Source organism: Tenacibaculum sp. XPcli2-G (assembly GCF_024124505.1).
In the GTDB taxonomy this organism is placed as follows: domain Bacteria; phylum Bacteroidota; class Bacteroidia; order Flavobacteriales; family Flavobacteriaceae; genus Polaribacter; species Polaribacter mesophilus.
The window spans coordinates 1-115343 of the sequence record NZ_JAMXSH010000002.1; the positions used below are offsets into that span (position 1 = coordinate 1).

Here is a 115343-nt window from a genome sequence, read left to right on the forward strand (position 1 = left end):
CTATTCTTCCATTTCCGTCTAACTGACCAGAAGAAACATTTTCACTTGCTTCTACTGCATCAAAGCACCCATCATTATCACTATCTAAATCTAAATGATTCGGAATTCCATCATTGTCGGAATCTAACAGACAGCTTAATCTAGAGAATGGTAAGTTTCTTCTTGATATGGATGGCCCTTCATATTCTACAGATAAATTTTCTGCTCCTGTTCTTTCATAAAATAATACTTCGAGTTCATGGACTCCTGATTTAAGAGTTATTTGACCACTTTGTGTTTGACTTCCATGTGGTCCGTCGTTGTCAACGACTTCTATACCATTTATAAACAGTTTAGACCCATCATCAGATGTTGTATAGAACGTATAAGCCCCATCTGTATCTATTCTTAACAACCCTTTGTATCTAACACTAAATGTTTCATGATCCCCTGGGGTATGTAGCGCCCACAGTTGATCTACATTAAAATTAGTACTTGTTCCTGTTGCTAAAGCCCCTGTAGTTGGTATATCGTCTACTGTATTTGATAATGGATAGGAGTTATAAAACTCATAACTGATAGTTCCTGTACAATTATTTTCCTCCGTATCTAAAATACCATCATTATCATCATCCAAATCATCTCTATCTGCAACATTATCTCCATCACTATCTGCTAAAACTGTTACTGTTACTATAGCTGTATCACAATTTGTTGAAGGTTGACATAAACTATATACTAATTCATATACACCAGCTGGCACACCAGGTGCTACAGAAACTTCTCCTGTATTTGTGTTTAATGTTATTCCTGGGTTTTCAGAACTAACTTCTGATAGTTCTACTCCTGATGCTGATGGATTAGTTATACCTGCTACAGTATCATTTGTTAACACATTTGCTACAGCTACTCCCCCATTTGTACTTACTATTTCTCCAAAATCATCTTCTGCAACTATAATAGGTACACCTCCAACTCTTGTAATAAATACCCCTGAGTCAAAACTTGAATCGGTCACATCCGCAATAGCTATTTTCATATGGTATGTTATACCTGGTGTCAAATTTATATTTGCTGTTAGTTTTCTAGTAATACCATTAAACTCTACACCAATAGGAGTGGCTCCAGGGTTGTTGTTTAAAGGACCAGCATTATTTGGGTCAGCATCATTATCTAAAACATGTCCATTATTAATATATAATGCACCTTGCGACAAATCAGGAGTAATACCTGGATAGTTTGCTCCACCTCCTGAATTCCCTCTAAAACCTGCATTTATGTTATTAATTGCTACTGGGTTTGTAGTACCGGGTACCTGTGCTAAGTTTGCACCTGGTGCCATATTTGGTATTGTTGGATCTAATCCAAATGGGTCTGTCACGAAAAAACCAAAAACATCATTAAAAGGAGACCCTACATAATCTGGGTATTCTTCTGAACCAAATTGATACTCTAAAAGAACTCCTGTATAATTTGGCAATGCTCTAAAATCAAATTCAAAAACAACTACATCTCTGGTTGCTTGAGAATCTATAGCTGTTAAATCAGCATCTATATGATCTGTTCCAGAAGCATTTACAGACAACCCTGTTTCATTATTTGTAACAAAAACCTGATTAACATTAGATGTTGTAAAAGCTATACCTCTATCAAGTTCTAAGTTAGCTCCTCCATCTCCATTTGTAAAAAGAGCTATTTGATTTGTTGCACCTCTAGTGATAACAGGGTTTGTTATTACTACTCCTGCAGACTGTAACTCTGTTGCTATTTCTAAAGCTGTAGGATTAGGCGTAACTGCTACTTGAGCCCTTAAGTGCACTATTACACTTAGAAAAATTAAGGTTAAAAAGAATTTAATATCTTTTCTTGTTATAAAGTTATTTGAAATGTAACTCTCCCCCATATTAATATATTTTATTTTATATATACAATTTTATTCCTTGAAATTCTTCAAGACTTTTATTCTTAATAAACAATACAGTGGGATACAAAAAAGCCCCACACAAAACATTAAGTTGCTCTTATACAACTTATTTCTCGTGGGGGGCCTCTAAAATTTTGAATGTGCAAAAGTAAACTTTTTTTACTTTCACTAAAACATTAGACGTAAAATTAACAATTTAAGTCACATTATAATAAAAAAATATATCTAAAGCGCTTAAAATAACTAAAGCTTATAACAAATAAACCTCTTAAACACACCTCTCAAAGAGTTTTATTCCTTATTAAATGCTAAGCACAAATAAATAAAAAAAAAGCTTTAAAACAAATAAAAACAACTTTTTTATTTGTTTAATATCATTTTTAACTGATTTAAACTATAATCAATCTCTTCAATTGTATTTAATTTACTAAATGAAAATCTTACAGAAGCATTCCTTTCTTCTTTTTCACTTAAGAGTTCTCGTAACACATGAGATCCTTTACTACTTCCACTTTGACATGCACTACCTCCAGAAACAGCTATCCCAGATAAATCTAAATTAAATAACAGCATTTTATCCTCTAAAGGAAATTGTATATTTACAATTGTATAACTAGTCTTTTCTATTGACTCTCCATTAACTCTAATATTTGGAATAACTTCTTTTATTTTTTTTGTAAAATATTCCTTTAATCCAAAAATATATTTTTTGTCTTTTTGTAAATTTTCAAAAGCAATAGTCAACGCTTTTTCCATTCCAACTATTGAATGTACGTTTTCTGTACTAGATCTTGCTCCTTTTTCTTGTTCACCACCATGTAACATTGGTAATATTCCAATCCCTTTTTTAAAATAAGCAAAACCAACCCCTTTAGGTCCATGGAACTTATGTGCACTTGCAGTGATAAAATCTATTTGTGTTTTTTGTAAGTCTATATCATAATGCCCAATAGCTTGTACGGTATCTGAATGAAAATACGCCTCATGCTCTTTACATAATGCTACAACCTCTTCTATTGATAGTAAATTACCTATTTCATTATTCACATACATTAAACTCACCAAAGTTTTTTTCTTTGATTTATTTAGTAAATTCCCCAAACTCTCCATTGAAACAGCTCCTTCTTCATTTACCTTAACATAATCTACTACTAGATTATGTTTTTCTTCTAAAAACTGTACAGTGTTTAAAACTGCATGGTGTTCTATCTTGGAAGTAATAATTCTCTCTACCCCTAAGTTTAAGACTGCATTAAACAAAATTAAGTTATCAGCTTCGGTCCCTCCTGCTGTAAAAATGATTTCACTTGAAGACACATTAAAATGTTTCGCTATACTCTTTCTAGCTGTTTCAACAGCTGCTTTAGCTTTTCTACCATGCTGATGTATGGATGACGGATTTCCAAAATTGGTTTGCATTGATTGTTGAATAACCTCAATAACTTCGGGCAACATAGGTGTTGTTGCGGCATTGTCTAAATAAACAGATTTCATAGAGCAAAAATAAGTTTTTCTTAACGATAGTTATGTTTTCAAAAAATTATTGATTCTGAAAAATATATACCTCTGTTGCTCCTTGCCCATATCTTTGATAAGAAGCGTCGTAATATTTAACTGGATAATTATTTAATAAATACTGTAACTCAGTTTTTAAAACTCCATCTCCTACTCCATGTATTAAAACTAGTTTTGATATTCTTTTAGATATACAATACTCTAACTTATGTTTTGCTGTATTAATTTGTATTGATAAAATATCAAAATTATCCATTCCTCTTGTAGATTTTAACAGCTTTTCAGCATGTAAATCTACTTCCATTACCACTTCTCTCTTATCTTTTATAAAAGATGTTTTTTTCTTCTTTTCTTTATTTTGAGTCTTGGCTTTAAGCATTGGATTGTTAATATCCGAATATTTACTTAACTCACTTTGATCTACCTCAACTTTTACTAGCTCTTTCCTAAGAAAACAATACTCCATTCCTCCCTCATCTTTAACAAAAATTTCTTCATTTTTAATTTTTGTTACAACTCCTTTAATATCAGCATCAATTACTGCTACTTTATTTCCTATTTCTAAACACATCCTTAACCTTTATTTAATTAGCCAAAAGGGTATTAGCTTGTATTTTTGCAAATGATTTAATTATGCAAAATAACTGCAAATAAATGATAAACACTAAGAATATCAATACAAAAATTTTCTTTGAGGAAGCTAAAAAAGAGTTAACCCTTACCGAAGACCGAAAAGATTTATTGCTTGAAATAATAGACACTATTTACGAAGAATATCTTGACAGAGAAAAAATAAATTTAAATTTTATTTGTACTCATAATTCTCGTAGAAGTCAGTTTGCACAAGTGTGGAGCTTTTTTGCTATTGAATATTTTAACTTAAAGAACATGTTCACCTATTCTGGCGGAACAGAAACCACTTCTTTTCATAGAAACACAGTGAAATGTTTACAAAAAACTGGCTTTATCTTTAACGTTGTTGATTTTTCTCACCAGAATCCAAGGTACTTAGTTTCTTTTAAAGGAACTAAAAAATCAATTTTAGGTTTTTCTAAGTTATATGATCACCCCCAAAACAGTTATCCTTTTGTAGCTATAACTACTTGTGATAATGCCGACCAAAACTGTCCATATATACCTGATGCTATTGAACGTTTTCATTTGCCTTATAACGACCCTCAAACATCTGACAATACAGACTTAACCGAAGAAACATACTTAAAAGTTAGTAAACAAATTGCTGGTGAGTTATTTTTTATTTTCGAAGAAATTTATCAAAAATTATCTTAGCTACACTTCTATACTCTTGTCATAAGGTATACTTTTTAAAATGTGATTAATCACACTTATTCTTGCTATAGTTTTCCTATTTGCTCGAATAACTTTCCATGGAGATATTTCTGTATTTGTTTTTGAGAACATTGCCTTTTTATACTCTGTATAATTATCCCAAAGTTCTTGCGCTTTTTCATCTACAGGCGTCATTTTCCATTGTTTTAATGGGTTGTTTTTTATATCGTTGAATCGTTTAGCTTGTTCTTTTTTATTAATAGACATGTAGATTTTTACCAAACGAATACCTGACTCTAAAATCATACGTTCAAAATCATTTACTTGATTCATAAAAACCTCATACTCTTCTTGTGTACAAAAACCATTAACTGGTTCTACTACTGCTCTATTATACCAACTGCGATCAAAAAAAACTATTTCACCTGCTTTTGGAAACTGTTCTACATACCTTTGAAAATACCATTGTGTTTTTTCATCTTCATTTGGTTTAGGAAGCGCTACTATTCGCATATGACGAGGATTGATACGTTCTGTAATTCTACGTATTGCCCCTCCTTTTCCAGCAGCATCTCTTCCTTCAAAAATTACAATTATTCGTTCATTTTTTTTTATTGTCCAAGCTTGTAAACGAATTAACTCTACTTGTAATTTTTTTAACTTTCGTTCGTAATCTACATATCGAATTGCTCTTTCTATATTAAAAGATTTAGACAGTAAAGCCTTTAATCCTCTTGTTGTATTTAATTTATTTACATCTCTTTGAGTTAACTTTCCCATAATTAATCTAAATGTTTTACTGAACGATAATAACGCATTACTATATTTGGATCTGGTGTTAAAATAGTTTGCGCCTCTTCTTTTCCTTTATAATCAAATTGAGACAATACATGACGCATACACTCAACTCTAGCTTCTTTTTTGTTATTTGTCTTTACTACTATCCAAGGACTATAAGCTGTGTGCGTTTTACTAAACATTTCATTTTTATAATGACTATACTTATCCCATAACTCTTGTCCTCGTTTATCTACAGGGCTGAACTTCCAACGCTTTAAAGGATTATTATTCCTAGAATTAAATCGACGTAACTGTTCTTCTTTTGAAATTGATAACCAAAATTTTATCACAACAACTCCATCTTCATATAACATATGTTCAAATTCAGGCACTTGAACCAAAAAATTCTTATACTGCTCGTCCGTACAAAACCCCATTACAGGCTCAACTACAGCTCTATTGTACCAACTACGATCAAAAAAAACTATTTCTCCAGGATTTGGTAATTCTTTAATATAACGCTGAAAATACCATTGTCCCTTTTCTACATCTGTAGGTTTATTCAAAGCTACTAAACGAGTAGAACGCGGATTCATATGCTCCATAAAACGTCTTATACTCCCACCTTTCCCTGCTGCATCTCTTCCTTCAAAGATAACTGCTACTCGCTTCTTATTTTGCGCAATCCATTGCTGAAGTTTCACTAACTCTATCTGTAGTTTTTTCAGTTCCTCTTCGTAATTTAACTTTACCTGAACCTTGGTTATTGAAATTTCCTTTTTTTTTATAATTGCTAGCAACTCTTCATTTGTAGAAACACTTTCAAAATCTTCAATTGTTAATACTTGCTTTTCTTTCATATGTTTATTAATTATTCTTGTTAATAATTTAACCAAGGTTGTGCTAAAATAATACGATATTTACACCTATGAAAAAAAACATGTCACTTTTATTTATCTTATTTACTCTCTATCTATTCTCACAACGTAAATATGACAAAGAATTAAGTTTTTTAAATGATAATGACTTATATGTTTCCACCTATCAAGATCGATATTATACAAACGGAGCCTTTTTAACATACCGCTTCTTAAGTAAAAAGCAAGCTGAAAATATTGATAAAAAAATATATGAAATCCAATTAGGTCACCATATGTACACTCCTTATAAGGCTGTTGTTGAAACTATTGAAGAACATGATCGTCCTTTTGCTAGCTACTTATTCGGTAGTTTTGGGGTTAACCGATTTTACGCTAATAAATCTATTCTCAAAACAGCTTTACAAATAGGAACTATTGGATCTTATTCTTTTGGTGAAGAACTTCAAGGAATTATACATAAAATGTATGGTTTTAAAGAAGCTACTGGATGGGATTATCAAATAAAAGATGCTTTTGCTCTTAATCTAAAGGTCGATTATATTAAAAAAATAACTAAAGGCAATGTTTTTGACCTTAACTGGACAAACTCTGCTAGGTTAGGTACTGTTTATACTGATTTATCAACTGGTTTATTTACTCGTATTGGCTTTAAGCCTCTAGAAAGTATTATTAATTCTATTGCTTTTCATGGAAACTTAAACAATAAAAACACTAATTTCGAAAATAAGACGGAAGTTTTTTTATACCTAAAACCAATGCTTCATTATGTTGCTTATGACGCAACTATTGAAGGTAGCTTTTTAAACAAAAAAAGCCCTGTAACGTTTGATGTAGAACCTTTTAAATTTACAACGGAGTTTGGAATTCGTTTTACAAGTAATCGTTTTAATTTTGGTTATGCCATAAACTACCATACAAAAAAACTTAAAAGTTCGCGTGTTCCTAAAGGAAATTTTTATGGTACAATACAATTAAATTATCAATTTAATTAAGAGTATTGCACTCTTTGAAAAAATAATTTTTAAAATCATCAAATTAAGATATATTTGTAAGTCTAATAAATAGAAAAATTACTAAATGAAATTTATCGTATCTAGCTCACAATTATTAAAACAACTACAAGTTTTAGGTGGGGTTATAAATAGCAATAACACGTTACCAATTTTAGATAACTTTTTATTTGAACTATCTGAAAACGAATTAAAAATATCAGCTTCCGACCTTGAGACAACCATGTCATCAGTTATTGAAGTTGAAAGTACTGATACTGGAGCGATTGCTATAAATGCTCGTTTATTATTAGATACTTTAAAAACATTTCCTGAACAACCTCTTACATTTAAGATTGAAGGAGATAACACTATTGAGATTATTTCGGAACAAGGAAAATATGACATGGCATACTTTAGTGGAGATGAGTTCCCTAAAGCTGTAGAATTACCTTCTCCTAGCAGCACTGAAATCCCTTCTCATATTTTAGCTACAGCTATTTCTAAAACTATTTTTGCGGCTGGTAATGATGATTTACGTCCTGTTATGAGTGGTGTATTTTTTCAGTTCAATTCAAAAGAATTAACTTTTGTAGCCACTGATGCTCATAAATTAGTTAAATATACACGTACCGATATTACTGCTGATAAATCAGCCGAATTTATCATGCCTAAAAAACCTTTAAACTTATTAAAGGGAATTTTAGGGGGGTCAGAAAACAATGTGACTATTGAATATAATGATACTAATGCCAAATTTACTTTTGATAATGTTGTATTAATCTGTCGATTAATTGATGGAAAATACCCTAACTACGAAGCTGTTATACCAAAAGAAAATCCAAACAAATTAACTGTTGACAGAGCTTCTTTCTTAAATTCTGTACGTCGTGTATCTATTTTCTCTAGTAAGACAACACATCAAATTCGTTTGAAAATGGCGGGTACTGAATTAAATATTTCTGCAGAAGATTTAGATTACTCTAATAAAGCTGACGAACGATTAAACTGTGATTATCAAGGTGACGATATGCAGATTGGGTTTAACTCTCGTTTTCTTAGCGAAATGTTAAACAACTTAAACTCTAACGACGTTTTAATTGAAATGAGCTTACCAAATAGAGCTGGAATTTTAACTCCAATTGACGGTACTGAAGAAGGCGAGTTAGTAACTATGCTTGTTATGCCAGTAATGTTAAACGGGTAATAAATTTTCTACATATAAAAATTACAAAAGCCACAGAATCAAAACTCTGTGGCTTTTGTTATTTTATTTAATATCTTTCTCTTTCAAAAATGAGAAATAATTGTAAATTTACCTCTTTCAAACTTTATAAATTATAATGGGTAGAATTATTGCAATTGCAAATCAAAAAGGTGGCGTAGGTAAAACTACTACATCTGTAAACTTAGCTGCGGCTTTAGGTGTTTTAGAAAAAAAAGTGTTGTTAATTGATGCTGACCCCCAAGCAAATGCTACTTCTGGTTTAGGTTTAGACGTTGAAAGTATAGAAATTGGAACGTATCAGGTTTTAGAACACACGATCTCTGCGAAAGACACTGTTTTAAAAACTGACTCTCCAAACGTTGACTTAATTCCTGCTCATATTGATTTAGTTGCTATTGAAATTGAATTGGTAGACAAGCAACAACGCGAGTACATGTTAAAAAAAGCGTTAGAAGATATTAAAGATGATTACGATTTTATTTTAATTGATTGCGCCCCATCTTTAGGGTTAATAACTTTAAACTCTCTAGTAGCTGCCGACTCTGTTGTTATCCCTATTCAATGTGAATATTTTGCTTTAGAAGGTTTAGGAAAATTATTAAACACAATTAAGAGTGTTCAAAAAATACACAATCAAGAGCTAGAAATAGAAGGCTTGTTATTAACTATGTTCGATTCTCGTTTACGCTTGTCAAACCAAGTGGTAGATGAAGTACGCAAACACTTCAGTTCTATGGTTTTTGAAACAATAGTACACAGAAATATCCGTTTAAGTGAAGCACCAAGTTATGGAGAAAGTATAATTTCATACGATGCAACGAGTAAAGGTGCCGTAAATTACTTAAATTTGGCGAACGAAATTTTAACTAAAAACGCATAATTACTGTACATGGCAAAAGCAACAAAAAAACAAGCTTTAGGTAGAGGTTTATCAGCATTATTAAAGGAAACTGCAGAAGTAAACTCAGCAGAAGACAAAAATGCAGATAAGTTGGTTGGAAATATTATTGAGATTGATATAAACTCAATAGATGTAAACCCTTACCAACCTAGAACTTATTTTGATGAAGAAGCGTTGCGCGAATTAGCTAGTTCTATTAAAGAATTAGGAGTAATTCAGCCTATTACTGTACGTAAACTATCAAACGATAAGTTTCAATTAGTTTCTGGAGAGCGTCGTTTTAGAGCTTCTAAACTTATTGGAAACAAAACCGTTCCTGCTTACATTCGTTTAGCAAACGATCAGGAAATGTTAGAAATGGCGTTGGTAGAAAATATTCAACGTAAAAACTTAGACCCAATTGAAGTTGCTCTTTCTTATCAACGTTTAATTGATGAAATTCAACTTACTCAAGAAGAACTAAGTACCCGTGTTGGTAAAAAGCGTTCTACAGTTACTAACTACTTACGTTTACTTAAGCTAGATCCTATTATTCAAACAGGAATGCGTGATGGTTTTATTTCAATGGGGCACGGTCGTGCATTGATCAATGTTGATAGTAACTCTGATCAATTAAATATTTATGAGAAAATTGTTCGTGATAAACTATCAGTACGTCAAACTGAAGAACTTGTAAAGAACCTAAAAGCTGGTAAGGTTGCTAAAACAGCCAAAAAGAAAGCTTTACCTAATTATATTTCTGAAAGTGTTAAGGATATTAGCGACTATTTTGGACATAAAATTGACGTTACAGTGAACAATCGTGGAAAAGGTAAAATCTCTATTCCTTTTCATTCTGAAGAAGATTTTAACCGTATTAAAAACTTACTAAAGTAATTGAACGTACGTATAATCATATTCGCTTTTTTTAGTCTTTTTTTGTTTCAAAATACTTTTGCTCAAAAAGATTCTATTGCCGTTAGGGCAAAACAACTTCAGTTAACAAGTGACAAATACAATCCTTTGTCACCTTCAAAAGCTGCCTTTTACTCAGCTATTTTCCCCGGAGGCGGGCAAATTTATAATGGAAAATATTGGAAAGCACCAGTAGTATGGGCTGCAATAGGTGCTAGTGCATATTTTTATATTGATAATAGTGATCAGTATGATCGATACCGAACAGCTTTTAAGCTAAGAAACCAAGGGTTATCTGATGAATTCAATGGTAAGGACGGAAACCCATTTATTTCAACACCTGGATTAGAATCTGCTCAAAAAACTTTACGAAAAAATAGAGATTTATCATTATTAACTGGTGTACTTTTATATGTTTTGCAAATTGTTGAAGCTAGTGTTAATGCACACTTATTACAATTTGACACAGACGATAGCTTATCTGTAAAACCAGTAATAACTCCTGATCCTTTATTTATTGAAGCCCCAAAAGTTGGTTTAACACTAAAATATTCTTTTTAAAATGAAAATAGCCTTACTTGGTTATGGTAGAATGGGTAAAGAAATTGAAAAAATTGCTTTACAAAGAGGACATCAAATCGTTATAAAAACTTCTGGAAAAGAAGTGTATGATATTACAAAAGCTGATGTAGCAATAGACTTTAGCATTCCTTCTTCAGCACACGACAATATCAGCAATTGTATTAACAATAATACACCTGTTATTTCTGGAACTACTGGCTGGTTAGATAAGTACAACGATATTGTTGATTTATGTAATGAAAAAAACGGTGCTTTTATTTATGCCTCTAACTTTAGTTTAGGGGTTAATGTTTTCTTTGAACTAAACAAACAACTTGCTAAAATGATGAATACTTTAGAACAATATAATGTTTCTATTGAAGAGATTCATCATACTAAAAAGTTAGATGCTCCAAGCGGTACTGCAATTACATTGGCAGAAGGTGTTATTGAAAATACTAACCAAAAAGCTTGGGAATTAGACGAAAAAACATCAGAAGAAAATATTCCTATTAAAGCTATCAGAACTCCGAATGTTCCAGGTACTCACACCGTGACTTACAATTCTGAAATAGATACTATTGATATTAAACACACAGCTCATAATCGTCAAGGTTTTGCTTTAGGTGCTGTAATTGCTGCTGAGTGGTTAAATAATAAAACAGGTGTTTTTACTATGCGAGATGTGTTAAACTTAGGTTAATAACGTAACAAACAGCTCAAGAAACACACAAATAAAATTGAATTTTATTCCTTAATGGAACTACAAAATATATAGATTATGACATTTACTGAATGGTTTTTATTCTTTTTATTCATACAAGTTGTTCATTTTTTAGGTACTTGGAAGCTATATACTAAAGCAGGTAAAAAAGCTTGGGAAGCTGCTATACCTGTTTATAATGCTATTGTATTGATGCAAATAATAAATCGTCCAAAATGGTGGGTGATTTTATTGTTTATTCCTATAGTTAACCTATTAATGTTCCCTATTATTTGGGTTGAAACTTGTAGAAGTTTTGGTTTTAACAAAAGACCTGATACTATTTTAGCTATTCTAACTTTAGGATTATATATCTATTATATCAATTATTTTACAGATGCAAAATATATTGAAAACAGAAGTTTAAAACCAAGATCTCCTTTAGGTGAATGGGTTAGCTCTATTGCTTTTGCTATTATTGCTGCTACTTTAGTACATACTTATATTATGCAACCATACACTATTCCTACCTCATCTTTAGAGAAAACCTTATTAGTTGGTGATTATTTATTTGTAAGTAAGTTTCATTACGGTGCACGTGTACCAATGACTACCGTTGCTGCACCAATGGCACACGATACTATTCCTGGATTGGGTATAAAATCATTTTTATCTGATGATAAAAACAAGGAAGGTTTATTAAACAAGCTTTCTTTACCTTATATGCGTGTTCCTGGCTTTCAAAAAATTAAGCGTAATGATATCGTTGTTTTTAGCTGGCCTTCAGACTCTTTAGCCACAATGTGGGGAGATAACTCTGGTAACTTTACCTATAAACCAATTGATAAGCGTACGAACTACGTAAAACGTGCTGTAGGTACTCCTGGTGATACTTTAGAAGTTCGTGATGGTTATGTATTTATTAATGGAAAGAAAACCGTATTACCTGATAGAGCAAAACCACAATGGCTGCATATTGTAGACACTAACGGTGAAAAGTTTAGTGAAGGTGCTGTAAAAAGATACAATATCAGAGAATGGGGAATGCAAGGTGATAAATATGTATTAAATTTAACTGATGAAGAGGCTGCTTTAATAGCTAAAAACCCTATTGTAAAAAGTATTAAAAAACACTTAACTCCAAAAGGAGCTTATGACAAATCAGTTTTTCCTCATGACCCAAGATATGCTTGGTCTTCGGATAATTTTGGACCAATATATATTCCTAAAAAAGGAGCTACTGTTAAATTAAATTCTAAAACAATTCCTTTTTATGAGCAGATTATTCGTAGATATGAGAATAACAATTTAACAATTTTTGGAGACGACATTTATATCAATGGTGAGAAAGCAAAAGAATATACTTTTAAGCAAGATTACTACTGGATGATGGGAGACAATCGTCAACGTTCGTTAGACGCTAGAAATTGGGGATATGTGCCTTTTGACCACGTAGTTGGTAAACCTGTTATGATTTGGTTAAGTTGGGATGCTAATGCACCTAGTTTTATTGCTAAGTTAAATTCTATTCGTTGGGACAGAATGTTTACAACTGTTGGAGGAAGTGGTAAACCTGTTTCTTACCTTTGGTTAGTTTTATTGTTGATTGGAGGTTATATCGTGTACAGTTTTAGAAAAAGTAAAAAGAAAAAAGCATAATGTCACTTTTTATTCCAACTTATTTTGCTCCTATTTCACAGTATGCAGCAATCTATCAATCGGATGCTATTACTTTTGAAATAGAAGATAATTATCAAAAGCAAACCTATCGTAATCGCTGTTATATTTATGGAGCCAATGGTAAATTAGCTCTTAATATTCCTGTTAAACATAAAACAAAAGAAGGTAGAAAAAAGACCAAAGACACCTTAGTAGAAAATGACTTCCCTTGGCAACAACAACATTTTAAGTCATTACAATCAGCTTATCGTTCTTCTCCATTTTTTGAATTTTTTGAAGATGATTTACAAGCTATTTTCAATAAAAAGTACACGTTTTTACAAGACTTGAATATTGATACTCATTTATTTGTAACTGATGCTTTACAAATTAAACAGCAATTTAACAAAACTTCCAGTTACGAACTAACCCCTGAGAGCATTGATTATAGAGCTTTAGCTATTGCTAAAAAAGGAGTTGAAATAAAAATGGATTCTTATATTCAAATGTTTGATGATAAATACGGATTTATACCTAATTTATCTATTTTAGATCTTTTGTTTATGGAAGGTGCTAATACTATTAGTTTTTTAGAAAAAATTAATATAAGCCTAAAATAACTTTCTTCATACTATTTTAGTATTTCTTTATTTTTTAACATAAACTAAGAGGTTATTTAGTTATTTTATATATATTTGCCACCGAAGCATTTCCCCCTTTTTAATGTTTCATTTCCCCCTTATTATTAAGAAAAGACTTGTTCCCTTTGTGTGCAGGTCTTTTTACTTTATATACCTTTTGGCTAGATTGTTAATCTGCTCAGAAATAGATAATTTTACTACGACAAAGACATAAATTACTATAATTAATATACTCTTTAAAACAATGTTTACTATTGGGTGAATTGGAAAGTCAAAAAGATAAAACTTAGGTATTGAAAAATTCCAAAAATTAAACCCTAAAAACATAATTAAGACAACAAGAATCATTAAAAATGTTTTATTAGTAAAAGGGGTCATATTAAACTTTTCTTTTACAAACCATAGTTTAAAGGTATTAAACACCAAAACTGTAATAAGTGTTGCTAGTGCCAACCCTTTTGTTCCCATTTCTAAATCATTAAAAAAGTAACTATTCAAAAAATATACAGAAAAGGCCATTCCTAAACCTACAGGTAACGTAATACGATAAAATTTAGAATTACTTATAATAGCACCATTACTACCTAATGACATTAAAAATAACTTTGCAGACGAAATCAATAATACTACTAATACTCCTTCTTTTCCATAATTTTTATTTGGCATCAACCTGAATAACTCCTCCACATTACAATTTACTAAGACAAAAAACAGCCCGCCAATCAACAATAAATTAATAGAACTCTTCTTATATAAACTTTCTGTTTCTTTTGGGTTATCTTCATTAAGAGCCTTAGAGGTTAATGGCTGTAAAATTTGCCCCATTGCCCTACTTGGTGCTTCTATAAATGATCCTATAAACACAGCTACCGTATAATATGCAGCTGTAGCAAAACCTTCTTTTCCTGGTATCATTACTTTGTCTATATCTAAGATAATAGCTCCTGCACTACCTGCTAAAATGATATAAAAAGTGTATCGTAAAACTTCTTTAAAGTTGTTTGGTAAACTGAAGGTAAATTTTGGTGTATATAGACGAAAAGCATACCCCATCATTAGGAGTACTCTTAATATGTAAGCTATTGACATATATACTAAAAACTCTTCTTTTGTTATAAAGTTAAAATACACAGCAAAAAGTAAAACCATCACAGCTACTCTATTGTATAATTCCTTTAAAATATTCCCAAAAACCGATTGCATTTGTACTCTTGCCCAAGAATAAAACACTTCAAAATAAGCACAAGCTACAGCGATTATATAAATATAAATAGTATAATCTTCAATTATGAGGTTGCCTCCACTTCCATTTTCTACCACATAACTCATAATCCAATTATGAAATAAACTCCAAAAATATCCTATTGGAATCGCTATAAATAATGGTAAAAAAATTATAGAGCTTAAAAATTTATCTTTTTCTACTTTTGAAGTATATCCAGAAAAAAACTTGATAATTGTAAAGTGAACTCCAAAGGCTGTAACAGGCATAATTAAGTTTGAAGCCGAAAAAACATAGGTTGCTAATCCATAATATTCATCTCCTAAAAATCGTGTATATAACACCAAGGTATTAATACCTCCAATCAAAAATCCTAAATATATTATTAGAGTATTCCTGAACGATTGTTTAAATACAATTCCCAATTTATTCTTTTATTAATTTTAATATTGATTGATATATTTTTTCTCCAACATTATCTCCATATAATGGCTCTTTAAAATCTTTTGATGTAGCTAAAAACTGTTGAAAATAATTAATTATTTTTCCTGAATTAGCTCCTGTTATAGCTCCATAACCATTACTTACTAACTCTTTCCATTCTGTTTCTTCTCTTGCTATAACACAAAACTTCTTATTAAAGAAAGCCTCTTTTTGTAAACCTCCACTATCAGTTATAACAAGAGCACAATTTTTTAATAACTCTAACATAGAAAAATACCCTACAGGTTCAATAAAGGATATATTAGACTTTAATTTGTACTTTTCTAACATTTTTTTTGTCCTTGGATGCAATGGCAATACTACTTTTTTAGAAACATTAATTTTTTCAAGAGCTTCAAAAATATTAGCTAATCTCTCTTTTTCATCAGTATTTTCTTGACGATGAATTGTTGCTAACACAAACTCTTTTTTCTCTAAACCTAAGTCTTTAATAATAGTTGACTTCTCTTCGGAAACTTGATTATAAAACTCTACAGCATCTTTCATGATATCACCATGCTTTTCTATCAAAATATCAAAACTATCAAAACCTTCATTTCTCAGGTTTGATACAGCAGTATCTGTTGGACAACTTAGTAGGTTTCCTATTCTATCTGTTAAAATACGATTTATTTCTTCAGGCATTTGCATATTGAATGAACGCAAGCCCGCTTCAATATGTACTACTTTTATATGTAGTTTTTTAGCTGCTAAAGCTCCTGCTAACGTCGAATTTGTATCTCCATATACAACAACTGCATCTGGCTTTTCTAATACTAAAATTTCTTCTATTTTTTCTAACATTTGCCCCGTCATAGCACCATGACTTAAACCATTGATATTTAAATTATATTTGGGGTTAGGTATTTGCATTTCTTCAAAAAAAACAGCGCTCATGTTAGCATCAAAATGTTGCCCTGTATGCACTATTATTTCTTCTACTTCATTATGCTTTTGAATCACTCTACTTAATACAGCTCCTTTTACAAACTGTGGACGTGCTCCTAATATGGTTATTATTTTTTTCAAGAATTAACGACTTTTTTTAATACTATAGATAATTTCTCTGTTAACTTTTTCCGATGATATTGCTCTATGTTTTTAGAATTAACCTCTAAAATCCCTTTCTTATATTGATTATAAAGAAGTTTAATTTCTTTTTTCATTTTTACTACATCATCAAAACCAACAATAGTTCCTGAGTTAGTTTTAGCAAGTATTTCTGCTAAATCACCATCTTCTGGACCCACTGCTAAGATAGGGCGTTTTGCTTGTAAATATTCAAATATTTTACCTGTAATAATTCCTTTAGCACTTGGTACTTTATTTACTGCTAACAATAAAACTTGTGATGTTTGTTGTTGTTGTTGTGCTTTTTTATGAGGTAGATAAGTAATTTTTGTAATATTTTTAAATTGATGTGTTTCTAAAGATTTTTTAACTCCTTTCGCTATTTTCCCTATTAGTTTAATTTCTAAATCTTCTGTAAACTCTTTATCTTCTTTACATAACTCTGATAATGCTTTCCATAAAACTTCAGGATTCCTATCATCATTCATCAAACCTATATGCGTAATTGAAAACTTTTTATCTAGTATTACATTTGTTTCTCTACTTTCTTCTGCATCAAAACCATTAGTAATAACATGAATATTATTAGAAAATTTTTCATAATTCTTTTTCATAGTTTTACCTACAACTAATACCGCATTGGCATATCTTAACACTTCCTGCTCCAATTGATGATGTGTTGCTTTTGATTTTTGCGTGAGTGGTAATTGATGAAAATAATCAATATCTGTCCAAGGGTCACGGAAGTCTGCTACCCACTTCAATCCTAATTCTTTTTTAAGCTTTAATCCGATTAAATGCAAGCTATGTGGTGGTCCAGTAGTTATAATAACATCAATAGTATTTTCTTTTAAATATTTTTTTAGCTTATTAACTGAAGGCTTTACCCAAAACCTTCTTGCATCAGGAATGAAATAATTAGCTCGAACATATTGCATTACCTGACCTATTAAACTTGGATTAGGATCTAAAAAACCAGCACTTGTTTTCGTTTCTTTTTTCTTGAAAACAGATAACAAGTCATTAGGTTCCCAAATTGAGTTTCTTAAAACCGTTAAATTTTCAGGAAGATCTTTTTTTAATGTTGTATCAACTATCGGATATTTAGCATCTTCAACTGTGTAAACTATTGGTTCAATATTAAAATTTCGCAAATATTTTACAAACTTCAACCATCTTTGTATACCTGAACCTCCTGCCGGCACCCAATAGTATGTAATTATTAATACTTTCAAATTAAACTATTGTATAGGTTTATTAATTCTTTTGAGGTTTTATCCCATGTAAATTCATTTCGAATAAAAGCTTCTCCGTTTTTTCCTAATTCTTTTCTCAGCAGCTCATCTTTATATAACCTCAGTACTTTATCAGTAAAATCTTCTACATTTTTTGCTTCATGTATCAATCCGGCATTTACTTTTTCTACTATGTTTTTTTGAGCTGTTGCATCGCTTACCAACAAAGGTTTCCTTAAACTCATGTACTGGAATAATTTATTAGCATGTGTAGTATCGTGATGTAAATTTCTGTGTAAAGGAGACAAACAAACATTACTCTGTTTTATATACTTAGGAAATGTAGTTTCTTCTTGCCACCCTTCAAAACATACTTGTTCTTCAACTTTTAATTCTTCAGATAACTTTTTTAATTTAGTGTTTAGACTTCCTACAATTACTAATCGAATATTCTCTATTTCCTTTTTTAATGCTGGTAAACTTTTAATTGCTGTAGCTACTCCCCTTCTCTCTCCTGTATCTCCTATATATAGTAAGTTAAAAGTATCTCTTTTTGAGCTTTCTTCAAAATTATCTTGCTTTTCAAAAAATGATTTTCTTACTGTATTAGGAACAACAATAACTTTATCAGATTTTATTTTTGTTCTCTTATATATTTCCTCTTTTGCTTCTTGAGTAACAACTATTACTTTACTAGCTTTCTTAATAAGCTCTTCTTCTTTTTGCTTCCATTTGTTTGTTGATATTAAAATATTTTGCGGAAACTTTTTTAAATGAGGATAAAACCTCATTATCTCAGGCCTATTTTCATGTAAATCTAATACAACCGGGAGCTGCTTCTTTTTATTGGCTAACATTACAGCTTCAGCTACAACCATATCATGTATATGAATAGCCTCTATATCATATTTATTAAGAAAATGTATTATCTTTTTCTTTAGTGAAAGAGAATATAATGGGAGAGTATAAGCCAAAGCAGATAACTTATACTCTAACTTATTTGACTCATATCTTTTTACTTTTATTTTACCTACAAGTTCTGATGTTGGCTCATTACCATAAGTTAAACAAAATAAAAAAACCTCATGTCCAGATTTTATTAATTCTATTGCTTCATTATGTACTCTAGGGTCAGGAGGAAACGTCTTATCTAAAACCATTCCTATCTTCATCCCTTTCTCTCTTTCTCAGCATATACAGCATAATATCTAGGTGTATATTTTCTTAAAACAGGTCTTATACCCAACTTGTTTATTGGACTTGTCCATTTTTCAGTATCAACAATATTCCAACCTGATTTTTCTAATAACCAATCATACTGCCAGTCTTCAAACTCATGATAATGTCTGTCCCACATATCTGTTTTGCTTCTGTACGCACTTGCAAACCATAACTTTAAAGGAACAGTGGTTATTATTTTTTGTGCTTTAATTTCTCTTAACACGTTAAATGGTGCTAATAAATGTTCAAAAATCTCAAAAGCCGTTACTGCATCTACATTATAATCTTTTACAATTTGGGGTAATAAATCTAAATCTTCCCCATTTGTATTATAAACTGTATATCCATTTTCTTCCATAATTTCAGAAAACGGGTTACGCACTCCTAAATCTAGTATTGTAGCAGGAGCTGTAAGATGTTTTTGTAAAAACTGAAGTGTATGGTTATATCTTTTCTTTGGTAGTTTAAAATACATGAAATTTATTTTAACACAAATGTATTACTATTTTATCATTTCGTGTAATAAACCTTTTAATTGAGTTTAATTAAATATTATACAAAAAACATAAAAGCGAAAGATTAATCTTTCGCTTTTATAAAATATTAATTTTCCATAGCAACTTGTACTTATCTAGTACGTTTTGTTTAATGCAAACATATTATTGTTTTATTTAAAAATAAAATATTATATCCCGTATTTTATAAAAAGCACAGTTAAATTAATGTATATTTGAGAGCTTTTTATGAGGTTATTTGAGAAAAAGAATTCTTAATTACTTAAACTATTCTAATGATTAGGTTTATACTTATAACATTAATTACTTTATTTTTTTCATTAAATACAGTATCACAAACAATATATTTAGATTCTATAAACCGAAGTAAGATTGACTTTTATAAAAACATTAATACTGATAGCTTGTTCTTTTATTGTGATAAGTTAGAAAATTCTAACAATATTTGTACAAAAATAGAAGCTGCTACTGATAAAATTTATGGACTTTATAGATTAAAAAGATACGATGAAGCTGCAACTTCTTCTAATAAGGTAATAACACAAATTGATTCTTTACTCCAAAATAATAACTTGACTTGCCTTATTGATAGAAAAATTGCTTCTTTAAATAGGCTTTTTTGGATAAAAAAAAATCAAGAAAAGTACGAAGAAGCTTACTCTATACTTATTAAGTATGAAAAAGAAATAATTAATCATCCTATAAAAGATCAAAAATGGATTAGAAATAAATTGGGACTTGTTCTTAGTAAAGCTGTAATAAAAAATAAACTTAACATGCAAGAAAAAGCTAAAAGTATACTACTAAAAGCTATTTCGGAATCAAAAAAAACTGTTCTTAAAGATTTTCAAAAAAACAATTTTTTTCTTCAATGGAAAGCTAACTCTTTTAATTGCCTTGGAAACACATATATTTTAATTAACAATAAAAACCCAAATACCATTCTCCTGGATTCTGCTGACTATTACTTTGACAAAGCTTATAAATTAACACAACAATTTACTCCTCAACATAAAGACTCTAAAATATATTATTACTTAAGAAAAACTAAAGTTTTAATGGCTAAAAAAGAATTTTCTAAAGCTATTGATTTAATTAATAATTATAAAAATATAAGTAATGGTTATTCTTATTTTAACAAAGAATATTACCTAAAAGCCATTTGTTTTCACAACTTAAAAAATTCTGATTCCGCTATTTACCATTCTAATAAATTATTAATGAATTATAAAAAATGTGAAAGGAGTAAACTTATTACTATTTACGACATTCTCTCAAAAGAATATAATAATTTAAATAAACTGGATAGCGCTTACAAGTATTCTAAACTTACTTTAGAACAACATCATTTAACAAAAGATACTAAAGACAAAACTTTCAATCTTTTTTACAACAATAATTTTGCTCAAGCTCAAAAGCTTAAAAAAACTATAGAACAAAGAGAAGCAGAAAAACAGCGTAACCTCATTATTTCTTTTATTATTTTATTATTAACTTTTTTCGTTATTACTTTTTATTTATTTAAAAAAGAAAAAGATAAGAAGAAGAAACTTATATCTGTAATAAGCAACAATAAAACGACAGAAATAGAAAAAAAAGAATACAATATTGATGAAATCTTAGAAGCTAAAATTCTTAATGAATTTAGGAATATTGCTAATAGTTTAGATTTTTTAAAACCTGATTTTTCAGTTAACTACATTGCTGAAAAATTAAATACCAATACTACTTATATTTCTTTTGTTTTTAATAAGTATTACGAAGAGTCTTTTAAACAATACTGTACTAAGCTTAAAATTAACTATGTAGTACATAAATTAAAGACAGACAAAAACTTTAGAAAATATTCCATTCAAGCCATTGCTGAAGAAATAGGTTATACCAACGCATCTGCTTTTACAAGAGCGTTTAAAAAACATATTGGTGTAACCCCTTCTGTATTTTTAAAAGACCTTGAAAATTAGTTCTTCTTCTTTTTTATAACAAACCAACCAATAGGTATTATAAGGAGTAAAGCATAACAAATTAAAGACAATGAACTTCCTGTTTTAATTACTGAAGGCTCATATTTAAAAGTTATTTTATGTTTTCCTGCAGGAACTTCTATTCCTCTTAAAACATAGTTTACTCTATAATATGGCACACTTTCTCCATCAATATAAGCGTTCCATCCATCTTTGTAATAGATTTCAGAAAATACAGCAAATTGTTCTGAAGTTGTACTTGCTTCGTATATCAATTCAGTAAGATCTTTCTTCACAAGATTAATCGTAGCAATTGAATCTTTTTGAAACACATCGGCTTTTAGATTAAACTCGTTTGAGTTTATAACCGCTTCTGATTTAGTATTCAAACTATCTAATGCTATAATTTCTTCATTAGCTGAAGATACTTTTTTTAATGAGTTTACAAACCATGCATTCCCATTAGCTTCTGGATTCTCTTGAAATTGTTCATCGCTAATAATAAAGTACTTAGTATTTAACATATTTAGCACTTCCATATTATTTTTAGCTATTTGATAATCAAACAACTCTTGATAACGTTTCATCTTGGCAGCATGGTACCCTCCTATCGAATTGTGAAAATAAGAAGTTCTACCGTCTTGCATAGGACTTACGCTAAAATTAACAACTCTATAATATCCTTTATCCTTTAAAATTTCTGCATCAGCTTTTGTTGCTGTAAATGGTTTTTGTACTCTTCTAGCTGAAGTGAAATCTTCCTTGTTAACATAATTAGCATCTATTGAGACCAAATCAAAAATTATTAATCCTCCCAATACAATTAACACAGGTACTTGCTTAAATTTTCCTTTCAAATAAAACCACAACATTCCTGCAACAGCTAAAACCAATAAAAGAGAACGTAAACTATCGTTAAATAACATTGATTTTCTATCTGCAATTAAAGCATCAATTAACTCTGGAAGTTGCTGATATTGTGCATCACGTAATCCTTCAAAAGCGAACAAACTAGATCCAAACAATAAGAACAATAAAGAAATACCTCCGACAATGTAAAAAGCTTTCTTTACTGCATTTTCTTTTTCTTCGGAAGAATTCTCAGAAGAGAAAAATTCTTTTAATGCCAGAATTCCTAACAAAGGAACACATAATTCTGCTATTACTTGAATAGACGATACTGCTCTAAATTTATTATATAAAGGTATATAGTCAATAAAGAAATCAGTTATTATAGAAAAGTTTTTACCCCAACTTAATACGATCGAAAAAATGGTAGCTGCAACCAGCCAATATTTTAATCGTCCTTTTACTAGAAAAATTCCTAAAAAGAATAAGAAAAAAACTATCGCACCAATATAAGCTGGTGCTTCAACAATAGGTTGTTTCCCCCAATAAGTCAACACTTGACTAGAATACTCTTTTGCTACACTTTTACCAGCATTTTGCTCTAAAACTTGATAAAAGTTTGAGTCTTCTTCCAACTCTTCAACTGTTCCTCCTCCCATAAAACGAGGAATCATCAAGTTAAATGTTTCGGCTATTCCATAGCTATATTCAGTTATATACTCCTTATCTAACCCAGTAGACTTTTCTTTTGATGTTCCATCAGGGTTAATTGTTAGTTCTGATTTTCCTCTCGTACTATAATCAGCATACTCTTTCATTGCTAACAACCTAGTAGAATTAGCTCCAATACCAATTAACATTGCTGCAACCAAAATAGCTGATTGTTTAAAAAACACAGGTAATGTTCTCGATTTAAAAGCTTCAACACCTTCAACAATTACCAAAATCAACAAACAAAATCCTAAATAATAAGTCATCTGTGGATGATTTGAATAAACTTCTAAAGCCATTGCTAAAGCCGTTAAAATAAACCCAAATAAATATCGTTTTCTAAAAATATAAATTACTCCTGCAATCACCATTGGCATATAACCTATAGCATGTGCTTTCGCATTGTGTCCTGCTCCAAAAATAATTATCAGATAGGTAGAAAACCCAAAGGACAAACTTCCTAAAACAGCTAGTTTCCAATCAACTTTTAAGGCAGTTAATAATAAGAAAAAACTTAAAAAATATAAGAAAAGATAATCCGCAGGTCTAGGTAAAAAGCGAATAACTTTATCAACATAACGTACAAAGTCATTCGGATAATAAGCACTTACCTGATATGCTGGCATTCCACTAAAAGCATTATCTAACCAATAAGGCTCTTCTCCTTTTTCAGCTCTATATTCTTTTACATCTTTTGACATTCCTATAAACTGAGTAATGTCACTTTGTTTAATTTGTTTTCCGCTTAAAACCGGGTTAAAATACAATACAGATGCTATTGCAAAAACAATAATTGCTATTGCAAACGGTAAAAATTTCTTTAAGTTCATGGTTAGTCTATTTCTTCATAGTCAACGTACTCGCCAACAGAATTATTACTTTCTTTAGAATTACTTGGCTTTTTATCAATAACAGTTTTTCCTACTTCAACATCAGATGCTTGTTGTTGGTTTCTATACTGTTGTTCAGCTTTCTTTTGTACTTTGTCTACTGCTTTTTTTATTAAGTATGGTCCAAAAAGTTTCGCTAAAAACTTAATAACGTAATAAACTAACAGAATAATTAATATGGTTTTTAAAAAATTCACAGGTCCAGCTTCATTTAAATATGTCATCTTTTTCTTAAAATAAAAAAATCAATCAAAAATAACAATTTGAAGCAAAAGGAAGCGTTAAGAGTTTACAAAACTTATATTATATAGGTAATTGTATTTTTACGTATGTTTGTACAACCTGAAAATTTGGATTTATTATATGATTAAGAAACTTCTTATCCTTTTTGTTTTTTGCTCTATTCTAACTACTAACGCGCAATATACACCTGTTATAAATTCAAATAAGCCAGGTTTTTCTGAAAGCCCTTATAGTGTTGGCTCGGGTGTTTATCAGTTCGAAACAAGTATTTTTTATAGAAAAATGAATGCTACACCAACTTTTAGCAATCCTGAAGCCTTAGGATTAAACTTGTTTTTTAGAACCAGCTTTATTTCTGAAAAATTAGAAGTAAACTTTAATACTTCTTTACAAAGAGATAAAATAGCATTTAAAAACATTTTTGAGTCATCATATAATAAAACAGGGTTAAGTCAATTTAGTCTAGGTGCAAAATATCTGATTTATGCTCCTAAATATGATGATAAGAGCAAAGAAATAAGAAGTTGGAAAAAAAGACATTCTTTCGACTGGAAAAGGTGGATACCACACATTGGTGTTTCTGCTGGTATAAATATTGGAAGTTTTTTAACTGATTATCATGAAAGAGGTGGGTTTAGTCCTAAAGTTGGTATTTTATTACAAAATGAATTTTCTGACAAATTAAATGTAATTACTAACCTACATTATGATTATATTGGAACTGATTTTTCTCAACTTTCTTACATAGTAACGGGTACCTATAACTTTAATGATTATTGGTCTGGTTTTGCTGAAATACAAGGTATTTTTGAAGAATATGAGAAAAAAACTAATATAGGAGCAGGTGCCGCCTATCTTTTTAGTGAAAACTTACAGTTCAATGCTTCTTTAAGGGCAAACTTACAACAAGATGAAATTGGTATATATAGTTCTTTAGGAGTATCATACAGACTTAATAGACATAAAGACGATTTTGTTGAAATAGATGAATTTGGAAACAAGATTGAAGAAGAAAAACCTGTTAAGTATGACGAGAATAGGAATTTCTTTGGTCGAATGTTTAGTAAAGTAGGAAAACTATTTTCTAAAAAAGAGAAGAGAAAAGTTGATTTAGATAATGACTCAGGTAATGGAGAGCTTTTAAACGAAAAACCTAAGAGAGAACGCCAAGGGTCTTTGGTTGATATGATTGTTAAAGAAGATAAAAAACAAAAGAAAAAAACAGCTAAAGAAGAAAGAAAAGCTGCTAAAAAAGCTAAGAAGAAAGCCGAAAAAGAAGAGAGGCGTAAAGAAAAAGAACGCTTAAAACTTGAGAAACAAATTAAAAAAGAAGAAGAAAAAGAGGCTAAGCGTAAAGAAAAAGAACGTTTAAAGCTTGAAAAAGAAATAAAAAAGCTAGAAGAAGAAATTAAAAAAGAAGAACAACAAGAGAAAGAAAAGGAAAAAGAAAAGGAGGATAATTAAAAGCCTTAAATTTGTAAAATGATTCAAATTAAAGAAATAACTACCAAAAAGGGAATGAAACAATTTGTTAAGTTTCCTTTTTCTCTTTATAAAAACAATAAGTACTGGGTTCCTCCTATTATTAAGGATGAAATTGAAAGCTTTGACAAAAATAAAAATCCTGTTTTTGAACATGCCAAAGCTCGTTTTTTCTTAGCATTAAAAAACAATGAAATAGTTGGTAGAGTTGTAGCTATTATCAATTCTTATGAAGTAGAAAAGCAGCATATAAAAAAAATACGTTTTGGCTGGTTTGATGTTATTGATAATATTGAAGTATCTAAAGCTTTACTAAATAAAGTTGCTGAAATAGGTCGCGAAAATAACTTAGAATACATAGAAGGTCCTGTTGGTTTTAATAATTTAGATAAAACAGGAGTTCTTATTGAAGGGTTTGACCACATTGGAACTATGATTACATGGTACAATCATCCTTATTATGCGAAACACCTAGAGTATTTAGGGTTTACAAAAGAAAAAGAATACATCGAAAGTATATTCTCTTTCAGTAACGTTGATATTAAGAAATATAGAAAGGCTAGTAATATAATTCAAAGGAGATACAACTTAACTCCTTTAAACTTTACTTCTACAGATAAAATTATGCCTTATGTTGATGAAATGTTTAACTTGTTTAGTAAAACATATTCCAAACTATCAACTTATGTGCCTATTTCAGATGCTCAAATAGCTTATTTTAAAAAGAAATATATAAGCTTTATAAACCCTGAGTATATAAAATTTGTTGTTGACGAAAATCATAAACTAGTCGCATTTGCTATTGTTATGCCTTCTTTTTCTAAAGCTTTACAAAAAGCAAAAGGAAAACTTTTTCCTTTCGGAATTTTCCACTTGTTGAATGCAAGAAAAAACTCTAAAGATGTTACTTTTTATTTAATTGGAGTTGATCCCGAATATCAAAACAAAGGAGTTACAGCCATTATTTTTGAGCAATTTCATCCTATATTTTTGGCTAAAGGAATTCAAAACTGTATTAGAACACCTGAACTTGAAGAAAATCATGCAATTCATCAAATTTGGAAAGATTTTAGTCCTAAAATTCACAAAAGAAGAAGAACATACAAACTCGATTTATAATGCAACTTTTTTATAATCCGGATTTATTAATCACTTCAAAAGAAATTACTTTCAACAAAGATGAAAGTCGTCATATAATTCGTGTTTTGCGGAAAAAAGAAGGAGATATATTGCATATCACTAATGGAAATGGTATTCTTTTTTTTGCTGAAATAATTATTGGAAATGATAAAAAGTGTATTGCCAAAATTATTAAATACGAAGAAAAACCTAGTACAAGAGATTATTATTTACACGTAGCTATAGCACCTACGAAAAACAACGATCGCTTAGAATGGTTTTTGGAAAAAGCTACAGAAATTGGTATTGATGAAATAACCCCTATTATTTGTAAAAACTCAGAAAGAAAAGTTGTAAAAGTTGACCGTTTAGAAAGAATTATACAATCTGCAATGAAACAATCACTACAATTTACATTGCCTAAACTTAACCCTCCAATAAATTTTTCTAACTTCATAAAAAATGATTTTTCAGAAGAAATTTTTATTGCTCATTGTGAAAATGATACTGAAAAAAAGTTTTTAAAAAACGTTGCTTCTCTAACATCAAAATATACCGTGCTTATTGGACCCGAAGGTGATTTTTCTCCTGAAGAAATACAAGAGTCATTAAACAAGAAATTCATCCCTATTTCTTTAGGAAAGAATAGACTTAGAACAGAAACCGCAGGCTTAAATGTAGTTCAAAGCATATCCTATTTACATCAATAATTCATTTTTCGTATATTTAGCTCTTTTAAAGTGTTTTATTTTGACTACAGCAGATTTTTTTAATCTCTTTTTGTTAATTAGTGCCATTCATGGTTTTGCTTTTAGTATAATACTTTTTTGTTCTAAAAATGGACGAGAAAAAAGTATGATATACTTAAACCTTTTAATTTTGGCAATTTCTCTAAACAATATTCAATCTTGGGTTTTAGAAAAAGAATTATTTCAGCATAAGTTTGCTTTAGATTATGTACAAATACCTTGGCATTTTTTAGCAATGCCTTTTTTGTATATGTTTTTAATTCACTACCTAAACCTTGCTGAAAAGTCGTACAAAATATTAAAATTAATTATTCCTATTTTTTTTATTCTTATAATTAGCCAAATTAGCTTTGTTCTATATTACAGTGATTCTGCTTCAAGAGAGTATTTAAATTATACTTATGAACGGTATACCTCCATCGAGGAAATATTTAGCTTAACTACTTCGTTAAGTATTTTTTTTTATTCATTTTATATTTTATATAAGAAAGAAAAGCTCTTTCCTAAAATTTTATCGTTTGATAATCTTAGATGGATTTATACTTTTTTTATTTTAACTTCAATTGGATATGCTCTTTGGATTTTAGCCTTAATTATTAAAGTAAAAATGAACTTTACCGGTTTCTTATTCTCTTATTACCCTTTAAGAGTTTACACTACTGTTTTAATTTACTGGTTAGGTTATCAAGGTTTAAGACAAATTCGTGTATTAAAAGAGCGTAAAAAAATTAGAGAATCTCTTTTAATTGATTTAAATGATGACTTTGGTATAGATTTAATTAATTTAAACACAAATAAATGTTTTTCTCAAAACCAAATAGACAAACAACAAGAACAGTTTAATGAAATAGACCAATTTATTAGATCAAAAAAGAAATATTTATTAAATAAATATACTTTACAAGACTTATCAAAAGATACTAAACTAAGTTCTAGTACTCTTTCTCTTATTATAAATAGTGTTGCTAAAAAGTCTTTTACTGATTACTTAAATGAAATGAGAGTAAATTTTGCTAAGACTCTTTTAGTTGATTCTGATTATGCTGACTATACAATAACTTCAATAGGCTTGGAATCTGGATTCAACTCTAAATCTACGTTTTATACCGTTTTTAAAAAGCATACAGGTTATACACCTGTTCAATTTAAAAACTTATCTGTAATTGTTTTAAATTAATTTTATAATCTTTTTATAAAAAGACAGTTCGAAAACATCCAAAATGGACGTTTTCGAACCCTTATATTTTACTCTTAAGCTATATTTGTGATGAGAAATTAAAAAATTAGTAATTGAAAATAGTTGAAGGGGTTTTCAATTTATAATGTGAAATTTCTAAAAAATTTATTGAGGTGTAATTTATTTCTCAATTACGAAGAAGAGGAAGCTATAGCTTAAAAACATCAATATTTATTATTGGTGTTTTTTTTTATTTAAGAACTACATAATACTTTATTAATTAGCTTTCATATTCAAAAGAATTATTTTTTTAAAGAAAAGAAGGCGATAACAAATTTATTAGTGTTTTTTTATTGTTGTTTTACTATATTGCTTTTAAATTCAAGTTAATTCATGAAAAACCTCACCCTGCTTTTTATTTTTCTATTAAGTCAAAATATTTTTTCTCAAGAAATAGCTGTTATACAATATAAAGGAGGTGGTGATTGGTATGCAAATCCTACAGCTTTACCTAACCTTGTAAAATTCACTAATCAAAACACGAAAACCCAGATTGACAAAAACATACAAAACATTACGCTAGACGACGAAACTATCTTTGACTACCCAATAGTTTTCATAACCGGACATGGTAATATTTTATTTACAAATAATGAAATTTCAATACTAAGAAGTTATCTTATTTCAGGAGGCTTTTTACATGTATCAGATAATTATGGTCTTGATAAATACATACGAAGAGAATTAAAAAAAGTTTTTCCTGAATTACAACTTCAAGAAATTCCCAGCAATCACCCTATTTATGATCAAACTTTTTCCTTTCCTAAAGGCTTGCCAAAAATTCACGAACATGATAAAAAACCTCCTCAAGGTTTTGGTTTGTTCTATGAAGGTAGACTTATAGTTTTTTATGATTACGAAAGTGATTTAAGTGATGGATGGGAAGATACTGCCGTACATAACAATCCAAAAGAAATTAGAACAAAAGCTCTACAAATGGGGGCTAACATAATAGAATATGCCTTTAAACATTAACACTTTACAAATTGATAGTATTAAGATTAATTTTGATACTGAAGCTTTATGGATGCTTAATGTTGCTCTAGCTATCATTATGTTTGGTATTGCTTTAGATATGAAGGTAGAGGATTTTAAAAGACTTATTAATGAACCTAAAATATTATTTGTTGGATTATTATCTCAGTTTATTTTACTTCCTTTTTTAACCTTTATTCTTATCAATATTATTAACCCATACCCTAGTTTTGCTTTAGGCATGATTATGATTGCTGCTTGCCCTGGAGGAAATGTTTCTAACTTTTTTAGTAAAATGGCAAAAGGTAACGCTGCATTATCTGTTAGTTTAACAGCATTTTCAACGATAATTTGTTTAGTAATGACCCCGTTAAACTTACAATTATGGGGTAGTTTATACGGGCCTACTAACGAAATTTTAAAAAGTGTTTCCTTAAACCCTTTTGAACTTTTTAAACTTGTCCTTCTTATTTTAGGAATTCCGATAGTTTTAGGAATGTTAGTTAATCACTATCATCATGAAATGGCTAAAAAAATCAATAAACTTTTACGTCCATTTTCTATTTTCTTTTTCCTTTTATTAATTGTAATAGCCCTTTATGATAACGCTGATGTTTTTAAAGACTATATACATCTAGTTTTATTTCTTGTAATATTTCATAATATTTATGCGTTTATTATAGGTTATGTAACTGCTAAATCTTTTAAATTAAATAAAAAGGACTCTAAAACTATTTCTATGGAAACAGGAATACAAAATGGTGGTTTAGGGTTACTACTTATTTTTAGTTTTTTTGATGGCCTAGGAGGAATGGCCCTTCTTGCTGCGTTTTGGGGTGTTTGGGATATTTTTTCAGGAATAATGTTAGCTACTTACTGGGGAAGATATAAATAATACATGAAAACACTGTTGTACTACTTTTTTAAAGCTTTTGTAAAAACTGGCTTATTCTTTTACTCTAAAAAGACAACGATTATTGGAAGTGAGCATATTCCCAAAAAAGAAGCCGTAATCTTTACAGCTAATCACCCAAATGGCTTAATTGACCCTATACTTATAGCTACACATATAAAAAGGAGAACAAACTTTTTAGTGCGTGCAGCTGTATTTAACAACCCTATTATTGCTAAGTTTTTCAACTCGCTTGGAATGATGCCTATTTATCGTATTAGAGACGGTGTACAACAACTTAGTAAGAATGAAGAAATTTTTAATAAATGTCAGCTTCTTTTAAAAAATAATAAAACTTTACTAATCTTTCCTGAAGGAACACACAAAAAAGACAGAGCTATTAGACCACTTAGTAAAGGCTTTACAAGAATTATTTTTAAAACTTTAGATAATTTCCCTGACACTCGAATAAATATTATTCCAGTAGGAATTACATATCAAAACGTATCTAGCTACCCTTCAAAAACTGCTATCCATTTTGGTTCTCCAATTTTGGCTAACGATTATTACGACAAACAAAACATAAATAAATCTGTAAAACACATAAAAGAGCTTGTTTCAAATCAATTAGAAAACTTATCTGTTCATATAGAACAAAATGAAAGTTATGAAACTACCTTAGCTAATTTAAATAATGCTCAAGTAGATTTTACTAAAGTTGATGAAGTAAACAGTCTTATAAGAAATAAAAAGGTATTTGTACAAAAAAAGCGTAGTATTAACTACGCTCTCCCTTTATTCTTTTTAATTGTTTTAAATAGTTTAGTTCCATATTCAATTTGGAAATTTTTAAGTAGAAAAATCGATGAAATAGAGTTTATAGATACCTTTAGATTTGGTGTAAACGCTATTTTATTTCCTTCCTTTTATTGTATACAAAGTTGGATAATATCTATATTTTGGGGTTGGAAAATAGCTTTAATCTACTTTTTCACTTCCTTTTTACTTATTCTTTTATATACCAAATTATCACCTACTCCACCATCAAAATAGCATCTTGAATATCTTGTTGAATTTTGGTACGTATATTACTTTTTACTAAACCATAATTTCTCATTGTTGGATAAATTCTGTTTGATAAAAACACATACACGACACCTGTTGCTGGGTCTGCCCAAGTATACGTTCCAGTAAAACCACTATGTCCAAAACTCACATCCGAAACACAGCCACAAGTTGCTTTTACTTTGGGGTTTAATTGTGGTTTATCAAAACCTAACCCTCTACGTACTCTTTTGTTTTCATAATAGCGTTTATTAAACTTATGCACTGTTTCTGGCTCTAAGTACTTCTTTCCTCCATAAGATCCATCCTGTAAAAACATTTGCATAATTTTAGCTACATCGTTTGCATTTGCAAATAACCCTGCATGTCCTCCTACTCCACCTAACATAGCTGCTCCCATGTCGTGAACATAACCATGAACTAATTGATGTCTAAAATAATTGTCTCTTTCTGTGGGTACAATTTCATCTTTAGTAAACTTATTTAAAGGTAAGTATGTCATTCTATCTGCCCCAATAGGTTGATAAAACTGTTCTTCAACCAGTTTATTTAAAGGTCTTTTATATTTTCTTTCTATAATTTCTTTAAAAATATAGTAGCCTAAATCACTATACTTATATCCTACTCTTTTTCGTTGTTCAGAATCAACTATTTGTTTATAAATTGAATCTTTATATTCTTTAGCTAAGTATAAATTTCTTGCTACTTTTATACTAAACCTTGAAGTTCTGTTTTTTCTATAAAACTGTGTAGAGTTCTTTCCTGTTACACTGTCTTTAGTATGCAAATAAAATGGAATCCAAGCACGTAAACGTCCATAATGGGATAATACTTCTTTTAATAACAAAGTGTCTTTATTCGATTTACTATACCTTGGTAATACATCTCCCAAGTTTGAAAATAAACTAATTTTTCTTTCTTCTTCTGCTTTCATTATCATGGGTAACGAAGCTAAAATTTTAGTTAAAGAAGCTAAATCGTAAATATCTGAATTCCTAACTGGTTTATTTTTTGCTAAGGTATGATAACCAAAACTTTTATTATAAATTACTTTTCCATCTTTGGCTACTAAAATTTGTCCACCTGGAGCCATCTTTTCTTGTAAAATTGTATCAATTCTTTTATCAATAATTGAAAGTTTTTCTGAAGAAACTCCAGCTTCTTCAGGAATTGTGTATTGTAACACATCCAACCCATCTACCAATAATCCATCCCCTGCTTTAAACTCATTTTTTATAGATACTGGCAACTTTCCTTTTAAATTAAAAGCTCCAAAAAGGGCTTGCGCTGATAGCTCTTGAGCTAACTTACTATTTTGATATGACATTACAACTCCTTCTATGTTAGTAAAAGAAGGAACTTGAAGTAGACTATACGGACTAGCAAAAACATCTAAAATAACTTTATGGTTCCTTGCTATTTCTTGTAACCATACAAGGTCTTTATTAGAAAACTTGTAACCTTTCCAAGGGTTTTTATTTGATTTATGAAAACCTATAACTATAAGATTGTACTTTTCTAACTTCTTGTTCAATACACTTAAATGCTTATCAGAAACCTTATCTACTTTCGTATAGTTTTTAAGCATTTCATAGAAATCTGATCCAGTATCACTTCCTAAAGAAATGTAAGCTACTTTTTTATCCTTAAGGTTGTTAATTGGTAAAATTCCTCCTTCATTTTTTAGAACTGTAATAGCGTTTTTTATCAATTTACGATGTAAAACCTCATCATAAGGGGTATTTATATCTTTTACAACATTTCCTGTAGTAATAGGCTTATACTTGTTTAACCCTACTAAGTATTTTGCCTTTAAAATCTTTTTAACTGAATGATTTAATCGCTCTTCTGTTAATTTTCCTTCCAATAGGGCTTTCTTAATAAACCTAATTGATTCAGGGACATCTTGAGGAATCAACAACATATCGTTTCCTGCCAAAATTGCTGCTAAGTCTATTTCTGCTGGTGTTGAATAATTTGCAGCTCCTTTCATATTCAATCCATCCGTGATAATCAACCCTTTAAAGCCTAACTGATTTTGTAACAGATTGGTTACAATACTTTTTGATAATGATGATGGTAATTTTGGATTCGTTTCTAAAGCTGGAATACTCAAGTGCGCTGTCATTACACTTCCTACACCTGCTTTAAATATTTTTTTGAATGGATATAACTCTATTGAATCTAGTCGTTCTTTACTAAAATTAATTGTTGGTAACGTGTGGTGAGAATCTGCTTCCGTATCTCCGTGTCCTGGAAAGTGTTTTGCATTCGCTAACACTCCTACCTCTTGCATTCCTTTTGTAAATGCTATTGATTTTTCTGCTACATTTTCTTTATCTTCTCCAAAAGAACGGTTTCCTATAATTGGGTTATCAGGATTAGTGTTTATATCTACAACTGGAGCAAAATTTATATGAATTCCAACTCGTTTACAGTGTTCTCCAATTCTTTTACCTACTTCCTGAAGTAAAACCGTGTCCTGAATAGCCCCTAATGTCATGTTCCAAGGAAAACGATACGTGTTTTTCAAACGCATATCCAAGCCCCATTCGCCATCAAAACCAACCATTAAAGGTATTTTTGCTAATTCTTGATATTTATTGTTTAAAACTACTTGTTTATCAGGTGTTCCTTGCATAAAAATAATATTTCCTACATGGTATTTTGTAACCATATTAGAAATAAAATCTTCGTGTTTTTTATCTTTATTTGAATATGCTTGTATCATAAACAACTGTCCTATTTTTTCATCAACAGACATAGTTTTCATGATACTATCTACCCATACATTTTGTGTTATAGAATCTTTTGCCAATAAAGGGTTTACTCCTTGGACTTGGGCTTGAATTATTTGTATAAAAACAAACGTTAGTAATGTTAATACTTTTCTTTTCATATATTATCCCTTAACAAGCCTTACAAAAAACATGTAAGGCTTTAACATCTTTTTTTATAAAATCAATAGTTATACCAAAAATCGTGCATGCCAACTCTGGTTTGCTGGCACTTCCCATTTTGTTTCAAAATCTTCTTTAGTATTTACCATATTATTAAAAACAACCGTTTTAGCGGTTATTTTTTGTTCTTTGGCAAAATTTTGGAACTCTGGTAGTTTTACGATATTAATATTATCTCCATCTTTAAAAGAAATATTCATTTTATCCATTAAATCTAATTCTAACTCTTTTTCTAACTCTTGAATAAAACGTACAGAAGCATCTATTGAGCATCCTGAAACATTATTAAAGTTCTCATCTACACCCAACACCAAAAATTGATTGTACTTAATAGTGAATGATCCTTTTAAATCGTCTCCATGACGCGTCCAATTATCAATAAAAAGCAATGCTTTTGCACTGATTAATTCTATTTCTTCTTGTGTAAACTCTCTATCTGATTGATACACCCAAACTCTTGAGTTTTGAGGTAGTTTTTTATATTCTGTAAACATTGTTGTTCTTTATATTTAAGTTTTTGAATATGTAATTTCTTAGTTACTCAAAGTTACGGAAATTGCTGGTTTTAGCGCATTTCCTTTATAAAATTCTTGGGGAAAATAGTGTTTTACCCATTTTCCACTTGATTTTACCCAAGTTGAATCTTTCGTGTATATTGCCCCAAAATCTGGGGCAACTATAGTATCTTTATACTTTTTTCTACTCCCTTGCTTAGTGTATTTTATTTTATGAAAATTATATGGTATATGTATTCTTTCTAATCCTACAAAAAAACCTTCTTTTGGAAATTCTATATTAAACTTAGATACATCAACTTCAGTCTTCCCATTTGTCTTTTTTACATCAACAATTAAACTTTCTTTTAGTATATCTTCTGATGGTTTACCTGTTTTTTCATCAACTTTAAAGAAACGAACCCTAAATTTTGCTTTCTTTCTAGAAAGAAAACTTGTAAAATAAATCGTTACACTCTTTAAAAAAGGGAAATTTTTATATTCACTTTTATAAGGAAAATACTTGGTTACTATCCAAGGTGATCCTTTTCTTCCTCCAAAACTAGCTTTTATATCTCTTCTTTTGTACTCATCAACAACTAACTCTCTATCCGCTTTTTTTGAAATTATTACTTCCTCTAGCTCATATAATTTTGGTTGAAGTTTAAGAGATTCACTCTGTAAAACCGATGCTAATACAACAGTGTCTTTATAATTCAAACAAGAAACATGTACTTTACTTTTCAATATTTTTTTATTGATCTGTAATGAAAAGTGACCATTTTCATCGGAAGACACCCCTACATTTTCATTTAAAAAACTAATATTCGCATAAGCAACAGGATCATTTGTATATGCATCTATTACTTTATTTTTTAAAACTACTGTTTGTGAAAATGCTGTAATACTTACAAAACATAGAAAAAGAAAAACTCTCATAACTTAATTTTTAACGAATGTAAAAATTGAAAATTATAAGAGCTCTTAAGTAGTTGTTAATTTTCAAACACTTAACGTAAATTAAACTTTTGTTGTAAAGCTTGTAGCTTTTCTTCATCAGTCATCGTATCTTTCGGTGCCGACATTCGTTCTTTTATTTCTTTTAAAACCTTTTTTGTGTACAAAGGAAAATCAGCATTCTGAATCCAAGCATTGTATCCTGGGTTTTCTTTAAATACTTCTTCAACAGTTCTTCCCTTATACTTTCCAAAAGAAAAAATTTCTTGATCTTTATCATTAAATAAAATAAACCCTGCAAAATCTGCTCTTTTTCCGTGGGTTGAAAATTCACTCAATGCTTCTACTGAGTTTTCTAAATCTTCATATTTTTCAACCTGTGCTAATAAAATTTCATAGGTTGCCTTTGTATCCGCTTCTGCTCCATGCGCTCCTACTAACTCTTTTCCACAATAAAATTGATATCCAGCACTTAGTGTTCGCTGTTCTTTTTTATGAAAAATAGTTTGTACATCAACTGCTTTTCTATTATTCATATTAAAATCAATTCCTGCTCGCAGCAGCTCTTCTGCTAATAAAGGAATATCAAATCGATTAGAGTTAAATCCTGCTAAATCTGCATCACCTATTAACTCATTAATTTGCGGTGCTAATTCTTTAAAAGTTGGCTCAGTAACTACTTTTTCGTTTGTAATTCCGTGAATTTCTGAAGCTTCTTTGGGTATTTCTATTTCTGGGTTTACCAACCATGTTTTACTTTCTTTATTTCCATTAGGAAACACTTTTAAAATAGATATCTCAACTACTCTATCTTTAGCAATGTTTATTCCTGTTGTTTCTAAATCAAAAAATACGATTGGTTTTGTTAAATTTAAATTCATTTTTTGTAGTGCTTAAAGACAATATTCTATTTACTTTACATATATCTATTATTGTCTTTTCTATATATTATTCGTTCGTTAATTCTTTTTTAAATTCATCTATTTGGTCTAACACTTTCTTTGGAAGTGTAGGCTCTTTAAAATTATATTTTTCTAATTCTTTTTCTAATGTTTTTGCTACAATGTAACGTGCTGTAGTTTTATCATCTGCAGGTATTACATACCAAGGAGCATAATTTGTTGATGTTCTCAACAACATATCTTCATAACACTCTTGATATTTATCCCATAACTTTCGTTCTTTTAAATCACCCGCAGAAAATTTCCAGTTTTTTTCTGGAATATTTAACCTACGTAATAACCTGTTTTTCTGTTCTTCTTTAGATATATTTAAAAAAAACTTTAAAATAATTGTTCCGTTTTCAGATATATGCCTTTCAAACTGATTAATACGCTCCATTCTATCATGATAAAAAGTATCATTTAAATCATCAACGTTATTTACTGTGGGAATATTTTCGGCAAAAACATACTCTGGATGCACTCTTGTTACCAAAACATTCTCATAATGTGTACGATTAAAAACTCCTATTTTTCCTTTAGCAGGCAAGGCTATATAATGACGCCATAAAAAATCATGTTTTAATTCTAATTCTGTTGGTACTTTAAAGCTATGCACTACTACTCCACGTGCATTAACATCTTTAAAAACTTCTCGAATTAAACTATCTTTACCGGCTGTATCCATTCCTTGTAAACACAATAAAACACTATACTTACCTTCTGCGTACATTGTGTCTTGTAAATCACTAATTTTTTTTCTTGATTTTTTCAGCTTCTTCTTAGCATTATCAACAACTTCTTTAGTAGAAAATTCATTTAACTTCCTTTTTTTAGAAAATATGTAGGTATTTGTGTTCATCCGCTTTTTTTGTAGCATAAAAGTACAAAAATATAGACTTCTTCTATTGATTTTTTCTTGGTTATTATCAAATATTACAATTAAATCCAAGATATTCTTTTATTTATTTTTTTGAGCTTTACTTCCAAATAAGCAACAGATGAATAAAACAGTTATTATACAAGCTAGTTCTAAAAGCACAGGAAACACTAATAAAGCTATTAACTACCTCAACAGCAACAACTCTTTTGATGTTATCGACTTAAAAACAAAAAACATTGGTGTTTTTGAATATGACTTTAGCAATGCTAATGACGATTTTATTCCTGTGATGGAAGAAGTTATTAATAACTATGATACGATTGTTTTTGCAACCCCTGTGTATTGGTATACCATGAGTGCTACTTTAAAAATATTTTTTGATCGTTTGTCTGACTTGTTAAAATACAAAAAAGATTTAGGTAGACAGTTGCGAGGCAAAAACATGGCTATGATTAGTAATTCTGGTGCTAATGACCGTAGAAATGGTTTTGAAATGCCTTTTATTGAAAGTGCTAAATATTTAGGTATGAACTATCTTGGTAGTACCCATGCTTGGTTTACTGAAGACGGAAACGACATACATCCTGATGCTAAAGTTAAAATTAATGAATTTAGAAATATTTTAGCTACTAAAAATTTTAAGGATGTTTTAACCCGTTAGAATTTTAAGATGTCGTTTTTTTACAATTTACAAGAAACCTTTGACAGTATTTTTGAGTTTTAATTTTAATTCATCACAATGCAAAAAGTAATTATAGCTCAAATAGCAATTCAACAAGGAAAAGAAAACGATTTTTTGAAATTGGCTGTAGAAATGGTAAAAACGAGTAACGCTGAAACAGGATGTATTACCTATCAATTACATAAAGACCTATTTAGTGAAGGTAATTATTTGTTTTATGAAGAGTATATTGATAAAACAGCTGTAGAGGCACATAATAACTCTGCACACTTTCATCAATTTATAAAAGATATTACTCCTTTAATTACCAGAGAGCCTATTATAAATATTTATTAATTTAAATGAGTATAAAACACTATAAGCCATCAAAATACCTATCTCCTTATATTGATAGGTATTTTGTTTGTTCTCAAACTAAAAGTCTTCCTTTAATTTTACCAGGCACTGGTTTAGAAGTACTTTTTCATATAGACACTCCCTTATCCATCAATAATGAAAAATTAGATATTGCTCATGTTATTTGTCCGAGAGAAAAATTAATTTTTGATTCAACTAACCATGTACATTATATTTCAGTACGTTTTCATAGTGGTGGTTTTAGACATTTTGCTTCTATTCCGCATACACAAATTGTTAATCAATATTTATCTGTAGAAGAAATATGGCAAAATGAAGGTAGAGAGTTTTTAGAAATTCTTTATTCATTACCTAGTGTAGACGAAAAAATTAAACTAATTGATTTCTTTCTATATAATCAATTAAAAAAACATCATTTTTCTACTATAGTTAATTGGGATTTGATAATTAAAACGCTATACAAAAACTTCAATTCAATACCTCTCCATGAATTGGCTTCTCAAAGTAATCTAAGTTACCGTCAATTTGAACGTCTGTTCAAACAAAAGTTTGGCGTTTCTCCTAAAAAATTTCAACGAATCACTAGGCTTCAAAAAACTGTAAAACAAGTATTGCTATCGAGTAACAAACATTATTTGTCTACTGCTTTAGATAATGGTTATTACGACCAAAGTCATTTTATTAAAGAATTTCAAAGTTTTACAAATCTTAAACCTTCCCAGTATTTTGTAACTAAAAACTTTGAAAACCACTTTTATTATAAACCTTTAAGCTAGTCAATCCAGTTTTTAAAATCTTTTACACGCTCTCTACTTACAATTATTTCTGAGTCTTCATAAGATTCTAATTTTAGTTGTAAGCGTGAGTTTGTATAAGACACAATATCTTTTATAGCATTTATATGTACTATAAATGTTCTATTTACCCTAAAAAATTGCTCGGGGTCTAACTCTTCTTGCCAATATTCTAAAGAGTTATCTATTAAATAATTTCTATTAGCATTTGTATGTATGTAAGTTGCTTTATTTTCTGAGTAAAAACATTCAATATCTTCTGTATTGATAATTTTTAAGTGCTGTCCCACTTTTATAGTAAATCGCTTTTTATATTTTCTATCAACTGGGTTAATCAACAGCTTACGAATGTCATCTATATTAACCTGTATATTACTTTGTATAGGTTGATGCTCTTTAAATTTATTTACTGCTATTGTTAACTCATCTTCATCTATGGGTTTTAACAAATAGTCTATAGAATTTAACTTGAATGCTTTTAATGCATACTCATCATAAGCCGTTGTAAAAATAATGGCTGATTTCACAGTTACTTCTTCAAAAATTTCGAATGATAATCCATCTGAAAGTTGAATATCTAAAAAAATTAAATCAGGATGAGAATTGTTTTGAAACCAGTTAATCGACTCTTCTACTGAGTGCAACATTTGTTGAACTTCTATATCTAATTCAGCTAACATTCTACTTAACCGTCTTGCAGCTGGCTTTTCGTCTTCAATAATTATAACATTCATAGTTTGGTTTGGTCTATTTTTAGCAATTACTTGTTCATGTATTCTTTAATCTTTCGCTCTTCCCATTTTTTAGAAAAAAGTTTTCCTTTTGAAAAAACATTAAATCCGTGTAAAAATACTATAACTCCCCACCAAAAGAACAAATTATAGTTGTTTACATCTAAAAAAGCTTCCATTACTGATTCGTCTCCATAAACAATATCTTTATATATTCTTCTTCCTATAAAAATTAAGTTTATTAGTATGTAAAACACTAAATGTTTGTAGAACTTTTTAATTTCATCTACTCTTTTTTGAGCTCTTATATATTGTTGTTCTCTATTTATAGTTTCCATTTTCTCTCTTTTTTAGTTCATCTAGATACTCTTGTATTTTGCGTTGTTCCCAATCTTTATTAAAAAAAATATTGGTTCCAAATACTCCTAACCAATGAAAAAAAACTCCAATCCCCCAAAAAACCCAAGTAGCATATACACCAAAATTGCTTATTGCTTTGATAAAAGTTAACCTGTCCTCATTCATCAACCCCATAATAATTACGACTGAAATAAATACATTCACAATTATATATGCTGCTAAATGCCAATAAAATCCTTTTATTTTTTCTACTCTTTTTTTGGCTAGTAAATATTTATGTTCTTCTTTATAATCATTTTCCATACTAATCCTTTTTATTTAAGTATTCCTTTATCTTCTTCTCCTCCCAATCTTTTCCAAGCCCTAAAATGTTAACACCAAAAACTAGCATCCAATGAATAAAAGTCACTAGTACTATTCCTATAACAGGAAACCAAAACCAATGATAATAAGGTGAGAATTTTAAATTCACTAAAACAATAATAATCACTGAAATGATATTTACTAAAGCATGAGCATAAAACCCTTTTACTTGTTTTACTTTCTTTTTAGCCTCTAAATACTTTTTTTCTTCTCTATAATTACCTTCCATTGTTATTGTTTTCTAAAAATTCTTTAATCTTACGTTCTTCCCAATCTTTTCCTAAGCCTATTTTTTCTATTCCAAAAATGCCCAACCAATGAAAAAAAACTCCAATTAACATTCCTATTATTGGATAATAAAACCAATGATAACTTGGCACAAACTTTAAGTTTATAAAAATTAAAACTGGAATGATTAATACAGTGACTATAAGATGAATGTAAAACCCTTTGATTTTCTCTACTCTCTTTTTTGCTTTTGCATATTTGTAAGCTGTTGTATATTCTTTTTCCATCTTACTTATAATTTTTATCATCATTCATTAACTCCTTAATCTTGCGTTCTTCCCAATTTTTACCTAAGAATAAATTATAATTATTTACTTCTAAATAATGAAAAATTAATCCTATCCCCCAACCTATCATAGGAAACCAAAACCATTGAAACTTTGAATATGTTTTGAGGTTTATAAAAATTAAAAAAGGAATAACTATACAATACGAAACTAAGTTTTGATAAAACTCTTTTAGTTTTTCTACCTTTTCTACTGCTTTTACATAATTACTGTTTTCTAAACTTTTTGTATCCATGATACTATCTTTTATATTAATTAACAGCGGTAAACACACTGTGAATATTTTATTATTATTAATTATTTGAATATTTCTATCGGTTATTAAACCGTAACGATCTGCTATATTTCTTAATCCTACTTTTGTACTTTTTCCTATAGCCTCTTTCGGATTAACGTTGTTTTGAATCTTTAAAAAACCTTCTTCTTCAAAAATGTTTATTTCTAAGGGTTTATTTGAAGAAACTACATTGTGTTTTACTGCATTTTCTAATAATAATTGAAGAGATAGAGGAACTATTTTTAAATCTGAATTACTTACTTCTTCTGGAATATAAAATTGAATAGCTTCTTCAAAACGCATTTGTAATAACTCCATATACGTCTTAGCAAATTGTAATTCTTCTTGTATAGGCACCAATTCTTTATTACGTTGTTCTAGTACATATCTATACACTTTAGATAACTTTGTTGTAAACTTCTCTGCTTGTTTTGGATTTTCGCTAATTAAAGAGGTTAGTACATTTAAACTATTAAACAAAAAATGGGGGTCTATTTGATTCTTTAATGTTTCAAATTTTGCTGTTTCTGTTTTAGCTACTATTTCATGCTGTGTTGTTTCTTCTTTTACAGACGCTTTCCAGTTTACCATAAAATCTTTGGCATGAAAAAAAACGGCTATCGCTAACGATAATATGATTGCAAATAAATGCATCCATAAAAATCGTCCATTAAAGAAGTTATCTATATTATTATTAAAAATTACAAAGTACTGTACGTAATGGATTAATAATACAGCTACAGTTGTATAGCTTATTGTTGCTATGATTCCTGCCCAAACTCTTTGATTGGTTTGCAAAACCCAATCCCACTTTTTACTTAAATAACCATTAATAATTCCATTACCTAACCCCAGAACAAAAGAATACATTCCTGAAAACAAAAACACTAATCCAGCTTCTTTTAATGTAAAAGCCTGATTTATTATAGTAAAAACAACACCAAAAATAATTGTAAGCTTTAAGCAAATCCAAATATCATTCTTCAAACTATTAAATGTTTTTTTTACTGGTGTTTTCATTCTTTATGCTTATTATATTTAAAGGTTTACCCTCTTCATTCTAAAATTTAATATCGAAAGATACATTTTTATCTTTAACCAAAAACTTTGCTTCGTCAAACACAGGCGGTCCAAAACGTGATAATTTATTGTTTGATACTCCATAGTCTTCTATTGGCATTCCATTAGGTCCAAAATCCATCTTATTATTATTGTTTGCGTCATGAAAACAAATAATAGCATATTCTCCTTCTGGTACTTTTTCAAAAATTACAGTACTTTTTCCCTTTATTATTACTGATTCTTTTGCCTGTAGTGGTTCTTTTCTAAAGTTCTCTTTAGTATATAAGGCAAATTTTATTTTTCTTTTATCTGAAGTGACATTTACAACTGTCGTTGCAATTGTTTTGTCTTGAGCTGAAATTGTTTCAATAGTAAACAAGACGACTGTAATAACAATATGGATTACAAGTTTCATTTTATTTGCTTTTTATAGTTAATTATGACACAAATATTCATAAGATGCTTTATCTATAAAATAAAAACACACTGAATTGTATTATTTTTAGGATGAGTTGTAACAATTTGTATTTTTGAGCTACTTATAACATAACAACTCTACTAAACTTAGTGAAAAAAGAATTAGAAAATAGATTTTTAACTGATTTCGAAGCCAATCAAAACATTGTGCATAAGGTATGTAGGATTTATACAACCAACCAAAATGCACATAACGATTTGTTTCAAGAAATCACCATTCAGTTATGGAAAAATTATGGTAAGTTTAGAGGAGAAGCAAAATTTAGTACTTGGATGTATCGAGTAGCATTAAATACTGCTATTTCTTTATATAGAAAATCAACAAGAAGTATAAAAACACAAGACTTTACAGACTATTCTTTTAAAATTAAAGCAGAAGAATATGACGACACCGAAGAAATACAATTAAAAGCCTTATATGGTGCTATTCGTAAACTAAATGATATTGATAAAGCTCTAATTTTTTTATACCTAGAAGACAAGCCCTATAAAGAAATTTCTGAAACCTTAGGTATTAGTCAAGTAAATGCTCGGGTTAAAATGAACAGAGCAAAAGATAAATTAAAAAAGATATTAAACCCATAATTTAAATGGATTTAGATAAATATAAAAAAGCTTGGGGAAACCAGTCTGAAGAAACAAATAAAGTTTCTAAAATCGACATTTATAGAATGGCGCATTCCAAGTCATCATCAATAGTAAAGTGGATTTTTATTATTGGAATTTTAGAGTTTATTTTCTTGAATTCTTTCTATTTTATTTTTGACATGGAAGAAGCTTATGAGGAATATAAAAAACTTGGGTTATATAACTTTATGATTTATTCTCAATTTATCATATACCCTGTACTACTCTATTTCTTGATTAAATTTTACCTTAATTATAAAAGCATTTCTGTTGTAGACTCTACTAAAACTTTAATGACAAAAATTATTAAAACAAGAAAAACTGTAAAGTACTACGTTATATTTAACTTGTTATATGTATTTACTTTTGGAATTATAGTTGCAATTGCATCACTAAAAGCTCACCCAGAATTTAACTCTAAGCAAGTTTTAATTTCAATTATTGTTACAGTAATAATGTTAATAATTATGCTTATAGTTTTATGGTGTTTTTATCAGCTCTTGTATGGAATTTTACTAAGAAAGTTAAATAAAAACTATAAAGAGCTTGCTAAACTTGAAGACTTAAATTAAAAAGAACTGTTTTTTCATAAACTTTTATTAACGTTATATAACTAGCATTCACTATATTAGCCACATTAATTCATTACTTATGAAAAAAGTATTTATTATAGCTGTTTTCCTTTTTTATTCTGTTTTTGCTTTTACTCAAGAACATAGTTTTTGGAAAAATCTTCGTTTTGGAGGGGATGCTAGCTTTGGCTTTGGTTCAAATAACACAACTCTTGCTATATCTCCAGCTGCTGTTTATGATTTTAATGAATCTTTTTCTATAGGCTTAGGAATTGGTTATGTGTACAATAAAAACGAAGGTTTAAGTTCTAATATAATCACTCCTAAAATAATTACTTTATATAGACCTATTAGAGAAATTGAATTTTCTGCCGATTTACAGCAAATGTATGTCAATACAAACATTAATGGTACTTCTAAAAAATATAATTACCCTGCTTTAAATATTGGAGCTTCTTACAGAATAGGTGTTGTTTCTTTAGGCGTACAATACGATGTTTTGTATGAAGAAAGCAAAAGTGTATACGCTTCTGCTTTCTCTCCTATCGTAAGAGTTTTCTTTTAAAAAAACTCTCTTAATTCTTGTAATAATTTTTCATGCATCTCATTTGTATAATCTAAATGAGTTACTATTCGTATTTTTCCTTCCCCCATAGAAATTAGTAATATACCTCTTTCTGCCATCTTTTTCATAAAATCATCTGGATTTATAGAATCTTCTACATAAAAAATAACAATATTCGTTTCAATAAGTTCTACCTTTTTCACATACGAACAACTTTCTAATACCTTACCTATTTCTTTTGCTTTTTGATGATCTTCTGCTAAACGCTCTACTTGATTATCCAGAGCATAAATCCCAGCAGCTGCTAAAAAACCAGCTTGTCTCATTCCACCACCAAACAACTTTCGTACACGTAACGCTTTTTCTATATGTTCTTTAGTTCCCAACAAAACAGATCCAACAGGAGCTCCCAATCCTTTTGATAAACAAATTGAAATCGTATCAAATAACTCTCCATATTGTTTTGGGGTTTCTTTTTTTGCCACCAAAGCATTAAATAAACGTGCTCCATCCAAATGATACGCCAAATCATTGGCTTTAGCTACTTTTTGAATCTTTTGTAATTCTTCAAAGTCCCAGCAGGCACCACCTCCTTTGTTTGTTGTATTTTCAACACAAACTAATCTACTATAAGGTGTATGAATATCATTTCTTCCTCCTACCACACTTGCTAACTGATTCGCTGTAAACATTCCTCTACCCCCATCAATTAAACAAGAAGTAACTCCTGCATTAAACGCAGCTCCTCCACCTTCATAGTTATATACATGTGCCCATTTGTCGCAAAACATTCTATCCCCTGGTTGTGTGTGAATCTTTATCGCTGTTTGATTTGCCATGGTTCCCGAAGGAAAAAATAACGCAGCTTCAATTCCAAACAAATCCGCTACTTTTTCTTGTAACAAATTCACTGTCGGATCTGCTTTAAAAACATCATCTCCTACCTTAGCACTCATCATTGCTTCCAACATTCCTTGAGTTGGCTTTGTTACTGTGTCACTTATTAAGTTTATTTCCATTTCTAACTACGATTTTTAAAATGTATTTTTGCATCTATGATTACACACGAACAGCTTAAAAATATCGCTGAACGAATTGGCAAGTTAAAAGGATATTTAGAAATTGACAAGAAGTTAATTGAAATTTCAAACGAAGAAGAAAAAACAGCAAATCCTGATTTTTGGAACAATCCAAAGGAAGCAGAAGCTGTAATGAAATCACTTCGGTTTAAAAAGAAGTGGGTAGAAGATTATAACACTGTTGTAGCTATGAATGACGATTTAACAGTTTTGTATGATTTTTATAAAGAAGGTGATATTGATGAAAACGAAGTAGAAGAACAATTTGATAAAGCTGCTACTTTTTTAGAAGATATTGAGTTTAAAAACATGCTTTCAGAAGAAGGTGATAGTTTAAGTGCAACGATACAAATTACAGCAGGTGCAGGTGGAACTGAAAGTTGTGACTGGGCAGAAATGCTAACTCGAATGTACACTATGTGGGCAGAAAAACAAGGTTTTAAAATAAAGACCTTAAACTACCAAGAAGGTGATGTTGCTGGTATTAAAACGGTTACTTTAGAATTTGAAGGCGATTATGCCTTTGGGTGGTTAAAAGGTGAAAATGGGGTCCATCGCTTGGTACGTATTTCTCCTTTTGATAGTAATGCGAAACGTCATACTTCCTTTGCTTCTGTATATGTGTATCCTGTAGCCGATGATTCTATCGAAATTGAAGTAAACCCAGCCGATATTGAAATTACTACAGCACGTTCAAGTGGTGCTGGTGGACAGAATGTAAACAAAGTTGAAACTAAAGTTCAGCTCTTGCATAAACCTACAGGAATTCAAATTCAGTGTTCTAACTCACGTTCGCAGCACGATAATAGAGCTACTGCAATGCAAATGCTGAAATCGCAATTGTACGAAATTGAATTACAAAAACGTTTAGCTGCTCGTGACGAAATTGAAGCAAACAAAATGAAAAATGAATGGGGAAGTCAAATTCGTAACTACGTAATGCACCCATATAAATTAGTAAAAGATGTCCGTACAGCCCATGAAACAGGAAATGTAGATGCTGTAATGGACGGAAATATCAATCCGTTTTTAAAAGCCTATTTAATGATGATGGGGCAAAAAGAAGATTAATACAATAAAACTCTTAATAATGATTAAAATATACCACAATCCACGTTGTTCTAAATCAAGACAAGGTTTAGAAATTTTAGAAAACTCTGGTAAAGAGTTTGAAACTGTAAAATATTTAGATACTATTCCTTCTACTGAAGAGTTAAAAGGAGTTATTAGTCTATTAAATATTTCTCCAATCGATTTAGTTCGTAAAAATGAAAAAATTTGGAAAGAAGAGTATAAAGGAAAAGAACTATCAGATGCTGAAATTATTAAAGCTATGGTTGACAATCCTAAATTAATAGAACGACCAATTGTTATCAATGGTAATAAAGCAGTGATTGGTCGTCCACCTGAAAACATCAAAGAAATCATTTAACTACTTAAAAGCTCTCAAGAAATTGGGAGCTTTTATTTTTTTAGAAATTTAGATTCTAAAAAGCCCAATCCATAACCGTAAAACTGAGTGATGGTTGTTACAATACTTAACAAAGCTACTTGTAGATTTTTATTTTGAAATAGAGAATCTAAAAAGGTACAGGTAAAATAAAATCCATAAAAAATTAATAATTCCCAGTAACCAAAAAAAGCTGCTATAATGGCAATATCAACCCCTATAATAAACAAACTCGGAAACCAATAGGTTAATTTAGCTGTTTTAGGATACTTTCTATTTAAAATAGGTCTAGCAGTACCAAAAGCAAAAGTCTGCTTAAAAAACTGTTTAATAGTGCTTCTACGCTTATGATACACAAAAGCCTTTTCTATTAACTGTGTTTCAAAATCATTTTCCCAAAGGCGGAAAGTTAAATCGATATCTTCTCCTGCTTTCATTTTAGAAAAACCATTTGTTTTTTCAAAAGCAACTTTTGACAAGCCTAGATTGAAGCTTCTGGGTTGAAATTTACCAACCGATTTCTTTTTTCCACGAATTCCTCCTGTAGTTAATACTGAAGTCATCGAATAATTTATTGCTTTTTGTAAAGCTGTAAAATTAGGATGGGCTGCATCTGGACCTCCAAAGGCATCAGTATAATTCTCTTCTAATGCTTTTTTTACTTCGGAAAGATATTGTGGTGGAACAATAACATCAGAATCCAAAATAATAAAATAACTTCCCGATGCTCTTTGCATTCCGTAATTACGACTTGCTCCTGCTCCACTATTCCTCTTGGAAAAATACTTTAGATTAAGTTGAGAAGTGTATTTATTTACAACTTCTTCTGATGAGTTTTCAGAACCATCTTCAATAATTAATACCTCAAAATCGTCTTTCAAGTCTTGTTTTGTTAAGCTTTCTAACAACTCATCAATTTCTTGAGGTCGATTATAAACAGGTACTATTATTGAAAACTGCAAATTCATTACACTAAAACTGCTTGATTAATTTGTTTAGCGATTCCGTCCCAAAGTTGGATTCTTTTATGTAGTGATTCTTTCGCATAGTACAACACATCATCCCACTTTTGCTGATCTTCACCACATAATTCTTCAATCATTTGTAATGATAATGGTCCGTGTTCATCACCGTCTAACTCAATGTGTCTATTCAAATAATACGTAAGTTTACTGTATGAACTTCCTTCTTTCTCTTCCGTATTTTTTACAATTTCTAAAAACATGTCTGGTATTACATCTTCTCTTCCAAAAGTAAAACTAGATGCAATAATATGTGGTTGACTTGTTTTGATAACTTCAAAAGAAAAATTTACAAAATCTTTCACTTCTTCAATAATTGAACAGTTTTCCAGAGCCTGGTCAACAGGTTTACCATCAAGAATATCTGAAATAAAACTTGAAATTTCATCAATCTTTGCACCTGCTTGACGCATCGCATCAATATACATTTCAAAGTGACTTTTAGGCTCTCCTAACTCATTAATATCAGTTTCTTCACCTAACACAATTTCATTAATAAAACGAGCTGTTTTAGTATTTACAGCAGGTAACCATGGTAAATTCACACAAGTAAGTTCTCGTTGTAATGCTTTTAATAACGACATAAAATCCCACACAGCGAACACATGTGATTCCATAAATAATTTTACATCATTTATATCATTTAACGAATTATATAACTCATGTTCTTTAAGCTGTTGTCTTAAGGATTTTAACTCCTTTTCTATGTGTAAAATATTGCTCATTTGTAACTATCAATAAAAAATGCAAATCTAACGATTTGCATTTAATTATATATTCTTTCGGAACCTTTCCGACTACGCTTAAGGCACAAGTTAATTTACTCTTCAGTAAACCTTTCCATTACTGCATCACTTACTCCCATGTTAGAGAAACCTCCATCGTGGAATAAGTTTTGCAAGGTTACTTTCTTAGTTAAATCTGAGAATAATGAGATGGTATAATCTGCACATTCTAATGCTGTTGCATTTCCTAATGGAGACATTTTCTCAGCATACGAAATAAATCCATCAAATCCTTTTACTCCTTGACCTGCAGTAGTTGGAGTTGGAGACTGAGAAATTGTGTTTACACGTACTTTATGATCTCTTCCGAAGAAATACCCAAAACTACGTGCAATACTCTCTAAATACGCTTTGTTATCAGCCATATCGTTATAATCTGGGAATACACGTTGCGCTGCCATATACGTTAATGCAACAATACTTCCCCACTCGTTCATGGCTTGTTTGTTATATAAAACGTTCATTACTTTATGAAAAGACACCGCTGAAACGTCCCATCCTTTCGTTGTAAAATCGTATTTAGAATCTGTATAATGACGTCCTTTACGTACATTAACTGACATACCGATAGAGTGTAAAACGAAATCGATTTTCCCTCCTAAAATTTCCATAGACTTTTCAACCAAGTTATTTAAATCATCCATAGAAGTGGCGTCAGCAGGAATAATTTCAGATCCGGTTTTTGCTGCTAAGTCTTTAATACCTCCCATACGCATTGCTATTGGTGCGTTGGTTAATACAAACTCTGCTCCTTCTTCATGAGCGCGTTCTGCTACTTTCCATGCAATAGAATTCTCATCTAATGCTCCAAAAATGATTCCTTTTTTTCCTTTTAATAAATTATACATATTTAAAATATTTTAGTCTATCGTTGTTTGTTTTGAAAGCAAATATACTCTTAATTTAATAATTCCTTTGCATGAGTCAATGCACTTTCAGAAACGTCTTTTCCACTTAACATCTCCGCTATTTCTCTGATACGTTCGTCTTCTGACAATAACTTTAAATTAGAGGTTGTTACTCCTTTTTCCTCTCCTTTAAACACTTTATAGTGCTGCACTCCTTTTGAAGCTATTTGAGGTAAATGTGTTATAGTTATTACCTGCATATGAGCACTCATATCTTGCATTATTTTTGCAATTTTATTAGATACTTCCCCTGAAACTCCGGTATCAATCTCATCAAAAATAATGGTTGGTAGTTGTATGTTTTCTGATAGTATTTTTTTAATCGATAACATGATGCGAGATAATTCTCCACCTGATGCTACCTTTTTCAATTCTCCAAAATTACCTCCTTTGTTTGCTGAGAATAAAAATTGTAAATTGTCTTTTCCGTTAGATAAATATTCTTCAGAAGCTAGTAATTCAATTGCAAAACGAGCATTTGGCATTCCTAATTCCGACAAAAGATATTCTAACTCTTTTTTCAACTTCGGAATTACTTTATTTCTAGATGTCGTAATCATTTTTGCTACGTCATCTAACTTCTTAGCTACCTCTTTAATTTCTGCCTCTTTTTGAGCCACTATTCCTCCTGCATCTTCAACCTGTGCTACTTTTTCAGATAATGATGCATGAATTTCTTGTAATTCACTTATAGTTGATACTGAATGTTTCTTTTGAAGGTTGTAAATAAGTTGTAACCTATCATTTAGTTCTTCAATTTCATTCGGATTAAATTCAACTTCTTCATTCGCACTTTCTAACTCAGTAACTACATCATCTAACTCAATTTTCACGCTTGTTACTCGATTCGCTAACTCTTCATATTGCTTAGAAAAAGAACTAATTTTTTGCAGTTTACTCTCTAAAGAGTTTAGCAATGTTTGAATTCCTATTTCTTCATTAATCGAAACACCTAAAGCTTCAGATAAGTTCAACTTTATTTCTTCAATATTGTTTAATTTATCTAACTTTTCTTCTAAAACTTCTTGTTCTCCTTCTTTTAAATTAGCTTCTTCAAACTCATTAAACAAATGTAAATTGTACTCGTACTGCTCTTTCGATTTCTCAGTTTCTTCTTGAAGTACTTTCAGCTCTTTTCGTAATTTGTTATACGTACGCAAGCCTCTTTTATACGATGCTATTTTAGCTTGATTTTTTGCTAAGGCATCAATAACAGAGAATTGAAAAGATACATCTGACAACTGCATGGTTTGATGTTGCGAATGAATATCAATGAGCTTTGTTTTTAAAGCATTTAATACCGATAAGGTAACTGGTGTATCATTAACAAAAGCTCTCGACTTGCCCGAAGGCAAAATTTCTCTTCGAATTATGGTTTCTTGTTCATAGTCGAGATCTAACTCTTTAAACAACTCTTGTAAAGCATATCCTTCAACAGAAAATTGAGCCTCAATAACACATTTTTTTTCTGTGTTTTTTAAAGCAGTTAAGTCGGCACGGTTCCCCATTACAAGCCCTAAAGCTCCTAATAAAATGGATTTCCCTGCTCCAGTTTCACCTGTTATGATAGATAAACCGTTCGTAAAATCAATCGTTAACTGATTGATTAACGCATAATTATGTATAGATAAATGTGTAAGCAAATTCTATTCTTTTGTAAAAAATAAAAGTAAGAATTTTGAATGAATTAAGTCAAACTAAAACAAAGGAAGTCTATTGATTTTTCAACAGCTTATAAACGTTACATTTAAGCCTATAACAAGTCTAATACTACTGTAATTTCTTCCACTTATCTTTATAAGTAGGTGCAATCTTATTTAAAACTGTTATCATTTGTGATTGATTTCTCGATGCACTACCATCAGAAAAAACATTTACTATTTCATCTCCTTTAGCATCTAAGAAAACGCGAATCATATAATTACCAATAGTAATATTGTGTAGTTTGTCTAAATCTAAAACACTTTTTTCAATTGCTTCTTTAGCTGAATTTTTATTATCAGCAAAATTATCGAAACCGTTACGGTGATAATTGTAGTAGATACTTCGTAAGGCACTAAATTTAGAAGACAATAAATTATCTATTAAAGCAAAACGATTTTGTTTTCCTACTTGATTTTGCCAACCAGACTCTCCATTAGATTGCGCCAGCAACATAATGTTTTCCGCTTGTTTTAAATAAGTCTCTCCTCCCTTCAAAGCAAAGGTATCTGTATCAACTCCTAATATTGTATACACATAAAAAGCAATTGTAGAGATTAAATTAGATTCGTAAATAGTTGGATTGTAAATTAACGGATCGAACTCATTATAACGAAAGTTAAAGTTTGTATCATTAATATTTAAAACAGGTGTAGCGTAGGTTGAGTTATATACAGGTCGTGTTGACTGCACTTGTAAACTTCCTGAAAAATTACTCCCGTTTTGCTCGTTTATGATAATATTGAATGCGCAGTTGATTCGTTCTTGTTGCTTAAAATTTTTATTTGTCCATTGTTTATCATTAATAAACTCTGTTAATGCTTTTTGTAACGTTTGATAAACTTGCTTGTTACTACTTTGTACTTTATCTGAATTGATAATTACAGTAGCATTCAACTCTTGTGAATAAGAAGAAAAAGCAACTGAAAAAAGAAAAACTATAAAGAAAAACTTACGCATTTAATTTTTGTATTATTTCGTTAACGATATCTTTTGACACTGCTTTTTTTGATTTTAAATCAAATGATTTTTCATTAAAATCAGCATCAATAATTGTAATTTTATTGGTGTCGGTTGCAAAACCAGCACCTTTATCACGTAACGAATTTAATACAATAAAATCTAAATTTTTGCGTGTAAGCTTACTTTTTGCGTTTTGTACCTCATCGTTCGTTTCTAATGCAAAACCAACTAACAACTGTTTTTTCTTAATTTCTCCTAGAGATTTTAAGATATCTTTAGTTGGTTCTAACTCAATACTTAACGCTGCTTCTTTCTTTTTTATTTTTTGAGTAGCTACATTTTTTGGTCGATAGTCTGAAACTGCTGCCGATAACACAGCTATATCAACCTCAGCAAAGTACTTATGACATGTTTCATACATATCTTGAGCTGATTTCACATCTATTCTATGAATAAAAGAATGATGTACTTGTTGATGAGAAGGACCTGCTACTAAAAACACCTCAGCTCCTAAATTAGCCGCTGTTTTTGCAATTTCAAACCCCATTTTACCTGAAGAATGATTTCCAATAAAACGAACAGGATCTATTGCTTCATAGGTTGGACCTGCAGTAATTAGCATTTTTTTCCCTCGAAGCGGTAGTTTAGATACAATATCTTTCTCTATAAAGTCAACAATGTCTTCTGGTTCAGCCATACGACCTTCTCCAACCAATCCGCTTGCTAATTCACCCGAAGTAGCAGGAATTAATATATTTCCAAAACTTTGTAAACTTTCTAAACTAGTTTTTGTTGATGGATGTTGGTACATATCTAAATCCATCGCAGGAGCAAAATACACTGGACATTTTGCTGATAAATAGGTTGCCAATAATAAATTATCGCAAGTACCATTTGTCATTTTAGATAAGGTATTTGCTGTAGCTGGGGCTATTAACATTAAATCTGCCCACAAACCTAAATCTACATGATTATTCCACAATTCATTTTCATCTTCTTTATCATAAAAGGTAGAATGAACTGGATTTTTTGATAAGGTGGAAAGTGTAAGAGGTGTTATAAAATCTTTAGACGCAGGAGTCATAATTACTTTGACTTCTGCGCCTGATTTTATAAACAAGCGAACTAAACTCGCTGTTTTATATGCCGCTATACCGGCGGTAACACCAAGTAAAACTTTTTTACCGCTTAGTACAGACATATTATTTTGTCTCTGGAGTTCTATAGTATACCTTCTCATTTAACCACTCTTCTACTGCAATAGCATGTGGCTTAGGTAAACGCTCATAGAATTTAGAAACTTCGATTTGTTCTTTATTTTCAAAAACTTCTTCTAAACTATCGTTATAGGTAGCAAACTCATCTAACTTGTCAACTAATTCCTTCTTTAAATCAGAATTAATTTGTGTAGCTCTCTTTGCTATAATAGAAATAGCTTCATAAATATTATGTGTTGGAGCCTCGATAGCTTCTTTATTATAAGTTACGGTACTTAACGGCGCTTTCGTTTCTTTATAATCCATTTTTTAACTTTTAGCTAATTGTTCTTGTTCTTTGTTTAATGTTGCTAACATTTCGTTTGATTCTTCCATGAATTTTGATTCAGGAAAATTTCTTTTTAACTTATCGTACGCTTTAACTGCTTCTTTAATTCTTTCTGCTTTTCTACGTTGCGTACTTTTGATTGCAAAATCATGTGCTGCTTTTAAACGATAATATAAAGCTTCTTCTTTATACTTAGTTCCTAAATAATCTTCTAATAAATTATCAAAAGCTACAATTGCCGCTTTGTAATTTCTAGAGTCATATTCAGCAGTTCTATAATATGTTTTTGCTATCTCAAAAGATTTCTTTTCTAGTTTTGCTCTCAATTCAGCATGATACTTGTTAGCCTCTTCTAATTTATCTGAATCTGGATAATTATCTATAAACTTTTGAAAGGCCTCTAAAGCTTTATTTGTATCTGTTGGGTCTAAACTAAAGCTAGGAGCTGCTTTGTAATAACTTAAAGCTGATAAAAAAGCGGCTTCTTCTCTTTTTGAACTTTTTGGGTAATTTCCAGTAAATCTATTAAAGTAATATCCTGCCAACCCGTAATTTTTCTCATTAAAGTTAGATTGAGAAACCATAAATTGAATACGCTCCATTTGAGGTTTACCTCTGTATGAAGGTGTTATTTTTTCAAACAAACGTAAAGCTTTACTGTACTTTTGAGCTTCGTACATTTTTACAGCCATTTTGTATTGTTCTTCTACAGTTCCTTTATTCAATACTTTTTGATACTCTCCACATGAAGAAAGTACTAAAAGCATTACAGCAATATACGCTAGATTTTTCATTTTTTGCATCTGGCAAAATTAGTGATTAATTATGGATTATTAAAACGATTTTTTATCTCATAAATGAGATTTACAAGAAACTACAAAATCTGTTATAATTTTTCCAAAGAACTCCTAAATGTTTGTTAATCTTATTCCTGTGCTCCTGATACAGATTGAGCTACTATTTGCTTTACATCATTATCAAATAAATACAATCCTCCTTTATCGTCTCCAATTAAATTAATTTTATCTAAAATGTTACGTGCCAATGCTTCTTCCTCAATTTGCTCAGATACATACCACTGTAAAAAGTTATGTGTTGCATAGTCTTTTTCTTGTAATGTGATATGTACTAAATCATTTATCGATTTAGACACCATTACCTCATGATCAAACAATGTTTGAAACATATCTTTAAAAGACCCAAATTTTGCTGGTGGTTCTTTTAAATCAGAAATATGAGCATGTCCACCTCGTTCGTTTACGAATTTTACTAACTTTAACATGTGCATACGCTCTTCATCTGAATGTGCGTACATAAATTGTGACACCCCTTCAAAACCTTGAACTTCTGCCCAACATGCCATAGCTAAATATATTTGAGAAGACTCTGCTTCTACTCTTATTTGATCATTTAATGCTTGTTCTATTACTTTTGATAACATATTTTCTACTTTAAAAATTACTCTTTATACAAAGATGCTAAAAAAAGACTTAAGTGAAAAGTAAATACCTTACCTTACGGTTATAAAAGTATGCTGTTTATTAAAAATATGTCTGTAATTATATTTTTTATCATTGACCTAAAAATAAAAGTACTTTAATCCATTATAAGCCTTTAAACAAACGTTAAAATTTTATTAAAAGTAAAAAACTTTTATTTTGTTTCCATACATTTACTAGAGTAAAATTGCATTAATGAAAAAAAATAATCAAAAATTATTTTCTAAAAACAAATTTTAATAAAAGAATAGTCTAGCAAAATTTATTTCATGATGAACATGATGAATGAGTTTTGAAAATTATAGGCATAAACTTTGGGTGCCTTAAAATGACCAAGGCAAATCTAATTATAAAAACTTTAATATGAAAAATTTAAAAAGTTTAGGAAAAATTTTAAACAGTAATGAGCAAAAAGCCGTGTATGGTGGTTTAGATTATCCAAAAAAAGCCTGTGACCAACCTGTATGTTGTTATGAGAGATTAGTTTACAGAAATGGCTGGGTCATGGAAGTAGTTTGTGAAGAAGGTCAAAACTAATCCTATTCTATATTTTACACTTTCAAGCGCCCCTTTTTAGGGGCTTTTAATTAATAAAAACTTATTAAGTTAATAATTTATAGTTTTTCAAAACAATGGGAATAATATTCTAACTAAAAAAAGACCATAGTTTATAATAAACTATGGTCTTTTTAACTCCTTTTTCTATATGCTCCTTTTATAGATTATCTATAAAGTCTGATATTTTTGTTTGTAGTTCTTCTGAAGCTGTTACTAATGGTAAACGTACTTCATCTAAACATATTCCTAACTTTTGTAATACCGCTTTAATTCCCGCAGGATTATTTTCTTCAAAAATTAGATTTACTATATCCATTAGTTTGTAGTGTATATCGTAAGCCTCTTTTGCTTTTCCTTCTAATCCTAATTGAATCATTTTTGAAAACTCTTTTGGTAATGCTTGTCCTATTACAGAAATAACTCCTGCTCCACCTGCTAAAGTTACTCCAACAGCCAAATCATCATCACCTGAAATTACTAAAAAGTCTTCAGGCTTATCTTTTAACAACTCATAGTATTGTTGTTGATTGTTTCCTGCTTCTTTAACTGCAACAATGTTTTCAAAATCTCTTGCTAATCGTAAAGTTGTTGCTGGCTCCATATTTTTTGCTGTTCTACCAGGAACATTATACATAATAATTGGCTTAGGGCTCGCTAAAGAAATTGCTTTGTAATGTTGATAGAACCCTTCTTGAGTTGGTTTGCTATAATACGGGGCTACTGATAAAATTCCGTCTATTTCCGATAAGTCTAAAGATTGTAGTTCTTCAACAACAGTTTGTGTGTTGTTTCCTCCAACTCCTAAAACTAAAGGTAAACGCCCTTTATTTTCTTCAGCAATTACTTTTATTATTTCTAATTTTTCTTCTTTAGTAATTGTTGCACTTTCTCCAGTAGTTCCATTTATTACTAAATAGTTTGTACCGTTTTCAATATTGTAATTTACTAACTTTTTAAGTGCTTCAAAGTCTACACTTAAATCTTCATTGAAAGGAGTTACTAAAGCTACTCCAGTTCCTACAAACTTTTGCATTATATTTTATTTAAAATCGTTAGGTATTTTTTTAATTCTTGGTTTAAAACAGCTTCGTTAAAACTAGCATCAGATACTACTATATCGTACAATCTATCGTCAATTTCTGCAAAACCTGCTTTAAAATCTGCTTGTGACAACAAAGTTACCATATTCGTTAATAAGTTTGACGTTTTTGTATAGTTTATAAGTAGGTCGTATTTGTTTTTAACGAAATCTTTTAAATTGTCGGATTTTAAACTCGCTTTGAAACCAAAATCTTTTTCGGTAAAAAACTCTGGAGAGGGTTCCTCCTTTTTTGAGTACTCTTTACAAACTAGTACTCTTATGTCTGTTTTTTGAAAAGGAAAAATGTTTGTTAAGTTGGCTATTACTACATTTACTAAAGCTTCATTATCTAGCAATATTGCTACACTTTTAACTTTGGTTTCTTTATGAGGAATATTCTCTTTTTTTACAACTAGTTTGTCGTATGCTTTCTGAATAGATTTCTTCTTTAGGGTACTTATCATCTGTAAAAATTACGAGTAGCTAATTTATATTATTTCTCATCAATTTCTAATAATAAAAATTGATTTAATTGCCTTCCATACAACTGAAAATTATCATCAGCAGCCAAGATTAACGATTTATTTCCGTTTTGCAATATTGGACCAAAAGTAATCGCTTCAATATTATCTATTATCCCATCGGTTAATTGATTTTTAACAGTACTAAAATCAAATAACAGCTCTTTTTTTAATGGTATATATTTTTCGTTTTTTAAAGATTGATTTTCTAATGTATTTGTTGAAGTTTTATCTATAGTTGCTTTAAAAATTCTAACTACATTTCCATGGCTACCATAACCACTTTGATATGCTCTTTCAATTATAAAAAACTGATTCTTTCGGTATTCTAAAATAGCTGTAGTTCCGTTTAAGTTTATTTTCCCTTTAGCTGGTTTATCAATTTTCTCTAATTGATATGCAAATTGTTTGGTCGCTTTTTTTGATTCGTTATCAAAATAGGTAATTCTGATAGGAGATTGTGTTTCGTGAAATGTAGGCTCTTCTCCATCTGCTTCTAAAGGAGCTTCCATTGCTACCCAGAAACCTTTTCCGTCAAAACTTTTTGAAGAACTTTCAAAAACACCGTTATGCTTTGGTTTCGCTTTGGATGTTGCTTTGAAATAATTAGGTATTTCTACCCCTTGTTTAAAGTTTCCTTTTGTGTCTATTTCAAATATACTTGGGTCTTTTTTATATTGAATAGACCCTTCACTTACTAAATTTATGGTTCCGTTATCTACGAATACAGATTCTAAATCCAATACATGATTTTTAGTAAACTTACTTATAGTATCAACTATAATAACATCTTCAAAATTTACCGATTGTATTGAATCATTTTTAACAATAATATCTCCTACTAAAATTCTTGGATTTGTAGCATCATCCACTACCATATAGTAGTTGTTATTGTAATAATCAATTCCAGAAATTCCACCGATAACAGTGTTATTGATAACTAAAGAATCTTTTATCAAATACTCGTCTAAAAACTTAAGTGTTGTTTTTTGCTTTTTACAAGCAAGTAAACCAAAAACGGATAGGACTAATACTATTTTTTTCATACTTACAAAAGTATTGTTTTTAGTTTATGTAAGCATTAAGAATTATAACGTCTAAGTAAATAGATTTTTATTATGTATGAAAAAATATATTCTTTTAATTTTAAAACTGATAGCTGCTATTATAATGCTTCAAACATTATTTTTTAAATTTACTGGAGCTCAAGAAAGCATTGATTTGTTTGTTAAAATAGCTGGAGATAATGAGACTTATATGCGAATAGGTACAGGTGTTTTTGAATTAATTGCTTCCGTACTTTTATTTATCCCTAAAAAAACTTGGTTAGGAGCCTTATTAACTATTGGTTTAATGGGTGGAGCAATTATGAGCCACTTAACTATTTTAGGTATTGAACACGATGGCGATGGTGGCATTTTGTTTATTAGTGCTATCGTAACTTTTATCTCTGGAGTTATTCTATTAATTTTTAATAGAAATAATATACCTTTTGTTAGAAATAAACATTAATTTAAATTAAAAAGAGCAGTTCTAAAACTGCCCTTTTTGATTAATTTACTCCTATAAATATTTCTACTTCTGCATTTGTTGGGTCTGATACTTTTGCTCCATACAACTCATAATCGGAAGTATAAGCTCTTTTTATATCTTCATTCCAAATTTCTAACCATTTGTTATAGACAATATTCTCTGTTAAGCTTCCCTTTGCTGCATATGTTTTATAGTTTGGTGCTGCTATTTTTTTACACACAAACCCTTCTGGGATATTACCTATTTCACTTACCTTACAACCGATGATTGTTGTGTATGGCTTAGTATAATCTGATTCATAATCCGTATACACAACATATACTTCATTTGAAAGTTTATTTGGGATTTGTTCAACTATATTCTCCGACATAAATCGTTGCCATAAAGCAGGTATATCTTTTGCTGCTTGTTGATTCTCATTAGTAGTTCTTACTGAAATTCCTATCACGTAAAACGGTTCTTTTTGTCCTGTACTCATTTTTTGTTTTTTATTTTCAACAAAAATAAAGTGCCGCTATGTCAACCCTATGTCAGTAGTTTTTAATTTTCTTTAGCTATAATTGCTTTAACAATTAAATATTGAGAAACGACATACAGGACAATTATAGCAATATCAAACAACCTTTTAGTTGTATAAAAGTTATTCAATGCTATAAGGCTATCAGAAGCAACAAACAAAACAGCTCCTAACAACAACCATGAATTCGCTGTGTTTTTTTGCTGACGATAATTTAGTAATGCTGCTGTTCCAAAAGTTGAAATAGCTATTCCGTACACCAATACAGGTAGCAACATGTCTCCTAAATTATTATAAATTAAACCTAAGAGTCCCACAAATAACAATACAAAGGGAACTGCTGATGTTAGTATTTTAACTACTGAATCCTTATACAAAAAGCTTGTCGTTATTTTAATATAAACAACATGTGCTACTAAAAACGAGGCTAAACCAAATACAAAAAAGTTTGTTTTATCAAGCAAGAAAACATCACCCCAAAACGAAAAAAACAAAGCCGATAACAACCAGAAACGATGCTTACTTACCGATACCAAATACACTACCGCTAGTGATGTCATTAATAACGGTTTAAAAATCATTTCTATTGTTTTATTTTGTGTAATTACTGCATACACATCGGTAATAGCAACCAATAAAAAAACGATGGAAGCTAGGGTTATTTTAGTTTGTTTGGTCATTTTTTAGTGTTAGGTGTTAGATAAATTAGTTTTTAATTTTCACTATCTACTGTCGTCTACTGTCTAAAAACTAAGCAATCGTATCAATAAAATCTTGTTCTGAAATAATGGGAATTCCCAGGCTTTCAGCTTTGGTAAGCTTACTCGGCCCCATATTATCACCTGCTACAATATATGTAGTTTTTTTAGAAATGGAACTCGACACCTTACCACCGTTGTCTTCAATTGCTTTTTTAAGTTCAGTTCTACTCATTTGATGAAAAACTCCTGAAACGACAAATACTTTCCCAGCTAACTTATCTGTTTGTCCTTCTAAACTTTCTGCTGAAACTTCTAGTTGAACTCCGTGTGATTTTAATCGGTTTATTAAGTCTATGTTCCCTAAATTGTTCGAAAAATCAATAATACTTTGTGCTATTCTATCACCAATTTCATCAACAGAAATTAAGGTTTCCAAATCGGCATTCATTAAATTATCGATTGACTTAAAATGTTTTACTAGCTTTTTAGCCACAGTTTCACCTACAAAACGGATTCCTAATGCAAACAATACTTTTTCAAACGGAATTTCTTTTGATTTTTCAATTCCTTCAATCATATTTTGTGCTGATTTTTCAGCCATTCGCTCTAACGGAATAATTTGTTCTACCGTTAAATCATATAAATCTGCGTAGTTCTTTATCAGTCCTTCTTTGCGTAATAAATCAACCGTTTCTCCTCCTAAGCCATCAATATCCATGGCTTTTCTACTGATAAAATGCTTGATTCTACCTGTAATTTGCGGTGCACACCCAAATTCGTTCGGACAATAATGCTTCGCATCTCCTTCAGTTCTAATCAATTCAGTATTACATTCGGGGCAATGGGTTGCATATTGTGTAGTAACAGAGTCTTCTGGTCGCTTTGTTAAATCAACAGCAATAATTTTCGGAATAATTTCTCCGCCTTTTTCTACGAAAACCGTATCTCCTATTCGTACATCTAGCTTCGCTATTTGATCAGCGTTATGTAATGAAGCTCTTTTTACAATCGTTCCAGCTAATTGTACAGGTTCTAAGTTTGCTACAGGTGTTATTGCTCCTGTTCTACCTACTTGATAGGTAATTTCATTTAATACTGTTGAAACTTGCTCTGCTTTAAATTTATAAGCAATTGCCCAACGAGGTGCTTTTGAAGTATAACCTAGTTCGTCTTGTTGCTGAAACGAATTTACTTTTATCACTACTCCATCCGTTTCATAAGGTAACGTGTGACGTTTAACATCCCACTCGTTTACAAAATCTAACACCTCCTCAATCGACTTAGCTAAAACAATAGTGTCTGGAATTTTAAATCCAACTTTTCTGGCGGCTTCTAAACTTTCAAAATGCGAAGCATATTTACGTTCTCTTGTCACTAATTGATACAACAAACAATCTAGCGGTCTTTTTGCTACTTCTGCACTATCTTGTAGCTTCAAGCTTCCACTAGCGGTATTACGCGGGTTTCGATATGGTTCTTCATCTTTCGCAATACGTTCTTCATTCATTTTATTAAATCCATCTAACGGTAAAATGATTTCTCCTCGCATTTCAAAATCAGAAACAAAGTCGTTATTTAGTAATAATGGAATGGATTTTATGGTACGAATATTAGTGGTTACATTATCTCCTTGAAAACCGTCTCCACGAGTAACTGCTTGTACAAACTCACCATTCTCATAAGTAAGATTTATTGAAGCTCCATCGTATTTTAATTCACAGGTATATTCAACTTCATCGGTTCCTAAAATTTTCTGGACACGTTTTTCCCAATCTAACAAATCTTCTTTAGAATACGAATTGTCTAACGAATACATTCTATGTTTGTGAGTAACCGTTTCAAAGTTTTTAGTTACTTCTCCTCCTACTCGTTGCGTTGGGGAATTTGAATCAAAATATTCTGGATTTTCGTCTTCTAACTGCTGAAGCTCTTTTAACTTAATATCAAATTCATAATCTGATATGGTTGGTGCATCCAACACATAGTAACTATGATTATGTTTGTGTAACTCTTCTCTTAATTTTTGTATCTTCTCCTGAACTGTCATTAAATTATTTTCTAACGGTACCTGTAAAATGATTTATTTTTGAATTGATTGGGTTTCCTGATGCTCTTCTGAATGAAGCTAACTGACCTGCATGCCAAATAGCATCTGCTATTGGACCATTAATTGCATTCCATAATGGAAATTCTTTTTCTCCAAAGATTATTTTGAATTGTGACACATCATCACTACTTCTTAAAATATCACTAGCTCGTTTTAAGTTTTCTAAGGTTATTTTTCTTTTTTCACCAAAGGTCATTTTAACCTGTTTTTTTTCATTAGGTTTACTTAAAGTAGCATTTAAAATTACCTGCGATAAACTTAACACATGATCTATTGTTTCTCCTGTCGTTTTTGCTTCAGTGCTTGGTTTATACTCTAAATCTTTCTCAGTTAAACCTTCTGTCGCCCAATAATAACGAAATCCTAATCCATCTATCATTCTACTAATCACAGAACCCGCAGTAAACTCTTTTTCTTCTTTTGGAATTTCGTAATATGGTAATTTGGATTGTGCGGTTGTTATTGCTGCAAATAATAACAACATTGGTGTAAGTACTACTTTCATTTTTTTTTATTTTGATGCTAATTTAATAAAAAGATACGAGTGGTATACACTAAAGTAGTATACGAGTAAAAAACAAAAAACCGAGGTAATCCCTTACCTCGGTCGTTAAAAAATAAACTACGTGTATAGTTTATTTTTTTAACCACATAGTATAGATGGTTTCTTCATTTTTTGCTGAAACTAATAGCATTGTTTCACTAATTTTTTCAATTTTTAAATTTTTATCAAAGCTTTTATCATCAAACTCTAACTCATTTTTATCGGTTATCAATTTCCATGTACCATTCTCTTCTTTATTACTCATCATTACATGATACCTTCCATCAGAGTTTAATTCTAACCAATTACTACCATTCAAAAACTCGAATTTTTCATTTCCAATTTTCATTGAATCTACGAACCACTTACCAGACACTAATGTTCTCAGTTCTTGTGAATAGCTTAGTGAGCTAACACCAAGCACTAGAAATAGTAATATTACTACTTTTTTCATTAAGGGGATATTTAGGGGTTATTGTTTATTCAAATATAATAAAAAAGCTGAAGTAAATCAATACTTCAGCTTTCTATATACTTTAAAAGTATATTAATAATAGGTATAACGACGTACTTTAGCTATATGCTTTGCTAAACGCATTACTTGATGTGAATAACCATATTCATTATCGTACCATACATAAATTACGATAGTATCTCCGTCAGCTATTGTTGCTTTACTGTCGAAAATAGATGGTGCTGTTGTTCCTACAATATCAGAAGACACTAATTCATTACTTAATGAGTATTGAATTTGCTCTACCAAATCTCCTTCTAAGGCATACTGCTTCATGATAGCGTTTACTGACTCTACTGTTGCTGGAGTATTTAATTGTAAGTTTAAGATTGCTAACGATCCGTTAGGCACTGGTACACGAATAGCACTTGAGGTTAACTTACCTGCTAATGCTGGTAATGCTTTTGCTACTGCTTTTCCTGCTCCTGTTTCTGTAATTACCATGTTTAACGCAGCAGCTCTACCTCTACGGTATTTCTTATGCATGTTATCAACCAAGTTTTGATCGTTTGTATATGCATGAATTGTTTCTAAGTGTCCTTTTTTTATTCCGAAGTTATCTTCTAACACTTTTAATACTGGTGTAATAGCATTGGTAGTACATGAAGCTGCTGAGAAAATATCGATACTATCAGGGTTATTTTCTTCATGGTTTACACCGTGAACAATGTTAGGTACACCTGCACCTGGAGCTGTTAATAATACTTTACTTGCTCCTTTTGCTTTTAAGTGACGACTTAATGCTTCTTCATCTCTAAAAGCTCCTGTGTTATCAATAATTAACGCATCGTTAATTCCATATTGCGTATAATCAATATCTTCTGGTTGTGCAGCAGAAATCATGTAAACAGTTGTACCGTTAATGATTAAAGCATTGTTATCAGCATCTACCTGAACTGTTCCTAAGAAATCTCCATGTACAGAATCTACACTTAACAAAGAAGCTCTTTTTTCTAATACTGTTTGATCTATTTTACCACGAGTTACTACAGCTCTTAATCGTAATTGAGAACCTTTACCCATTTTACTGCTCAACTCACGAGCTAATAAACGACCAATACGTCCAAAACCGTATAATACTACGTCTTTTGGTTGAATATTTTCTGCTTCAGTAGCATCTTTTAATTGCTCTTTTACAAAAGCTATTTTATCTACCGATGCTTCATCTTGTAAATGATATTCGTATGCTAATTTACCAATATCTAATTTTGATGGTGGTAAATCAATTGATTGAATTGATTTAGCTATTTCTAAAGCATCTTCTATTGTTATTGGCTTCGCTACAAATTCTTTAGCATAATCGATTAAATTTAAAACCTCACTAGCTCTTTTATCTACCAATGGATTTCTAAATAATACTAACTCGATAGATTTATCGTACCATAAATCGTTAACGATGTTTATAAACTCAACCGTAGCTCTTCGAACTTGTGCTTGATTTACTACTTCTTTTTCGTAATTTGTTATTGTTGACATAGTTGTGTGTTAACTAAAATTAAAAAATTTTTGCAAAAATAGGTATTTCTTCTTTATTTATTGTTGGTTTTACAAAAGAAAAAAGCCCTGTTAAAAATCGTTTTAACAGGACTTTTTTTTATTTAGTATATATAGTTTATTCTTCTAAATATTTTTTTCATTAACCTAATACCTAAATCGTTCTATTTGACCTGATGGACTAATCATCTCTAATAAAAGCCTTTTACCACTACCATACGAACGATCTAACATACTAACAGCTTCTTTTGCATTACTTACTTTTTTCCCATTAATTTTGGTTAAAATATACCCTTTTCCCACTTCAAATTGTTTAAAAGCTATATTTTGAGTTCTTTTAATTTTAGCTCCTCCATCTAATTTAAACTTTTCCCTATCTTCTTTTGTAAGATCTTCAAACTCTGTTTCTAAAACTCTACTTACTGGTAACTTTATAAGCTTGGTTAATTTAACTACTTTAGTCAACTCTTCTCCATCTCTATCAATTGTTAAATTCACATATTCTCCAGGTCTTTTTGCCGTTAACTGTCCTTTTAAATCTGAAAACTTAGAAATCTTTATATCGTTTACTTTTGTTATAATATCTCCTTCTTCCAAGCCTGCTTTTTTAGCCCCTCCTTCTTCTAAAACTTCTCCTATTTTTACCCCTTCAATATTTACTGCTTCAATATCTACATTAATTCCTAAAACAGCTTGTTGTACCATTCCAAACTCTAGTAAATCATCTACTATTTTTTTAGCAATGTTTGAAGGTACAGCAAATGAATACCCTATAAAAGAGCCTGTTCTTGAAGAAATAGCTGTATTGATTCCTATTAATTCACCTCTTGTATTCACTAACGCTCCTCCACTGTTTCCTGGATTTACAGCAGCGTCTGTTTGAATAAATGAATCTATGTTTGTGTTACCATTTAAATCACGCCCTTTTGCACTTACAATACCTGCAGTAACAGTAGATGTTAAATTATAGGGATTTCCTACTGCTAATACCCATTCTCCTACTTTAATATTATCAGAATTTCCAAAAGGTAAATTTGGTAATTCAAAGTCAGCTTCTACTTTTAACAATGCTATATCATTCGCTTTATCAGCCCCTATTAATTCCGCTTTTATTTTTTTCTGATTGTTTAACGTAATCTCAATATCACTTGCTCCTTCAATCACATGATTATTAGTTACAATATATCCATCAGGAGAAATAATTACACCGCTACCTGTACCAACTTGTTGATATTTCCTTGTACCATTTCCTCCAAAGAAAAAACTATAAGGATCTTGTTGTGTTCTTATAGATGTATTTTTAACATGAACCACCGCATGTACTGTTTTATCAGCTGCTTCTGTAAAATCTGTTGGTGTTGATGTTGAGTTTATTATTGTTGGTGTATAACTTGCCTTTACAGTTTGCATTGTTGGCTCTACCTCTTTCTCTACTATTACTTGCGGTTCTTCTATTAGTGTTTTGTATCCTGCAAGTGCTATTGCGCCTCCTAAAATCGCAATTCCTAAAGTTCCAATAATTTTCTTCATATGCTTACAAAATTTTATACTTCAAATATACAATTTTAACATTTCAAGTAAATGTGTTTAACTTCTATTTAACTGATTTTAACCGCTATTTAACAGTCCTCTTTCCTTTATAAAATATGTATCTTTGTCCTTTATTATGGATTTAGAATTTTACAAATACCAAGGAACTGGTAACGATTTTATCATAATTGATAATCGCTCAAAAACCTTTCCAAAGAATAAAAATGACATAATTGCAAAATTATGCGATAGACACTTCGGTATTGGAGCTGATGGTCTTATATTACTTGAAGAAGATAATACTACCGATTTTAAAATGGTATATTATAACTCTGATGGTAATGAAAGTACTATGTGTGGTAATGGTGGACGCTGTATTGTGGCTTTTGCTTATAAACTTGGACTTTTTGAAACCGAAACTACTTTTATTGCTATTGACGGGCTGCATCATGCCTCTATTTCTAACAACCTTGTTTCTTTACAAATGATTGATGTTGACAAGGTAACTGTTTTTGATAAATACGTTTTTACCAATACAGGATCGCCACACCATGTTCAGTTAGTAAACGACCTTACTAATTATGATGTGTTTTCAAATGGAAAAAAAATCAGGAATGAAATTTATGGTGACGAAGGTAGCAACGTTAATTTTGTAGAACAAATCACAAATAACACTTTTAAAGTACGTACCTACGAGCGTGGCGTAGAAAATGAGACTTTAGCCTGCGGAACGGGTGTTACTGCCGTTGCTATAGCCATGCATGCTACTAAAAAAACCAACAGTTCATCTATAATCTTGCCTGTTGAAGGCGGGGAATTAGAAGTTTCTTTTGAAGAACAAGACGGAGTTTATTCGAATGTATTTTTAAAAGGTCCCGCTACATTTGTATTTGAGGGTAAAATAAATATTTAGTGCATACGTTAACTGGAATACATATTAAGTTAAGAGCTTTAGAACCTGAAGATTTAGAGTTTTTATTTCAAATTGAAAACAATGAATCTTTTTGGGAAGTGAGTCATACACAGACTCCTTTTTCTAAATTTTTACTGAAGCAATATTTAGAAAACTCTCACTTAGATATTTATGAAGCTAAACAATTACGATTAGTTATTGATGATAAAGTGACTGGTAAATCTATTGGGATGATAGATTTGTTCGATTTTAACCCGCAACATAAAAGAGCTGGTATCGGAATTTTAATTCATCCTGACTTTCAGCAGAAGGGATTTGCCTCTGAAGCTTTACAGTTACTAATAAAGTACTGTTTTATACATTTGCATTTACATCAACTATATGCAAATATCACTAGTGACAATACTAATAGCTTACATCTTTTTGAAAAACAAAACTTTAAGCAAACTGGTATTAAAAAAGATTGGATATTTCATAATGAAACATATAAAGACGAACTATTATTTCAACTAATAAATGAATAAGAAAATTATTTTAGGAGGTATTGCTGCTATTTTTTTAATTGGCGGAATTATTGGATTTAACTACTATCAAAAAATCTTTGGTAAAGCTGTTACTAAAGATGGAGCTATATACATAGGCTCTAACGCCTCTTTTATAGATGTGAAGAAACAACTTTCTGAGTTTGTTAAACATCCTGAAAATTTTGTTTGGGTTGCTGAAAAGAAAAAATTCACACAACCCAAAGGTGGAAAATATTTACTAAAAAAAGGGATGAACATGAATGATGTTGTAAACCTTTTACGTAGTGGAAATCAAACACCTATTATCCTTTCTTTCAACAATCAAGATACTTTAGAAAAATTAGCAGGAAGAATAGCTGAACAAATTGAAGCAGACTCTATTGCTTTATTACAAGCTATGCAAGATCCTTCTTTTTTAGCTACCAATAAATTTACTGAAAAATCTGCATTAGGAATGTACATTCCGAATAGTTATGAGTTTTACTGGAATACTTCTGCTGAAAAATTTCGCGATAAAATGCTACGCGAATACAATCGTTTTTGGACTTCTACTAGGTTAGAAAAAGCTAAAAAACTAAATCTTTCAAAAGAAGAGGTAATTACATTAGCTTCTATCGTTCAGAAAGAAACAGCTAAAAAAATAGAGCGCCCTGTCGTGGCTGGTTTGTATCTAAATAGATTAAGAGATAATTGGCCTTTACAAGCCGACCCAACAGTTATATATGCAATTAAAGAAGTTAAAGGACAAGATTTTGTTGTAAAAAGGGTTTTAAACAAAGATTTAGTGATAGACTCTCCTTACAATACTTATAAAAACACAGGACTTCCTCCTACTTTGATTGCAATGCCAGATATTTCATCTATTGATGCTGTTTTAAACCATCAAAAACACAATTATTACTACATGTGTGCTAGTGTTGATAAAATTGGCTTTCATGAATTTGCTAACTCTTTAGCACAACACAATCGAAATGCAGTGAAATATCAACAATGGATAAATCAACAAGGAATAAAGAGATAAATTAACAAAATTTTATTCTCATCAATTTCAATAAAACATTATTAAAAAGTTAATATAAAATAGTTTTTTTTGGTTTTTACCTAAAAAAAACACAGGAAAACAGCTTTATCATCAACAGTTAAAAAACTGTAAATTATTGATTTATAGCCTGTTATAAAAATTTACCGTATCTTTGCTGCGCTAAACAGAAAGTATTTAATTATCAGACATTTAGTATTAGTATTTTTAGGATTTGTATTATTAACCAGTTTTACAGAGACTACAACTAAAAAAGAAAAAACTACTACAACAACGCCAATACCAATTCACAAGGTAGAAAAGGTAAACATTCCTTTTTTATTAAATGATTTTGTAGGATTTAAAGAAGCCTTAGCTTTTAAAGAATCACAAGGTAGGTACAGAGTAGTTAATACACTTGGATATTTAGGGAAATACCAATTTGGTAAAGAAACCCTAAAGAGATTTAGAATTTACAATACCACTCATTTTCTTAGAAACCCAGAATTACAAGAACGCACATTTGTAGCGTACTGTAAATTAAACAAATGGATCTTAAGAAAAGACATTAAAAGAAGTGTTGGTAAAACTATTAATGGAGTTAAAATAACCGAATCTGGTATTTTAGCAGCAGCGCACTTAAGTGGCGCTGGTAATGTAAAAAAGTTCTTACGTTCAAATGGATCTATCCGTTTTAACGATGCCTATGGAACCTCTATACAATCATACCTTAAAAAGTTTGCTGGTTATGATGTTTCCAACATCAAAGCCAACAAAAAACCAACAGTTTAACCAAATAACCGAAGATATAAAAAAAGCATCGATTAAATCGATGCTTTTTTTATTTATGAATGATAAAAATTGCTGGTCGCTTATGTAAATCAGTCTTTACCTGCTTCCACTCTTTTATCGTTAGTGTTTTAATATATTCTGTTGGAAGTGTTATATCACACGCCACACAAACTCTTGTATCAGGAGACAAAGTAGCGCGTAAATCATCTAACATTTTTTCATTCCTGTAAGGAGTTTCGATAAAAAGCTGTGACTGATTTTTTTCTTTTGAAAGCTTCTCTAAATCTTTAATTGCTTTTTTTCTGTCTGACTTATCAATAGGTAAATATCCGTTAAACGCAAAACTCTGCCCATTCATACCAGACGCCATAATTGCCAACAAAATAGAAGAAGGTCCTACCAATGGAACTACTTGAATCCCTTTTTGATGCGCCAACTTAACAATACTTGCGCCTGGATCTGCTACTGCTGGCACACCTGCTTCAGAAAGCAAACCTACTGATATTCCTTTTTCACAAACATCTAAATAATTCTTAGTTTCTAAATCATCAGAATACTTATCTAACAACATCAACTCCAATGAAGGTTGTGATTTTGTTGGTGTAATTCTTTTAATGAACCTTCGAGCAGACTTTTCGTTTTCAACAATAAAATAATCTAATTGTTCTACTACCTTTTTTACTGATAATGGCATCACCTCTAATGGCTCTGTATCACCTAACGTTGTAGGAATCAAGTATAATTTACCTTTCATTATTTCTGTTCTAATTTTGAAGCTATAATTTCACACGCTTCGTCTAACATTTTATACACGTTTTCAAAACCTTGATCTCCTCCATAGTAAGGATCTGGAACACTCCTGTTTTCATCAGGATACAATTCGTTCAAAATCATCTTTACTTTTTCATGTTGCTCTTCATTTTCAGATAAAGCTACAATATCTGCATAATTATTTTGATCCATTGCAAAAATTATGTCAAACTTATCAAAATCAGCTTTTGTAAATTTTCTTGAACGTTGATTGGTAATATCTATACCATATTTTCTAGCCACTTCAATAGAGCGCTCGTCAGGTAATTCACCTACATGATAACCCGCAGTACCAGCTGAATCAACTACAAAACTTTCAGATGATAATTTAGATTTTAAAATCCCCTCAGCAAGAGGAGATCGGCAAATATTACCTAAACAAACCATTAATATTTTTTTCATACTCATAAAAAAACCTCACTAGGTGAGGTTCGTTGTTTATAAAGTTAACTTTTTTGTTAAGTCTTCTACATACTTTTTAAACTGCTTATCAGTTTCTGTCAAATTATCTACAGTTTTGCACGCATGCAATACAGTAGCGTGATCTCTTTTACCTATTTGACTTCCAATACTTGCTAACGATGATTTTGTCATACGTTTAGCAAAGTACATCGCTAACTGACGAGCCTGTACAATATGACGCTTACGTGTTTTTGACTGTAAGGTTGCCACATCCATATCAAAGTATTTCGATACTACTTTTTGAATGTAATCAATAGACAGTTCTTTTTTCGTGTTCTTAACAAATTTATCTACAATCTGCTTTGCTAATTCAATTGTAAACTCTTTTCTATTAAAAGAAGCTTGAGCTATCATTGAAATTATCACTCCTTCTAACTCACGAACATTCGACTTTATATTCTTTGCTATATACTCAACAATTTCTTCAGGCATTTCAACACCATCTCTATACAATTTGTTTTGTAAGATTGAAATTCTTGTTTCGTAATCAGGTGCTTGTAACTCAGCTGATAACCCCCATTTAAAACGAGATAATAACCGTTGTTCGATATCTTGCATATCAACAGGTGCTTTATCCGAAGTTAAAATAACCTGTTTTCCATTTTGATGTAGATGATTGAAAATATGGAAGAACACATCTTGCGTACCAGCTTTTCCTGATAAAAACTGCACATCATCAATAATCAACACATCAATCATTTGATAGAAATGAATAAAATCATTTCTGGTATTTGATTTTACAGAATCAATAAACTGTTGTGTAAATTTTTCAGAAGAAATATACAATACCGTTTTATCTGGATATTTATCTTTAATCTCAACACCAATAGCGTGAGCTAAGTGTGTTTTTCCTAATCCAACTCCACCATATATTAGTAATGGGTTAAATGAAGTTCCTCCTGGTTTATTGGCCACAGCCATACCTGCAGAACGTGCTAATCTATTTGAATCTCCTTCAACAAAATTTACAAAGTTATAATTTGGGTTTAGTTGAGATTCTATCTTTACTTTTTGCAAGCCAGGAATTACAAATGGATTTTTTAGTTCTCGTTTTGATTCTAACGGAACGGTTACTTTTTGTGGTTTTAACGGATTACGATTTGAACTAGGTATTTTTACTGTTTGCGGACTATTACTACTATACGTATTTTCCATACGTACATCATAAATTAGCTTAGCATCATTACCTAACTGACGAACCAAAGCTACTCTTAACAGTTTGATGTAATGCTCTTCTAGCCACTCATAAAAAAACTTACTAGGAACCTGAACCGTCAATGCTTCCCCTGCCAATTTAATTGGCTTTATAGGCTCAAACCAAGTTTTATATGCCTGCGGCTTAATGTTGTCTTTTATAAAAGACAAACATTCCATCCAAACTGAATCGGCTGTTTTAGTCATATGCGGTAAAAATCAATTTTTTAGTTGTTAATTTTTATTCAGATTTAGGGGACACCAAACACCAATGTCTGGGCGAACAAAAGTGTGAATAAATTTCAGTATAAAAAAATCAAATCACTATTGACTTTTATTTTTTTTTTACGTAACGTTAGTGCAATTAAAAATAAAATAATCTTTTGCAAAAACATTATACATCTATACGTGTTCGGTATGCTGAAACTGATCAAATGGGAGTAGTTTACCACGGGAACTACGCACAGTTTTTTGAGATTGGTCGCACCGAATGGTTACGTTCTCTGGGCGTTACCTACAAATATATGGAAAAAACAGGAATCATGTTACCTGTTATATCTTTATCTTGTAACTTTAAAAAATCAGCATTATACGACGATGAATTAACCATTACAACCATTTTAAAAAAAACACCTTCAGTAAAAATTGAATTCGACTATGAAATTACCAATCAAAATAACGACCTAATTTCAACTGGAAATACTGTGTTAGCATTTATTAACAATAAAACAAAAAGACCTATGCGCTGTCCTGATTATATTTTAGATAAATTGGCTATCTTAAAATAATTAATCAAACCAATAAAGAACATATGAAAATATATACTAAAACAGGTGATAAGGGTACCACTGCCCTATTTGGTGGTACTCGAGTACCTAAACACCACTTACGAATAGAAAGCTATGGAACCGTTGATGAACTTAACTCTTACATTGGGTTAATTAGAGATCAAAATATTGACGAAACTCTAAAAAAGAAATTAACAAAAATTCAAAGCGATTTATTCACATTAGGTGCCATGTTAGCTACTCCTCCAGAAAAGGAAACTTTAAAAAGTGGTAAAGAACGCTTAAATATCCCCAAGATTAACGAAGAGTCAATTCAGTTCTTAGAAGACGATATTGACCTTATGAATAAAGATTTACCTCAAATGACACACTTTGTATTACCAGGCGGTCATCAAACCGTGTCATTTTGTCACATAGCACGCTGCGTATGCCGTAGATCGGAACGATTGGCTGTGGCTTTAAACGAAGAAGAGACAATTAGCGATACTGTTTTAAAGTATTTAAACCGACTTTCTGACTACCTTTTTGTATTGGCACGGAAGTTGACCCAAGACTTACAAGCTGAGGAAATTAAATGGATTCCTGAAAAGCTATAACTAAGTTCTTTAATTATTAATTTCACATTTTTTAAAAAAAACTTGACTTTTTACAAAAAAAAATTATTTTTGCGGAAAATCTTATTAAACAGATAAAGAAATGTATTGGACACTTGAATTAGCATCTTATTTAGCAGATGCACCCTGGCCTGCAACTAAAGACGAATTAATTGATTACGCTATTCGTACTGGGGCACCGTTAGAAGTGGTAGAAAACTTACAAGATATCGAAGATGAAGGTGAGGCGTACGATTCTATTATTGAAATCTGGCCAGATTACCCTACAGAAGAAGATTATCTTTGGAATGAAGATGAATACTAGAAAAAATAAATAATAAAAAGTCTCTTTTACAGAGGCTTTTTTTTTGCTTACTTTTAAGCACTCAATAAAAACACAAAAAACGCTAATTAAAAATAACTTAATTAGCTATAAAACAATATTTTACAAATGAGCGTTTTAAATTCGATTATAAAACTATTTGTTGGAGACAAACAACAAAAGGACCTAAAATCACTACAACCGATCGTTGAAAAAGTACGATCTTTTGAAAATTCATTAAACAGTTTATCAAATGATGAATTACGGGCAAAAACAATCGAATTTAAATCGAAAATTAAAGATGCTACCAAATTTTTTAACGATAAAATAGCTGAGCTTGAGGAAGAAGCTAAAAAAGCAGACATCGATCGTCAAGAAGAAATTTATACTGAAATTGATAAATTAAAAGACGAAGCTTACGAAGCATCTGAAGCTGTTTTATTAGATATTATGCCAGAGGCCTTTGCTGTTGTGAAAGAAACAGCAAAACGTTTTGCTAACAATACTGAATTAGAAGTAACTGCTACTCCTTTTGATAGAGAATTATCAGCTACTAGAGAACACATTACTTTAGAAGATGACAAAGCTTTTTGGGCTAACTCATGGGACGCTGCTGGTAAAGAAGTAATTTGGGACATGATTCACTACGATGTACAATTAATTGGTGGATCTGTATTACACCAAGGTAAAATTGCCGAAATGATGACAGGGGAAGGTAAAACCTTAGTTTCTACGCTTCCAGTATACTTAAATGCTTTAACTGGTAACGGAGTTCATGTTGTTACTGTAAATGACTACTTAGCAAAACGTGACCGTGCGTGGATGGCTCCTATTTTTGAGTTCCACGGATTGAGTACTGACTGTATAGATTTCCATCAACCAAACTCAGAAGCACGTAGAGAAGCTTATAACGCTGATATTACTTACGGAACTAACAATGAGTTTGGTTTCGACTACTTGCGTGATAACATGGCTAACTCTAAAAAAGACTTAGTACAACGTGCACCAAACTATGCTATTATTGATGAGGTGGATTCTGTTTTAATTGATGACGCTCGTACTCCGTTAATTATTTCTGGTCCTGTGCCACAAGGAGACAATCATGAATTTAATGAATTAAAGCCTCTAGTTGCCGATTTAGTTTCTATTCAAAATAAATACTTAGTAGGTGTTTTAGCTGAAGCTAAACGTTTAATTAAAGAAGGAGACACTAAAGAAGGTGGTTTCTTATTATTAAGAGTTTACAGAGGTCTTCCAAAAAACAAAGCCTTAATTAAGTTTTTATCTCAAGAAGGAGTTAAACAAATTCTTCAAAAAACTGAAAACTTTTACATGCAAGACAACAACAAGCTAATGCCTGAAGTTGATGCAGAATTATGGTTTACTATTGAAGAAAAGAACAATCAAATTGATTTAACTGATAAAGGTATTGCACACCTTTCTGATATCACAAAAAATGAAACGTTCTTCGTTTTACCAGATATTAGTGTAAAAGTTGGTCAAATAGATAAAAGCGATGCTACTCCAGAAGAGAAAGCTGATCAAAAAGAAGAATTATACCGTGAGTTTAGTGTGAAGAGTGAGCGCATTCATACCATGAACCAACTTTTAAAAGCCTACACGGTTTTTGAAAAAGACGTGGAGTATGTGGTTATGGACAATAAGGTAATGATTGTAGATGAGCAAACAGGTCGTATTATGGACGGTCGTCGTTACTCTGATGGGTTACACCAAGCCATTGAAGCTAAGGAGAATGTAAAAATTGAAGACGCTACGCAAACGTTTGCTACTGTTACTTTACAAAACTACTTTAGAATGTACCGTAAGTTATCTGGTATGACAGGTACAGCGATTACAGAAGCAGGTGAATTCTGGGAAATTTATAAACTAGATGTTGTTGAAATTCCTACAAATAAACCAATTCAAAGAGACGATAAACAAGATTTAGTTTATAAAACTACGCGTGAAAAATACAACGCAGTAATTGAAGACATTGTAAAATTAGTTGGAGAAGGAAGACCTGTATTAGTAGGTACTACCTCGGTTGAAATCTCTGAATTATTAGGAAGAATGTTACAAATTCGTAAAATTCCTCACAATATATTAAATGCAAAATTACACAAAAGAGAAGCTGATGTAGTTGCTGAAGCTGGTAAACCAGGAGTGGTAACCATTGCTACAAACATGGCTGGTCGTGGTACCGATATTAAATTATCTGACGAAGTTAAAGCAGCAGGTGGTTTAGCTATTATTGGTACAGAACGTCATGATTCTCGTCGTGTAGACCGTCAGTTACGAGGTCGTGCAGGACGTCAAGGAGATGTAGGTTCTTCTCAATTCTATGTAGCTTTAGACGATAACTTAATGCGTTTATTTGGTTCTGAAAGAATTGCGAAAATGATGGATAGAATGGGATTAAAAGAAGGTGAAGTAATTCAGCATTCTATGATTTCTAAATCTATTGAAAGAGCTCAGAAAAAAGTAGAAGAAAACAACTTTGGTATTCGTAAGCGTTTATTAGAGTATGATGATATTATGAACGCACAGCGTGAGTTTGTATACAAACGTCGTCGTCATGCTTTAGACGGAAAACGTTTACAAATTGACATCGCAAACATGATTTACGATACCTGTGATTCAATTGTAAGACAAAATAAGGGCGCTAAAGACTTCCAAAACTTTGAGTTCGAATTAATTCGTTTCTCTGCAATGACTTCTCCTTTTTCTGAGGAAGAATTCAATAAAACATCAGAGCAAGATTTAATTGACAAGCTATACAAAATAGTAACGGAACACTACAAAAGCGATGCGGAAAGAAATGCTGAAAATGCATTCCCAGTAATTAAAAATGTTTTTGAAAACGAAGGTGACCGTTACGAGCGTATTGTTGTTCCTTTTACAGATGGTTCTAAAACATTACAGGTAGTTACCAACTTAAAAGAAGCTTACGAAAGTGAAGGAAAATCATTAGTTAACGATTTTGAGAAAAACATCACTTTAGCGATTATTGATGAAAACTGGAAGGATCACTTACGTAAAATGGATGAGCTGAAACAAACCGTTCAAAATGCTACGTACGAGCAAAAAGATCCATTATTGGTTTATAAGTTTGAAGCTTTTGAGTTATTCCAAGAAACGATTGACAAAGTAAATAAAGAAGTTTTATCGTTCTTATTTAAAGGAAAACTACCTAGTCAAGAAGCTTCACAAGTATCTGAAGCTCGTGAACAACAACGTGAGCAATTAGATTTACGTAAAGATGAAGTTCAAAACTCAACACAGCAAGCTATTAGCAATGCACGTAACCAACAAACGCAGGAACAACAAGCTGTAGAAACAGTTGTTCGTGAACAACCAAAAATTGGTCGTAACGAAAAAGTTACCATCAAAAACGTAATGTCTGGTGAAGAGAAAGAAGTTAAGTACAAACAAGCTATTCCTTTATTAGAAAAAGGAGAATGGGTATTGTACAATAAGTAATCTTCAAACAAACTATATAAAAAGTTCGGTTTTTACCGAGCTTTTTACTTTTACATAACATTCACTACACTTTTTAGTAAAGATTTTATTACCAATAATTTATAATTACTTCACTTTTTAAAAACATTCGAAAAGTAACTTTGGTAAACATCGAAGTATACTTAGAATGAAAAAATACAAAAAACGTAAATTAGATATTGCTGTAATATCAGATGTACATTTAGGAACTTTTGGTTGTAGAGCTACTGAACTCAATAATTATCTAAAAACCATCAACCCTAAAATATTAATTTTGAATGGTGATATTATTGATATTTGGCAATTTAACAAACGTTACTTTCCTAAACCACACATGAAAGTCATTAAGCAACTGATGAATTTCATCACTTCTGGAACAAAAGTGTATTACATCACAGGAAATCACGATGAAATGCTGCGTAGGTTTAAAGGTTTTCGCTTAGGAAGCTTTGAAATCGTGAACAAAGTAGTACTTGATATTGATGGTAAAAAGGGATGGTTCTTTCACGGAGATGTTTTTGATGTTACCATGCAACATTCAAAATGGCTTGCTAAATTAGGAGGTAAAGGGTACGATTTTTTAATCCTAATAAATACCGCTGTTAACTGGTGTAGTCATAAATTAGGTTATGGTCGATTATCTTTTTCAAAAAAAATTAAAAACAGTGTAAAAAGCGCCATTAAATTCATTAATAATTTTGAAACAACTGCTGCAGACATTGCAATTGATGAGGGATATGACTATGTAGTATGCGGTCATATTCATCAACCAGAGATAAGATCCATAAAAACTGAAAAAGGAAGTACTGTATACTTAAATTCTGGTGACTGGATAGAAAACTTAACTGCTCTGGAATACAAAAACAAAACGTGGTCTTTATATGAATATGAAAAAGATGAGATCGCTAAAAATATTCATTTAAACTACTCTGTAAAAGATCTAGAGCTCATTAGTTCTGAACACAATAATAGTGAACTTTTTACAGAGCTCCTTAAAGAGTTTAACATTAAAACCCAATAATCATGAAGCTTATAATGGGCATTAAGTTAGGAAATGGTCAATACCTACTAAATAGGTAATTTTCTAAAAACAATCAATTATAAAAATTTAAAAAGATGAAAATATTATACGCTTTTCAAGGAACAGGAAACGGACATGCAAGTAGAGCCTTAGAGATAATCCCACATTTACAAAGACGTGGTGATGTTGACATATTGGTTAGCGGCTCACAATATGAAATAGAGCTTCCTTTCAACATAAAATATAAATTACATGGCTTAGGTTTTATTTTTGGTAAAAAAGGTGGAATTGATCTAATAAACACCTTAAAAGACTTAAACCTAAAGAAAGTTTACAAAGAAATTAAAACACTTCCCGTAAAAGAGTACGATTTAATTATTAACGATTTTGAACCTATCTCAGCTTGGGCATGTTTATTTAGAAATGTCCCCATTATTTCTTTGAGCAATCAAAATGCTTTGTTAAACGAAAAAAACTCTGCTTTTAAAAGGTTTAGGTTAGAGCGTTTGATTATTAAATACTATGCACCTGCAAAAAATAAATTCGGATTTCACTTTAAAACTCATTCCTCTTCAACCTTCTTACCTATTATCCGTAAGGAAATTCGCTATAGAAATATTACAAACAAAGGACATTACACAGTGTATTTACCTTCTTATAGTGATGAAAAAATAATCAAAGTACTTTCAAGCATAAAAGACATAAAATGGCAGGTGTTTTCTAAAAAAACAAAAGAACATCAATTCTTTCATAATATTACCATCCTACCAATAAACGACGATGCTTTTATTCGTAGCATGGCTTCTGCTAAAGGAATAATTTGTGGTGCAGGTTTTGCAACACCTACAGAGGCTTTATACTTACGTAAAAAACTATTGGTTATTCCAATGAAAAATCAATACGAACAACAATGCAACGCTGTTACGTTAAAAGAAATGGGGGTTACGGTTGTAAAAAAATTAAGTAAAAAGCAACTTCCTAAAATTGAAAAGTGGATTAACTCAAATAAAATTGTTGAAGTCCACTACCCTGATGTTACCGAAGATATGTTAGATGCAATTATTTTACCCTATTATAACAAAACCATTTTACCAGAAATTACCATTGAATAGTTGGTGAACCAATGCTTTGTAAAAATTTGTTGGTTTTAGAAAAATGTTTGTTGCCAAACCAATACCCTCGGTTGGCACTTAACGGTGATGGATGACCTGAGGTTAAAATATGATGCTTTTTTTTATCAATAAGCTTTGCTTTTTTCTTAGCAAAACCACCCCAAAGTAAAAACACTACATCTTCTTTTTCTTCAGATATTTTCTCAATTACAGCATCAGTAAATTGTTCCCAACCTTGTTTTTGATGGCTTCCCGCTTCACCCGCTCTAACCGTTAAAGTAGCATTTAACAGTAATACTCCTTGTTTTGCCCAACGAGATAAATCACCACTTTTAGGGTATGGGATGTTTACATCTTTTTCTATTTCTTTAAAAATATTAATCAATGATGGAGGATGTGTAACACCGTCATGTACCGAAAAACACAATCCGTTAGCCTGCCCTACCCCGTGGTATGGATCTTGACCCAAAATCACTACTTTTAAATCATCTAAAGAACAAAAATCAAACGCTGCGAAAATATCTGACCCTTTTGGATAACATCTATGTTTTGAGTATTCATTTTTAACAAAACTGGTAAGATTTTCAAAATATGGTTTTTCAAATTCAGATTGTAAAATATTTTTCCAGCTATCATTAATTTTTACTTGCATTGTTTGTTATTTTTGTCGTGGTTTCAAATATACTATTTTGACTAAAAACATTACAGAAAAAACACTTCAAGATTTAGAATTCACAACGGTTTTAGAACAAGTTGCAACACATTGTATCTCTAATTTAGGAAAAGAGAAAACAATGCTAATTCAACCTATTTCAAACAAAAAAAAGTTATTTTTTGAGTTGAATATGGTGAATGAATATCTGTCTTCTTTTGAAAATGAAAACCGAATTCCGAATCATTATTTTGAAGACATTTCTGAAGAAATTAAGCGACTTGCTATAGAAAACAGTTTTTTAGAAACAGACGCTTTCTTAAAAGTTTCAGCTGTTTCAGAAACTGTGAATGAGCAAAAGAAATTTTTAAAAAAGTTTCAAACCTACTACCCTACATTATTTTCCTTAAGTGATGAAGTTGAGTTTACAACAATAATTGTAGATAGTATAAAGAAAATAATTACTCCATACGGTGAGGTTGCTGACAATGCATCCGCAGCCTTAAAACAGATACGAAAAGAAATTGGCTCTGTACGAGGTAAAATTTCTGAAAGTTTTTCTCGTGCGTTAAGTAAAAACATGTCGAGTGGATATTTAGATGATATTAAAGAAACGGTAATTGATAATCAGCGTGTCTTAGCAGTTTTAGCGATGCACAGACGTAAGGTTAAAGGAAGTTTATTAGGATCATCAAAATCAGGAAATATTGTATATATCGCTCCGCAAGCTACATTAGCTTACAGTAGAGAGCTGCAAAACTTGTTATATGAAGAAAAACAAGAAGTTGTACGTATATTAAGATCTTTAGCTACTGAAATAAGACCTTTTACCCCGCTATTAACTGAATATGTTTCTTTTTTAACACATTTAGATATGGTGGGTGCCAAAGCTAAATATGCTAAAAGCATCAACGGATTGCTACCTAAAATCTCCAAAGAAAAAAAGGTGTTTTTAAAAGACGCCTTCCACCCTATTTTATGGCAAAAAAATAAAGCTAAAGACATTGAAACAATACCACAAACTATTCAGTTAAGTGAAGAACAACAAATTATTGTTATTTCAGGTCCGAATGCTGGTGGTAAAAGTATTACGTTAAAAACAATTGGCTTGTTACAAGTCATGTTACAAAGCGGATTGTTAATTCCTGTTCATGAACGTAGTGAAACCACACTTTTCAATACTATCTTGACTGATATTGGTGATAATCAATCTATCGAAAATCAATTGAGTACCTATAGCTATCGATTAAAAAACATGCGCTACTTTTTAAGAAAGTGTAATGACAATACTTTGTTTTTAATTGATGAGTTTGGTACAGGTTCTGATCCTGAGTTAGGAGGTGCTTTAGCTGAAATTTTCTTAGAAGAGTTTTATGAGAAAAAAGCCTTTGGAATAATTACCACTCACTATGCTAACCTAAAAGTATTAGCAGATGAATTGGATAATGTTACCAATGCCAATATGCAGTTTGACGAACGTACTTTAGAACCTTTGTATAAACTATATATTGGGCAAGCGGGGAGCTCTTTTACCTTTGAGGTAGCGCAGAAAAACGGAATTCCATATAGCTTAATCAATCGTGCTAAAAAACGTGTAGAAACCGAAAAAGTTCGTTTAGATAAGACGATTTCCAAACTTCAAAAGGAGCGAAATCGATTACAAAAGACTTCTGAAAGTTTAAACAAACAAAAATCTAAAGGACAAGAGCATATTGAAAACCTACAAGAGAAAGAACTTAAAATACGTGAAAAGTTAGAAGGTTTTCAAGAGTTATACGATAACAACCAACGTATGTTATCTTTGGGAAGGAATATTAATGAAATGCTTAATAAATACTTCCAAACAAATAATAAAAAAGAACTTTCTGCTAGTTTTTTTAAATGGGCAATGGCAGAAAAGACCAAGTACATAAAGAAAAATCCACCTAAGAAGAAAACCAAAACAGAAAAGAAAGAAGAAAAAGTTGCTACACAAAAACAACAAGAAGCTATTAAAAAAGTAGAAAAAGAAGTACTTCAAAAAGTTGTAAAAGTTCGAGAAGAAAAGAAAAAAGAAGCCGAAAAAATTGCAAAAGAAAGAGCTGCCTATGTTTTTAAAGTAAATGACAGAGTTCGTTTAATTGACGGAAATGCTGTAGGAACTATTGACAAAATAGAAAAGAAAAAAGCCTTTATTAATTACGGGTTATTTACTACAGAAGCTAAAATAGAACAATTAGAATTAGTGGAACGTGCTAAAAAATGATTCATTGATAATACACAAAAAGTTCACATTAAAAAAAATAAGTAAACTAAAAAGCTCAAATTGTAAAAACAATTTGAGCTTTTTCACTAATCTCTATAGTTGTCTTAAAACAGTTCTTCTACTTCAATAATTAAATCATTAATGAAGTTTTCTGCATTCTTTATATCAGTATGCAATACCCTGTCGTCATTCACTACAGGCACATCTTGTCTAAACATACTTACAAAAGAAGTTAAAAACTCAGAAGTACTATGTTCTCTAAAAGAAAGTCCCTGAGAAGCATTCATTAACTCAATAGCTAATACTGAACACACATTATCTATTACTTTTTTAGCTTTAACAGCCGCATTAGCTCCCATACTTACATGGTCTTCTTGTCCGTTACTCGATACAATAGAATCTACACTCGATGGTGTACAGAATTGTTTATTTGCACTTACAATACTAGCCGCAGTATATTGTGGAATCATAAATCCACTATTTAAACCTGGGTTAGACACTAAAAAGTCCGGTAATCCTCTTAAACCAGAAACCAACTGATAAGTTCTTCTTTCTGAAATATTTCCTAATTCTGCAATTGCAATAGCTAAATAATCTAAAGCTAAAGCAAGCGGTTGCCCATGGAAATTTCCTCCAGAAACAATAATATCTTCATCTACAAAAATATTCGGATTATCTGTTACCGAGTTTATTTCTGTTATGAATGTTTTCTTTACAAACTCTAACGTGTCTTTTGTTGCTCCATGAACCTGAGGCATACATCTAAAAGAATAAGGGTCTTGTACGTGTTCTTTTGGTTGCTTGATTAATTCACTTCCTTCTAATACTTCTTTAATACGTTTAGCTGTAGCTAACTGTCCGTTATGTGGACGCACTAAATGAATCAACTCATTAAAAGGCTCAATTCTTCCATCAAAAGCTTCTAAAGAAATTGCACCAATAACATCTGCTAAATAAGAAAGTTTATAAGCCTTTAATAAATTATGTACACCATAAGCACTCATAAATTGAGTTCCATTTAACAATGCTAATCCTTCTTTAGACTGTAAATTAATTTTCTCCCAACCAAATTTTTCTTTTAAAACATCTCCTGAAACTCGTTCTCCTTCAACATACACTTCTCCTAATCCTATCAATGGTAAAGAAAGATGTGCTAATGGTGCTAAATCACCAGATGCTCCTAACGAACCTTGTGTATATACAACAGGTAAAATGTCTTTATTATAAAACTCAATCAAACGCTCAACAGTGGCCAACTGTACACCAGAATGACCATAACTTAATGATTGTATTTTAAGCAACAACATTAACTTTACAATTTTTTGAGGAACTTCATCTCCAGTTCCACAAGCATGACTCATTACTAAGTTTTCTTGAAGTTGTTGTAAATTATCTCCATTAATTTTGACGTTACATAACGAACCAAATCCTGTATTAATTCCATAAATAGGATCGTTATGAGTTTTCATTTTCTCATCAAGGTAAGCACGACATTTTAATATCTTTTCTTTTGATTCTTCTGATAAAGAAAGTTTTTTATCTAGTAATACAATACTATGAATATCTTCTAAACCAAGTGGTTGGGAATTTATTATATGTGTAGTATTCATTTTAATATTTTTATGGTGTACAAATAACCAAAAAAAAGAGAAAACTTCAAGCTGATTTTTTATAAAAAATAGAACTAAGTTTAAATAAAATGTTAATTTCTTTGATAAAAAAGTTAAAAAAAGTAACTTCGGCGGCTTAAACACCGTTATTCTCACTAAACATTAAAGAATGAAAAAACTAGTACTTTTAGCCCTCATAGGAGTTACCATAATTTCATGTAAAAAGGAAGAAAAACCTGTTAAAGACTACTTGGTTTTAACTGGTAAAATTGATAACCTTAAAAAAAGAACTGTTACCTTGAATGGTTTTCAATTTGAAAAGAAAATAAAATTTGACAGAAAGACTGGTTCTTTTGTTGATACTCTTAAAATTGATAGAGAAGGCTATTATACCTTGGTTTACAATACAAAGCCTATTAAAGCTATCAACTTATATTTAACAAAGACAGATGATACAGGTATTGTATTTGATTACGACAACCCAGATTTTATTAATTTTGAAGGTGCTAACAAAAAAATAAATAGCTATCTTCATGAAAAACAAAAAACTTGGCCTGAAATACTTGTTAGTGCTAATCAATACTTTGCCTTAGAAGAAGGTGAGTTTTTAGCAAAAACTAATGAATATAAAGATGCTGTAACTGAAGCATCTATTTCTAAACAATTGCCTGCTGATTTCTTAAAAAAGGAAGTCAAAAATATTGACTATGAATGTTTAAGAAACCTTTATAATTATCAAGATTATCACAGAACATTAACAGGAAATAAAGACTTTACCGTTTCTGAAAATTTTCCTGATCCATTAGAGAATTTCAACTATAATGGTAACGATTATACAATTTCATACTTCTATAGAGTGATGTTAGAGACCGAGTTAAAAAATTTAGCTCGAGAAAATAATAAAGAAGGTGATGATTATTATTTAACTTATCTAGAAACTGTACAAACTGAGGTTACTGACTCAATCGCTAAAAACGATTTGTTATATAATAGTGCTCAAAATAGTATTACATATGCTAGTGATTTAAAAGAATTCTACAGAAAATTTATGGCGTATTCTACAAATGAAACACATAAAAAAGAGATTACTAAAGACTACGATCTTTTAAAAACAACAGCAAAAGGCCAACCTGCTCCTAAGTTTAAAGACTATGTAAACTATGATGGTGGCACAACTTCTTTAGATGATTTATTAGGCCACGGAAAGTACTTATACATTGATGTTTGGGCTACTTGGTGTGCTTATTGTAAAAGAGAAATTCCTTTATTAAAGCGATTAGAGCAAGAGTACCATGGTAAAAATATTGAGTTTGTAAGTATTAATGTTGATGCTAAAGGTAATGATGAAAAATGGAAAGAAACCATTCAAGATAGGGAGATGACTGGTATACAGCTAATGGCTGGAGATAGTCACTTAAATTTAGAATGGGCTCAAAACTTCTTAATTAAAGGTTTACCGAGATTTATCTTAATCGACCCTGACGGAAATATTGTAAGTCCAAACGCTCCTGCACCATCAGAAGGAGAACGTTTAATCAATATGTTTGAAGAATTAGGTATCTAATTTACCAATAAAATAAAAAAGACCGCTAATAAAAATTAGCGGTCTTTTTTATTTACTTATATTTCTAAAACCTATTATCTCCATCTAAAATATCTCCTAAACCTCCTAAAACACTTCCTTCTCCTCTATCACCTTTTCCAGTTTGTGGAGCCATAGCTAACACTCTACCTGCTAACCTACTAAATGGTAATGATTGGATATATACAGTTCCAGGGCCTCTCAACTTTGCAAAAAACAATCCTTCTCCACCAAAAATGGTATTCTTTATACCTCCTACAAATTCAACGTCATAATCAACGTCTTGAGTAAAACCAACAATACAGCCTGTATCTACTTTTAAAACTTCACCAGGTTGCAATACCTTTTTTGCCATTGTACCACCTGCATGCACAAAACCTATACCATCGCCTTCCATTTTTTGCATAATAAATCCTTCTCCTCCAAACAACCCTCTTCCTAAGCGTTTTGAAAACTCAATTCCGATAGATACCCCTTTAGCTGCACATAAAAAAGCATCTTTTTGACAAATAAACTTCCCTCCAAATTCTGTTAAATCAATTGGAATTATTTTTCCTGGATAAGGAGAAGCAAAAGAAACTTGTTTTTTTCCTTGACCATCATTGGTAAAAACCGTCATAAACAGGCTTTCACCTGTTAAGATTCGTTTTCCAGCAGAAAAAATTTTCCCTAACAATCCTTTTTCTTGATTTGAACCGTCTCCAAAAATTGTGTTCATTTTCACATCGGCATCCATCATCATAAAACTACCACTTTCGGCAACTACTCCTTCTTGCGGATCTAATTCTATTTCTACATACTGCATTTCTTCTCCAAAAATGCGATAATCTATTTCGTGTGCATTCATAATTTTTTGTTTTTATATTTATAAGAAGAGTTTTTTACTGTTTTGTTACAAAAGATTCATTTTCGCTTAATACTTTTAACACTTTTAAAGCCTTAAAAGTCACTTCTTTTCTTTCTCTACTAAAAAACTTCATATCAAAATTCTTTTTTGGAACTACATTTGTAGCAAAGAAATAAGCATTTTTTTTAACTAAAACATAGCCTACAAACCAACCATTATTTTCTTCACCTCTTACTGACCAACCTGTTTTACCTCTCAATACATACTGATTGCTTTTATGCATTATCATCATACTTTTCATGATACTATCGGTACGCTCACTAATAAGTAACTCTGAATTATGTAATCGTTTTAAAAAGTCTATTTGTTGAAATTGATTAATCTTAGATTTACCTTCTAACCAGAAATTATCTAAAGTCATTTCATTTACATCCATTGAACCAAAATTCAACTTTGCTAAACTAGATTTCATTCTTTCAACTCCAATTTTTCTAGCTACCTCTTGGTAACATGGAACGCAAGAGTAGTGAAAAGCTTCTTTAAACGTTAAATCTTGCTCCCAAATCTTTAGATACCTAGATTCTCCGTTCCATTTAAAGATTGCGCTATCATTTTTTACGACTCCAGCTTCTAAAGCAATGATAGAATTCGGAATTTTAAATGTTGACGCTGGTAAATTTCCTGTTTTACACCAATCAAAATTATTAGAATAATACACATCTTTATGCAAATCATAAACTAATATAGCTCCTTCTAACTTTGCTATATCAAGTACCCCTTGAAACTGATTATTAACTAAAAACTTTGTTTCAACTTTCTCTTTTTTACTCTCTTCTTCACTCTTACAAGAAAATAGCAGTACTATAATTATAAAAATATAATTAAACCTCACCACAAAACTAATTTTTAACCTTTAAACTCCATTCATATTCAAATTTTGAAACAGAAACCTCTTCTTCGTTAAAACCTTCTGAAGTAACAGTTATTGTTTGCCCTTCACCTGTATCAATTGCTTTTTGTATTGTTTCTCTTATTAATTTACCATCGTTACATTCAAAACGTATTTTCCCTGTAGCCTTTTTAGTAAAAGTTCCATTCATATTAGTAACCAGCATAGAAATTTTTTTATTCGAAGCATCTATTTCTTTCATTACCAAAATACCTGTAGATAATTCTGATGCCATTCCTTGTACTGCCCAAAACATTGATTTAAATGGATTTTGATTTACCCATTTGTGGGTTACTTTAACCACTGCTCTGTCGTTAGTAAGCGACTTTAATCGCACTCCAGTAAAAAAAGCTGAGGGTAACTTAAATAATAAAAAGGCATTAACTTTTCTTGGTGTAAACTTCATTTTTTCAGTATTTACAAGCAATGTACAGCTTTTTATTTAATTATATCGTTTCATTTAAATGTTAAATTTTGTTAATTCTCAGTACTATGTATTGCATAATACCTTTTAAAAGATATATATTTGCATTGTAAAGTATTATATAAATCGTTTCACTATGCAACACAACAACCAAAATACCAATGCTTTTTTAATACATATTTCTGCTTTTGCAGGGTATTTATTTCCTTTAGGAAGTATTATCACCCCACTTATATTATGGCAAACTTTAAAAGAACGAAGTACTTTTTTAGATGAACATGGTAAAGAGGCCGTTAATTTTAACATCAGTTATAGTTTATACATTTTTATACTAGGCCTTTCTTTTATTCCTTTTTTCTTCGGAAGAATTTTCAACGGATTTGATGGTATAGATATCGACTTTGGTGGACACCATGGACATGGAGGATTGTTTGGCATTTTTGGATTCGCTTCTGTTGTAAGTATTGTTGCTCTTATTAAAGTGGCGCTAATAATTATAGCAGCCATGAAAGCTAATAAAGGTGAAATGTATAAATATCCACTTACAATAAAATTTATAAAATAACCCATAAACCGCATTACATGAAGATAGAAAACACAAAAGCACAAATGCGTAAGGGAGTTTTAGAGTACTGTATCTTATCTATTTTACAAAAAGGAGATGCATACACCTCTGAAATACTCTCAAATCTTAAAAGTGCTGAAATGATTGTGGTTGAAGGAACCATATATCCGTTACTTACCCGCTTAAAAAATGCAGGATTATTAAGTTACAGATGGGAAGAATCAACCTCTGGACCTCCAAGAAAATATTACGTACTCACAGAAAATGGCGGAATGTTCTTGAAAGAATTAGACAAAACATGGCATAATTTAGTAAACGCAGTAAACCAAGTAACAAGTACAAAATCAACTAAAGATGAATAAGACAATAAATATAAACCTGGGCGGATTTTTCTTCCACATAGATGAAACTGCCTATCAGAAATTAAAACGATACTTAGATGCCATCGCTCGTTCGTTAAGCGATGACCCACAAGGAAAAAATGAAATTATTGCAGATATAGAAGCTCGTATTAGTGAGTTATTATCTGAAAGAATTACCGATGCTCGTCAAGTAGTAAATGAAAGCGATATTGAAGAGATTATTGCTATCATGGGGCAACCTGAAGACTATGCGGAAGCTGAAGAAGGGTATAGCGAAAATACTTCTTACAACTATAAGAGAAATACTTCTAACAAAAAAATGTTTAGAGATGGTGATGACAAGTTTCTAGGAGGAGTATGTTCTGGACTTGGACACTATTTTAATATTGATGTTGTTTGGATTCGTTTAGCTTTCCTTATTTTAACATTAGCTGGATTTGGTTTTGGAATTATAGGATATATCATTTTATGGGTTATTCTACCAGAAGCTAAAACCACTTCTGAAAAGTTGCAAATGGAGGGTGAAGCTGTAAATATTGATAACATTGAAAAAAAAATTCGTAATGAGTTTGAAAACCTTTCATCAAAGGTAAAGGAAGGCGCCCATGATTTATCGGATAAAATTTCAAATGCTGATTATCAAAAACTACGCAACCAAACTAAATCTGGTTTTCAGGATTTTATAGACACTATGGGTAAAATTTTACTAGCCGTATTCAAAGTGTTTGGTAAATTCATGGGCGTTTTATTAATATTTATCGCTGGTATTACAATCATTTCATTGCTACTAACCTTATTTTCTGTAGGAAGCTTAGAAATCTTAAATTTTGATGGAGACATGATTCACTACCCTCCTTTCTTTTATGATTCGGCTATGCCTAAATGGTTATTAATGACATTTGTATTTTTCTTAATAGGAATTCCTTTTGTTGTCCTATTTATTTTAGGATTACGAATTTTATCTCCTAACGTTAAGAGACTTGGTATTGCAACCGTTTTAACTTTATTCGGGCTTTGGTTAGTATCTTTATTAGCAATCGGATTCTCTGGTATTGAATATTTTACCACACATGCTTACGATGGTGCACATGTTTCGAAACATAGTATTACCTACAATCAAGAAGAGCCTTTAAAAATACGAGTAGTAAACGATGATAATATTTACTATCAACATAGTTTGCGTAATAGAGATAATTCAGTATCTGTTCATGTAAATGATAAAGAAATGAAATACTCTAATGATATAAATATCGATGTCCGTAAGAGTGAAACTGGTAATGCTTATATAGAAATAATGAAAACTTCTGAAGGAAGAAAACGTCATAATGCAAATAGTAATGCAGAAGCCATTCAATACAACTTTAAAACAGCTAACAACACTATTGTTTTTGATGCCTTTTTTATTAGTGAATACAAAAACATGTGGAAAGATGAAGAAATTGACGCTGTTTTATACATTCCTGAAGGAACAACTGTATATTTTGAAGGTTCGTCTCGTAACTTTTTAGATGATGTAAAAAACGTCCAAAATGTATACGACCGTGATATGGCCAACCATCATTTTAAAATGACTTCTAAAGGCTTTAACTGTTTAGATTGTGATGAAGAAGATATTAATAATGAAGATTCTGACGATTGGAATTCTGATAACAATGATGAGGTAAGCTTCTTATTTGACAGCACAATTAATAATACAAAAGCTGAATTTATTATCTCAAAGAAAACTACTGAAAGTGAACTTAACAAATTAATCAATTGGTTTAAAGATCGTAAAAATATAGATATTGATATTGTTAGCGCTAAATTTAATAATGATAAAACAATTGATAATCTAGTTTTAGGAATTGATTGTAACGACGGATATGTAGGTAGTATTAAAATTTCAAACGGTACATTAGATACTATATCAAAAGGATTCCGTAGACTGTATAATGAAGAAGGAGCTTTAAGCTTTAAAACTTGGTAAATGCATAAACTGAAAAACTATGAATGATTTATTTGACTTCTTCTTTAAGGGTAACTTTTTTATGAAAATAGTTACACTTCTATACACACTCTTACTTTCATGGGTAATGAATGGACAAGTACAAGAAATTCCTAACTACAAACCTGTTGATATTGATCTACACAATCAAATTGTAAAAATGGATAGTATATTCTTTAACGCTTATAATACTTGTGACATGAAAACACAAGCAGATATTTTAAGTGATGATATTGAATTCTTTCATGACAAGGGAGGTTTATCTACCTCTAAAAATGAAATCATAGCTGCCACTAAAAAAAATATTTGCGGTAAGGTTACTCGTACCTTGATAAAGGGTAGCATTGAAGTATACCCTATTAATAAGTATGGAGCCGTTCAAATAGGTTATCATAAGTTTTTTAATAATAGAGAACCTAACGCTAAACCTATTCCTAGCAAGTTTATTGCTATCTGGAGAAAAGAACATGAAAAGTGGTTAATGACAAAAATTATTAGCCTGCATTAAAAATATAGTTGACACTAACAACATTAGTTCATTGGTTAGCTAACTCCGATGACACTAATACTTGGTTTTATTAGTTAAGCCAAAGCTGTACAGCTTTGGCTTTTTCTTTGCATGAATCTCACTTATTAAAATACTAAAACCTATATCTTTGTTTAAAACATTCCTTGTATGAATTTAACCATTGAGAACATTTTATTAATAGGGTCTTTATTACTTTTAATAAGTATTATTGTAGGAAAAACATCTTATAAATTTGGAGTTCCTACTCTACTCCTTTTTTTAAGTATTGGAATGCTTGCGGGCTCTGATGGTATTGGAGGTATTATTTTTGACGACCCAAAAGCCGCACAATTCATAGGAATTGTTTCTTTAAATTTTATTCTATTTTCTGGTGGTTTAGATACAAATTGGAAAGCTGTTAAACCTATACTTAAAGAAGGGTTAGCACTTTCTACTTTAGGAGTATTGCTTACCGCTGTTTCCTTAGGACTATTTGTTTGGAATGTTACCAACTTTACGATATATGAAAGCTTATTATTAGGTGCTATTGTTTCTTCTACCGATGCTGCAGCTGTATTCTCTATTTTACGCTCTAAAAACTTAGCATTAAGAGAAAACTTGCGCCCTACTTTGGAGCTAGAAAGTGGTAGTAACGACCCCATGGCTTACGTATTAACTATAGCTTTTTTAACACTAGTTATTCATCAAGATCAAAGCTTAACTTCTATAATACCTTTATTTTTACAGCAAATGATATTTGGTGCTATTGCTGGTTTTTTGTTTGGTATGCTTAGCAAAAAAATAATAAACTCAATAAAACTTGATTTTGAAGGGTTGTATCCTGTTTTGGTTATTGCACTTATGTTTATTACTTTTTCTTTCACTGATTTTATAGGTGGTAATGGCTTTTTAGCTATTTATATTTGTGCTGTTTATTTAGGAAACCAAAACTTAATTCATAAAAAAACTATTTTAAAAATGTTTGATGGATTAGCTTGGTTAATGCAAATAGTACTGTTCTTAACCTTAGGACTACTTGTTTTTCCTTCACAAATTGTTCCTTATATTGGTATTGGACTTATTATTTCACTCTTCTTAATTTTTATTGCTCGACCTGTAGGAGTTTTTATTAGTTTACTTTTTTTTAAAATGAAATTAAGGAGGCGTTTTTATATTTCATGGGTTGGCCTACGTGGGGCCGTTCCTATAGTATTTGCTACCTACCCTCTTTTAGCTGGTATAGATAAAGCTAATATTATTTTTAATATCGTATTTTTTATATCAGTTACTTCTATTATAATACAAGGTACAACACTTAGTATTGTTGCAAAATGGTTAAACGTTGCTTTACCTGAAGAAACAAAAAAATTAAGTGCCACAGATATGTTGTTAGAAGAAAATCCAAAAGCTTTAATGCAAGAAATTATAATTACAGAATCATGCAAATCGGCAAATAAAAAAATTGTTGAATTAAACTTTCCTAAAAACGCTATTATAGCCATGATAAAAAGAGATGGTAACTATATTACTCCTAATGGTTCAACTACAATAAATAATGCTGATATTTTAATTGTTCTTGCTGATAAAAAAAGTGTTTTTAAAGAAGTTAATGAAAGTCTTAAAAATTAACTTTTTATGAGTTTTGGTATTATTTAATAAAGTAACTTTGCAGTATGAATAAGGTTTTGAAATTTCTAAGTCTACTTTTTATTACAACGGTATATTTTACCGCTATTGGGTATACTCAAGAAGAGCAATCTTTTTCTAATAAGTTACGCAAACCTAATTCTGCTCTTAAAGAATATAAACAAAAGCTTTCTTCTAAGGGGTTACAGCACACTACAGAATCAGAAAATCTTACCAATCACTTTAACAACCTTCCTTCTACTAATGTAAAAAACACATTCTCAGAAGCAGGCATCAATTTTAAATCTGTTGAATTATTTTTCAACAGAAAATATATTCAATACATTTCTTTATCAAGAAATACTATAGTAAACTATAGAAAATCTGATTTAATATTTCCTTTTCATTACCATTGGTGATTTTTTTGAACTTTAATATTCAACTAATCAATTTTATCATAAAAAATATACTCTTAACTAATAATTAATTAAGAGTAAAACCCAATTTAATTAAAAATAAATGGATTTAGGAACCATAATCATTGGTGCTATACTATTAGTTATATGTATAGTTCCTTTTATACTTGTACGTAAAAAACAATTAACAAAAAAGAAGAAAAAACTTCAAATACTAAATAATATTTCTCTAGAATATAACTGTAATATAGAAGAATATGAATTTTGTAATGATTTTGTTTTAGGAATTGACAAATCTAAAAACTATCTTTTCTATTTTAAACAATCTGAAGAAAACACACAAAAAGAAGTCATAAATCTACAAACAATTGAAGAATGTATTGTTATTAAAAAAACACGAAGCATAAACGATAGAACAATTGAATTAATAAAGCTGAATTTTATAAAAGATAATGAAACTACTTCAATTATTATTTATGATGAAAAAAAAGACCTGTTAATTAGCAACGAATTACTAGTGGCAAATAAATGGGCTCTTCTAATTAATAGTAGTTTAAAAAAACAATAAGCTTTAATATATAATCTAAGCCTTAGAATTACTTAAGGCTTAGATTTTTATTAAACTCTTTTTATACTTGCCTAACATTTTTTTTATGAATATTTTCGACAAAAATTATAGTTATAAATTAACTGCTATGTAAATACAAAAAGAATAAAGTGATTACCAAAAAAGTTTCTTCGTTCTTTCTATTATACAAACAACATTAAATAAGTGAATATGGGAAAAATTAAAATTGAAAGCACTGTTGGTGCTAAAATTTATGCTAATGAAAAAGAACTAGGTTTAATAAAAAAAGAAAACAAAGAATATGTAGTAGAAAACGGCAGGTATGAAATCTATGCCAAAGCGTCTTGGTGTGGTAGTCAAAAAATAAATATAAATGTTACCGATGATAAAACCATCACCTTAACTCTTAACAGTTTTAAATACGAGGGAATTATAAGAACAGTTATGATGTTACTTGTTGCTTTATTTATGTTTTCAAAAAGTCTCATTTTTTTAATTCTTGCAGGAATTATTATTCTATATCCTTTATACTATATTTCTTTTGGAAAAGATAATTACTTAGAATTAAATGAGAAGCATGAAAACAACCTAGTTAATACACAAAACATTTAATTTTTTACTTTAACAAACCACAACTTGTTTAATTAATACACCTATAAAAAGCTATGAACTACAAAATAATAAAACTACTCTTTGACCCAAGAGAAACGATTAATAAAAAAGAATTTTTATTTGGAATAATAATTTTATTCATTTTAGCCTTCTCTCTAGTTATTAATTTTATTACAAATATCAGTATCACAGCATTTATAAGCCATAAAGGAGTTCAAAAATTAGCTACATATCAAATTATACAGCCATTTACTATCCCTTATTTGCCTATTAACTTTATACTTTTTTACAGTTCTATTATTCTAGCAATTAAAAGAGTTAAAGACCTTAATTCTAAAGTATGGGTAGGTGTACTAACCGGAATATTCATCTTTCTTTTTTTTGATGTTACTTTCTTAAAAACAACTACTAGCACAGGAACGCTTTCTAATTTATTAGGAGTAGAAATAAATAATGAAGTAAAAAATTATCATCTATTTAATATGGGGATTTATATACTTTTAGGAGTAAGTTCCATATTCATTCTTTCGATTCTAAAAGGGACAAAACACTATGTAAAAGATGTTTACAATAAAGGAAGATTAACCATCTTTCAATTTATTAATCAATTAGGTTTTTTACTTACTATCATTTTTGTCTTGTCTATACTTTTTATTACTCTTTTTGGTATCGCTAGTAATAACAATACTCTTAATCTCCTTAATCGAAACATGTTTTGGCAATCAATTATTCTTGGTTTTACTAGTCTTTTAATTATTATGTGGTATTTAAAACTGGTTTACATGAGATTAAAAAACACTACTTTTTCTTTCTTGAACTATTTTTTATGTTTTATAGTTTATATTATAAGTTTAGCCTCTTTAATTGTAATAACACATAAAGTTGATAATTTAAATTACATAAATACATATCAAACTTTTTTCTCGCTTATTAATATAGCATTTTCATTTATAAACCTTTCTTTATTTTTGTTAGACAAAGACTCGAAACCACTAGTGCTTGGTATTAAAAAACACAATTAATTAAACAGTTCTTCTGAAATTTTTAAATTATTTAAAATAAAACATCTCTATGCATGCAAGCTTAAATGCAATAATTCATTTTCCTAATTTAAGTAAAACTAGAGACTTTTTTTATAATAAAATCTGAAAAAAGTATTCTATATTTACTTAAATATCAAAAAGTCATGAAATAATGCATAAAATTTCGGTACTTACCACTATACTTATAACTATCGCTAGTTTTGCTCAAAAAATCCCTAAAAAAATTAATGAAAGTGATTTTTCTATTGGAAAAACTGTTCAAATAAAATCGGCTATTTTAAAAGAGGACAGAACATTAAATATTTATTTTCCTGCTAGCTACAACACCAATAACTCAAAAAAATATCCGGTCATTTATTTACTTGATGGCTCAAAAAATGAGGATTTTATTCACATTGCTGGAATTGTTCAATTTGGTTCTTTCCCATGGATAAATATGCTCCCTGAAGCTATTGTTGTTGGTATTGGAAATGTAGATAGAAAAAGAGATTTCACTTACCCTTCTACTCTTGAAATCGATCAAAAAGAGTTTCCTACTTCTGGGAAATCTAAGCAGTTTATTCAGTTTCTACAAAAAGAACTGTTACCCTTTATTAATGCCAACTACAGAGTCACTAATAACAAAACACTAATCGGACAATCACTTGGAGGGCTTTTAGCTACAGAAGTTTTATTTAAAACTCCCAACCTTTTTAACAACTACATAATTGTAAGCCCTAGTCTTTGGTGGGATGCTGAAAAACTTTTGACCTTCACACCAGTAAAGTATACCACTAAGAAGAACATTTACATTGCAGTTGGTAAAGAAGGCCCAATTATGGAAAGAACTGCCAAAGAACTATACAACAAGCTACTTGATAAAGCAACTGAAAATTCAAAACTTCACTTTGATTTTTTAGAAGATAAAACTCATGGAGATGCTTTACATGAAGCTGTATACAATGCTTTTGAAAAAATATTTAAATCAGATATATAAACCATTTTAAATAACAAACTACCTTTTGTAAATTCTTCTTAAAATTCAACAGGAACTCCATCTATGAAAACAATTATTCTCTATTATTCTTAAGATAGTAAAGCTTTTAAGTTTGTTGTTTAGAATATGTATACTAACTTACTCTCTAATAATATTAAAATTTCATCAAAGCTTGTGTACTAAAAAAGTCAAATTGACTTTTAAAAAACACTTTTTCTGTGAAAAATTGTCTTTTTGGTTTAAAAAAACACACATAAAATCAAATCAACTCAAAATAAACACCAATAAAACAAAATTCATTTTTAAACACACTAAAAAAAATTAAATTTATTTAATTTGTAGCAAATCTCAATAAACTATGTCATCAAAAAATAAACTAGAAAGTTTTACTAATACAACTGAAGAATTTGTCTCTCCAGAGTACATTCGTAACCGCTTCTCTAAAATTATGTCTGATATGTACAAAAATGAGGTACCACTTTATGGTGAGTTACTTGATTTGGTTCATGATATCAATGATAATGTTCTTTCTGAGTCTAAAGAAATTGAAGAGCAGTTAGCACATACTGGCGAATTAACTCGATTAAATATGGAACGCCACGGAGCAATTCGTTTAGGCAAACCCTATGAGTTATTTACGATGAGACGTCTGTTTAAAGTAATGGGAATGTATTCTGTTGGCTACTACGATTTAGCCCCAGCTGGTGTTCCTGTTCATTCTACAGCTTTTAGAGCTATTGAAAGCACCGCCCTTAACCAAGCTCCATTCAGAGTTTTTACCTCTTTATTACGTTTAGATTTAATTGATGATACTCAGCTTCGTAACAATGTTGAAACTATTTTAGAAAAACGTCAAATTTTTACAGAAAAAGTTTTACAACTCATTGATAAGTCTGAAAAAGAAGGTGGGTTAAATAAAGAAGATGCCGAAACCTTTGTTCAAGAAGCATTAGAAACTTTTCGTTGGCACGATACTGCTACCGTAGATTATAAAATGTACGAAGCTTTACTAAATCAACACAGATTAATTGCTGATGTAGTTGCTTTCAAAGGCCCTCACATCAACCACCTAACCCCTAGAACTTTAGATATAGACAAGGTGCAAACAAGTATGGAAACTCGTAATATTCCACCAAAAGATAATATAGAAGGACCTCCTGCAAGAAAATGCCCTATTCTATTACGCCAAACAAGTTTTAAAGCATTGACCGAAAAAGTAACTTTTAAAAACAATGCTGAAAAAGAAGAAATAGGTGAACACAAAGCTCGTTTTGGTGAGATAGAACAACGTGGTGCAGCATTAACTCAAAAAGGACTTGATTTGTATCATGAACTGTTAGGTAAAACACGTAAAGCTATTGGTGGATCACCAACTGCCGAAAACGCCTCAGAATACAATAAATTATTAGCAGAAAATTTTAAAGTTTTTCCTGATAACTATGAAGAGCTACACTCAAAAGAGTTGGCATATTTCCATTATTTCGCCACCGATAAAGCAAAAACTTTATCTAAAGAAAAAGTGTATACAAAAGCAGATGTAAACCAATTATTAGAGGATGGCTATTTAAGCATAGAACCTATGGTTTACGAAGATTTCTTACCTGTAAGTGCTGCAGGAATTTTTGCTTCAAACTTAGGAACAGATGATGCTAAACGAGAATATGAAGGTACTTCAAATCAATCTTTATTTGAAAAAGATTTAGGTGAACCTGTTTATAAGTTAACAAAATGGTATGAAGACATGCAAGATGAAAGCATACAAAACTGCTTAGCAGTAATAAATGCTTAAGCATAAAATAGAATATTGAAAAAGTGTAGCCGTATATTTGCATTATCGGCTACACTTTTTTTTTTCGTTAAAAACGATTGTTTATCTTGTAGCTTATATTAAGTTTATTCTAACAAAATTATTCTTTTGGAAAATCAATTTGATTATATAGACAAACAAATACTTTCAAAATTACGTTTAGACGCTCGTAAAGCCTATTCGCAAATTGCGGAAGAATTAAAGGTTTCCAACTCCTTAATTCATCAACGTATTAAAAAGTTAACTGCAGAAGGTGTAATTAAAAATGCAGAGTTTGTTTTAGAAGAAAAAAGCTTAGGCTATAAAACCAAATCATATACAGGTATTCGATTACGTGAAGCTCGCTTTGCTAAAGAAGTAATGCACGAGTTGGAAAAAATACCCGAAATAACCGAATGTAATTTTGTTTCTGGTTACTACGCTATTTTTATTTTAATATTTGCTAGAGACAACGAACATTTACAAAAAATACTATACGATAACGTACATTTAATCAAAGGAGTGGCAGGAACCGATACTTTTATATGTTTCGATACTTGTTTTAAGCGTCACATTCCAATAGAATAATTAACAACACTACCCACATTTTAGGTATTTAAGATAATGGTACAAACAACACAACTAGAAACGTTCAAAAAATCATTAACTGGCGAACTATTTTTTGACGACCTACATAAAAACATTTACGCAACCGATGCTTCGGTATATCGTAAAATCCCACTAGCAGTTTCATATCCTAAGAACATAGAGGATATTCAGCTATTAATTGATTTTGCTACTAAAAATAACATCACCTTAATTCCGCGTACAGCAGGAACTTCATTAGCAGGACAGTGTGTGGGAGATGGAATTGTTGTAGACGTTTCTAAACACTTTACCAACATACTGGCTTTTGATGAGATTAACAAAACCATTACGGTAGAGCCAGGAATTATTCGTGACGATTTAAACCGCTTCCTAAAACCATTCGGGTTATTTTTTGGTCCGAATACCTCAACCTCTAACCGTTGTATGATTGGCGGAATGGTAGGTAATAACTCTTCAGGAAGTACTTCTATTCGTTATGGAGTAACTCGTGATAAAGTAATTGCTATTCAAGGCTTGTTAAGTGACGGTAGTGAAGTTACTTTTTCTGAAATTACTTCAGCTGAATTCAATCAAAAGAAAATAGAAAATTCGTTAGAAGGAAATATCTATCGTGCTATTTATACAGAACTTTCTCAAGAAGCTGTTCAGCAAGAAATAAAAAAAGAATTCCCAAAAGAAAGCATTCACCGAAGAAATACAGGATATGCTGTTGATGAATTTTTAACTTCCGATTTATTTGGTGGGGCAGAACCAACTATCAACCCTGCTAAATTTTTATCAGGAAGTGAAGGAACTTTAGTGTTTTCAACAGCTATTACAATTCAACTAGACGACCTACCTCCTACACAAAGTATTATGGTATGTCCGCATTTTACTAGTGTAAACGAAAGCTTAAAAGCTACTGTTACTACCATGAAGCATACACTCTATGCTTGTGAATTAATGGATAAAGTAATTTTAGATTGTACTAAAAATAACCGTGAACAAGCCAAAAACCGTTTCTTTTTACAAGGAGATCCAGAAGCTGTGTTAATGTTAGAAGTTTCGGCAGACACTATAGAAGAAGCTGAAATATTAGCCGATAAACTTATTGAAGATTTAAAAGCAAACAATTTTGGGTACCACTATCCTAAAGTATATGGCGAAGACATTGCTAAAGTACATCAACTACGAAAAGCAGGTTTAGGATTATTAGGAAATATTGTTGGAGACGATAAAGCGGTAGCTTGTATTGAAGATACTGCCGTAGCCTTGGAGGATTTACCTACTTATATTGAGGAATTCACCAAAATTATGGATAAATATCAGCAAAGAGCAGTGTATTATGCACATGCAGGAGCTGGTGAGCTACACTTACGTCCTATTTTGAATTTAAAGAAAAAGGAAGACGTAGTATTATTTAGAAAAATAACTACTGAAACTGCTGAGTTAGTTAAGAAGTATCAAGGATCGTTTAGTGGTGAACATGGTGATGGTATTGTGCGTGCGGAATTTATTCCGTTGATGATAGGTGACAAAAACTACCAATTATTACGAAGAATAAAAAAAGCATTTGATCCGAACAATGTGTTCAACAAAGGAAAAATTACGGATGCTTTTCCAATGGATCAAAGTTTGCGCTATGAAATTGACAGAAATGAACCTGAAATAGAAACCATTCAAGATTTTTCAGATAGTGAAGGTATTTTAAAACTAGCTGAAAAATGTAACGGTTCAGGTGATTGCCGTAAATCTCCCGAAGCTGGCGGGACTTTATGCCCTAGTTATCGAGCAACTCGAAACGAAAAAGAAACTACCCGTGCTAGAGCCAATACACTTCGTGAAGTTTTAACGAATAATACCGCTCAAAACAAGTTCAATTCTAAAGAATTAAAAGACATCCTAGACCTATGTTTGAGTTGTAAGGCTTGTGCTAGCGAATGTCCGAGTAATGTAGATATTGCTTCGATGAAAGCAGAATTCTTGCACCAATATCAAGAAACAAACGGATATTCTTTCCGCAGTAAATTATTTGCTAACAATGCTAAATACAATAAATTAGGAAGTAAGTTCCCTGTACTAACAAATTTCTTTACCAATACTACTCTAGCTAAAAAGGTTATGGGAGTTGCCACAGAACGTTCTGTTCCTAAGTTAGCAAAACAACCTTTAAGTACTTGGTTAGAAAACCATAAACCAATAGCTTCTAAAAAAACAGTGTATTTATTTAATGATGAGTTTACCAACTATTATGATGCAGAAATTGGAAAAGACGCAGTTGTTGTATTGGAAAAACTAGGATATGAAGTAAAAACCGTGAACCACGAAGAAAGTGGGCGTAGCTATATCTCAAAAGGTTTTTTAAAAGAAGCTAAAGAAATTGCTAATAAAAATGTAAACACTTTTAAAGAACTAATTTCTGAAGAAACTCCATTAATTGGATTAGAACCTTCGGCTATTTTAACCTTTAGAGATGAGTACTTACGTTTAGCAGATGATAAAACAACAGCCAAAAAGCTTTCTGAAAACTGTTACACTATTGAAGAATTTTTAGCTAAAGAACATACTAAAGGCTCTATAGACACCACTAAATTTAGCAATGAAACTAAAGAGCTTAAAATACATGGACATTGTCACCAAAAAGCTTTGTCTAGTACACACGCTTCTTTTTCTATTTTAAACATTCCTAAAAACTACAAGGTGACCATTATGAATACTGGTTGTTGTGGTATGGCAGGATCTTTTGGGTATGAAAAAGAACACTATAAAGTAAGTATGCAAGTGGGGGAAGATACGTTGTTTCCTAAGGTTAGAAACTGTTCGGTTGATACAGAAATAGTCGCTGCTGGTACTAGTTGTCGTCATCAAATTTATGACGGAACAAAGCGTTTAGCAAAACATCCTGTAACTATTTTAAAAGAAGCTTTGTTATAAATAATTGATTTTCATTTCTTTATTTTGTATTTTTAAGACGTTTAACTCTTAAAATGCATTATTATGTCGAGCAATAAAATCATCTTTAACAATGCAATGCTAATTTTTACGGGTATTGTTTGCTTTTTTTTAGTTATGAAAATTTTTGGATTAGAAGATATATCCGAACTACGTTTTTTAAACTTTGCTTTCGTTCTTTATGGTATTAACAGGGCTATAAAAACCAACATTGTTAAAAACCATGAGTCGTTATATTTCAGTAATTTTTTATTAGGAATTGGAACCTCAATAATTGCTGTAGCCTTAACTGTTTTTGGGCTAATTATATATGTAGATTTTATTGATGCTAGTTTTATGACAATACTTGAACAATCTTCTTTCTGGGGGCAAAATTTAAGTTTACCACTAGTTGTATTTGCATTAGCTATTGAAGGAATTGCTTCTTCAGTTATCTGTTCTTTTATTTTAATGCAGTATTATAAAAACTATAAAATTTCAAATACAATGGTTGCTTAGGCTTTTGGCAAAAAAACCTCAGCCATCATACAACGAGCACTTCCTCCACCACAGGTTTCTATAGTTTCTAGAGAGCTGTGCAGTATTTTACAGTGTTTTTCTATAGCTTTAATTTGATTTGGGTTTAATGAATTAAAGGCAGAAGAACTCATAACCAAGTATTGTTCATCATTCGTTCCTTTAACTTGTAGCATATTTCCTGCAAACTGTGTTACTTGTTGTTCTGAGATGGCAATAACTTCTTTTCCATCCAACTTCAAATGCTTTAATACGTTTTTCTTTTCTTTTTTATCATCTATCGAATCTAAACACACTACAGCAAAACTTTCCGCAACACACATCATTACGTTCGTATGATAAATAGCTTCTCTCCTTCCTTTAACTGTTTGATTTGCTGTAAAAATTACAGGTGTGTATTCAAAATCTTCACAAAATTCAATAAATAACTCTTCATCAGCACGAGGAGACAAAGCACAATAGGCTTTTCTATTGTATCTATCTAAAATCATACTTCCTGTTCCTTCTAAAAAAAACCCTTCCTCTTCTGCTTCTGAATAGTCTACAACATTTTCAATTACAAAACCTTTCTCTTCTAGTATTTCCAACACGTCTTCTCTACGTTCTAAACGTCTATTCTCTGCAAACATCGGGTAGATAGCTACGTCTCCGTTTTCATGAAAAGAAATCCAGTTATTTGGAAATAATGCATCTGGTGTATTAGGCTCTTTGGTATCTTCAGTAACTACTACAGTAACTCCTACGGCTCGCAATTTTTCTACAAAAGCATCAAACTCTTCTTGTGCCTTAACATTGATTGATGCAGGTAACATTCCTGACAACTCTTGCTGGTAATAATTATTTACGGCTGTTTGCTCATTCATCCTAAAGTTTGCAGGACGGACCATTAAAATTGTATTTGTTGTTTGTTGCATACTGCGAAGGTAATAGATTTTTAAGTTTTTATTACAGCACAAAAACAACTAAGTTTTAGTTACGCTATGTTAATTTATCTTACCTATTCTAGGTCTACTACTAAAACGTTGAACACTTATTTATAACACATTAAATAAAAATTACTTAAACTTTATTTATTAAGATAATAATAATGTTACCAAACAGTTTAAACCTATGAAAAAAATAGTAACATAAATTTCTTATCAATCTTTACTATATTTTAACAAATTCTATAACAACACCTATTACTATTATAAATATTTTCACCAAAAATAAGCTATAAACTTACAAACATAAAAAACAAACTATGGGATGGTTTAACAGAAAAAAAACTTCAACAAATAATACTCAAACAACTCAAAAAGATTCTTCAATAGTTAGATCTCAATCAATTACTACTTGTCTAAACGCCGGATTTCATCCTGCAAGTTCTCTCCCTACAATTAGAGAAACAAAGTTAAGACCTGCTGATGAAATTGCAGGAAGACTCCACGCTATAAAAGCTCTTGTCTTATGGCTTATGGTGCCTTCAGAAAATTTACCCGACGAAAAAATAATTAACTTCATTAATCAAAATAAACTTTTTGGTTACATGACCCTAGAGGAAAAAGAAATACTTGATGCTTCTAGAAATGATATTGAGTTAAGAAATTCTATTGGTTGGAAGTTTGAAAACGCATGGCCACTTGCTTGGTACTTTGGTTATGACGAGCCTGAAATTTCTGGTCAAATGATGACTGGTGAGCAAATGCAGGAAATCTTAATAAATTATACTTGTCCACTTGATACTTTAATTAATGATTGGCTTCCTCAGCAACACACTCTAGAAAAAGAAAAATTAGCAGAAAAAGAGGATCTATTTTACTGCTTACATAATGCTGTAAGAAGTGCCCAACTAGGAAGAAACACTACTCCTGATGGCTTCGACCCTATTGCGAATGGAGGAGTTATACATGAACGTAGACATTCGTTAACATGGATGCTTTCTAACGGTACTGAATGGGAAAACACCGATCTTAGTACGTAAACAAATAAAACTAGAGACGTTAATTCTAAACTACATAAATTTGCAAAAATTGAAATTTTAAGAAATTGAGAATCTTTATACTAGTAATTTTACTACTTAGTTTGTATTCATGTAAAAAACAGACAATGACTCTACTTCTTTCTGGGGAAGTGAAGCTTATACTTTTTGAAACGTTACAATACTTAATAAAAATATTACTAATTATAGTAGTTTTAAAAAAGGGAATTCTATATATAGAAACAAAGTAAAAATTATAACATATAAAAAGTCTTTCGGTATGAATGTTAAAATAGTTAGAAATAAAATTAATTAAAGAACTCACTATGATTATAAGAAAAGCCACTACTAAAGACACTAAAGAAATTGCTTCTTACATGTTATTAGCAATGGAAGACATTGTTTATAAATTTATAGGAGAAAGTTCTACAAAAAAAGCACTTGCCTTTTTAGAGGCATTAATTATTCAAAAAAACAACCAATACTCTTATGAAAACTGTTGGGTTATAGAAAGTGACAATAAAACTATTGCTGCAGCTAATATATATGATGGTGCAGATTTAAAAAAACTTAGAAAACCGGTAGCTGCATTAATAAAAACCATGTTTAATAAAGAACTAACATACGAATACGAAACCCAGCCTGGTGAATATTATATTGATTGTATTGGTGTAAACCCTAGCTACCAAGGTAAAGGTGTTGGTTCTAAAATACTAACCTTTTTAATTGATGAATATATTCATAAAAAGAACAAAACATTAGGTCTTTTGGTTGATAAAGACAACCCTAATGCTAAAAAATTATATTTAAAGCTAGGTTTTAAAGTTGTTGGTAGAAAGACTTTAGCCAATAAAGAAATGGAGCATTTACAAATACAGTAACTTTATTAAGAAAACTATAACAAACAACACTCCTTTTATTTTATAAGTTTACAATGTGAGAAAACACAGTAAAATACCCAATACATCATCCCTATTTCCAATAGTAGGGCTAGTATTTTTATTGCTATTTTCTCCCTGTAAGGTTAGAAACTTTATACAAGCAGAACTTAGTGTTCCTCTTACAGAGGTTTCGAGTAAAAGTCAGACCACCACGAGCAATCTTAGTTGCTATAGTCGTGAGGTTACAGACATTTCTCTACTACAAACAATACCTTCTTCTATTAAGGTTTATCCTTTTTTTATAAATAGAGCTTTTAACCTTTCTTTTAGCTTTGGTGAAATTTTTCATTACAAAACAAGGATTGATTATCAAAAAAAGAGAAATGTAACAACTTCAGTTCCTCTTTATATTTTATTTAAAAACTTTAAGGTTTATCTTTAATACCACTTTCCACTTAATAGTTTACTTTAATAAAAAGTAGAATTTAACAACATCAAGTAAAACAATAACAACCTACATAACAATGTTTATGTAACTCGTGGCTATGCCTTAAGTTTAAATAGCTAGCCTCACTTAACTTAAATAAAAAAATGATTAACAACAATATAAAAAATGATTCTGGACTTTTAGTTCTTGCTATACGTTTAGTTATTGGCTGGACATATTTTTCTGCCTTTTGGAGAAGAACAATTTTAGCTAATAAACTTGATCCTGAAGTAGCTGGGTACATTGGAGAAAAATTCAATCATTTTCTCCCTAACGCTTTAGGCATTAAACCTCTTATTCAATATTTAGTAGAAAATCCTGACATCCTATGGTTAAACATGGTAATATTTACCATTATTGAAGGAATTGTAGGTTTATTCATCATATTTGGTTTATTTACCAGAATAATGAGTATAGGTGTATTTGGGTTAGCAATGGGAATTCTCCTTGGCTCTGGTTGGATAGGTACAACATGTCTTGACGAATGGCAAATTGGTGTACTTGGAATTGCAACAGGTTATGTACTTTTTTTAACAGGCAGCGGTAAATATTCAATAGACAACTACTTCATAAAAAACAATTTTTCCTTTACTAAAAAGAAATGGTTTGCATGGTTAGGGTCAGGAGTTATACCAATTAAGAACCATATTTTTCCAAAATTTGTTTTAATAGGATCCTTGGCTATTTTAGGAATGACTTTATTCACAAACCAAGTATTTCATGGCGGAGTTTGGGGTACACTTCATAACAAATCAGTAAAACCTAAATTAGAAATAACAGAAGCTAAAATTAGCAACGATATACTTTCTTTTGACCTTTTTAGAACAGAGGGTGTTGATGTTTACGGTTCTTGGGTTATCTCTGTTGAATTATCAAACCAACAAAATAATACTGTTATTCAGTATTCTCAAAAAGACTTAGCTTCTTTAACTAATGAAAACATCTTAAATTATTATGTTGCTAAAATAAAACCAGGTAAACACAGCTTGGTTGTGCCTTTGGGTGCTAAAGCTAAAATGATTTTCAAAAATCAAGTTTTTTCTAATCTTTCTAACGGAACATATACATTAAAAATAACTGATATTAGTGGTGCTTTTTGGACACATCAAATAACTAAATAGACCTAAAAACGCAATAGTGATAGAAATACGCTATTGCGTTTCTTTCATAAACTTTAATCATCATTCACAAGCTAATCTTATATTTTTTTTAACAAATTTCGTGTCGATTGCCTTTGTTTTTATAAATAATTTCACCCAAAAAAGCTATTAAGTGTTTTCTACACTTAACCTCTTGCTAATTAAAACACAAAGTAGACTATGAGTAATCAATTAAATTTTAAAGAATTAAACTTTAAACTAGCAGTGATTAATGAATTAATGTATGTTCAAGAAGTATTAGAGCCTAAATTAGACGTTTATGAGTTTATAGAAAAACAGCGAAACTTATCTAGCTCAGAAGCTTATGATGTTATTGAAGAAGAAGGTTATGAAATTATTCCTGAAGTATTAGAACATTTTAAAAACTTAAAAATTACTTCAGAAATGGTTGAAAACATTGAAGAACTAGACATGGATGGTGGTGACGAAATCTATGGTCAAATTATTCCCTTTTGGGATGGTGAAGATGATGTATTTAGTGTAAACTCTGCTGTTGATGCTGAACTACTTCCTAACTTAAAAAACATTTCTCTTCTTTACAGCGAAAATGATTCACTTTTAGAAGAATTTCAAGAAAAAGGAATTGAGGCTGATTGGCTTTAAAAAAGTAAAACATATTTAAAAAGTAAAAGTATATAATGGAGACTAGTAAAGCAAACGACAAAGAAATACAACAAGAATGGTATAACATAGGCGAAACTTATGCCTCTGAGATAAATAAAATGGTTGCTTTTGGTGAAGAACATGGTTGGGAAAATTGGAAAGGTAAAGAACCAGAAGACAACCGTAACCATTTAGCTGATGTCGTGGTACAAAAGTTAAGAGAAGCCAATAAAACTGGACATATTGAAGAGTTCAGAAAACAATACCCACCTGCTCATACTCCATTAATAAAATATTTTAAAGAAAAAGGACAAAGTATTGAACAGCTATGCTTTATTGAAAATGAAAAAATCGTTTTTGTAACAGGTAGCGCCTATCAAAATAGGCAAGCCTATCTTCTAAACAACAGAACACTTATTAAATTAGATAATACCATTGATGCCATAGGAAAATCTCATCAAAACAACATTTTTGCAATTAAAACTCCAAAAACATTAATTACACGTAAAGAATGGGATGGAGAAATTATTGAAACTTTTGAGTTAGGCGATATAAATGAATTAGGTATTTCAAATATAACACCCTTCAACGATGGGAAAAAAGTACTTATTACTACTTCAGAAGGAATATTTTTAATATCTAAAAACAAGACACACATGATACATCCTTTGCCCGATTTAGAAGATGAAGAATGGGAACCATACATAGACATGGAAAACGCTGCTTTATCTAATGACAATAAATATATTGTAGTTGGTGATCAATCTTTTGATCATCGAGTATTAGATAATGAAGGAAATCAAATTGGAGAAATTGGTCCGCAATCTTCTTATCCTCATTTTTGCCTATTTTCTAAAGACGACAAACAACTTATTACAAACTCTTGTCATTTTTATAACGGAATTACCATAGGGGTTGATGCTAAGAACTTAAACGGATTAGAAGTTGAATCTTATGTAGATGAAGCAGATAATTTTAAGGTTATTGATGATGAAATGAGAGTGTATGTTGGTACAGCTACTAAAGACTATTACATTTTAGGTGATGCTTACGGATACATTAAAGCTTTTGATAAAAATGGGAACTGTATTTGGCGACATTATCTTGGCTCTACCATTAGCGGTATTACAATTTCTGACAACAATCAAACTTTATGGGTAAGTACCTATGCTGGAATTCTTCATAAATTAAAGTTAGGTAAAGGGCACAGAGATACACATACCATTGGTAATGGAAATCATTATGAAGATTTCAGATTAATTCTTTGGAAAGAAGAAAAAACAGAGCTTTGGTGGTAAAGGCTATTAAAATAAAAAGAAGAGTTCTTATTATTTTAGTGCTTCTATTAACAGGTTTTTTAATTCCTCAAAACTTAAAAATGCCTGTTAAGGGAGCTACCAAATCAGATTACAACCCAAAATCATTTTGGTATTACCCTTGGGGAAAATCAATTACTCACAAAGGGGTTGATATTTTTGCTAAGAAAAACACTAAAATCACTTCTTCTTCTCTTGGAATAGTTTTATTTTCTGGAAAAACAAGTATGGGCGGAAATACAGTGCTAGTTTTAGGTCCAAAGTGGAGGCTACATTATTATGCACATTTAGAAAACTTAAAAACATCTTCTTTAACTTTTGTAAATAATAACTCAGTAATTGGTTCTGTCGGAACTAGTGGGAATGCCGCTGGAAAAGCTCCACATTTACACTACTCTATACTTACTATAATACCTTATGTATGGAAGATTGATTCAGAAAGACAAGGGTGGAAAAAAATGTTTTATCTAAACCCTATTGAATTTTTAGAAGGCTAATTTTTAATCTAACCCTTCCATTTCTGCATCATAAAACAATCCTGCAGCTTCAATTAAGCTTTCTAACTCATTAGCTAAATCTTGTTCATTTTCATTTGATAAATCTTCAAACCATTCAACTTCATCGTCTTTTAAATTAATTAAAAAACGAGGATATTCAGTATGCAAAACGAAAATATCTTCTGGGTGTTTACTATTATCTGCTAATAAAAATTTAGGTAAGTTCATAGTGTTTTGTTTTAATAAGTTTGATAGTTAATTTGTTAAATCGTATAAATAATAAGATTGACGCTGTAGTTAATCCTGCTAGTAATCCTAACCAAATACCAAAGCTACCATACATATCTTTTGCTCCAAAGAAAAAGCTAATCGGAAAACCAACTATCCAATACGATATAAAAGTTATTAATGTAGGTATTTTAACATCTTGTAAACCACGTAAAGCACCTAACATTACAACTTGTATACTATCACTAATCTGAAAAATTGCGGCAGCAATTAATAAGTTTGCTGCTATACTCATTACCTCCATATTATCTGCATAATTTTCAGCATCGCTTAAATCAACATATAAATTTGGTAATGATTTATGAAAAACAAAGAAGAAAGTAGCAAATACAACCGCTAATATTGTTCCTAAAAAAAAGATTGAAAACGCTATTCTTCGTAATTCTTTATAATTTTTTAATCCTTTTTGATTCCCCACTCTAATCATAGAAGCAACACTTAATCCGGTTGCTACCATAAATGTCATAGAAGATAAATTCAATGCTATTTGATTTGCTGCTTGAGGGTTTTTACCTAACAATCCACTTAACCAAATTGCTGCCGTAAAAATAGCTACTTCAAAAAACATTTGCATAGCACTTGGTGTACCTAAATTTAATATTTTTCGAATCATCAAAGTATCTAAAACAAAAAACTTAATATTGGTTACCAAGCGTTTTGAACGTTCCTTTTTACTTAACAACCACCACAGATATACTACCATTACAAACCTTGAAAGTAATGTTCCATAAGCAGCTCCTACTATTCCTAACTCTGGAAAACCAAACTTTCCATAAATAAGTAAGTAATTAAGTAGCACGTTTAACACATTAGCTATTAATGTTGCATACATAGGGTAACGTGTCATCGACATTCCATCGCTAAACTGTTTAAATGCCTGAAAAATAATCATCGGAATTAATGAAAAGGCTACCAAATCTAAATATGGAATCGCTAACTCAACTACTTCTATAGGTTGTTTCATTAAATACATTAACGGCTTCGAAAAGAAAACAGCTAAAAACAGTACAAGCCCCATCATAGTGCATAAAAAAAGTCCATGCTTAAAAGTAGATTTTGCTTGCGTAAAATTATTTGAAGAATCTGCTTCAGCAATTAAAGGAGTTATTGCGGTAGAAAAACCAATACCTAAAGACATAGCTATAAACATAAAGCTATTTCCTAATGAAACTGCTGCCAACTCAGCAGTTCCTAATTGCCCTACCATTATATTATCTATAAAACTCACAAAAGTATGTCCCAACATACCTAACATTACAGGAGCTGCAAGTTTTAAATTATATTTAAACTCAGATGTATATTGTTGTAAATTCAATTTCTATCCATTTTTCAAGCTGCGAAGATAAGTTTTTTAAAGGTGCTCCAACTTTATCTTATTTATTTTTTAATTTATTTAACTACCTTTGATTTTTATTAAAACTGGAATAAAATGGCATCAATAACACTAAAAGGGAGCCCTATTGAAACAATAGGTAACCTACCTAAAATAGGAACTAAAGCAATTGATTTTTCGTTAGTTGCAACTGATTTATCTATTAAAAAATTAGATAACTTTAATGGTACTAGATTAATTTTAAATATTTTCCCAAGTGTTGATACAGGTACTTGTGCTACCTCTGTTAGAGAATTCAACAAAAAAGCAGCCAATTTAGAAAATACTAAAGTTTTATGTATTTCTAGAGACTTACCTTTTGCTCAAGATCGTTTTTGTGGTGCTGAAGGTATTGAAAATGTAGTAATGTTATCTGATTTTGCTGCTGGTAGATTTGGCAAAGACTATGGATTGGAAATTGTTACAGGACCTTTAGCAGGCTTACATTCTCGTTCTATTGTTATTATTGATGAAAATGGTACTGTAACCTATACAGAACAAGTAAACGAAACTGTAGACGAACCTAATTATGAAGCTGCGTTAAAAGCTCTTTAAGAATATATGAAGAACCCGAATGACGGCTTTTTAAAAGGACGCATACGTAGTATTAAATTTGCAGTTAAGGGAATGTGGTTATTAATAACTACAGAAGATAGCATAAAGGCTCAGCTTACATTTGCTTTAATTGCTGTTTTCTTAGGTTTTTACTTTAACATATCTGCAACCGAATGGATAGTTCAAGTGTTAGCTATAGGAGTTGTTTTAGTTGCTGAAGCTCTAAATACTGCCATAGAAAAAGTAGCTGATTTTATACACCCAAATTACCATAAAAAAATAGGTTTCATTAAAGATATTGCTGCTGGTGCTCCTGCATTTGCAGCTCTTGTATCGTTAATTATTGCTGGAGTAATTTACCTTCCTAAAATAATAGCTATATTGTAGCGTTCAATTTATTCCTAACAAAAATACATGGCAAAAAAAAAGACAACTGTTCAAAAAAAACAGCCAAAAACTTCTATCATTAAAAAGGCTAAAACCTTTTTTTCAAATAGACAAAACCAAACTATTCTAGGTTTTTTTCTATTACTGTTTTCTATATTTTTAACCGTTGCTTTTATTTCTTTTTTCTTCTCTTGGCAAGAAGATCAAAGCACACTTAGTCAATTTGCAGACAGAACAATTCCTACTAAAAATTTATTAGGAAAAATAGGTGCTAAACTCAGTAATTTTCTTGTATACGACGGTTTTGGTTTAGGAGCTTTTATTATACCTATAACATTGTTTTTAACAGGATCTAGAATTTTACTTCAAACCAATCTAAAAAGAATTATAACCTCTTGGAACTGGGCTATTCTTATTATGTTATGGTTTGCAATAACTCTGGGTTTTTTTGAAAAAAAACATGCCCTTTTATCAGGAGTTATTGGTTTTGAATTAAATGAATATTTACAAACTTTCATAGGTAAAACAGGGCTAGCTATTTTGCTTATTTTCTTTTTAGTTGCTTATTTAATTATACGCTTTAGTATTACTCCTGAAACAATTAGTGAAAAGGTAAAAGTTAATAAAGAGAAAAAAGCTAACGCTATAAAAGATACTCCTAAAGTTAACAGAGATGACTCTACAATTGTAAATAATACTGATGTTAACATCAATTCTGAAGAAGCTAAAGCTGAAGAAGCAAAGAAAGATAAATCAGACTTTGAACTATCTCTAGAAAATTTACAACCAACCATTTCTAACTATTCTGGTGTTGATGAAACTTCAAATAACGAAAAGAAAGAAGAAATTTCTTTAGATATTACTCAAACTAACGAGCCTACGATAGATATATTAGAAGACAGTAAAAAAGAAGTAGAAGTTGCTATTGAAAAAATTGCAGAAGAAAAAAGTGTCTCTGAAAACTTATCAGATCAATTACTCAAAGATTTTGGCGAGTTTGACCCTACCTTAGAGCTAGGAAATTTTAAATTCCCTTCTTTTAACTTACTAAAAGAATATAACGAAAGTATTTCTGTTGACCCTACCGAACTTGAAGCTAAGAAAAATCAAATCGTAGAAACTTTAAAAAACTACAAAATTGGTATTGCACAAATAAAAGCAACTGTTGGCCCAACAATTACCTTATATGAAATTGTACCTGAAGCTGGAGTTCGTATTTCAAAAATTAAAAACCTAGAAGACGATATTGCTTTATCACTTTCAGCTTTAGGAATACGTATTATTGCTCCTATTCCAGGTAAAGGAACCATTGGTATTGAAGTACCTAATAAAAAAGCAACTATCGTGTCTATGCATTCGGTAATTGCTTCAAAAAAGTTTCAAGAATCACCTATGCAACTTCCTATTGCTTTAGGTAAAACTATTTCAAACGAAACCTTTGTTATCGATTTAGCTAAAATGCCTCACTTACTTATGGCAGGTGCTACAGGACAAGGTAAATCAGTAGGATTGAATGCTATTTTAACATCACTTCTATACAAAAAACATCCAGCTGAAGTAAAGTTTGTATTAGTTGATCCTAAAAAAGTAGAATTAACACTATTCAATAAAATAGAGCGTCATTACTTAGCGAAATTACCAGATGACTCTGATGCTATTATTACAGATACTACCAAAGTAGTTAACACTTTAAACTCTTTATGTATTGAAATGGATAATCGTTACGACTTGCTTAAAAATGCCATGGTTCGTAACATTAAAGAATACAACGCTAAGTTTAAGGCTCGTAAACTAAATCCTGAAAACGGACATCGCTTTTTACCTTATATTGTATTAGTAATTGACGAATTTGCTGATTTGATTATGACCGCTGGAAAAGAAGTAGAAACCCCTATTGCTCGTTTAGCTCAATTAGCACGTGCCATCGGTATTCATTTAATTGTGGCAACTCAGCGTCCATCGGTTAATGTAATTACAGGTATTATAAAAGCAAACTTCCCTTCTAGAATTGCTTTTAGAGTGACTTCAAAAATTGACTCGAGAACTATTTTAGATGCCCCAGGAGCAGACCAATTAATTGGTAGAGGTGACTTATTGTATTCTGGAGGAAATGATATTACTCGAATTCAGTGTGCTTTCGTAGATACACCTGAAGTAGAAAAAATCACCGATTTTATTGGTTCCCAACGTGCGTACCCAGAAGCTTATTTACTTCCAGAATATGTTGGCGAAGAAGGTGGCACAAATCTTGATGTTGATATTGCAGACAGAGATAAACTGTTCAAAGAAGCAGCTGAAGTTATTGTTACTGCACAACAAGGTTCGGCATCGTTATTGCAACGTAAATTGAAGTTAGGTTACAACCGAGCAGGTAGATTAATA

Annotated in this window: 117 protein-coding genes (1 of these 117 running past the window's edge); 62 read left to right on the plus strand and 55 right to left on the minus strand. The window is 30.6% G+C overall.

Going from position 1 to position 115343, the window contains the following annotated elements; all coding sequences use genetic code 11:
• From NH341_RS04600 to NH341_RS04610, 3 genes are all read right to left on the minus strand, one after another.
• The coding region (locus tag NH341_RS04600) for a choice-of-anchor L domain-containing protein (RefSeq protein ID WP_253055804.1) at nucleotides 1–1882 on the minus strand (1882 nt) is incomplete at its 3' end.
• Between the two features lie 381 nt (nucleotides 1883–2263).
• Nucleotides 2264–3397, minus strand: coding sequence for a cysteine desulfurase family protein (locus NH341_RS04605; RefSeq protein ID WP_173361187.1), 1134 nt, complete (start codon nucleotides 3395–3397; stop codon nucleotides 2264–2266).
• 46 nt (nucleotides 3398–3443) lie between these two features.
• A complete protein-coding gene (locus tag NH341_RS04610; RefSeq protein ID WP_047789673.1) occupies nucleotides 3444–3989 on the minus strand; it encodes a Smr/MutS family protein in 546 nt (181 codons plus the stop codon).
• Between the two features lie 83 nt (nucleotides 3990–4072).
• Here NH341_RS04610 and NH341_RS04615 point away from each other — a divergent pair, with 83 nt between their 5' ends.
• On the plus strand, nucleotides 4073–4708 hold the full coding sequence (locus NH341_RS04615; RefSeq protein ID WP_159490724.1) for a hypothetical protein: 636 nt from the start codon (nucleotides 4073–4075) through the stop codon (nucleotides 4706–4708).
• Here the strand turns inward: NH341_RS04615 and ppk2 (NH341_RS04620) are convergent, their stop codons facing one another.
• Nucleotides 4709–5488 (minus strand): polyphosphate kinase 2, encoded by a 780-nt coding sequence (ppk2, locus tag NH341_RS04620; protein ID WP_047789671.1) that lies wholly within the window; start codon nucleotides 5486–5488, stop codon nucleotides 4709–4711.
• Nucleotides 5489–5490: 2 nt separating this feature from the next.
• Entirely contained in the window at nucleotides 5491–6348 is an 858-nt protein-coding gene (ppk2, locus tag NH341_RS04625) for a polyphosphate kinase 2 (RefSeq protein WP_047789745.1), read from the minus strand.
• Nucleotides 6349–6428: 80 nt separating this feature from the next.
• On the opposite strand from ppk2 (NH341_RS04625), the gene NH341_RS04630 reads away from it, so the two are divergent.
• From NH341_RS04630 to NH341_RS04665, 8 genes are all read left to right on the plus strand, one after another.
• Entirely contained in the window at nucleotides 6429–7361 is a 933-nt protein-coding gene (locus tag NH341_RS04630) for a lipid A deacylase LpxR family protein (RefSeq protein WP_253055806.1), read from the plus strand.
• Between the two features lie 85 nt (nucleotides 7362–7446).
• The gene (dnaN, locus tag NH341_RS04635; protein ID WP_047789669.1) at nucleotides 7447–8565 is read left to right on the plus strand and encodes a DNA polymerase III subunit beta; all 1119 of its coding nucleotides are present in this window, start codon (nucleotides 7447–7449) and stop codon (nucleotides 8563–8565) included.
• Nucleotides 8566–8701: 136 nt separating this feature from the next.
• A complete protein-coding gene (locus NH341_RS04640) occupies nucleotides 8702–9466 on the plus strand; it encodes a ParA family protein (protein WP_047789668.1) in 765 nt (254 codons plus the stop codon).
• 9 nt (nucleotides 9467–9475) lie between these two features.
• Nucleotides 9476–10363, plus strand: a complete 888-nt coding sequence (locus NH341_RS04645) for a ParB/RepB/Spo0J family partition protein (protein WP_253055808.1) — start codon at nucleotides 9476–9478, stop codon at nucleotides 10361–10363.
• Complete coding sequence (locus NH341_RS04650) at nucleotides 10364–10942, plus strand: DUF5683 domain-containing protein (RefSeq protein ID WP_253055811.1); 579 nt, start codon at nucleotides 10364–10366, stop codon at nucleotides 10940–10942.
• A 1-nt stretch (nucleotide 10943) separates the two neighbouring features.
• Nucleotides 10944–11645, plus strand: coding sequence for a 4-hydroxy-tetrahydrodipicolinate reductase (gene dapB, locus NH341_RS04655; protein ID WP_253055812.1), 702 nt, complete (start codon nucleotides 10944–10946; stop codon nucleotides 11643–11645).
• 78 nt (nucleotides 11646–11723) lie between these two features.
• Entirely contained in the window at nucleotides 11724–13304 is a 1581-nt protein-coding gene (lepB, locus tag NH341_RS04660) for a signal peptidase I (RefSeq protein WP_253055814.1), read from the plus strand.
• Complete coding sequence (locus tag NH341_RS04665) at nucleotides 13304–13924, plus strand: WbqC family protein (protein WP_073183200.1); 621 nt, start codon at nucleotides 13304–13306, stop codon at nucleotides 13922–13924. The genes lepB and NH341_RS04665 overlap by 1 nt, the downstream gene beginning before the upstream one ends.
• 162 nt (nucleotides 13925–14086) lie before the next feature.
• Here the strand turns inward: NH341_RS04665 and NH341_RS04670 are convergent, their stop codons facing one another.
• The 5 genes from NH341_RS04670 to NH341_RS04690 are packed head-to-tail and all read right to left on the minus strand — an operon-like array spanning nucleotide 14087 to nucleotide 19652.
• Nucleotides 14087–15592, minus strand: coding sequence for a lipopolysaccharide biosynthesis protein (locus tag NH341_RS04670; RefSeq protein ID WP_047789662.1), 1506 nt, complete (start codon nucleotides 15590–15592; stop codon nucleotides 14087–14089).
• A gap of 1 nt (nucleotide 15593) precedes the next feature.
• Nucleotides 15594–16679, minus strand: coding sequence for a non-hydrolyzing UDP-N-acetylglucosamine 2-epimerase (wecB, locus tag NH341_RS04675; protein ID WP_047789661.1), 1086 nt, complete (start codon nucleotides 16677–16679; stop codon nucleotides 15594–15596).
• Nucleotides 16676–17956, minus strand: a complete 1281-nt coding sequence (locus NH341_RS04680; protein ID WP_047789660.1) for a glycosyltransferase — start codon at nucleotides 17954–17956, stop codon at nucleotides 16676–16678. Before NH341_RS04680 ends, wecB begins: the two co-directional genes overlap by 4 nt.
• Nucleotides 17953–19128: a glycosyltransferase family 4 protein gene (locus NH341_RS04685; protein WP_253055816.1), complete on the minus strand. Its 1176-nt coding sequence runs from the start codon at nucleotides 19126–19128 to the stop codon at nucleotides 17953–17955. The genes NH341_RS04680 and NH341_RS04685 overlap by 4 nt, the downstream gene beginning before the upstream one ends.
• A complete protein-coding gene (locus NH341_RS04690; protein ID WP_253055818.1) occupies nucleotides 19125–19652 on the minus strand; it encodes a methyltransferase in 528 nt (175 codons plus the stop codon). The genes NH341_RS04685 and NH341_RS04690 overlap by 4 nt, the downstream gene beginning before the upstream one ends.
• Before the next feature lie 315 nt (nucleotides 19653–19967).
• Here NH341_RS04690 and NH341_RS04695 point away from each other — a divergent pair, with 315 nt between their 5' ends.
• The gene (locus NH341_RS04695) at nucleotides 19968–21656 is read left to right on the plus strand and encodes an AraC family transcriptional regulator (protein WP_239178824.1); all 1689 of its coding nucleotides are present in this window, start codon (nucleotides 19968–19970) and stop codon (nucleotides 21654–21656) included.
• Here NH341_RS04695 and NH341_RS04700 read toward each other — a convergent pair.
• Both NH341_RS04700 and NH341_RS04705 read right to left on the minus strand, forming a co-directional pair.
• The gene (locus tag NH341_RS04700) at nucleotides 21653–24046 is read right to left on the minus strand and encodes a YfhO family protein (RefSeq protein ID WP_253055820.1); all 2394 of its coding nucleotides are present in this window, start codon (nucleotides 24044–24046) and stop codon (nucleotides 21653–21655) included. The genes NH341_RS04695 and NH341_RS04700 overlap by 4 nt on opposite strands.
• A gap of 2 nt (nucleotides 24047–24048) precedes the next feature.
• Nucleotides 24049–24330, minus strand: coding sequence for a DUF4834 family protein (locus NH341_RS04705; protein WP_047789655.1), 282 nt, complete (start codon nucleotides 24328–24330; stop codon nucleotides 24049–24051).
• 139 nt (nucleotides 24331–24469) lie between these two features.
• Between NH341_RS04705 and NH341_RS04710 the strand changes: the two genes are divergently transcribed.
• From NH341_RS04710 to NH341_RS04740, 7 genes are all read left to right on the plus strand, one after another.
• Nucleotides 24470–25813, plus strand: coding sequence for a transporter (locus tag NH341_RS04710; RefSeq protein WP_253055822.1), 1344 nt, complete (start codon nucleotides 24470–24472; stop codon nucleotides 25811–25813).
• Nucleotides 25814–25831: 18 nt separating this feature from the next.
• On the plus strand, nucleotides 25832–26950 hold the full coding sequence (locus NH341_RS04715) for a GTP cyclohydrolase (protein ID WP_239178832.1): 1119 nt from the start codon (nucleotides 25832–25834) through the stop codon (nucleotides 26948–26950).
• The gene (locus NH341_RS04720) at nucleotides 26950–27660 is read left to right on the plus strand and encodes a 16S rRNA (uracil(1498)-N(3))-methyltransferase (protein ID WP_125067914.1); all 711 of its coding nucleotides are present in this window, start codon (nucleotides 26950–26952) and stop codon (nucleotides 27658–27660) included. Before NH341_RS04715 ends, NH341_RS04720 begins: the two co-directional genes overlap by 1 nt.
• Nucleotides 27661–27805: 145 nt before the next feature.
• Nucleotides 27806–28876: an AraC family transcriptional regulator gene (locus tag NH341_RS04725; RefSeq protein ID WP_167714041.1), complete on the plus strand. Its 1071-nt coding sequence runs from the start codon at nucleotides 27806–27808 to the stop codon at nucleotides 28874–28876.
• Nucleotides 28877–29269: 393 nt separating this feature from the next.
• Complete coding sequence (locus tag NH341_RS04730; protein ID WP_253055827.1) at nucleotides 29270–29911, plus strand: DUF4159 domain-containing protein; 642 nt, start codon at nucleotides 29270–29272, stop codon at nucleotides 29909–29911.
• A complete protein-coding gene (locus tag NH341_RS04735) occupies nucleotides 29895–30806 on the plus strand; it encodes a bile acid:sodium symporter family protein (protein WP_253055829.1) in 912 nt (303 codons plus the stop codon). Before NH341_RS04730 ends, NH341_RS04735 begins: the two co-directional genes overlap by 17 nt.
• A gap of 3 nt (nucleotides 30807–30809) precedes the next feature.
• On the plus strand, nucleotides 30810–31856 hold the full coding sequence (locus NH341_RS04740) for a 1-acyl-sn-glycerol-3-phosphate acyltransferase (protein WP_073183225.1): 1047 nt from the start codon (nucleotides 30810–30812) through the stop codon (nucleotides 31854–31856).
• Here NH341_RS04740 and NH341_RS04745 read toward each other — a convergent pair.
• The 5 genes from NH341_RS04745 to NH341_RS04765 form a co-directional block, all read right to left on the minus strand.
• Complete coding sequence (locus NH341_RS04745; protein ID WP_073183227.1) at nucleotides 31837–34767, minus strand: glycoside hydrolase family 3 N-terminal domain-containing protein; 2931 nt, start codon at nucleotides 34765–34767, stop codon at nucleotides 31837–31839. The genes NH341_RS04740 and NH341_RS04745 overlap by 20 nt on opposite strands.
• A 69-nt stretch (nucleotides 34768–34836) precedes the next feature.
• Nucleotides 34837–35322, minus strand: a complete 486-nt coding sequence (locus NH341_RS04750; RefSeq protein ID WP_159490688.1) for an ABC transporter ATPase — start codon at nucleotides 35320–35322, stop codon at nucleotides 34837–34839.
• 39 nt (nucleotides 35323–35361) lie between these two features.
• A complete protein-coding gene (locus NH341_RS04755) occupies nucleotides 35362–36261 on the minus strand; it encodes a carboxypeptidase-like regulatory domain-containing protein (RefSeq protein ID WP_125067921.1) in 900 nt (299 codons plus the stop codon).
• Nucleotides 36262–36332: 71 nt separating this feature from the next.
• Nucleotides 36333–37160 carry a 3'-5' exonuclease gene (locus NH341_RS04760; RefSeq protein WP_125067922.1) on the minus strand — a complete coding sequence of 276 codons (828 nt, stop codon included), beginning with the start codon at nucleotides 37158–37160 and terminating at the stop codon, nucleotides 36333–36335.
• A gap of 67 nt (nucleotides 37161–37227) precedes the next feature.
• On the minus strand, nucleotides 37228–38082 hold the full coding sequence (locus NH341_RS04765) for a PPK2 family polyphosphate kinase (protein WP_253055831.1): 855 nt from the start codon (nucleotides 38080–38082) through the stop codon (nucleotides 37228–37230).
• A gap of 139 nt (nucleotides 38083–38221) precedes the next feature.
• Between NH341_RS04765 and NH341_RS04770 the strand changes: the two genes are divergently transcribed.
• The 3 genes from NH341_RS04770 to NH341_RS04780 all read left to right on the plus strand — a co-directional run bounded on the left by NH341_RS04770 (nucleotide 38222) and on the right by NH341_RS04780 (nucleotide 39918).
• Nucleotides 38222–38764, plus strand: coding sequence for a flavodoxin family protein (locus NH341_RS04770; protein WP_253055833.1), 543 nt, complete (start codon nucleotides 38222–38224; stop codon nucleotides 38762–38764).
• A 78-nt stretch (nucleotides 38765–38842) separates the two neighbouring features.
• Entirely contained in the window at nucleotides 38843–39121 is a 279-nt protein-coding gene (locus NH341_RS04775; protein WP_047789643.1) for a putative quinol monooxygenase, read from the plus strand.
• A 5-nt stretch (nucleotides 39122–39126) separates the two neighbouring features.
• Nucleotides 39127–39918 carry an AraC family transcriptional regulator gene (locus tag NH341_RS04780; RefSeq protein WP_047789642.1) on the plus strand — a complete coding sequence of 264 codons (792 nt, stop codon included), beginning with the start codon at nucleotides 39127–39129 and terminating at the stop codon, nucleotides 39916–39918.
• Here the strand turns inward: NH341_RS04780 and NH341_RS04785 are convergent.
• Genes NH341_RS04785 through NH341_RS04815 form a run of 7 tightly spaced genes read right to left on the minus strand, consistent with a single transcriptional unit; the run spans nucleotide 39915 to nucleotide 43719 of the window.
• Nucleotides 39915–40670, minus strand: a complete 756-nt coding sequence (locus NH341_RS04785; protein ID WP_073183232.1) for a LytTR family DNA-binding domain-containing protein — start codon at nucleotides 40668–40670, stop codon at nucleotides 39915–39917. The genes NH341_RS04780 and NH341_RS04785 overlap by 4 nt on opposite strands.
• Nucleotides 40671–40696: 26 nt before the next feature.
• The gene (locus tag NH341_RS04790) at nucleotides 40697–41005 is read right to left on the minus strand and encodes a 2TM domain-containing protein (RefSeq protein ID WP_047789640.1); all 309 of its coding nucleotides are present in this window, start codon (nucleotides 41003–41005) and stop codon (nucleotides 40697–40699) included.
• Nucleotides 40989–41330 carry a 2TM domain-containing protein gene (locus NH341_RS04795; RefSeq protein ID WP_159615492.1) on the minus strand — a complete coding sequence of 114 codons (342 nt, stop codon included), beginning with the start codon at nucleotides 41328–41330 and terminating at the stop codon, nucleotides 40989–40991. The genes NH341_RS04790 and NH341_RS04795 overlap by 17 nt, the downstream gene beginning before the upstream one ends.
• Before the next feature lies 1 nt (nucleotide 41331).
• Nucleotides 41332–41619, minus strand: a complete 288-nt coding sequence (locus NH341_RS04800; RefSeq protein ID WP_047789638.1) for a 2TM domain-containing protein — start codon at nucleotides 41617–41619, stop codon at nucleotides 41332–41334.
• Complete coding sequence (locus NH341_RS04805) at nucleotides 41609–41905, minus strand: 2TM domain-containing protein (RefSeq protein WP_047789637.1); 297 nt, start codon at nucleotides 41903–41905, stop codon at nucleotides 41609–41611. The genes NH341_RS04800 and NH341_RS04805 overlap by 11 nt, the downstream gene beginning before the upstream one ends.
• Before the next feature lies 1 nt (nucleotide 41906).
• A complete protein-coding gene (locus NH341_RS04810) occupies nucleotides 41907–43262 on the minus strand; it encodes a 2TM domain-containing protein (protein WP_253055834.1) in 1356 nt (451 codons plus the stop codon).
• A gap of 40 nt (nucleotides 43263–43302) precedes the next feature.
• A complete protein-coding gene (locus NH341_RS04815) occupies nucleotides 43303–43719 on the minus strand; it encodes a DUF2141 domain-containing protein (RefSeq protein ID WP_253055835.1) in 417 nt (138 codons plus the stop codon).
• A gap of 152 nt (nucleotides 43720–43871) precedes the next feature.
• Here NH341_RS04815 and NH341_RS04820 point away from each other — a divergent pair, with 152 nt between their 5' ends.
• From NH341_RS04820 to NH341_RS04830, 3 genes are all read left to right on the plus strand, one after another.
• Complete coding sequence (locus NH341_RS04820) at nucleotides 43872–44366, plus strand: RNA polymerase sigma factor (protein WP_047789634.1); 495 nt, start codon at nucleotides 43872–43874, stop codon at nucleotides 44364–44366.
• Nucleotides 44367–44371: 5 nt separating this feature from the next.
• Nucleotides 44372–44980: a hypothetical protein gene (locus NH341_RS04825; protein ID WP_253055836.1), complete on the plus strand. Its 609-nt coding sequence runs from the start codon at nucleotides 44372–44374 to the stop codon at nucleotides 44978–44980.
• A 79-nt stretch (nucleotides 44981–45059) separates the two neighbouring features.
• Nucleotides 45060–45545, plus strand: coding sequence for a hypothetical protein (locus tag NH341_RS04830; protein ID WP_073183242.1), 486 nt, complete (start codon nucleotides 45060–45062; stop codon nucleotides 45543–45545).
• Here the strand turns inward: NH341_RS04830 and NH341_RS04835 are convergent.
• A complete protein-coding gene (locus NH341_RS04835) occupies nucleotides 45542–46564 on the minus strand; it encodes a low specificity L-threonine aldolase (RefSeq protein WP_253055837.1) in 1023 nt (340 codons plus the stop codon). The two genes, NH341_RS04830 and NH341_RS04835, sit on opposite strands and share 4 nt — an antisense overlap.
• A 36-nt stretch (nucleotides 46565–46600) precedes the next feature.
• Between NH341_RS04835 and prfB the strand changes: the two genes are divergently transcribed.
• A complete protein-coding gene (gene prfB / locus NH341_RS04840; protein ID WP_253055838.1) occupies nucleotides 46601–47695 on the plus strand; it encodes a peptide chain release factor 2 in 1095 nt (364 codons plus the stop codon).
• Between the two features lie 19 nt (nucleotides 47696–47714).
• Nucleotides 47715–48056, plus strand: a complete 342-nt coding sequence (gene arsC / locus NH341_RS04845) for an arsenate reductase (glutaredoxin) (RefSeq protein WP_253055839.1) — start codon at nucleotides 47715–47717, stop codon at nucleotides 48054–48056.
• Nucleotides 48057–48088: 32 nt separating this feature from the next.
• Here arsC and NH341_RS04850 read toward each other — a convergent pair whose 3' ends face one another.
• The 9 genes from NH341_RS04850 to NH341_RS04890 form a co-directional block, all read right to left on the minus strand.
• Nucleotides 48089–49042, minus strand: a complete 954-nt coding sequence (locus tag NH341_RS04850; RefSeq protein ID WP_201285100.1) for a glycosyltransferase family 2 protein — start codon at nucleotides 49040–49042, stop codon at nucleotides 48089–48091.
• Entirely contained in the window at nucleotides 49042–49821 is a 780-nt protein-coding gene (locus NH341_RS04855) for a DUF3050 domain-containing protein (RefSeq protein WP_159615482.1), read from the minus strand. The genes NH341_RS04850 and NH341_RS04855 overlap by 1 nt, the downstream gene beginning before the upstream one ends.
• Before the next feature lie 95 nt (nucleotides 49822–49916).
• A complete protein-coding gene (locus tag NH341_RS04860; protein WP_099216418.1) occupies nucleotides 49917–50729 on the minus strand; it encodes an enoyl-ACP reductase in 813 nt (270 codons plus the stop codon).
• A gap of 50 nt (nucleotides 50730–50779) precedes the next feature.
• Nucleotides 50780–52432 (minus strand): DNA repair protein RecN, encoded by a 1653-nt coding sequence (gene recN / locus NH341_RS04865; RefSeq protein ID WP_239178862.1) that lies wholly within the window; start codon nucleotides 52430–52432, stop codon nucleotides 50780–50782.
• Between the two features lie 127 nt (nucleotides 52433–52559).
• Complete coding sequence (locus tag NH341_RS04870) at nucleotides 52560–53450, minus strand: DUF4835 family protein (RefSeq protein WP_173360845.1); 891 nt, start codon at nucleotides 53448–53450, stop codon at nucleotides 52560–52562.
• Nucleotides 53443–54654, minus strand: coding sequence for a bifunctional phosphopantothenoylcysteine decarboxylase/phosphopantothenate--cysteine ligase CoaBC (gene coaBC / locus NH341_RS04875; RefSeq protein ID WP_253055840.1), 1212 nt, complete (start codon nucleotides 54652–54654; stop codon nucleotides 53443–53445). The genes NH341_RS04870 and coaBC overlap by 8 nt, the downstream gene beginning before the upstream one ends.
• A 1-nt stretch (nucleotide 54655) precedes the next feature.
• On the minus strand, nucleotides 54656–54976 hold the full coding sequence (locus tag NH341_RS04880) for a DNA-directed RNA polymerase subunit omega (RefSeq protein ID WP_047789179.1): 321 nt from the start codon (nucleotides 54974–54976) through the stop codon (nucleotides 54656–54658).
• Nucleotides 54977–54979: 3 nt separating this feature from the next.
• The gene (locus NH341_RS04885; RefSeq protein WP_239178867.1) at nucleotides 54980–55792 is read right to left on the minus strand and encodes an outer membrane protein assembly factor BamD; all 813 of its coding nucleotides are present in this window, start codon (nucleotides 55790–55792) and stop codon (nucleotides 54980–54982) included.
• Nucleotides 55793–55923: 131 nt separating this feature from the next.
• Nucleotides 55924–56439, minus strand: coding sequence for a ferritin (locus NH341_RS04890; RefSeq protein ID WP_253055841.1), 516 nt, complete (start codon nucleotides 56437–56439; stop codon nucleotides 55924–55926).
• A 421-nt stretch (nucleotides 56440–56860) separates the two neighbouring features.
• Between NH341_RS04890 and NH341_RS04895 the strand changes: the two genes are divergently transcribed.
• Nucleotides 56861–57034, plus strand: coding sequence for a hypothetical protein (locus NH341_RS04895; protein WP_253055842.1), 174 nt, complete (start codon nucleotides 56861–56863; stop codon nucleotides 57032–57034).
• A 178-nt stretch (nucleotides 57035–57212) separates the two neighbouring features.
• On the opposite strand, the gene dapA is transcribed toward NH341_RS04895, so the two are convergent.
• From dapA to NH341_RS04910, 3 genes are read right to left on the minus strand one after another with little or no spacing between them, the layout of a single operon-like run.
• Nucleotides 57213–58088, minus strand: coding sequence for a 4-hydroxy-tetrahydrodipicolinate synthase (gene dapA / locus NH341_RS04900; protein ID WP_159492349.1), 876 nt, complete (start codon nucleotides 58086–58088; stop codon nucleotides 57213–57215).
• On the minus strand, nucleotides 58088–58600 hold the full coding sequence (locus NH341_RS04905) for a hypothetical protein (RefSeq protein WP_047789183.1): 513 nt from the start codon (nucleotides 58598–58600) through the stop codon (nucleotides 58088–58090). Before NH341_RS04905 ends, dapA begins: the two co-directional genes overlap by 1 nt.
• A gap of 29 nt (nucleotides 58601–58629) precedes the next feature.
• A complete protein-coding gene (locus NH341_RS04910) occupies nucleotides 58630–59703 on the minus strand; it encodes an esterase-like activity of phytase family protein (RefSeq protein WP_253055847.1) in 1074 nt (357 codons plus the stop codon).
• A gap of 76 nt (nucleotides 59704–59779) precedes the next feature.
• Here NH341_RS04910 and NH341_RS04915 point away from each other — a divergent pair, with 76 nt between their 5' ends.
• Nucleotides 59780–60169, plus strand: coding sequence for a DoxX family membrane protein (locus NH341_RS04915; protein ID WP_047789184.1), 390 nt, complete (start codon nucleotides 59780–59782; stop codon nucleotides 60167–60169).
• Nucleotides 60170–60209: 40 nt separating this feature from the next.
• Here the strand turns inward: NH341_RS04915 and NH341_RS04920 are convergent, their stop codons facing one another.
• From NH341_RS04920 to NH341_RS04950, 7 genes are all read right to left on the minus strand, one after another.
• Nucleotides 60210–60668 carry a GyrI-like domain-containing protein gene (locus tag NH341_RS04920; protein WP_253055849.1) on the minus strand — a complete coding sequence of 153 codons (459 nt, stop codon included), beginning with the start codon at nucleotides 60666–60668 and terminating at the stop codon, nucleotides 60210–60212.
• Between the two features lie 62 nt (nucleotides 60669–60730).
• Complete coding sequence (locus NH341_RS04925; protein ID WP_073181144.1) at nucleotides 60731–61387, minus strand: lysoplasmalogenase; 657 nt, start codon at nucleotides 61385–61387, stop codon at nucleotides 60731–60733.
• Nucleotides 61388–61457: 70 nt separating this feature from the next.
• Entirely contained in the window at nucleotides 61458–63455 is a 1998-nt protein-coding gene (gene ligA / locus NH341_RS04930) for an NAD-dependent DNA ligase LigA (protein WP_253055851.1), read from the minus strand.
• 4 nt (nucleotides 63456–63459) lie between these two features.
• The gene (locus tag NH341_RS04935) at nucleotides 63460–64020 is read right to left on the minus strand and encodes a hypothetical protein (protein ID WP_253055853.1); all 561 of its coding nucleotides are present in this window, start codon (nucleotides 64018–64020) and stop codon (nucleotides 63460–63462) included.
• A gap of 130 nt (nucleotides 64021–64150) precedes the next feature.
• Complete coding sequence (locus NH341_RS04940; protein WP_073181148.1) at nucleotides 64151–64513, minus strand: hypothetical protein; 363 nt, start codon at nucleotides 64511–64513, stop codon at nucleotides 64151–64153.
• Between the two features lie 93 nt (nucleotides 64514–64606).
• Nucleotides 64607–66049, minus strand: coding sequence for a glyceraldehyde-3-phosphate dehydrogenase (locus NH341_RS04945; RefSeq protein WP_047789189.1), 1443 nt, complete (start codon nucleotides 66047–66049; stop codon nucleotides 64607–64609).
• Between the two features lie 165 nt (nucleotides 66050–66214).
• Nucleotides 66215–67597, minus strand: coding sequence for a trypsin-like peptidase domain-containing protein (locus NH341_RS04950; protein WP_159492353.1), 1383 nt, complete (start codon nucleotides 67595–67597; stop codon nucleotides 66215–66217).
• Nucleotides 67598–67733: 136 nt separating this feature from the next.
• Here NH341_RS04950 and dapF point away from each other — a divergent pair, with 136 nt between their 5' ends.
• From dapF to NH341_RS04970, 4 genes are all read left to right on the plus strand, one after another.
• Nucleotides 67734–68510 carry a diaminopimelate epimerase gene (gene dapF / locus NH341_RS04955; RefSeq protein ID WP_253055855.1) on the plus strand — a complete coding sequence of 259 codons (777 nt, stop codon included), beginning with the start codon at nucleotides 67734–67736 and terminating at the stop codon, nucleotides 68508–68510.
• Nucleotides 68510–69034: a GNAT family N-acetyltransferase gene (locus tag NH341_RS04960; RefSeq protein WP_253055857.1), complete on the plus strand. Its 525-nt coding sequence runs from the start codon at nucleotides 68510–68512 to the stop codon at nucleotides 69032–69034. Before dapF ends, NH341_RS04960 begins: the two co-directional genes overlap by 1 nt.
• On the plus strand, nucleotides 69027–70055 hold the full coding sequence (gene mltG / locus NH341_RS04965; protein ID WP_253055859.1) for an endolytic transglycosylase MltG: 1029 nt from the start codon (nucleotides 69027–69029) through the stop codon (nucleotides 70053–70055). Before NH341_RS04960 ends, mltG begins: the two co-directional genes overlap by 8 nt.
• 168 nt (nucleotides 70056–70223) lie before the next feature.
• Complete coding sequence (locus NH341_RS04970) at nucleotides 70224–70844, plus strand: peptidoglycan-binding protein LysM (RefSeq protein ID WP_073182625.1); 621 nt, start codon at nucleotides 70224–70226, stop codon at nucleotides 70842–70844.
• Nucleotides 70845–70893: 49 nt separating this feature from the next.
• On the opposite strand, the gene NH341_RS04975 is transcribed toward NH341_RS04970, so the two are convergent.
• Genes NH341_RS04975 through dnaA form a run of 3 tightly spaced genes read right to left on the minus strand, consistent with a single transcriptional unit; the run spans nucleotide 70894 to nucleotide 73517 of the window.
• A complete protein-coding gene (locus NH341_RS04975) occupies nucleotides 70894–71598 on the minus strand; it encodes an SAM-dependent methyltransferase (RefSeq protein ID WP_159492357.1) in 705 nt (234 codons plus the stop codon).
• Nucleotides 71598–72056, minus strand: coding sequence for a low molecular weight protein-tyrosine-phosphatase (locus NH341_RS04980; protein ID WP_253055861.1), 459 nt, complete (start codon nucleotides 72054–72056; stop codon nucleotides 71598–71600). Before NH341_RS04980 ends, NH341_RS04975 begins: the two co-directional genes overlap by 1 nt.
• 36 nt (nucleotides 72057–72092) lie before the next feature.
• The gene (gene dnaA, locus NH341_RS04985) at nucleotides 72093–73517 is read right to left on the minus strand and encodes a chromosomal replication initiator protein DnaA (protein WP_047789195.1); all 1425 of its coding nucleotides are present in this window, start codon (nucleotides 73515–73517) and stop codon (nucleotides 72093–72095) included.
• Between the two features lie 176 nt (nucleotides 73518–73693).
• Between dnaA and NH341_RS04990 the strand changes: the two genes are divergently transcribed.
• The 6 genes from NH341_RS04990 (at nucleotide 73694) to NH341_RS05015 (ending at nucleotide 80644) form a co-directional block, all read left to right on the plus strand.
• Nucleotides 73694–74098 carry a thioesterase family protein gene (locus NH341_RS04990; RefSeq protein WP_047789196.1) on the plus strand — a complete coding sequence of 135 codons (405 nt, stop codon included), beginning with the start codon at nucleotides 73694–73696 and terminating at the stop codon, nucleotides 74096–74098.
• A gap of 23 nt (nucleotides 74099–74121) precedes the next feature.
• On the plus strand, nucleotides 74122–74694 hold the full coding sequence (locus NH341_RS04995) for a cob(I)yrinic acid a,c-diamide adenosyltransferase (RefSeq protein WP_159492361.1): 573 nt from the start codon (nucleotides 74122–74124) through the stop codon (nucleotides 74692–74694).
• A 100-nt stretch (nucleotides 74695–74794) separates the two neighbouring features.
• The gene (locus tag NH341_RS05000) at nucleotides 74795–75016 is read left to right on the plus strand and encodes a DUF2795 domain-containing protein (protein ID WP_047789198.1); all 222 of its coding nucleotides are present in this window, start codon (nucleotides 74795–74797) and stop codon (nucleotides 75014–75016) included.
• A 126-nt stretch (nucleotides 75017–75142) separates the two neighbouring features.
• Nucleotides 75143–78493, plus strand: a complete 3351-nt coding sequence (secA, locus tag NH341_RS05005) for a preprotein translocase subunit SecA (protein WP_253055863.1) — start codon at nucleotides 75143–75145, stop codon at nucleotides 78491–78493.
• A 166-nt stretch (nucleotides 78494–78659) separates the two neighbouring features.
• Entirely contained in the window at nucleotides 78660–79532 is an 873-nt protein-coding gene (locus NH341_RS05010; RefSeq protein WP_253055865.1) for a UDP-2,3-diacylglucosamine diphosphatase, read from the plus strand.
• Between the two features lie 95 nt (nucleotides 79533–79627).
• Complete coding sequence (locus tag NH341_RS05015) at nucleotides 79628–80644, plus strand: glycosyltransferase family protein (RefSeq protein WP_253055867.1); 1017 nt, start codon at nucleotides 79628–79630, stop codon at nucleotides 80642–80644.
• Here the strand turns inward: NH341_RS05015 and NH341_RS05020 are convergent.
• A complete protein-coding gene (locus NH341_RS05020; RefSeq protein ID WP_253055869.1) occupies nucleotides 80631–81296 on the minus strand; it encodes a uracil-DNA glycosylase in 666 nt (221 codons plus the stop codon). The two genes, NH341_RS05015 and NH341_RS05020, sit on opposite strands and share 14 nt — an antisense overlap.
• Nucleotides 81297–81333: 37 nt before the next feature.
• On the opposite strand from NH341_RS05020, the gene NH341_RS05025 reads away from it, so the two are divergent.
• Nucleotides 81334–83541 carry a DNA mismatch repair protein MutS gene (locus NH341_RS05025; protein ID WP_253055871.1) on the plus strand — a complete coding sequence of 736 codons (2208 nt, stop codon included), beginning with the start codon at nucleotides 81334–81336 and terminating at the stop codon, nucleotides 83539–83541.
• A gap of 104 nt (nucleotides 83542–83645) precedes the next feature.
• On the opposite strand, the gene hutH is transcribed toward NH341_RS05025, so the two are convergent.
• Nucleotides 83646–85151: a histidine ammonia-lyase gene (gene hutH / locus NH341_RS05030; protein WP_253055873.1), complete on the minus strand. Its 1506-nt coding sequence runs from the start codon at nucleotides 85149–85151 to the stop codon at nucleotides 83646–83648.
• 169 nt (nucleotides 85152–85320) lie between these two features.
• On the opposite strand from hutH, the gene NH341_RS05035 reads away from it, so the two are divergent.
• Nucleotides 85321–86715, plus strand: a complete 1395-nt coding sequence (locus NH341_RS05035; protein ID WP_159615440.1) for a TlpA disulfide reductase family protein — start codon at nucleotides 85321–85323, stop codon at nucleotides 86713–86715.
• Between the two features lie 64 nt (nucleotides 86716–86779).
• Here the strand turns inward: NH341_RS05035 and NH341_RS05040 are convergent, their stop codons facing one another.
• From NH341_RS05040 to NH341_RS05050, 3 genes are read right to left on the minus strand one after another with little or no spacing between them, the layout of a single operon-like run.
• Entirely contained in the window at nucleotides 86780–87580 is an 801-nt protein-coding gene (locus NH341_RS05040; RefSeq protein WP_047789456.1) for a TIGR00266 family protein, read from the minus strand.
• A 34-nt stretch (nucleotides 87581–87614) separates the two neighbouring features.
• Complete coding sequence (gene blaOXA, locus NH341_RS05045) at nucleotides 87615–88472, minus strand: class D beta-lactamase (protein WP_073183037.1); 858 nt, start codon at nucleotides 88470–88472, stop codon at nucleotides 87615–87617.
• Between the two features lie 7 nt (nucleotides 88473–88479).
• Entirely contained in the window at nucleotides 88480–88935 is a 456-nt protein-coding gene (locus NH341_RS05050; RefSeq protein ID WP_073183040.1) for a DUF4442 domain-containing protein, read from the minus strand.
• 154 nt (nucleotides 88936–89089) lie between these two features.
• On the opposite strand from NH341_RS05050, the gene NH341_RS05055 reads away from it, so the two are divergent.
• The 14 genes from NH341_RS05055 to NH341_RS05120 all read left to right on the plus strand — a co-directional run bounded on the left by NH341_RS05055 (nucleotide 89090) and on the right by NH341_RS05120 (nucleotide 103437).
• Nucleotides 89090–89518: a DUF4870 domain-containing protein gene (locus NH341_RS05055; protein WP_073183042.1), complete on the plus strand. Its 429-nt coding sequence runs from the start codon at nucleotides 89090–89092 to the stop codon at nucleotides 89516–89518.
• Nucleotides 89519–89535: 17 nt separating this feature from the next.
• Nucleotides 89536–89880, plus strand: coding sequence for a PadR family transcriptional regulator (locus tag NH341_RS05060; RefSeq protein WP_047789417.1), 345 nt, complete (start codon nucleotides 89536–89538; stop codon nucleotides 89878–89880).
• Nucleotides 89873–91846, plus strand: a complete 1974-nt coding sequence (locus NH341_RS05065) for a PspC domain-containing protein (RefSeq protein ID WP_253055875.1) — start codon at nucleotides 89873–89875, stop codon at nucleotides 91844–91846. Before NH341_RS05060 ends, NH341_RS05065 begins: the two co-directional genes overlap by 8 nt.
• Before the next feature lie 19 nt (nucleotides 91847–91865).
• On the plus strand, nucleotides 91866–92372 hold the full coding sequence (locus NH341_RS05070) for a nuclear transport factor 2 family protein (protein WP_253055877.1): 507 nt from the start codon (nucleotides 91866–91868) through the stop codon (nucleotides 92370–92372).
• 168 nt (nucleotides 92373–92540) lie between these two features.
• Complete coding sequence (locus NH341_RS05075) at nucleotides 92541–94001, plus strand: potassium/proton antiporter (protein ID WP_159490841.1); 1461 nt, start codon at nucleotides 92541–92543, stop codon at nucleotides 93999–94001.
• 44 nt (nucleotides 94002–94045) lie between these two features.
• On the plus strand, nucleotides 94046–94417 hold the full coding sequence (locus NH341_RS05080) for a hypothetical protein (RefSeq protein WP_047789415.1): 372 nt from the start codon (nucleotides 94046–94048) through the stop codon (nucleotides 94415–94417).
• 100 nt (nucleotides 94418–94517) lie between these two features.
• Nucleotides 94518–94982 (plus strand): hypothetical protein, encoded by a 465-nt coding sequence (locus NH341_RS05085; protein WP_253055879.1) that lies wholly within the window; start codon nucleotides 94518–94520, stop codon nucleotides 94980–94982.
• A gap of 210 nt (nucleotides 94983–95192) precedes the next feature.
• Nucleotides 95193–95594: a hypothetical protein gene (locus NH341_RS05090; RefSeq protein WP_159617141.1), complete on the plus strand. Its 402-nt coding sequence runs from the start codon at nucleotides 95193–95195 to the stop codon at nucleotides 95592–95594.
• 53 nt (nucleotides 95595–95647) lie between these two features.
• The gene (locus NH341_RS05095) at nucleotides 95648–96616 is read left to right on the plus strand and encodes a hypothetical protein (RefSeq protein WP_253055883.1); all 969 of its coding nucleotides are present in this window, start codon (nucleotides 95648–95650) and stop codon (nucleotides 96614–96616) included.
• Nucleotides 96617–96788: 172 nt separating this feature from the next.
• Nucleotides 96789–97613, plus strand: coding sequence for an alpha/beta hydrolase (locus NH341_RS05100; protein ID WP_159616058.1), 825 nt, complete (start codon nucleotides 96789–96791; stop codon nucleotides 97611–97613).
• 358 nt (nucleotides 97614–97971) lie between these two features.
• The gene (locus NH341_RS05105) at nucleotides 97972–99402 is read left to right on the plus strand and encodes a VOC family protein (protein WP_173360652.1); all 1431 of its coding nucleotides are present in this window, start codon (nucleotides 97972–97974) and stop codon (nucleotides 99400–99402) included.
• Between the two features lie 126 nt (nucleotides 99403–99528).
• Nucleotides 99529–99987, plus strand: coding sequence for an Lrp/AsnC family transcriptional regulator (locus NH341_RS05110; protein ID WP_047789278.1), 459 nt, complete (start codon nucleotides 99529–99531; stop codon nucleotides 99985–99987).
• Between the two features lie 36 nt (nucleotides 99988–100023).
• A complete protein-coding gene (locus tag NH341_RS05115; protein ID WP_253055885.1) occupies nucleotides 100024–102921 on the plus strand; it encodes an FAD-binding and (Fe-S)-binding domain-containing protein in 2898 nt (965 codons plus the stop codon).
• A gap of 63 nt (nucleotides 102922–102984) precedes the next feature.
• On the plus strand, nucleotides 102985–103437 hold the full coding sequence (locus tag NH341_RS05120) for a hypothetical protein (RefSeq protein ID WP_047789280.1): 453 nt from the start codon (nucleotides 102985–102987) through the stop codon (nucleotides 103435–103437).
• Here NH341_RS05120 and ctlX read toward each other — a convergent pair.
• Nucleotides 103434–104369 (minus strand): citrulline utilization hydrolase CtlX, encoded by a 936-nt coding sequence (gene ctlX / locus NH341_RS05125; protein ID WP_173360654.1) that lies wholly within the window; start codon nucleotides 104367–104369, stop codon nucleotides 103434–103436. The two genes, NH341_RS05120 and ctlX, sit on opposite strands and share 4 nt — an antisense overlap.
• Before the next feature lie 329 nt (nucleotides 104370–104698).
• Between ctlX and NH341_RS05130 the strand changes: the two genes are divergently transcribed.
• The 6 genes from NH341_RS05130 to NH341_RS05155 all read left to right on the plus strand — a co-directional run bounded on the left by NH341_RS05130 (nucleotide 104699) and on the right by NH341_RS05155 (nucleotide 110359).
• Nucleotides 104699–105418, plus strand: coding sequence for a DUF4272 domain-containing protein (locus NH341_RS05130; RefSeq protein WP_173360655.1), 720 nt, complete (start codon nucleotides 104699–104701; stop codon nucleotides 105416–105418).
• 323 nt (nucleotides 105419–105741) lie between these two features.
• Nucleotides 105742–106296, plus strand: a complete 555-nt coding sequence (locus NH341_RS05135; protein ID WP_239178905.1) for an N-acetyltransferase — start codon at nucleotides 105742–105744, stop codon at nucleotides 106294–106296.
• Nucleotides 106297–106887: 591 nt separating this feature from the next.
• A complete protein-coding gene (locus NH341_RS05140; RefSeq protein ID WP_167713501.1) occupies nucleotides 106888–107904 on the plus strand; it encodes a TQO small subunit DoxD in 1017 nt (338 codons plus the stop codon).
• 198 nt (nucleotides 107905–108102) lie between these two features.
• Entirely contained in the window at nucleotides 108103–108546 is a 444-nt protein-coding gene (locus NH341_RS05145; protein ID WP_159492484.1) for a hypothetical protein, read from the plus strand.
• A 35-nt stretch (nucleotides 108547–108581) separates the two neighbouring features.
• Complete coding sequence (locus NH341_RS05150; protein ID WP_239178909.1) at nucleotides 108582–109844, plus strand: hypothetical protein; 1263 nt, start codon at nucleotides 108582–108584, stop codon at nucleotides 109842–109844.
• A complete protein-coding gene (locus NH341_RS05155; protein WP_253055888.1) occupies nucleotides 109811–110359 on the plus strand; it encodes a M23 family metallopeptidase in 549 nt (182 codons plus the stop codon). The genes NH341_RS05150 and NH341_RS05155 overlap by 34 nt, the downstream gene beginning before the upstream one ends.
• A 3-nt stretch (nucleotides 110360–110362) precedes the next feature.
• Here NH341_RS05155 and NH341_RS05160 read toward each other — a convergent pair whose 3' ends face one another.
• Nucleotides 110363–110587 (minus strand): hypothetical protein, encoded by a 225-nt coding sequence (locus tag NH341_RS05160; protein ID WP_073181286.1) that lies wholly within the window; start codon nucleotides 110585–110587, stop codon nucleotides 110363–110365.
• Nucleotides 110574–111962 carry an MATE family efflux transporter gene (locus NH341_RS05165; protein ID WP_047789289.1) on the minus strand — a complete coding sequence of 463 codons (1389 nt, stop codon included), beginning with the start codon at nucleotides 111960–111962 and terminating at the stop codon, nucleotides 110574–110576. The genes NH341_RS05160 and NH341_RS05165 overlap by 14 nt, the downstream gene beginning before the upstream one ends.
• A 114-nt stretch (nucleotides 111963–112076) precedes the next feature.
• Between NH341_RS05165 and tpx the strand changes: the two genes are divergently transcribed.
• The 3 genes in view from tpx to NH341_RS05180 are tightly spaced (at most 27 nt apart) and all read left to right on the plus strand, a layout consistent with a single transcriptional unit that may run on beyond the window.
• On the plus strand, nucleotides 112077–112574 hold the full coding sequence (gene tpx, locus NH341_RS05170; protein ID WP_047789290.1) for a thiol peroxidase: 498 nt from the start codon (nucleotides 112077–112079) through the stop codon (nucleotides 112572–112574).
• A gap of 6 nt (nucleotides 112575–112580) precedes the next feature.
• Complete coding sequence (locus tag NH341_RS05175) at nucleotides 112581–112961, plus strand: diacylglycerol kinase family protein (protein WP_047789291.1); 381 nt, start codon at nucleotides 112581–112583, stop codon at nucleotides 112959–112961.
• A gap of 27 nt (nucleotides 112962–112988) precedes the next feature.
• Nucleotides 112989–115343, plus strand: the 5' portion of a protein-coding gene (locus NH341_RS05180) for a DNA translocase FtsK (protein WP_253055891.1). The gene runs 114 nt beyond the window's last position; 2355 of the gene's 2469 nt are visible here — the first part of the coding sequence; the start codon lies at nucleotides 112989–112991; its stop codon lies beyond the right edge, outside the window.

Excerpts from the sequence above, each read along its gene's own strand:
- NH341_RS04890 (WP_253055841.1), bottom strand. The coding sequence starts at position 56,439 with ATGTTATCAAAAGTAATAGAACAAGCATTAAATGATCAAATAAGAGTA.
- NH341_RS04975 (WP_159492357.1), bottom strand. The coding sequence starts at position 71,598 with ATGAAAGGTAAATTATACTTGATTCCTACAACGTTAGGTGATACAGAG.
- NH341_RS04870 (WP_173360845.1), bottom strand. The coding sequence starts at position 53,450 with ATGCGTAAGTTTTTCTTTATAGTTTTTCTTTTTTCAGTTGCTTTTTCT.
- tpx (WP_047789290.1), top strand. The coding sequence starts at position 112,077 with ATGGCATCAATAACACTAAAAGGGAGCCCTATTGAAACAATAGGTAAC.
- NH341_RS04830 (WP_073183242.1), top strand. The coding sequence starts at position 45,060 with ATGAAAAAAGTATTTATTATAGCTGTTTTCCTTTTTTATTCTGTTTTT.
- NH341_RS04710 (WP_253055822.1), top strand. The coding sequence starts at position 24,470 with ATGATTAAGAAACTTCTTATCCTTTTTGTTTTTTGCTCTATTCTAACT.
- NH341_RS05115 (WP_253055885.1), top strand. The coding sequence starts at position 100,024 with ATGGTACAAACAACACAACTAGAAACGTTCAAAAAATCATTAACTGGC.
- NH341_RS04740 (WP_073183225.1), top strand. The coding sequence starts at position 30,810 with ATGAAAACACTGTTGTACTACTTTTTTAAAGCTTTTGTAAAAACTGGC.
- dapA (WP_159492349.1), bottom strand. The coding sequence starts at position 58,088 with ATGCAAAAGTTTGTAGGAACTGGAGTAGCTTTAGTAACTCCTTTCAAT.
- NH341_RS04940 (WP_073181148.1), bottom strand. The coding sequence starts at position 64,513 with ATGAAAAAAGTAGTAATATTACTATTTCTAGTGCTTGGTGTTAGCTCA.
- NH341_RS04610 (WP_047789673.1), bottom strand. The coding sequence starts at position 3,989 with ATGTGTTTAGAAATAGGAAATAAAGTAGCAGTAATTGATGCTGATATT.
- NH341_RS04895 (WP_253055842.1), top strand. The coding sequence starts at position 56,861 with ATGAAAAATTTAAAAAGTTTAGGAAAAATTTTAAACAGTAATGAGCAA.
- secA (WP_253055863.1), top strand. The coding sequence starts at position 75,143 with ATGAGCGTTTTAAATTCGATTATAAAACTATTTGTTGGAGACAAACAA.
- NH341_RS05060 (WP_047789417.1), top strand. The coding sequence starts at position 89,536 with ATGAAGATAGAAAACACAAAAGCACAAATGCGTAAGGGAGTTTTAGAG.
- NH341_RS04780 (WP_047789642.1), top strand. The coding sequence starts at position 39,127 with ATGAGTATAAAACACTATAAGCCATCAAAATACCTATCTCCTTATATT.
- NH341_RS04935 (WP_253055853.1), bottom strand. The coding sequence starts at position 64,020 with ATGAAAGTAGTACTTACACCAATGTTGTTATTATTTGCAGCAATAACA.
- NH341_RS04750 (WP_159490688.1), bottom strand. The coding sequence starts at position 35,322 with ATGTTTACAGAATATAAAAAACTACCTCAAAACTCAAGAGTTTGGGTG.
- NH341_RS04800 (WP_047789638.1), bottom strand. The coding sequence starts at position 41,619 with ATGGAAGGTAATTATAGAGAAGAAAAAAAGTATTTAGAGGCTAAAAAG.
- NH341_RS05145 (WP_159492484.1), top strand. The coding sequence starts at position 108,103 with ATGAGTAATCAATTAAATTTTAAAGAATTAAACTTTAAACTAGCAGTG.
- NH341_RS05135 (WP_239178905.1), top strand. The coding sequence starts at position 105,742 with ATGATTATAAGAAAAGCCACTACTAAAGACACTAAAGAAATTGCTTCT.
- NH341_RS05080 (WP_047789415.1), top strand. The coding sequence starts at position 94,046 with ATGAATAAGGTTTTGAAATTTCTAAGTCTACTTTTTATTACAACGGTA.
- NH341_RS04770 (WP_253055833.1), top strand. The coding sequence starts at position 38,222 with ATGAATAAAACAGTTATTATACAAGCTAGTTCTAAAAGCACAGGAAAC.
- NH341_RS05070 (WP_253055877.1), top strand. The coding sequence starts at position 91,866 with ATGAATGATTTATTTGACTTCTTCTTTAAGGGTAACTTTTTTATGAAA.
- NH341_RS05065 (WP_253055875.1), top strand. The coding sequence starts at position 89,873 with ATGAATAAGACAATAAATATAAACCTGGGCGGATTTTTCTTCCACATA.
- NH341_RS04860 (WP_099216418.1), bottom strand. The coding sequence starts at position 50,729 with ATGTATAATTTATTAAAAGGAAAAAAAGGAATCATTTTTGGAGCATTA.
- NH341_RS04615 (WP_159490724.1), top strand. The coding sequence starts at position 4,073 with ATGATAAACACTAAGAATATCAATACAAAAATTTTCTTTGAGGAAGCT.
- NH341_RS04915 (WP_047789184.1), top strand. The coding sequence starts at position 59,780 with ATGAAAAAATATATTCTTTTAATTTTAAAACTGATAGCTGCTATTATA.
- NH341_RS05050 (WP_073183040.1), bottom strand. The coding sequence starts at position 88,935 with ATGAAGTTTACACCAAGAAAAGTTAATGCCTTTTTATTATTTAAGTTA.
- NH341_RS04885 (WP_239178867.1), bottom strand. The coding sequence starts at position 55,792 with ATGAAAAATCTAGCGTATATTGCTGTAATGCTTTTAGTACTTTCTTCA.
- NH341_RS04720 (WP_125067914.1), top strand. The coding sequence starts at position 26,950 with ATGCAACTTTTTTATAATCCGGATTTATTAATCACTTCAAAAGAAATT.
- NH341_RS04705 (WP_047789655.1), bottom strand. The coding sequence starts at position 24,330 with ATGACATATTTAAATGAAGCTGGACCTGTGAATTTTTTAAAAACCATA.
- NH341_RS04790 (WP_047789640.1), bottom strand. The coding sequence starts at position 41,005 with ATGGAAACTATAAATAGAGAACAACAATATATAAGAGCTCAAAAAAGA.
- NH341_RS04775 (WP_047789643.1), top strand. The coding sequence starts at position 38,843 with ATGCAAAAAGTAATTATAGCTCAAATAGCAATTCAACAAGGAAAAGAA.
- NH341_RS04825 (WP_253055836.1), top strand. The coding sequence starts at position 44,372 with ATGGATTTAGATAAATATAAAAAAGCTTGGGGAAACCAGTCTGAAGAA.
- NH341_RS04640 (WP_047789668.1), top strand. The coding sequence starts at position 8,702 with ATGGGTAGAATTATTGCAATTGCAAATCAAAAAGGTGGCGTAGGTAAA.
- NH341_RS05100 (WP_159616058.1), top strand. The coding sequence starts at position 96,789 with ATGCATAAAATTTCGGTACTTACCACTATACTTATAACTATCGCTAGT.
- NH341_RS04805 (WP_047789637.1), bottom strand. The coding sequence starts at position 41,905 with ATGGAAAAAGAATATACAACAGCTTACAAATATGCAAAAGCAAAAAAG.
- NH341_RS04690 (WP_253055818.1), bottom strand. The coding sequence starts at position 19,652 with ATGTATTTTAAACTACCAAAGAAAAGATATAACCATACACTTCAGTTT.
- dnaA (WP_047789195.1), bottom strand. The coding sequence starts at position 73,517 with ATGACTAAAACAGCCGATTCAGTTTGGATGGAATGTTTGTCTTTTATA.
- NH341_RS04925 (WP_073181144.1), bottom strand. The coding sequence starts at position 61,387 with ATGACCAAACAAACTAAAATAACCCTAGCTTCCATCGTTTTTTTATTG.
- NH341_RS04810 (WP_253055834.1), bottom strand. The coding sequence starts at position 43,262 with ATGAAAACACCAGTAAAAAAAACATTTAATAGTTTGAAGAATGATATT.
- NH341_RS04630 (WP_253055806.1), top strand. The coding sequence starts at position 6,429 with ATGTCACTTTTATTTATCTTATTTACTCTCTATCTATTCTCACAACGT.
- ligA (WP_253055851.1), bottom strand. The coding sequence starts at position 63,455 with ATGACAGTTCAGGAGAAGATACAAAAATTAAGAGAAGAGTTACACAAA.
- NH341_RS04920 (WP_253055849.1), bottom strand. The coding sequence starts at position 60,668 with ATGAGTACAGGACAAAAAGAACCGTTTTACGTGATAGGAATTTCAGTA.
- NH341_RS04725 (WP_167714041.1), top strand. The coding sequence starts at position 27,806 with ATGATATACTTAAACCTTTTAATTTTGGCAATTTCTCTAAACAATATT.
- NH341_RS04700 (WP_253055820.1), bottom strand. The coding sequence starts at position 24,046 with ATGAACTTAAAGAAATTTTTACCGTTTGCAATAGCAATTATTGTTTTT.
- lepB (WP_253055814.1), top strand. The coding sequence starts at position 11,724 with ATGACATTTACTGAATGGTTTTTATTCTTTTTATTCATACAAGTTGTT.
- NH341_RS04855 (WP_159615482.1), bottom strand. The coding sequence starts at position 49,821 with ATGAGCAATATTTTACACATAGAAAAGGAGTTAAAATCCTTAAGACAA.
- NH341_RS05175 (WP_047789291.1), top strand. The coding sequence starts at position 112,581 with ATGAAGAACCCGAATGACGGCTTTTTAAAAGGACGCATACGTAGTATT.
- NH341_RS04745 (WP_073183227.1), bottom strand. The coding sequence starts at position 34,767 with ATGAAAAGAAAAGTATTAACATTACTAACGTTTGTTTTTATACAAATA.
- NH341_RS05040 (WP_047789456.1), bottom strand. The coding sequence starts at position 87,580 with ATGAATGCACACGAAATAGATTATCGCATTTTTGGAGAAGAAATGCAG.
- NH341_RS04760 (WP_125067922.1), bottom strand. The coding sequence starts at position 37,160 with ATGAATTTAAATTTAACAAAACCAATCGTATTTTTTGATTTAGAAACA.
- dapF (WP_253055855.1), top strand. The coding sequence starts at position 67,734 with ATGGATTTAGAATTTTACAAATACCAAGGAACTGGTAACGATTTTATC.
- NH341_RS04765 (WP_253055831.1), bottom strand. The coding sequence starts at position 38,082 with ATGAACACAAATACCTACATATTTTCTAAAAAAAGGAAGTTAAATGAA.
- NH341_RS04715 (WP_239178832.1), top strand. The coding sequence starts at position 25,832 with ATGATTCAAATTAAAGAAATAACTACCAAAAAGGGAATGAAACAATTT.
- NH341_RS04850 (WP_201285100.1), bottom strand. The coding sequence starts at position 49,042 with ATGAATTTGCAGTTTTCAATAATAGTACCTGTTTATAATCGACCTCAA.
- dnaN (WP_047789669.1), top strand. The coding sequence starts at position 7,447 with ATGAAATTTATCGTATCTAGCTCACAATTATTAAAACAACTACAAGTT.
- NH341_RS05105 (WP_173360652.1), top strand. The coding sequence starts at position 97,972 with ATGTCATCAAAAAATAAACTAGAAAGTTTTACTAATACAACTGAAGAA.
- NH341_RS04980 (WP_253055861.1), bottom strand. The coding sequence starts at position 72,056 with ATGAAAAAAATATTAATGGTTTGTTTAGGTAATATTTGCCGATCTCCT.
- ctlX (WP_173360654.1), bottom strand. The coding sequence starts at position 104,369 with ATGCAACAAACAACAAATACAATTTTAATGGTCCGTCCTGCAAACTTT.
- NH341_RS05090 (WP_159617141.1), top strand. The coding sequence starts at position 95,193 with ATGGGAAAAATTAAAATTGAAAGCACTGTTGGTGCTAAAATTTATGCT.
- NH341_RS05085 (WP_253055879.1), top strand. The coding sequence starts at position 94,518 with ATGGATTTAGGAACCATAATCATTGGTGCTATACTATTAGTTATATGT.
- NH341_RS05035 (WP_159615440.1), top strand. The coding sequence starts at position 85,321 with ATGAAAAAACTAGTACTTTTAGCCCTCATAGGAGTTACCATAATTTCA.
- arsC (WP_253055839.1), top strand. The coding sequence starts at position 47,715 with ATGATTAAAATATACCACAATCCACGTTGTTCTAAATCAAGACAAGGT.
- mltG (WP_253055859.1), top strand. The coding sequence starts at position 69,027 with ATGAATAAGAAAATTATTTTAGGAGGTATTGCTGCTATTTTTTTAATT.
- NH341_RS04795 (WP_159615492.1), bottom strand. The coding sequence starts at position 41,330 with ATGGAAAATGATTATAAAGAAGAACATAAATATTTACTAGCCAAAAAA.
- NH341_RS04880 (WP_047789179.1), bottom strand. The coding sequence starts at position 54,976 with ATGGATTATAAAGAAACGAAAGCGCCGTTAAGTACCGTAACTTATAAT.
- NH341_RS05095 (WP_253055883.1), top strand. The coding sequence starts at position 95,648 with ATGAACTACAAAATAATAAAACTACTCTTTGACCCAAGAGAAACGATT.
- ppk2 (WP_047789671.1), bottom strand. The coding sequence starts at position 5,488 with ATGGGAAAGTTAACTCAAAGAGATGTAAATAAATTAAATACAACAAGA.
- NH341_RS04735 (WP_253055829.1), top strand. The coding sequence starts at position 29,895 with ATGCCTTTAAACATTAACACTTTACAAATTGATAGTATTAAGATTAAT.
- hutH (WP_253055873.1), bottom strand. The coding sequence starts at position 85,151 with ATGAATACTACACATATAATAAATTCCCAACCACTTGGTTTAGAAGAT.
- NH341_RS04910 (WP_253055847.1), bottom strand. The coding sequence starts at position 59,703 with ATGAAAAAAATAGTATTAGTCCTATCCGTTTTTGGTTTACTTGCTTGT.
- NH341_RS04685 (WP_253055816.1), bottom strand. The coding sequence starts at position 19,128 with ATGAAGATAGGAATGGTTTTAGATAAGACGTTTCCTCCTGACCCTAGA.
- NH341_RS04755 (WP_125067921.1), bottom strand. The coding sequence starts at position 36,261 with ATGAGAGTTTTTCTTTTTCTATGTTTTGTAAGTATTACAGCATTTTCA.
- NH341_RS05000 (WP_047789198.1), top strand. The coding sequence starts at position 74,795 with ATGTATTGGACACTTGAATTAGCATCTTATTTAGCAGATGCACCCTGG.
- NH341_RS05055 (WP_073183042.1), top strand. The coding sequence starts at position 89,090 with ATGCAACACAACAACCAAAATACCAATGCTTTTTTAATACATATTTCT.
- NH341_RS04730 (WP_253055827.1), top strand. The coding sequence starts at position 29,270 with ATGAAAAACCTCACCCTGCTTTTTATTTTTCTATTAAGTCAAAATATT.
- NH341_RS04905 (WP_047789183.1), bottom strand. The coding sequence starts at position 58,600 with ATGATAAGTACCCTAAAGAAGAAATCTATTCAGAAAGCATACGACAAA.
- NH341_RS04695 (WP_239178824.1), top strand. The coding sequence starts at position 19,968 with ATGATTAGGTTTATACTTATAACATTAATTACTTTATTTTTTTCATTA.
- NH341_RS05020 (WP_253055869.1), bottom strand. The coding sequence starts at position 81,296 with ATGCAAGTAAAAATTAATGATAGCTGGAAAAATATTTTACAATCTGAA.
- NH341_RS05010 (WP_253055865.1), top strand. The coding sequence starts at position 78,660 with ATGAAAAAATACAAAAAACGTAAATTAGATATTGCTGTAATATCAGAT.
- prfB (WP_253055838.1), top strand. The coding sequence starts at position 46,601 with ATGATTACACACGAACAGCTTAAAAATATCGCTGAACGAATTGGCAAG.
- NH341_RS05160 (WP_073181286.1), bottom strand. The coding sequence starts at position 110,587 with ATGAACTTACCTAAATTTTTATTAGCAGATAATAGTAAACACCCAGAA.
- NH341_RS05120 (WP_047789280.1), top strand. The coding sequence starts at position 102,985 with ATGTCGAGCAATAAAATCATCTTTAACAATGCAATGCTAATTTTTACG.
- NH341_RS05015 (WP_253055867.1), top strand. The coding sequence starts at position 79,628 with ATGAAAATATTATACGCTTTTCAAGGAACAGGAAACGGACATGCAAGT.
- NH341_RS05150 (WP_239178909.1), top strand. The coding sequence starts at position 108,582 with ATGGAGACTAGTAAAGCAAACGACAAAGAAATACAACAAGAATGGTAT.
- NH341_RS04815 (WP_253055835.1), bottom strand. The coding sequence starts at position 43,719 with ATGAAACTTGTAATCCATATTGTTATTACAGTCGTCTTGTTTACTATT.
- NH341_RS04950 (WP_159492353.1), bottom strand. The coding sequence starts at position 67,597 with ATGAAGAAAATTATTGGAACTTTAGGAATTGCGATTTTAGGAGGCGCA.
- coaBC (WP_253055840.1), bottom strand. The coding sequence starts at position 54,654 with ATGTCTGTACTAAGCGGTAAAAAAGTTTTACTTGGTGTTACCGCCGGT.
- NH341_RS04995 (WP_159492361.1), top strand. The coding sequence starts at position 74,122 with ATGAAAATATATACTAAAACAGGTGATAAGGGTACCACTGCCCTATTT.
- NH341_RS05130 (WP_173360655.1), top strand. The coding sequence starts at position 104,699 with ATGGGATGGTTTAACAGAAAAAAAACTTCAACAAATAATACTCAAACA.
- NH341_RS04945 (WP_047789189.1), bottom strand. The coding sequence starts at position 66,049 with ATGTCAACAATAACAAATTACGAAAAAGAAGTAGTAAATCAAGCACAA.
- NH341_RS04785 (WP_073183232.1), bottom strand. The coding sequence starts at position 40,670 with ATGAATGTTATAATTATTGAAGACGAAAAGCCAGCTGCAAGACGGTTA.
- NH341_RS04605 (WP_173361187.1), bottom strand. The coding sequence starts at position 3,397 with ATGAAATCTGTTTATTTAGACAATGCCGCAACAACACCTATGTTGCCC.
- ppk2 (WP_047789745.1), bottom strand. The coding sequence starts at position 6,348 with ATGAAAGAAAAGCAAGTATTAACAATTGAAGATTTTGAAAGTGTTTCT.
- NH341_RS04835 (WP_253055837.1), bottom strand. The coding sequence starts at position 46,564 with ATGGAAATAAACTTAATAAGTGACACAGTAACAAAGCCAACTCAAGGA.
- NH341_RS05075 (WP_159490841.1), top strand. The coding sequence starts at position 92,541 with ATGAATTTAACCATTGAGAACATTTTATTAATAGGGTCTTTATTACTT.
- NH341_RS04665 (WP_073183200.1), top strand. The coding sequence starts at position 13,304 with ATGTCACTTTTTATTCCAACTTATTTTGCTCCTATTTCACAGTATGCA.
- dapB (WP_253055812.1), top strand. The coding sequence starts at position 10,944 with ATGAAAATAGCCTTACTTGGTTATGGTAGAATGGGTAAAGAAATTGAA.
- NH341_RS04645 (WP_253055808.1), top strand. The coding sequence starts at position 9,476 with ATGGCAAAAGCAACAAAAAAACAAGCTTTAGGTAGAGGTTTATCAGCA.
- NH341_RS05140 (WP_167713501.1), top strand. The coding sequence starts at position 106,888 with ATGATTAACAACAATATAAAAAATGATTCTGGACTTTTAGTTCTTGCT.